The organism is Nocardia miyunensis NBRC 108239 (assembly GCF_001613065.1).
GTDB lineage: Bacteria > Actinomycetota > Actinomycetes > Mycobacteriales > Mycobacteriaceae > Nocardia > Nocardia miyunensis.
In genome coordinates this window covers 1-97,134 of record NZ_BDBQ01000067.1, presented here as the reverse complement: position 1 = coordinate 97,134, position 97,134 = coordinate 1, and the positions used below count along the sequence as shown (strand labels likewise).

93 protein-coding genes and 4 pseudogenes are annotated in these 97,134 nt (G+C 67.5%); 59 read left to right on the top strand and 38 right to left on the bottom strand.

Annotated features, from left to right (window positions below):
• A pseudogene (locus NM2_RS28855) lies at positions 1–631 on the top strand (DUF8020 domain-containing protein); the annotation flags it as partial.
• 677 nt (positions 632–1,308) lie between these two features.
• Entirely contained in the window at positions 1,309–1,704 is a 396-nt protein-coding gene (locus NM2_RS28850; RefSeq protein WP_067674999.1) for a pyridoxamine 5'-phosphate oxidase family protein, read from the top strand.
• Between the two features lie 60 nt (positions 1,705–1,764).
• Here NM2_RS28850 and NM2_RS49415 read toward each other — a convergent pair whose 3' ends face one another.
• Both NM2_RS49415 and NM2_RS28845 read right to left on the bottom strand, forming a co-directional pair.
• Complete coding sequence (locus NM2_RS49415; protein ID WP_157121370.1) at positions 1,765–1,902, bottom strand: hypothetical protein; 138 nt, start codon at positions 1,900–1,902, stop codon at positions 1,765–1,767.
• A gap of 4 nt (positions 1,903–1,906) precedes the next feature.
• Positions 1,907–2,326 (bottom strand): hypothetical protein, encoded by a 420-nt coding sequence (locus NM2_RS28845; protein WP_067674996.1) that lies wholly within the window; start codon positions 2,324–2,326, stop codon positions 1,907–1,909.
• 176 nt (positions 2,327–2,502) lie between these two features.
• Between NM2_RS28845 and NM2_RS28840 the strand changes: the two genes are divergently transcribed.
• The 7 genes from NM2_RS28840 to NM2_RS28815 all read left to right on the top strand — a co-directional run bounded on the left by NM2_RS28840 (position 2,503) and on the right by NM2_RS28815 (position 9,628).
• The gene (locus NM2_RS28840; RefSeq protein WP_067674993.1) at positions 2,503–3,477 is read left to right on the top strand and encodes an Acg family FMN-binding oxidoreductase; all 975 of its coding nucleotides are present in this window, start codon (positions 2,503–2,505) and stop codon (positions 3,475–3,477) included.
• Between the two features lie 97 nt (positions 3,478–3,574).
• Positions 3,575–5,347 (top strand): GAF domain-containing sensor histidine kinase, encoded by a 1,773-nt coding sequence (locus tag NM2_RS28835; RefSeq protein ID WP_369690342.1) that lies wholly within the window; start codon positions 3,575–3,577, stop codon positions 5,345–5,347.
• 151 nt (positions 5,348–5,498) lie between these two features.
• Positions 5,499–6,371 carry a DUF302 domain-containing protein gene (locus tag NM2_RS28830; protein ID WP_067674987.1) on the top strand — a complete coding sequence of 291 codons (873 nt, stop codon included), beginning with the start codon at positions 5,499–5,501 and terminating at the stop codon, positions 6,369–6,371.
• Positions 6,372–6,456: 85 nt separating this feature from the next.
• On the top strand, positions 6,457–7,449 hold the full coding sequence (locus NM2_RS28825; RefSeq protein ID WP_067674984.1) for an Acg family FMN-binding oxidoreductase: 993 nt from the start codon (positions 6,457–6,459) through the stop codon (positions 7,447–7,449).
• A gap of 16 nt (positions 7,450–7,465) precedes the next feature.
• Entirely contained in the window at positions 7,466–8,113 is a 648-nt protein-coding gene (locus NM2_RS28820; RefSeq protein ID WP_067674981.1) for a response regulator, read from the top strand.
• 71 nt (positions 8,114–8,184) lie between these two features.
• The gene (locus tag NM2_RS49410) at positions 8,185–8,352 is read left to right on the top strand and encodes a hypothetical protein (protein WP_157121369.1); all 168 of its coding nucleotides are present in this window, start codon (positions 8,185–8,187) and stop codon (positions 8,350–8,352) included.
• Entirely contained in the window at positions 8,336–9,628 is a 1,293-nt protein-coding gene (locus NM2_RS28815; RefSeq protein ID WP_067674978.1) for a Ni/Fe hydrogenase subunit alpha, read from the top strand. Before NM2_RS49410 ends, NM2_RS28815 begins: the two co-directional genes overlap by 17 nt.
• A gap of 13 nt (positions 9,629–9,641) precedes the next feature.
• On the opposite strand, the gene NM2_RS28810 is transcribed toward NM2_RS28815, so the two are convergent.
• Together NM2_RS28810 and NM2_RS28805 are read right to left on the bottom strand one after the other, a co-directional pair.
• Positions 9,642–10,208 (bottom strand): nitroreductase family deazaflavin-dependent oxidoreductase, encoded by a 567-nt coding sequence (locus NM2_RS28810; RefSeq protein ID WP_157121368.1) that lies wholly within the window; start codon positions 10,206–10,208, stop codon positions 9,642–9,644.
• A 62-nt stretch (positions 10,209–10,270) separates the two neighbouring features.
• Positions 10,271–10,693: an Hsp20/alpha crystallin family protein gene (locus NM2_RS28805; RefSeq protein ID WP_067675058.1), complete on the bottom strand. Its 423-nt coding sequence runs from the start codon at positions 10,691–10,693 to the stop codon at positions 10,271–10,273.
• Between the two features lie 399 nt (positions 10,694–11,092).
• Here NM2_RS28805 and NM2_RS28800 point away from each other — a divergent pair, with 399 nt between their 5' ends.
• Positions 11,093–12,040: a universal stress protein gene (locus NM2_RS28800; RefSeq protein ID WP_084531649.1), complete on the top strand. Its 948-nt coding sequence runs from the start codon at positions 11,093–11,095 to the stop codon at positions 12,038–12,040.
• A 142-nt stretch (positions 12,041–12,182) separates the two neighbouring features.
• Here NM2_RS28800 and NM2_RS28795 read toward each other — a convergent pair whose 3' ends face one another.
• Complete coding sequence (locus NM2_RS28795; RefSeq protein ID WP_174575691.1) at positions 12,183–13,316, bottom strand: amidohydrolase family protein; 1,134 nt, start codon at positions 13,314–13,316, stop codon at positions 12,183–12,185.
• Positions 13,304–14,641 carry a type I glutamate--ammonia ligase gene (locus tag NM2_RS28790; protein ID WP_067675052.1) on the bottom strand — a complete coding sequence of 446 codons (1,338 nt, stop codon included), beginning with the start codon at positions 14,639–14,641 and terminating at the stop codon, positions 13,304–13,306. Before NM2_RS28790 ends, NM2_RS28795 begins: the two co-directional genes overlap by 13 nt.
• Positions 14,642–14,810: 169 nt before the next feature.
• On the opposite strand from NM2_RS28790, the gene NM2_RS28785 reads away from it, so the two are divergent.
• Complete coding sequence (locus tag NM2_RS28785) at positions 14,811–15,224, top strand: DUF3052 domain-containing protein (RefSeq protein ID WP_067674969.1); 414 nt, start codon at positions 14,811–14,813, stop codon at positions 15,222–15,224.
• A gap of 62 nt (positions 15,225–15,286) precedes the next feature.
• Here the strand turns inward: NM2_RS28785 and NM2_RS28780 are convergent, their stop codons facing one another.
• On the bottom strand, positions 15,287–15,667 hold the full coding sequence (locus tag NM2_RS28780) for a nuclear transport factor 2 family protein (RefSeq protein WP_067675049.1): 381 nt from the start codon (positions 15,665–15,667) through the stop codon (positions 15,287–15,289).
• Positions 15,668–16,143: 476 nt separating this feature from the next.
• On the opposite strand from NM2_RS28780, the gene car reads away from it, so the two are divergent.
• The 3 genes from car to NM2_RS28765 all read left to right on the top strand — a co-directional run bounded on the left by car (position 16,144) and on the right by NM2_RS28765 (position 21,815).
• On the top strand, positions 16,144–19,662 hold the full coding sequence (car, locus tag NM2_RS28775; protein WP_067674966.1) for a carboxylic acid reductase: 3,519 nt from the start codon (positions 16,144–16,146) through the stop codon (positions 19,660–19,662).
• Positions 19,663–19,854: 192 nt separating this feature from the next.
• On the top strand, positions 19,855–21,309 hold the full coding sequence (locus tag NM2_RS28770; RefSeq protein ID WP_067674963.1) for an SDR family oxidoreductase: 1,455 nt from the start codon (positions 19,855–19,857) through the stop codon (positions 21,307–21,309).
• Positions 21,310–21,623: 314 nt separating this feature from the next.
• Positions 21,624–21,815 carry a YegP family protein gene (locus NM2_RS28765; protein WP_067674961.1) on the top strand — a complete coding sequence of 64 codons (192 nt, stop codon included), beginning with the start codon at positions 21,624–21,626 and terminating at the stop codon, positions 21,813–21,815.
• A gap of 71 nt (positions 21,816–21,886) precedes the next feature.
• Here the strand turns inward: NM2_RS28765 and NM2_RS47915 are convergent, their stop codons facing one another.
• On the bottom strand, positions 21,887–22,243 hold the full coding sequence (locus tag NM2_RS47915) for an MFS transporter (protein ID WP_084531647.1): 357 nt from the start codon (positions 22,241–22,243) through the stop codon (positions 21,887–21,889).
• 166 nt (positions 22,244–22,409) lie between these two features.
• Here NM2_RS47915 and NM2_RS28755 point away from each other — a divergent pair, with 166 nt between their 5' ends.
• The 3 genes from NM2_RS28755 to NM2_RS28745 are packed head-to-tail and all read left to right on the top strand — an operon-like array spanning position 22,410 to position 26,007.
• A complete protein-coding gene (locus NM2_RS28755; protein ID WP_067674956.1) occupies positions 22,410–23,621 on the top strand; it encodes an ROK family transcriptional regulator in 1,212 nt (403 codons plus the stop codon).
• The gene (locus NM2_RS28750) at positions 23,618–25,108 is read left to right on the top strand and encodes a sulfatase family protein (RefSeq protein ID WP_067674953.1); all 1,491 of its coding nucleotides are present in this window, start codon (positions 23,618–23,620) and stop codon (positions 25,106–25,108) included. Before NM2_RS28755 ends, NM2_RS28750 begins: the two co-directional genes overlap by 4 nt.
• A complete protein-coding gene (locus NM2_RS28745; protein ID WP_067674950.1) occupies positions 25,108–26,007 on the top strand; it encodes a formylglycine-generating enzyme family protein in 900 nt (299 codons plus the stop codon). The genes NM2_RS28750 and NM2_RS28745 overlap by 1 nt, the downstream gene beginning before the upstream one ends.
• A 331-nt stretch (positions 26,008–26,338) precedes the next feature.
• On the opposite strand, the gene NM2_RS28740 is transcribed toward NM2_RS28745, so the two are convergent.
• Both NM2_RS28740 and NM2_RS28735 read right to left on the bottom strand, forming a co-directional pair.
• Positions 26,339–27,775, bottom strand: a complete 1,437-nt coding sequence (locus NM2_RS28740) for a CYTH and CHAD domain-containing protein (RefSeq protein ID WP_067675046.1) — start codon at positions 27,773–27,775, stop codon at positions 26,339–26,341.
• A gap of 68 nt (positions 27,776–27,843) precedes the next feature.
• Positions 27,844–28,167 (bottom strand): hypothetical protein, encoded by a 324-nt coding sequence (locus NM2_RS28735; protein WP_157121367.1) that lies wholly within the window; start codon positions 28,165–28,167, stop codon positions 27,844–27,846.
• 195 nt (positions 28,168–28,362) lie between these two features.
• On the opposite strand from NM2_RS28735, the gene NM2_RS28730 reads away from it, so the two are divergent.
• On the top strand, positions 28,363–32,868 hold the full coding sequence (locus NM2_RS28730; protein WP_067674944.1) for a cation-translocating P-type ATPase: 4,506 nt from the start codon (positions 28,363–28,365) through the stop codon (positions 32,866–32,868).
• Here NM2_RS28730 and NM2_RS28725 read toward each other — a convergent pair.
• Both NM2_RS28725 and NM2_RS28720 read right to left on the bottom strand, forming a co-directional pair.
• On the bottom strand, positions 32,865–33,272 hold the full coding sequence (locus NM2_RS28725) for a hypothetical protein (protein ID WP_067674941.1): 408 nt from the start codon (positions 33,270–33,272) through the stop codon (positions 32,865–32,867). The two genes, NM2_RS28730 and NM2_RS28725, sit on opposite strands and share 4 nt — an antisense overlap.
• A 158-nt stretch (positions 33,273–33,430) precedes the next feature.
• Positions 33,431–34,372, bottom strand: coding sequence for an AraC family transcriptional regulator (locus NM2_RS28720; RefSeq protein ID WP_245718266.1), 942 nt, complete (start codon positions 34,370–34,372; stop codon positions 33,431–33,433).
• A gap of 277 nt (positions 34,373–34,649) precedes the next feature.
• Between NM2_RS28720 and NM2_RS28715 the strand changes: the two genes are divergently transcribed.
• Positions 34,650–35,666 carry a TIGR03557 family F420-dependent LLM class oxidoreductase gene (locus NM2_RS28715; RefSeq protein WP_067674936.1) on the top strand — a complete coding sequence of 339 codons (1,017 nt, stop codon included), beginning with the start codon at positions 34,650–34,652 and terminating at the stop codon, positions 35,664–35,666.
• Positions 35,667–35,733: 67 nt separating this feature from the next.
• A complete protein-coding gene (locus tag NM2_RS28710; RefSeq protein WP_067675043.1) occupies positions 35,734–36,219 on the top strand; it encodes a Dps family protein in 486 nt (161 codons plus the stop codon).
• A gap of 33 nt (positions 36,220–36,252) precedes the next feature.
• Here NM2_RS28710 and NM2_RS28705 read toward each other — a convergent pair whose 3' ends face one another.
• From NM2_RS28705 to NM2_RS28665, 9 genes are read right to left on the bottom strand one after another with little or no spacing between them, the layout of a single operon-like run.
• Positions 36,253–38,058 (bottom strand): complex I subunit 5 family protein, encoded by a 1,806-nt coding sequence (locus NM2_RS28705; protein ID WP_067674933.1) that lies wholly within the window; start codon positions 38,056–38,058, stop codon positions 36,253–36,255.
• Entirely contained in the window at positions 38,059–38,406 is a 348-nt protein-coding gene (locus NM2_RS28700; RefSeq protein ID WP_067674930.1) for a sodium:proton antiporter, read from the bottom strand. It abuts the gene before it with no gap.
• Positions 38,403–39,140 carry an MnhB domain-containing protein gene (locus NM2_RS28695; RefSeq protein WP_067674927.1) on the bottom strand — a complete coding sequence of 246 codons (738 nt, stop codon included), beginning with the start codon at positions 39,138–39,140 and terminating at the stop codon, positions 38,403–38,405. Before NM2_RS28695 ends, NM2_RS28700 begins: the two co-directional genes overlap by 4 nt.
• The gene (locus tag NM2_RS28690) at positions 39,137–39,379 is read right to left on the bottom strand and encodes a DUF4040 domain-containing protein (RefSeq protein ID WP_067674924.1); all 243 of its coding nucleotides are present in this window, start codon (positions 39,377–39,379) and stop codon (positions 39,137–39,139) included. Before NM2_RS28690 ends, NM2_RS28695 begins: the two co-directional genes overlap by 4 nt.
• A complete protein-coding gene (locus NM2_RS28685; RefSeq protein ID WP_084531645.1) occupies positions 39,376–39,693 on the bottom strand; it encodes a monovalent cation/H(+) antiporter subunit G in 318 nt (105 codons plus the stop codon). The genes NM2_RS28690 and NM2_RS28685 overlap by 4 nt, the downstream gene beginning before the upstream one ends.
• Positions 39,686–39,949, bottom strand: a complete 264-nt coding sequence (locus NM2_RS28680; RefSeq protein ID WP_067674918.1) for an MrpF/PhaF family protein — start codon at positions 39,947–39,949, stop codon at positions 39,686–39,688. Before NM2_RS28680 ends, NM2_RS28685 begins: the two co-directional genes overlap by 8 nt.
• Positions 39,946–40,461 (bottom strand): Na+/H+ antiporter subunit E, encoded by a 516-nt coding sequence (locus NM2_RS28675; protein ID WP_067674915.1) that lies wholly within the window; start codon positions 40,459–40,461, stop codon positions 39,946–39,948. Before NM2_RS28675 ends, NM2_RS28680 begins: the two co-directional genes overlap by 4 nt.
• Positions 40,458–41,024, bottom strand: a complete 567-nt coding sequence (locus NM2_RS28670) for a hemerythrin domain-containing protein (protein WP_067674912.1) — start codon at positions 41,022–41,024, stop codon at positions 40,458–40,460. Before NM2_RS28670 ends, NM2_RS28675 begins: the two co-directional genes overlap by 4 nt.
• A 31-nt stretch (positions 41,025–41,055) precedes the next feature.
• Positions 41,056–42,849 carry a thiamine pyrophosphate-requiring protein gene (locus NM2_RS28665; protein WP_067674909.1) on the bottom strand — a complete coding sequence of 598 codons (1,794 nt, stop codon included), beginning with the start codon at positions 42,847–42,849 and terminating at the stop codon, positions 41,056–41,058.
• Positions 42,850–43,135: 286 nt separating this feature from the next.
• Here NM2_RS28665 and NM2_RS28660 point away from each other — a divergent pair, with 286 nt between their 5' ends.
• Complete coding sequence (locus NM2_RS28660) at positions 43,136–43,954, top strand: SigB/SigF/SigG family RNA polymerase sigma factor (RefSeq protein WP_067674906.1); 819 nt, start codon at positions 43,136–43,138, stop codon at positions 43,952–43,954.
• 20 nt (positions 43,955–43,974) lie between these two features.
• Here the strand turns inward: NM2_RS28660 and NM2_RS28655 are convergent, their stop codons facing one another.
• On the bottom strand, positions 43,975–44,658 hold the full coding sequence (locus NM2_RS28655) for a PAS and ANTAR domain-containing protein (protein ID WP_439956930.1): 684 nt from the start codon (positions 44,656–44,658) through the stop codon (positions 43,975–43,977).
• A gap of 243 nt (positions 44,659–44,901) precedes the next feature.
• Here NM2_RS28655 and NM2_RS28650 point away from each other — a divergent pair, with 243 nt between their 5' ends.
• The 6 genes from NM2_RS28650 to NM2_RS28630 are packed head-to-tail and all read left to right on the top strand — an operon-like array spanning position 44,902 to position 47,869.
• Complete coding sequence (locus NM2_RS28650) at positions 44,902–45,342, top strand: hypothetical protein (RefSeq protein WP_067674903.1); 441 nt, start codon at positions 44,902–44,904, stop codon at positions 45,340–45,342.
• A 27-nt stretch (positions 45,343–45,369) separates the two neighbouring features.
• Positions 45,370–45,684, top strand: coding sequence for a hypothetical protein (locus tag NM2_RS28645; RefSeq protein ID WP_067675037.1), 315 nt, complete (start codon positions 45,370–45,372; stop codon positions 45,682–45,684).
• A gap of 35 nt (positions 45,685–45,719) precedes the next feature.
• Entirely contained in the window at positions 45,720–45,920 is a 201-nt protein-coding gene (locus NM2_RS47910) for a hypothetical protein (protein WP_084531644.1), read from the top strand.
• Complete coding sequence (locus NM2_RS28640) at positions 45,907–47,001, top strand: iron-containing redox enzyme family protein (protein WP_084531643.1); 1,095 nt, start codon at positions 45,907–45,909, stop codon at positions 46,999–47,001. The genes NM2_RS47910 and NM2_RS28640 overlap by 14 nt, the downstream gene beginning before the upstream one ends.
• A 27-nt stretch (positions 47,002–47,028) precedes the next feature.
• Positions 47,029–47,685 (top strand): HemK2/MTQ2 family protein methyltransferase, encoded by a 657-nt coding sequence (locus tag NM2_RS28635; RefSeq protein WP_067674900.1) that lies wholly within the window; start codon positions 47,029–47,031, stop codon positions 47,683–47,685.
• A complete protein-coding gene (locus tag NM2_RS28630; protein WP_067674897.1) occupies positions 47,663–47,869 on the top strand; it encodes a CDGSH iron-sulfur domain-containing protein in 207 nt (68 codons plus the stop codon). The genes NM2_RS28635 and NM2_RS28630 overlap by 23 nt, the downstream gene beginning before the upstream one ends.
• Before the next feature lie 192 nt (positions 47,870–48,061).
• Here NM2_RS28630 and NM2_RS28625 read toward each other — a convergent pair whose 3' ends face one another.
• Positions 48,062–49,657 carry an FMN-binding glutamate synthase family protein gene (locus NM2_RS28625; protein ID WP_067674895.1) on the bottom strand — a complete coding sequence of 532 codons (1,596 nt, stop codon included), beginning with the start codon at positions 49,655–49,657 and terminating at the stop codon, positions 48,062–48,064.
• A gap of 433 nt (positions 49,658–50,090) precedes the next feature.
• On the opposite strand from NM2_RS28625, the gene NM2_RS28620 reads away from it, so the two are divergent.
• The 8 genes from NM2_RS28620 (at position 50,091) to NM2_RS28590 (ending at position 56,770) form a co-directional block, all read left to right on the top strand.
• Positions 50,091–50,891 (top strand): SDR family NAD(P)-dependent oxidoreductase, encoded by an 801-nt coding sequence (locus NM2_RS28620; protein WP_067674892.1) that lies wholly within the window; start codon positions 50,091–50,093, stop codon positions 50,889–50,891.
• Positions 50,892–50,982: 91 nt separating this feature from the next.
• Positions 50,983–51,654 carry a TetR/AcrR family transcriptional regulator gene (locus NM2_RS28615; RefSeq protein WP_067674888.1) on the top strand — a complete coding sequence of 224 codons (672 nt, stop codon included), beginning with the start codon at positions 50,983–50,985 and terminating at the stop codon, positions 51,652–51,654.
• Between the two features lie 47 nt (positions 51,655–51,701).
• A complete protein-coding gene (locus tag NM2_RS28610; RefSeq protein WP_067675032.1) occupies positions 51,702–52,940 on the top strand; it encodes a cytochrome P450 in 1,239 nt (412 codons plus the stop codon).
• A gap of 49 nt (positions 52,941–52,989) precedes the next feature.
• Positions 52,990–53,961: an enoyl-CoA hydratase/isomerase family protein gene (locus NM2_RS28605; RefSeq protein ID WP_067674885.1), complete on the top strand. Its 972-nt coding sequence runs from the start codon at positions 52,990–52,992 to the stop codon at positions 53,959–53,961.
• A gap of 40 nt (positions 53,962–54,001) precedes the next feature.
• Positions 54,002–55,300, top strand: coding sequence for a hypothetical protein (locus NM2_RS28600; RefSeq protein ID WP_084531653.1), 1,299 nt, complete (start codon positions 54,002–54,004; stop codon positions 55,298–55,300).
• A 7-nt stretch (positions 55,301–55,307) separates the two neighbouring features.
• Positions 55,308–55,481, top strand: a complete 174-nt coding sequence (locus NM2_RS49405) for a hypothetical protein (protein ID WP_157121366.1) — start codon at positions 55,308–55,310, stop codon at positions 55,479–55,481.
• The gene (locus tag NM2_RS28595) at positions 55,481–56,233 is read left to right on the top strand and encodes an enoyl-CoA hydratase-related protein (protein ID WP_067674882.1); all 753 of its coding nucleotides are present in this window, start codon (positions 55,481–55,483) and stop codon (positions 56,231–56,233) included. The genes NM2_RS49405 and NM2_RS28595 overlap by 1 nt, the downstream gene beginning before the upstream one ends.
• Positions 56,234–56,398: 165 nt before the next feature.
• Complete coding sequence (locus tag NM2_RS28590; protein WP_218026011.1) at positions 56,399–56,770, top strand: hypothetical protein; 372 nt, start codon at positions 56,399–56,401, stop codon at positions 56,768–56,770.
• 37 nt (positions 56,771–56,807) lie between these two features.
• Here the strand turns inward: NM2_RS28590 and NM2_RS28585 are convergent, their stop codons facing one another.
• The gene (locus NM2_RS28585; protein WP_067674876.1) at positions 56,808–57,008 is read right to left on the bottom strand and encodes a DUF397 domain-containing protein; all 201 of its coding nucleotides are present in this window, start codon (positions 57,006–57,008) and stop codon (positions 56,808–56,810) included.
• Positions 57,008–57,889 carry a helix-turn-helix domain-containing protein gene (locus NM2_RS28580; protein WP_067674873.1) on the bottom strand — a complete coding sequence of 294 codons (882 nt, stop codon included), beginning with the start codon at positions 57,887–57,889 and terminating at the stop codon, positions 57,008–57,010. The genes NM2_RS28585 and NM2_RS28580 overlap by 1 nt, the downstream gene beginning before the upstream one ends.
• A gap of 328 nt (positions 57,890–58,217) precedes the next feature.
• Here NM2_RS28580 and NM2_RS28575 point away from each other — a divergent pair, with 328 nt between their 5' ends.
• Together NM2_RS28575 and NM2_RS28570 are read left to right on the top strand one after the other, a co-directional pair.
• Entirely contained in the window at positions 58,218–58,988 is a 771-nt protein-coding gene (locus NM2_RS28575; protein WP_067674870.1) for a 2-phosphosulfolactate phosphatase, read from the top strand.
• A gap of 94 nt (positions 58,989–59,082) precedes the next feature.
• Positions 59,083–59,499, top strand: coding sequence for a YkvA family protein (locus NM2_RS28570; RefSeq protein WP_067675026.1), 417 nt, complete (start codon positions 59,083–59,085; stop codon positions 59,497–59,499).
• Between the two features lie 208 nt (positions 59,500–59,707).
• On the opposite strand, the gene NM2_RS28565 is transcribed toward NM2_RS28570, so the two are convergent.
• Entirely contained in the window at positions 59,708–60,289 is a 582-nt protein-coding gene (locus NM2_RS28565; RefSeq protein ID WP_369690341.1) for a site-specific integrase, read from the bottom strand.
• 19 nt (positions 60,290–60,308) lie between these two features.
• On the opposite strand from NM2_RS28565, the gene NM2_RS51935 reads away from it, so the two are divergent.
• Positions 60,309–60,539: a hypothetical protein gene (locus NM2_RS51935; protein WP_245718264.1), complete on the top strand. Its 231-nt coding sequence runs from the start codon at positions 60,309–60,311 to the stop codon at positions 60,537–60,539.
• 50 nt (positions 60,540–60,589) lie between these two features.
• Here NM2_RS51935 and NM2_RS28560 read toward each other — a convergent pair whose 3' ends face one another.
• The 3 genes and pseudogenes from NM2_RS28560 to NM2_RS28555 form a co-directional block, all read right to left on the bottom strand.
• The gene (locus NM2_RS28560; protein WP_218026010.1) at positions 60,590–61,216 is read right to left on the bottom strand and encodes a recombinase family protein; all 627 of its coding nucleotides are present in this window, start codon (positions 61,214–61,216) and stop codon (positions 60,590–60,592) included.
• 98 nt (positions 61,217–61,314) lie between these two features.
• Positions 61,315–61,527 (bottom strand): annotated as a pseudogene (locus tag NM2_RS53450) (zinc finger domain-containing protein); the annotation flags it as partial.
• A gap of 75 nt (positions 61,528–61,602) precedes the next feature.
• Positions 61,603–62,535, bottom strand: coding sequence for an AraC family transcriptional regulator (locus NM2_RS28555; protein ID WP_067674867.1), 933 nt, complete (start codon positions 62,533–62,535; stop codon positions 61,603–61,605).
• 95 nt (positions 62,536–62,630) lie between these two features.
• On the opposite strand from NM2_RS28555, the gene NM2_RS28550 reads away from it, so the two are divergent.
• From NM2_RS28550 to NM2_RS28540, 3 genes are all read left to right on the top strand, one after another.
• The gene (locus tag NM2_RS28550) at positions 62,631–63,893 is read left to right on the top strand and encodes an SGNH/GDSL hydrolase family protein (protein WP_157121364.1); all 1,263 of its coding nucleotides are present in this window, start codon (positions 62,631–62,633) and stop codon (positions 63,891–63,893) included.
• A 69-nt stretch (positions 63,894–63,962) separates the two neighbouring features.
• Positions 63,963–64,970: an alpha/beta fold hydrolase gene (locus tag NM2_RS28545; RefSeq protein WP_245718263.1), complete on the top strand. Its 1,008-nt coding sequence runs from the start codon at positions 63,963–63,965 to the stop codon at positions 64,968–64,970.
• 32 nt (positions 64,971–65,002) lie between these two features.
• Entirely contained in the window at positions 65,003–66,427 is a 1,425-nt protein-coding gene (locus NM2_RS28540; protein WP_067675014.1) for an MFS transporter, read from the top strand.
• Positions 66,428–66,484: 57 nt separating this feature from the next.
• On the opposite strand, the gene NM2_RS50995 is transcribed toward NM2_RS28540, so the two are convergent.
• From NM2_RS50995 to NM2_RS28520, 4 genes are all read right to left on the bottom strand, one after another.
• Positions 66,485–67,018 (bottom strand): hypothetical protein, encoded by a 534-nt coding sequence (locus NM2_RS50995; protein ID WP_067674864.1) that lies wholly within the window; start codon positions 67,016–67,018, stop codon positions 66,485–66,487.
• A gap of 312 nt (positions 67,019–67,330) precedes the next feature.
• Entirely contained in the window at positions 67,331–67,780 is a 450-nt protein-coding gene (locus NM2_RS50990) for a DUF4158 domain-containing protein (RefSeq protein ID WP_067674861.1), read from the bottom strand.
• A gap of 60 nt (positions 67,781–67,840) precedes the next feature.
• On the bottom strand, positions 67,841–68,053 hold the full coding sequence (locus NM2_RS28525; protein WP_067674857.1) for a hypothetical protein: 213 nt from the start codon (positions 68,051–68,053) through the stop codon (positions 67,841–67,843).
• Positions 68,054–68,271: 218 nt separating this feature from the next.
• Positions 68,272–69,495 carry an MFS transporter gene (locus NM2_RS28520; protein ID WP_067675011.1) on the bottom strand — a complete coding sequence of 408 codons (1,224 nt, stop codon included), beginning with the start codon at positions 69,493–69,495 and terminating at the stop codon, positions 68,272–68,274.
• An 89-nt stretch (positions 69,496–69,584) separates the two neighbouring features.
• Here NM2_RS28520 and NM2_RS28515 point away from each other — a divergent pair, with 89 nt between their 5' ends.
• Positions 69,585–70,178, top strand: a complete 594-nt coding sequence (locus tag NM2_RS28515) for a TetR/AcrR family transcriptional regulator (RefSeq protein WP_067674854.1) — start codon at positions 69,585–69,587, stop codon at positions 70,176–70,178.
• A gap of 104 nt (positions 70,179–70,282) precedes the next feature.
• On the opposite strand, the pseudogene NM2_RS53085 reads toward NM2_RS28515, so the two are convergent.
• Together NM2_RS53085 and NM2_RS28505 are read right to left on the bottom strand one after the other, a co-directional pair.
• Positions 70,283–73,299 (bottom strand): annotated as a pseudogene (locus NM2_RS53085) (Tn3 family transposase).
• A gap of 295 nt (positions 73,300–73,594) precedes the next feature.
• Entirely contained in the window at positions 73,595–75,178 is a 1,584-nt protein-coding gene (locus tag NM2_RS28505; RefSeq protein ID WP_245718260.1) for an MFS transporter, read from the bottom strand.
• A 98-nt stretch (positions 75,179–75,276) separates the two neighbouring features.
• Between NM2_RS28505 and NM2_RS28500 the strand changes: the two genes are divergently transcribed.
• The 5 genes from NM2_RS28500 to NM2_RS28480 all read left to right on the top strand — a co-directional run bounded on the left by NM2_RS28500 (position 75,277) and on the right by NM2_RS28480 (position 82,336).
• Complete coding sequence (locus NM2_RS28500; protein ID WP_067674848.1) at positions 75,277–75,921, top strand: TetR/AcrR family transcriptional regulator; 645 nt, start codon at positions 75,277–75,279, stop codon at positions 75,919–75,921.
• Between the two features lie 771 nt (positions 75,922–76,692).
• Complete coding sequence (locus NM2_RS28495) at positions 76,693–77,640, top strand: patatin-like phospholipase family protein (protein WP_067674845.1); 948 nt, start codon at positions 76,693–76,695, stop codon at positions 77,638–77,640.
• A gap of 132 nt (positions 77,641–77,772) precedes the next feature.
• Positions 77,773–78,486, top strand: a complete 714-nt coding sequence (locus NM2_RS28490; protein WP_067674842.1) for a YoaK family protein — start codon at positions 77,773–77,775, stop codon at positions 78,484–78,486.
• A 105-nt stretch (positions 78,487–78,591) separates the two neighbouring features.
• The gene (locus NM2_RS28485; RefSeq protein ID WP_067674839.1) at positions 78,592–80,673 is read left to right on the top strand and encodes a hypothetical protein; all 2,082 of its coding nucleotides are present in this window, start codon (positions 78,592–78,594) and stop codon (positions 80,671–80,673) included.
• 67 nt (positions 80,674–80,740) lie between these two features.
• The gene (locus NM2_RS28480; protein WP_157121362.1) at positions 80,741–82,336 is read left to right on the top strand and encodes an ABC transporter substrate-binding protein; all 1,596 of its coding nucleotides are present in this window, start codon (positions 80,741–80,743) and stop codon (positions 82,334–82,336) included.
• Between the two features lie 33 nt (positions 82,337–82,369).
• Here the strand turns inward: NM2_RS28480 and NM2_RS28475 are convergent, their stop codons facing one another.
• Complete coding sequence (locus NM2_RS28475; protein ID WP_067674836.1) at positions 82,370–83,287, bottom strand: LLM class flavin-dependent oxidoreductase; 918 nt, start codon at positions 83,285–83,287, stop codon at positions 82,370–82,372.
• A 141-nt stretch (positions 83,288–83,428) separates the two neighbouring features.
• On the opposite strand from NM2_RS28475, the pseudogene NM2_RS51920 reads away from it, so the two are divergent.
• The 4 genes and pseudogenes from NM2_RS51920 to NM2_RS28460 all read left to right on the top strand — a co-directional run.
• Positions 83,429–85,147 (top strand): annotated as a pseudogene (locus NM2_RS51920) (MFS transporter); the annotation flags it as partial.
• On the top strand, positions 85,148–86,140 hold the full coding sequence (locus NM2_RS51915) for an MSCRAMM family protein (protein ID WP_245718267.1): 993 nt from the start codon (positions 85,148–85,150) through the stop codon (positions 86,138–86,140). It abuts the pseudogene before it with no gap.
• A 129-nt stretch (positions 86,141–86,269) separates the two neighbouring features.
• The gene (locus NM2_RS28465; protein ID WP_067674833.1) at positions 86,270–86,704 is read left to right on the top strand and encodes a MarR family winged helix-turn-helix transcriptional regulator; all 435 of its coding nucleotides are present in this window, start codon (positions 86,270–86,272) and stop codon (positions 86,702–86,704) included.
• 116 nt (positions 86,705–86,820) lie between these two features.
• Positions 86,821–87,798, top strand: a complete 978-nt coding sequence (locus NM2_RS28460) for an aldo/keto reductase (RefSeq protein WP_067674830.1) — start codon at positions 86,821–86,823, stop codon at positions 87,796–87,798.
• Between the two features lie 26 nt (positions 87,799–87,824).
• On the opposite strand, the gene NM2_RS28455 is transcribed toward NM2_RS28460, so the two are convergent.
• Together NM2_RS28455 and NM2_RS28450 are read right to left on the bottom strand one after the other, a co-directional pair.
• A complete protein-coding gene (locus NM2_RS28455) occupies positions 87,825–88,235 on the bottom strand; it encodes a PASTA domain-containing protein (protein ID WP_067674827.1) in 411 nt (136 codons plus the stop codon).
• A gap of 859 nt (positions 88,236–89,094) precedes the next feature.
• Positions 89,095–89,523, bottom strand: coding sequence for a CBS domain-containing protein (locus NM2_RS28450; protein ID WP_067675005.1), 429 nt, complete (start codon positions 89,521–89,523; stop codon positions 89,095–89,097).
• A gap of 133 nt (positions 89,524–89,656) precedes the next feature.
• Between NM2_RS28450 and NM2_RS28445 the strand changes: the two genes are divergently transcribed.
• From NM2_RS28445 to NM2_RS28410, 8 genes are all read left to right on the top strand, one after another.
• Complete coding sequence (locus NM2_RS28445) at positions 89,657–90,076, top strand: Rv3143 family two-component system response regulator (RefSeq protein WP_067674824.1); 420 nt, start codon at positions 89,657–89,659, stop codon at positions 90,074–90,076.
• Positions 90,077–90,451: 375 nt separating this feature from the next.
• Positions 90,452–90,832, top strand: coding sequence for an NADH-quinone oxidoreductase subunit A (locus NM2_RS28440; RefSeq protein WP_067674821.1), 381 nt, complete (start codon positions 90,452–90,454; stop codon positions 90,830–90,832).
• A 128-nt stretch (positions 90,833–90,960) separates the two neighbouring features.
• Positions 90,961–91,515 carry a NuoB/complex I 20 kDa subunit family protein gene (locus NM2_RS28435; protein ID WP_067674818.1) on the top strand — a complete coding sequence of 185 codons (555 nt, stop codon included), beginning with the start codon at positions 90,961–90,963 and terminating at the stop codon, positions 91,513–91,515.
• The gene (locus NM2_RS28430; protein WP_084531641.1) at positions 91,512–92,288 is read left to right on the top strand and encodes an NADH-quinone oxidoreductase subunit C; all 777 of its coding nucleotides are present in this window, start codon (positions 91,512–91,514) and stop codon (positions 92,286–92,288) included. Before NM2_RS28435 ends, NM2_RS28430 begins: the two co-directional genes overlap by 4 nt.
• Positions 92,288–93,610: an NADH dehydrogenase (quinone) subunit D gene (gene nuoD, locus NM2_RS28425; protein WP_067674815.1), complete on the top strand. Its 1,323-nt coding sequence runs from the start codon at positions 92,288–92,290 to the stop codon at positions 93,608–93,610. The genes NM2_RS28430 and nuoD overlap by 1 nt, the downstream gene beginning before the upstream one ends.
• Positions 93,607–94,341 carry an NADH-quinone oxidoreductase subunit NuoE gene (gene nuoE / locus NM2_RS28420; RefSeq protein ID WP_067674813.1) on the top strand — a complete coding sequence of 245 codons (735 nt, stop codon included), beginning with the start codon at positions 93,607–93,609 and terminating at the stop codon, positions 94,339–94,341. The genes nuoD and nuoE overlap by 4 nt, the downstream gene beginning before the upstream one ends.
• Positions 94,338–95,678 (top strand): NADH-quinone oxidoreductase subunit NuoF, encoded by a 1,341-nt coding sequence (gene nuoF / locus NM2_RS28415; protein ID WP_067674810.1) that lies wholly within the window; start codon positions 94,338–94,340, stop codon positions 95,676–95,678. Before nuoE ends, nuoF begins: the two co-directional genes overlap by 4 nt.
• The coding region (locus NM2_RS28410; protein ID WP_157121361.1) for an NADH-quinone oxidoreductase subunit G at positions 95,675–97,134 on the top strand (1,460 nt) is incomplete at its 3' end. The genes nuoF and NM2_RS28410, both read left to right, overlap by 4 nt.

The window sequence follows — 97,134 nt, the reverse complement described above, 5'->3', positions numbered from 1 at the left end:
CGGCCCCGCCACCCGCGGCGATCCACTACACCACGACCGCCACGCCCACGGGAACGGTCATCACCACCGATGCCGGATCCCTGAGCGCAGAGAACGGTGTGTTCACGATCAAGAGGCCAACGGGACCGTGCTCGCCGGAAGCGACTTGTCGTTCCGGGTGGATGATTTCGTGTTCCCCATCGCCGCGAAGATCACCGGCCACACCGCCACCCTCACCCCCCGGTTCGATCTGGCACACGCCGCTTACAAGCCGGTCGCGTTGCCGTATGAGGATCAGGCGCCGTGGAAGAGTTCCTACGACCGTGAGCAGGCGGCCTGGACCCGCATGGCCAGCACGATCACCACCGGCGCCACCGTGGGAACCATGGTGGGCGGGCTCACCGGCGCGGCGGTGGGTTGTGTGCTGGGCGGTATCGCCGGCGCGACCGTCGCCGCGGCGACCATCGTCGGCCTGTTCGGTGCATTCGTTCCCGCCGCCGTTGTCGGCTGCCTCGGGGGCGTCGTGGCCGTCGGGGCCCTGGGCACCGTGGCCGGGCAACTGCTGGTGACCGCACCCCTGACGATCATGGCCGCGGTGCAGTACTTCACCACCATCAACGAACCCGCACCCACCCCAGCCAAGGCCAAGTAACCCGCGAAGCGCGAAAATGCTCACGGAACCCTCAAGCGGTACAACGCATTCCGCGACACACCCTCCCCGGGTACGAGAGGTGCCAGACACTACGGCGGAGGCGACTCCGGTCGCCTCCGCCTCGCCACCTGCTGGCGACGGCCTCGCCCGTCGCCGACGTACGGATCGGCGCGTTCACCGCGGACCAGGGCCACAGGTCGCCGATCGGTGCCGCGATCGTGGCCACCCGGACCCGATGTGGAATGTTCGCCGTATCCATTGCGGCGGTGGCACTTGCCGGTGCCGGGGACCAATTGCCCTCGGACAAGCGACTACCGGACCTGCCGAGGACTCGCCGCGCGCCGCACTCTGAGTACGCCGAGGGAAACAGCCGCAGTGTTCGGTGGTGTGGATGCATCGCTGCGATTCATTCTCACCGCCGGCCCGTGTGCTCCCCGAACCATTCGTAGCCGGGCGAACGTGTGGAGTCTCCTCGAACGAGGCGAGAGGACAGGTTCACCCGCCAACGTTTCGGGGAAACACTACTGCTGAGACCTGGCTCCGGGTGGCAGCCCCTCGCTGATACCGGCTATCAGCGACGGGCGCTGTGTGACAACGAAGTCGGGGACGACGAGGGAAAGGGACGGTGCGCCGTGATTACTCCCGAGATCGATGCTGATCGCCGCCCACATCGTCCGATGCCGATCAGCGACTCGGAAGCCATGCAGTTGCTCGCCGCCGCGCCCTACGGGCGAGTGGTTTTCACCAGGGATGCCCTGCCCGCGATCCGGGCGGTCAATCACCTGATCGAGGACGGCAAGATCATCGTCCGAACTCGGCTCACGTCCCGGCTCACCGAGACTGTCCGCGCGGATCAGCAGGTGGTTGTCGCCTATCAGGCCGATGACATCGACCCGATCCGCCACACCGGATGGTCGGTCGTGGTTACCGGTCTCGCGCGCGCGGTCGACGATCCGGCCCGGATCGCCCGCTACGAGGAACTGCTGAGCCCCTGGGCCGACGGCCTCATGGACGTCGCGGTCGAGATCGAGCCGTCCATCATCAGTGGCATCCGCCTCGACGGCGCCAGCTGACTCGTCGCCGAATCCGACTGATACGCACCGGCTCTCGCGAGGCGCCCCACCGGCAGGCTCTCACGGAGCGACCGTCCCGTCGCGATCGACCGACCGCCACTCGGCTTCCCATCGCGCACCGCGCCGCCAGTCCAGCAGGCGACCGGCGCCCCACGTCGAGAACACAACCACCGATACGACCACGACCAGCATGGTCACCGCGTCAGACCTGTACGTGGCCGCCGCGGCGTGCCGTGGACGGCACCGTGACCGTGGCTGAATCCGTCTTCCCGCGATCGGTCCACACGACCGGCGCCTGCCAGTCCTGATCGACGGTGATTTCGATGCCGTGCGCGGGAGCGCGAGTGACCTTGTCCTCCGGGTTCGCCGAAAGTGTCGCTGTCACAGCGGTTTCCGCGGCGTTATCGGCCTGGATCTGCGCGACCGCCCGCGTGTACAACGCCGTGCCGATCGAACAGGACACCGGTACGGCCGCGAGAATGACGATCGCCGCGAGAATCCGGACGGCGGCCTGCAGTCGATCCGATGGCCGCAGCAGAGGGTTCCGGTCCCACGGCCGAACGATGCGGCCCAGGCGTACGCGCCGCGCGGAAGATGTCCCGGTCGGATGTATGTTCCACATGGCCCGTGTCCCCGTTTCTCCGGCGAAGGCCCCGAGTCTCAGCATTGTCCGCGCACACGCCGCCCAGCACGGCCGAAGGTCACCGGTACGGCCCGGATTCGGAAGGTATCGGCGGCCCTGCCGGTCGAGGCCCTAAGACCCCTCCCGGGGCTCCCGCACCGCAATAGCGTGAGTTCATGACCACGCTCCCCGTCGACATCGCCACGAAGGCGGTTCGCTCGGCCGGGCTCGCCCCCTCGCTGCACAACTCGCAGCCCTGGCGCTGGGTATTCGACGGTACCCAGCTGGACCTGCACGCCGTGCCCGAGCGGATGCTGCCCACCACCGATCCGACCGGCCGCCAGATGGTTTTGAGCTGCGGTATCGCACTCGGTCATCTCCGCACCGCCTCGACCGCCGCGGGTTGGAGCACAGTGGTCGCACACTGTCCGGACCCGAATCGGCGCACACACCTCGCCACGGTCCGATTCGCCCCGCGACCGACGGTCACCGATGCCGATCGCGACCGGGCCGAGGCAATTCGCCAGCGGTACACCAACCGCCTGCCGATGCGGCCGCCCACCGGATGGGCCGATTTCGAGACGGTATTGCATTCGACATTCGATCCCGCCGACGCGATCCTGGACGTGATTCCCGAGACCGGTCGCGCCGTGTTGGCACACGCCAGCGGTCTCACCGCCGCATTGCGGTACCGGGACGCGGAGTATCAGTCCGAGCTGATGTGGTGGACCGGAACTTCCGAACCGGAAACCGGAATTCCCGAGTCGGCGTTGCTGACTGCGGACGAGCGTGCCCGAGTGCCCATCGGCCGTAGCTTCCCGCTCGCGGCAGACCGGCCGCGCCGGGACGCCCCGCCCGATGCGGCGACCGTGCTGGTGCTGTCGACCGATTCCGATGGACGGGCTGATCTGCTGCGTGGCGGCGAGGTGCTCTCGACGGTCCTGCTCGAGTGCACCGCCGCCGGTTACGCCACGTGTGTGCTAACCCATCTGACCGAATACTCGCGCAGCCGCGACCTCATCCGGGATCTCATCGCCGACACGGCGCTACCGCAGAGTCTGATCCGCGTCGGCTTGGCGGCCCCCGACAGCGACCTGGTGCCGCGCACGCCGCGCCTGGCGCTCAGTGAAATTCTGCAGGTCCTCGGGTGATCGAGCCGCACCCCGGATGCGGGCCCGCCGCGCATGGACAGTCGCGACCGCTGCTCATATGAAGGCTGCCACCGCCGACCCGGGTGATTAAACTGTGGTGCGTTCTCACGAGGTGATCGACGCCACCAGAAACCATGGGTTACCTGCAGCGGAAGGGGACAACACGCCCCAGTCGTCGGATGCGTACTCGGTGCGCGAGACGCTGTCGCAGCTGCGATTGCGTGAACTGCTCGACGAGGTCAAAGACCGCATCGAGCAGATAAGCGATGCCCGGGAACGGATAGACGGCCTGGTCGAGGCCATGCTGACGGTCACCTCCGGACTCGATCTGGACGAAACTCTGCGCACCATCGTGCACACCGCGACCAGCCTGGTCGGCGCCCGCTACGGAGCGCTCGGTGTGCGTGGGCAGGGTCACGAGCTGATCCAGTTCATCCATCAGGGCATCGACGACGACCAACGCGCCCTCATCGGCGATCTTCCGCAGGGGCGGGGCGTGCTGGGCCTGCTGATCGATGAGCCGAAACCGATTCGGCTGGAACGTATTTCCGCCCATCCCGCGTCGGTCGGATTCCCGCCCGACCACCCGCCCATGCACAGCTTCCTCGGGGTGCCCATCCGCATCCGTGACAAAGTGTTCGGCAATCTGTACCTCACCGAGAAGATCGCCGAGCAGGCTTTCACCGACGACGACGAGGTGGTGGTGAAGGCGCTGGCAGGCGCGGCCGGTGTCGCCATCGACAATGCCCACCTGTACGAATCGGCCCGCAGCCGGCACACCTGGATCTCCGCCACCCGCGACCTGACCGCCGAATTCCTCGGCAACGCCGACTCTCGGGAGGTGTTCGGCCACCTCGTCGAGCACGCCCGGCAACTCACCTCCTCGGACCGGGCGGTACTGCTCATCAGCCCCGACACGGACATACCGGTCGACCAGGTCGCCGGCCTCGAGATCGCGTGCGTCGCACCCCCCGCATCGGTCTCACCGCGGCTACCGATCACCCACACCGAAATCGGCACGGCCTTCCGCACCCGAACCGCACAGCGGCTGACGACGGGACCGGGCGGAGTCCTGCTCGGCGACGGGCCCGCGCTGCTGCTTCCCCTGCATGCCCGCGAAACCGCGCTCGGGGTGCTGATCACCACCAGGGCGGCGGGAGCAGCGCCCTACAACGAGGAGATTCTCGACTTGGCCACGGCGTTCGCCGGTCAGGCGGCGGTAGCGATGCAAATGGCCGCCACCCGGGAGCGAATACAGGAATTGACCGTGCTCGCCGACCGTGATCGCATCGCCCGTGACCTGCACGATCAGGTCATCCAGCGACTCTTCGCCGTAGGGCTGCTGCTGCAGGGCACCGTGCCACGCAGCAACAAACCCGAAGTGCGGCAACGGATCAGCGCGGCCGTCGCGGAGTTGCAGGAGGTGGTCCAGGAAATCCGTACGACCATCTTCGACCTGCACAGCGACGATCCCGTGGTCGGTCACCTGCGACGGCGTATCGACGAGGTGATCCGCCGGCACACCGCGGATTCGCCGATCGCGACCTCGGTGAACGTCACCGGCTCCCTGTCAATCCTGGGCAGCGAACTCGCCGACCATGTCGAGGCGGTGGTCCGTGAGGCGATCAGCAACGCCGTGCATCATTCCGGCGCCGAGCATCTCACCGTCGAAATTCACGTGAGCGACGAGATCAGCATCATCGTGCAGGACGACGGCCGCGGCATACCGCCCGGCCGGACTTCGAGCGGCCTGGCCAATCTGGCGAGCCGGGCGAGGGAGTGCGGCGGCTCCTTCGACGTCGGCCCGGCCGCGCATCCCGGTCCCGCCGGTCCCGGCACCCGCCTTCGATGGACCGCGCCGCTGCGCTGAGGGCATTCGCACGATGGACTTAGGACGCACCACAGCGGACGAAAAGCCCTGTCCCGTCGGCGAGATTGCGCGTTGACTGCGACAGGCGGAAGGACTCCGCGGCTGTGCGGCCCATCGGCACCGGTGAGCCGACCTATGCGAGGAGGCTGCCATGGAATACCGCGTCGACGTGTACGAGACGGTGCCGCAGACGATGTTGCGTCTCCCGTGGCAACTGCGCCCGGACCGCCTGGGCACGGATGTCGACGCCGGTATGCGCGAATTGACCACGGCCACCGAAAGAGCAGGTTTGATCGCCTGCGGGGCCCCCACGATCACCTACCGGGAAGACGCGGAACCGGACGGGAACATCCGGATCGATTTCGCGGTACCGGTGGATCTCGGCACGAAACTGGGGATACGGTCCGGGGCCGAGGTGATCGCACAGCCGGGCAGCCTGGTGGCGCGCACCTGCCACCGCGGCGGATACGACAGCCTCGACACGGCGTACCGGGCGCTGCACGAGTGGATCCGCGAATCGGGCTACCGGTCCGCCGGTCCGCCGACCGAGGTGTATCTGATCGCTCCCGACGAGATGAGCGACCCGCGACGGCTGTTCACCGAGATCCGCATTCCGGTGACACCGGTCCCCGTTCTCACCGCGCACGTGGACAGGCCGTTCGACGAGACGGCCGAGTACATCAGGAAGGCGCTGGAACGGCACGGTTTCGAGATTGTCGGTGAAACCGATCTGCAGGCGCTCGTGCGCAACCGGCTCGGCGCGCACATCGATGACTACCTGGTTTTCAGCGCATGCCACCCGCTGCTCATGGCCCGGGCGATCGCCGCGGATCCGCAGGCCGCGTGGCTGTCGTCGGCATTCGTGGTCGTCCGCGCGGACAGCACCGGCACCCTGGTCGAAGCCGGTGATCCCACCGCACTTCCACAGATCCTCGACGGGACCGCGCTGTCGGAGATCGCCCGGGAGCTCCGGCACCTGCTCGTCGACGCGCTGGATGTGCTGTGCTCCCGGCAGGTTCGGTGAACCCACGGCCGAGAGAGGACCATCGGCCCTTCACCTGGCCCGAAAGGCCGTATATGTCGTGGTCGCAGCCGCGCAGGCTTGCTACATGACAGCAAGCGATCCCATCACCACTGCGCCCGATATCCGCACGATCGAGACCGCGGTACGCCGGGCCGCTCGCGCTCCGTCACTGCACAACTCCCAGCCGTGGCACTGGATCTTCGACGGTTTCCTGCTGCACCTGTACTCGGATCCGGATCGTCGCCTGCTCGCCGCCGACCCACGGGGCCGTCAACAGTTCATCGGCTGCGGCGCCGCACTGCATCACGCGCGCACCGTGTTCGCGACGCTGGGCTGGCACACCGACACCATCCGGTTGCCCGATACGAGCCGAATGGATCACCTCGCCGAGATCGATTTCCGTCCGTGGTCCGACCCTCCGCCCGGAATCGCGCGCCGCGCCGCCGCCATCGAGTGCCGTCACAGCGATCGGCTGCCCATGCTCCCGCCGACCGCGTGGACCGACCTCGTTCACGCGCTGCGCGGACTGGTCACGCCACACGACCTCACCCTCGATGTCCTCCCGGACGAGATTCGGCCTCAGCTCGCGGCGGTATCCGAGCGGGCCGCGGCAGCACGCCGGTACGACATGTTCTACCAACAGGAAATACGTTGGTGGTCAGGACATTCCGGCACCTCCGAGGGAGTCCCGCCGACAGCGCTGGCATCCGACGCGGAGTTCGCCCGCGTCGATGTGGGCCGATCGTTCCCGCGGCCGTCGCATTCCGAACGTCGCGCCGAGGTCCGTGACCGATCCGCCCTCGTGGTGCTGAGCTCGTACGAGGATTCGATCACACAGTGGTTGCGCACCGGTGAGGCCCTGTCCGCGGTACTGCTCGAATGCACCGCGGCCGGGCTCGCCACCTGCCCGCTGACCCATATCACCGAACTGCCCGCCGGGCGGCAGACGGTGGCCGCGATGCTGCCGCACCAGGCGTCGCCACAGGTGATCGTCCGCATCGGCACCGCTCCCGACGGCGAACAACCGCCGCCGACTCCGCGCCGGCCCCTCGACGAGATATTCGAGATCCGGCACTGACGGATTGGAGGTCACGATGACCACGGTGTTCTTGGTCGACGATCACGAAATCGTGCGACGGGGACTGATCGATCTACTCCAGGAAGATCCCGAACTCACCGTCGTCGGCCAGGCGGGCGACGTGACGCACGCGCTGGCGCGGATTCCCGCGCTGCGCCCGGATGTCGCCGTGCTCGATGTGCGGCTACCCGACGGCAACGGCATCGAGCTGTGCCGGGAGCTGTTGTCCACGGTCGAGGACCTGAGGTGCCTGATCCTGACCTCGTTCACCGACGAACAGGCGATGCTCGACGCGATCCTGGCCGGAGCCAGCGGTTACATCGTCAAGGACGTCAAAGGCATGGAACTCGCCGCCGCCGTGAAGACCGTCGGGGCGGGCCGCTCCCTGCTGGACAGCCGGGCCACAGCCGCGCTGATGGATCGGCTGCGCCGCAGCGCCCAGCCCGACGGCCCGCTGGCGGATCTCACCGAGCAGGAACGCGCACTGCTCGACCTGCTCGGCGAGGGATTGACCAACCGGCAGATCGCACAGCGCATGTTCCTGGCCGAGAAGACGATCAAGAACTACGTCTCGCGTCTGCTGGCCAAACTCGGGATGGAACGCCGCACCCAGGCCGCCGTTCTGGCGGCGAAACTCCGTGCGGAGCAACCGGACTCACACTGAACCTCGGCAAGGCGCCGGGACATCGCTCGAAAACGGTCCCCGCCGATCACCGCCGCGGTACCCCTCGAGCGGTGACCTTCGCCCCTCGCATCCGGGTCGGCTCACACGGCAGACTCGTTCCGGTCGGCGTCACTTTCCCCGTCCCCGGTGACGCCGACGACGACTTCCTCGATGAATCGAGCCCGACGATGACTCCTGGAGACATCGACCAGCGCGAAGCCGATGACGCAGCACAGTAGGCACATTCACGTCGGGTCGCTGACCCGCGTGGAGGGCGAGGGAGCGTTGCGTATCGTCGTCTCCGACGGCACGGTGGAACGCGCGGAACTGAACATCTACGAACCTCCCCGATTCTTCGAGGCCCTCCTGCGAGGCCGCGCCTACACCGAACCACCCGACATCACCGCGCGCATCTGCGGAATCTGCCCGGTCGCCTACCAAACCAGCGCCTGCAACGCACTCGAGCAGTTGTGCGGAATCGAACTCGACCCACCACTCGAGCGCCTACGCCGACTCCTGTACTGCGGCGAATGGATCTCCAGCCACAGCCTGCACATCTTCCTACTCCATCTGCCCGACTTCCTCGGCTACCCCGACGCGATCACCATGGCCGCGGACCACCGCGACCTCGTCGAACAAGGGCTGATGATCAAAAAGACAGGCAACGCCCTACTCGAACTCATCGGCGGCCGACCCATCCATCCCATCAACGTCCGCGTCGGCGGCTTCTACTCCGTGCCCACCCCCGCCGACGTACAACCGATCACCGAACAACTCCGCCGAGCACTACACGCAGCCATCGCCACCGCCCGCCGAACCGCCCACCTGGACTTCCCCGACCTCGAACTACCCCACGACCTACTCGCCGCCACCCACCCCAACCACTACGCCATCGAATCCGGCGACCTGCACACCAGCACCGGAACCACCTTCACCGCACAGCAATTCCCCGACCACATCACCGAACACCAGGCACCACACTCCACAGCCCTGCACGCCGCACTCGACGGCCGCCGCTACCTCACCGGGCCTCTGGCCCGTTACACCCTCAACTCCACACAACTGTCCCTGCTGACCCGCCATGTGGCCGCGGAGATCGGCCTCGGGCCCGACTGCCGCAACCCCTTCCGCAGCATCCTGGTCCGCACCGTCGAACTCGCCTACGCCCTCGAAGAAGCCCTACGGCTCATCGAGGACTACGAAACCCCCTACCGCGCAGCCGTTCCCGTAGAACCACGCGCCGGTACGGGACACGGGGTGAGCGAGGCTCCGCGCGGACTGCTGTACCACCGGTACCAGACCGACACCCACGGCGTCATCCGAGCGGCAAGCATCGTGCCACCAACCTCACAGAACCAGGCTGCCATCGAGGACGACCTGCGCCGAGCGGTCGATGCCCACCTCGAACTCGACGACGCCCCGCTCACCGCCCTGTGCGAACGCACCATCCGCAACTACGACCCATGCATCTCCTGCGCGGCACACTTCCTGCGACTCGAACTGGAGCGTCGGTGAGTGGTGTTCGTGGTCACGGCGCCGCGCGTTCGGCCGGGGAGTCGATCAGTGGTGGCTTCGCGACTTGTTCCACGGGTGCGTGCATCCACACGAAGCAGCGCATTCCGGCCATTCGCAACAAGAGTCGGTCCCGCATGGGCCACGACCGCATGATCTCGGGCCCGGAAACCACCTCGGGCTGCTCCAGCGGGTAGGTGGCTCCCTTCCAGGTGAGCTCGCAGGTTCCGGCGGCGACCAGGTTTCGATACCAATCCGTATTCGGGCCATAGCCCAAGGGCAGTAGGAAGCCGTCGCCGAACGGATGCGCACCGAGCGGCGTGCGGTAGACGCGCCCGCTGCGGCGGCCCACATGGGTCAGGATCCCCCACGACGAACGTTCCGTACCCGCGACCTTGCAGGCCAGGTCGTCGCACACGGTCAGTACCTTCTTCACCGGGCGGTAGCGCAGGAGCGCATCCCGGTTTCGCCGGAAGACCCTCGGCAGCAACACCAGCCATGCCATGGCCACGGCAACCACACCCGACGCTCCGACCGCGACGACGATCAACTGCCGCCTACCACCCCCATTGACGCCGTTCACGAGTTCCTCCTTCGGTATCGACTCGCCCCGCACCCCGACACCGCACGACCACGGCACGTCGGCTATTCGCCGGACTTGACCTGGACCTTGGTGACCTTCTGTTTCGGTTCGCTCACCGGCACGCTCACGGTCAGGATCCCCTTGGCATAGGTCGCTTCGATGCCCTCGTCCTGTGCGCCTTCCGGCAGCGAGACGGTGCGCTCGAACGAGCCGTAGCTGAACTCCGAATGCCCGCCCTCCGCACGGCTCTCGCTGCGCTCGGCCTTGATGGTGAGCAGCCCGCCGTGCACGGAGACCTCCACGTCCTTGGCCGGGTCGACGCCGGGAATCTCGGCACGGACCACATAGTGACCCTCATCGGCGGACTCCTCCACCCGCAGCATGTGACTACTCAGCATCGGCGCCAACCCCGGAGTGAACGCATTCCACCAGTCGGTGAGATCGGGCAGAATCGAGGCGGGGCGGTGGGCAGGAAGCAGGTTCATGATCACTCCTCGGCATGTGGGATATCGGGTTCCTACCTGCTTGATTTCACCGTTCGCGTGCCCGTGTCCATAGGGCATCGAGTCTTCACACCCAGGTACACAAGTCCCCCTCCCCGGTTCCGGGTGGACGCGGCCCACCTCGGTCGATGTGCCGATCGACTCACCGCGCGCGAGGTAGAAATCCGCGACGGATCCACAACGGCACGCCGGCGCGGCACGGAGTCGGTAACTCGTTGGTGCACTGAATATTTCGGACGGACCGTTCGGTGCGAGGGGCGGGCGTGAACGGCTCGTGGTCCGAAGGCCGCGCGTGCGGTGACCTTCGGCCGTGCCGAAACCGGCCCGGAGCTCGCACGATTGTGACGCGGGCACCTCGCCGGAAGAACTCTGGAGGGCACGATGGCGGGCATATTCGGCAAGCGCACGAGGCCGGTACGGAGCGAGGACGACGCGCACATTCTGGCCTCGGCCAGAGTGATCGTCGGCGTCGACGGGTCACCGGGATCCGACATGGCCCTGCGATGGGCGGCGCGATTCGCCGACGCTCACCGGCGTGAGCTGTGCATCGTGCACGGAATGAACCTCACCGGCACGACCTGGCCGGGCGGCGCCTACTCGGTGGGAAGCATCTCGGTGGTCGACGCCGCCCGCGCCCACGGCGAACAGGCGATCATGCGCGCCGAACGGGTGGCCCATGCGATCGCGCCCGAGGTACCGGTGAGCACCGAGGTCGTCACGGACAACGCGGCGGCTCTGCTCATCGACCACAGCACCGGCGCATTCGCCGTCGTCATCGGCGCAACGGGATCGGCGGGAACGCTCGCACACCTGGGTTCGACGTTGCTCTCGGTCGTCGCGCACGCGCACGGGCCGGTCGTCGTGGTCCGTGCCGACCCGAAAGCCGGTGGCACCGTTCACTCGTCCGGACCGGTCGTGGTCGGCATCGACGGTGGCCCGACCAGCGATGCGGCGATCGCGGCGGCATTCGCCGAAGCAGCACGACGCGATGTCGAACTGGTCGCCGTGCACGTGTTCAACGACCAGAATTTCGGCCACTACGCCGGCTACGACACGCTACGGCTCGCCGACGGAAATCCCGGCGAGGCCGAGAACGCGATCGTCGCCGAGCGAATCGCGGGATGGCAGGAGAAATTCCCCGAGGTGCGAGTCGCCCGCAACTCGTATGCCTTCGCGCCCGGCGAGCACCTGCTGAAATGGTCGGAGTCGGCACAACTGGTGGTCGTGGGCAGCCGTGGCCGCGGCGGATTCACCGGCATGCTGTTCGGCTCGACCGCCAACACACTTGTCCAGCACGCATCATGCCCCGTCATGGTCGTCCACCCTTGACCCTGGACGATCGGGAGCGGGATCACCGGCCGGTTTTGTTCCACCTCGACTGAATACCGATCTCACCCCGGCGGCGAGGAAATCGGGCATGATCCCTACGGGTGCCACCGGATTCGACGTACCGGCCGACTACCGCGGTACATCAGCCACGATCGCTGCTGAGACTGTGCCCCTGTTGGGCACAGTCCCGACTCTGGCGGCGGGCGCGTGGGTAGGTTCGTATCGCGTTGTCGTGGGCGAGGTTTCGGATCAGGGTTTCGGCGTCGGCCGGGGTGATCGCGTCGTCGGCGATCCATTCGTCGATCAGGCGGGCGAGGGCGCGACGCCACAGGATGGCGCCGAGGTAGTGGAGTTCGGGGAGGGCGTAGCCGTCGGAGGAGTAGAGCAGGGAACGGAAAGGGGCCAGTTCGAGGGTTTCGGCGAGTACCGCGTGGGATCTGTTTCCCGTCAGGGGAATTGCCAGACCCGTGTCGAGGCGGACATGATCGAAGACGTGTGCCAGATAGCCGGCGTGGCGGTGGTAGGGCCAGCAGTGCAGCAGGGTGACAGTCAGTCCGGTGTCGGCGGTGTGGTGTAGGAAATCGTTGAGCAGCAACGGGTTTGCCTGTCGAAGGTTCAGATCACGGTCGCCGAGGCCGGTGTGGAACTGCAGGGGCAGGCCGAATTCGGCGCCGAGGCGGGCGCCGAGGTCGACCAGCCAGCCCAGGGCGGCGGGATCGGTCCAACGCGCCCGAGGCAGAGCCGGGGGCGCGGCGGGAGCGATCGGGAAGTCGAGACCGCAGCGGTAGGCGGCGATCGTCTTCAGGCCCACCGCGTTTCGGATCCGATCCCGCAACGCCGACTCGATTTCCTCGGGCGTCGTGGAGGCGCCGAGTTCGGTGACGGTGCGCTCGGCGACCTGTTCCAGTCGAACGATCTCATGAATCTCCCCCTCGGCTACCTCCTCGAAATCGGCTGTGCTCGAACCGAATCCGGTGTCGATAAACCACTGCGAAACCCCGGCAGCGCGCAGAAGTCGCGTGGCCGCCTCGCGCCAGCCGAGGTCGGCACGGCGCGTGAGGTATTCGTCGGGGCGGGCGTGGGCGGGCAGGTCCAGGACCGGTGCGCACCAGCGGCGCACAGCGAGGCCGATCGGCGATTCGAATGTGCCGCGTGGCCCCTCGCCGAGGTGGGCCTCGAAGCCCGCACGATCCAGGTCGTGAGCCACCACGCCGTGGCAGTGATGGTCGATCAGGGGTACGCCGTCGGTGAGCTGAGCAGGCACTAGAACCGCCACCGGGTGGCATCTATCAGGTCGGCGGCGGTGGCGTCGGCGTAGCGCGTGGCTTCGGCTCGGCGGACGGTGAGCAGGGCGTCGTGGAGTTCCGGGCCCATGGCCGCGGCGAGGACGGTCGATTCGGACAGGCGTTCCGCTGCCTCGGCCGCAGTGGCGGGTAAGCGGGGAATCCCGGATTTCGGCCCGGATAACGCGGGGTCTCCCGTGGTTTCGCCGGGCAGTGTCAATCCGTCGCGCACACCGGCGAGCCCGGCGGCGACGACCGATCCGACCACCAGATACGGATTGCCGGTGGCGTCGAGGCATTTGAGTTCGGCATTGGCCGCCCACGATTCGGTGCCGCGCACGCCGGTGACGAAACGCAGTGCTGTCTCACGGGTTTCGCGCCCCCAGCACTGCCACGCCCCCGCCCACCGGGACGGCTGCAGGCGCAGGAAACTCACCGGATTGCCCGCGCCCACCGCCACCAGTGCCGGGATCTCACGCAGCACACCGGCCAGGAACGCCTCGCCGACGGCCTGCATCCCGTACGGACCGTCGCCACCGGCCAGCAGCGAGCCCCGCTCGTCGTGCATCGAGAAATGCAGGTGCGCACCCGAACCGCAACCACCGGCCTCGATGACCGGCGCCAGCTGCGCACGGTGGCCGAAACGGCGCGCGACCTGCCGAATCGTATGCCGGACCAGGACCGCGTCATCGGCGGCGGCCACCGGATCCGCGGGGGCCACCGACAGTTCCAGCTGCGACAACGCGTATTCGGGATGGAACTGCTCGACCGCCACACCCTGCCGGTGCAGTGCGCTCACCAGATCGCGGGCATAGTCGGCGACGTCGCCGAGCCGGATGATGCCGTAACCGGGGCCGTGCATCACCGGAATGAATTCGTCCGCGTCGCGGCCCAGCGCCCATTCGGTCTCGAAGGCCATGGAAAGACGCAGCCCCGACTGCCGGGCCTGCTCGGCCTGGCGTGCGGCGAAGGCGCGCTGACAGGCGGGAAACCGGGTGCCGTCCTGGGTGAATTTATCGGCCGGCGCCCACGCCCAGCCCGGTTGGCAGGCCAGGCTGGTCAGACGCGACAGATCGGGAATCAGGCGCAGATCGCCGTCCGGGCCGCCGAGATAACGACCGACCTCGGGAACGTCGTCGAAGGCGTACGTCTCGAAGCACGGCGATGCGCCGACTCCATACCGGGCGGCGTGCGTAAGACGTTGCGCAGGAACGGTTTTCACTCGCGTGATACCCGCGTTGTCGACGAACGACAGAATGACCATCTCGTCGTCGAGCGGTTCGATGAGCGGCAGCTCGATCGGAATTCGCTCCGGCATGATCACCACGATAAGCCCCCACGAGGCCGAAATACGGTGATCCACCCGAGGGCGACCGGACAACGGCGACCGGTGATGACGAATCCGGCAACGGGCACCCACACCTATGGTTTGCTAGAAGTTGTCTAAGTGACCGAATCGGGCTCGTTGGACAGGGAAGGGGACCACGATGGCGCAGCAGCGAACCAATCCGGCGGCCGAGCTCGGGATCGAGCCGGGCCATGTCGTGCAAGAGCTCGGATACCGCGATGACAGCGGGCAGGAACTCCGCGACGGGATCGAGTCGATCATCGGCGGCAAACTTCTCGATGAGGAATTCCGCGGCGTGCCCGACATCATCCTGCTGTGGCACCAGACGGGCAACGGCGATCTCACCACCGCCGTGCTCTTCGCTACCGGATCTCTGGCCGACGACGGCCGGATCTGGCTACTGACTCCGAAAGCCGGTCAGGCCGGCTACGTCGACCCGGTCGACATCGACGACGCGGCTCGGACCACCGGACTCACACGGCGTGATTCGATCCCTGTCGGGAAGGACTGGACCGGCACCCCGCTGGCTTTCCCCGGGGACGGAGAACAGTAGATATGCGAGCGGGCCGCCATTTACCGCACGTGGTGCAATACTGCACGAAACGCACACCTGCATCATGACCTTTCGGAGGGTCGACCGATGTCGGTGATGATGGTGTAGAGCTCGATGATGACGCCGTCCCTGGTGCGAGCGATGTCCATGCCGCGAACGACCGGAGGCCGGTCGGGCGGGCCGTACTGGAATCCGAGGTGGCCGACGTCGTCGAGCTCCGACGCCCGGCCCACGGGCCGGAAGACCCAGTCCGGGTTCTCGGCGCGCACCTGCGCGGCGCGGCGCTCGAATTCCTTGCGTCCGTGGATGATTCGATCCGGTTCGTGCCACACGACGTCGTCGGCGTAATTCGTGGCGATGACCACGGCCCGGCGGTTCGCGTCGGGCTCGTTGAAGACGTCCAGCAGATTGCCTCGCATGAGCTCGGCGGGTGAACGTGTCATGACGAGTCCTTCCGTTGCGGTGTGATCGACATTGTTCATTTTCGAACGTTCCGGCGGGGCGAATTACTCCGGGGCTGATAACGTGTCGCATTCGAAGATATTTGCCATGGACGGATAATTGGTCGAGTGCCCAGTCGGCAGATGTGAACCCAGATGAGTTTTCCGGTTGCGCCTACAACAATTCGGCCGGGCACTCGCAGCGAGAACCCCGGAATATCGGACCTCGTCAGCTGGTTGCATCCTTAGTTCGGTCGGCCTGTCGTGTCGTTGATTTCGCCGGTTTCTCGTATCCGGTCAGTGCCACAGCGAGGAAGCCTGGGCAGTGGGTGTCTTTGCGGTCGTAGCGGATGCCGAGCGGGTGATACCCGGTCGACCGGGAAATTGCGCGCTCGACGGCACGCCTGTGGCGGCCGGCGTCCGGGACGACCGACAAATTCTCACGAATTCAACTCTTGTTCGTTGAAGGAGATCTCGTTATGTCAGCTTCTGCCATTGCTCGTGAAGCGCGGCGACAAGATCGATTCGAGAAGTTGATCTCGAGCGACGCGCAACTCGGTTCCGCGCAGCCCGATCCGGCGATCACCGCCGCACTGGACGACCCCGGCGTCCCGCTCGTCGACATGATCCGCACCGTGCTGAACGGCTACCGCGACCGGCCCGCTCTCGGTCAGCGCGCGGTCGAATTCGTGACCGGAGCGGACGGACGCACCGCCGCCGAATTGCAGCCTCGTTTCGAGACCCTGACCTACCGCGAGACCTGGTCTCGCGTACGGGCCCTCGCCGAGGCCCTGGCCGGCAATCCTGTCCGGCCCGGCGATCGCGTGGCGACTCTCGGGTTCACCAGCGTGGATTACGCGATCGTCGACATGGCGCTGTCGCTGGCCGGAGCCGTCGCTGTTCCGCTGCAGACCAGCGCCCCGGTCCAGCAGTTGCACCCCATCCTCGTCGAGACGGAACCGGTCGCGATGCTGTCCAGCGTCGATCTCCTCCCGGACGCGGTCGAACTCGCGCTCACCGCGCACACACCGCAGCGTCTGGTGGTCTTCGACTACCGCCCTCGGGTCGACGACCACCGCGAGGCGTTGGAATCGGCCGTCGCACGCCTGGCGGACCGGCACGTGACCGTCGAGGCGCTCGATGACCTCATCGAACAGGCTGCCGAGAACGCCCAGGGATCACAGACTCCGAGCAGCGATGGTGACGCCCTGCGTTTGCTGATCTACACATCCGGCTCGACCGGGACCCCGAAGGGCGCGATGTACACGGACCGCCTGATGGCCAACTGCTGGCGGGGCTGGTTCGAACAAGGCTCCGACCTGGATCGCAGGCTGCCGACGATCACGCTGAATTTCATGCCGATCAGCCACGTGATGGGCCGGGTGAGCCTCTATGCCACGCTCGGTGCGGGCGGAACGGCGTACTTCGTCGCCCGCAGCGACCTGTCGACTCTGCTCGAGGATCTCGCGCTGGTCCGCCCGACCAAGCTGGATCTCGTGCCCCGGGTCTGGGAGATGTTGTTCCAGCACGTGCAGAGCGAAGTCGACCATCGCGCGGCCCACGGAAACCGGGAGGCCGTCGAACAGCAGGTCATGGCCGAGCAGCGCGAGAAACTCATCGGCGGACGCCAGTTCTCGGCGATGACGGGGTCCGCGCCCATATCACCCGAGTTGCGATCCTGGGTGGAAGAGTTTCTCGATCTCCACTTGGTCGAGGGTTACGGCTCGACCGAGGACGGCATGATCCTCATCGACGGCCGGATCCAGCGCCCGCCGGTGCTCGACTACAAACTTCTCGACGTTCCCGAACTCGGCTATTTCGCCACCGATCGGCCCCACCCACGCGGCGAATTGCTGATCAAATCCCCGAATCTGATCCCCGGCTACTACAAGCGGCCCGAGGTGACCGCCGAGCTGTTCGATACCCAAGGCTGGTATCACACCGGCGACGTGATGGCCGAGCTCGGCGAGGATCAGCTGGTCTACGTGGACCGCCGCAACAACGTACTCAAGCTCTCGCAGGGCGAGTTCGTCACCGTCTCCACGTTGGAGGCGGCGTATGGCGGCCACCCGCTGGTGCGTCAGATCTTCGTGTACGGCAACAGCGCCCGGTCGTTCCTGCTCGCGGTGATCGTCCCGACCGCCGACGCGCTCTCCGCTGTCGGCGGCGACGTGACCGCGGTCAAACCGCTGCTCAGCGATGCGTTGCAGAGTGTCGCGCGGGAAGCGGGGTTGCAGTCCTACCAGATTCCCCGTGACTTCCTCGTGGAGACGTCACCGTTCACCCTGGAAAACGGTCTGCTGACCGGTATCGGAAAACTGGCCCGTCCCAAGCTCAAGGAGCACTACGGCCCCGCGCTCGAGCAGCTCTACAGCGATCTGGCCGACAGCCAGGCCGAGGTGCTGCGGTCGCTGCGCATGGACGGTGCGCACCGGCCGACGGTGGAAACGGTGATCCGGGCCGCCGGGGCGCTGCTCGGCGCGGCCGCGGTCGACGTGGCTCCCGACGCGGCGTTCGCCGATCTCGGCGGAGATTCGTTGTCGGCGTTGACCTTCGGCAATCTGCTTCACGAGATCTTCGGCGTCGACGTGCCCGTCGGCGTGATCGTCAGCCCGGCAGGCGACCTCGCTGCCATCGCGGACTACATCGACGCGCAGCGTGCCGGTGGGACCGAGCGGGCGACCTACGACGCGGTGCACGGGCGCGATGCGACCGAGGTGCATGCCCGCGATCTGACGCTGGACAAGTTCCTCGACGAAGCCACGCTCGCGGCCGCACCGTCACTGCCCGAGACCGAACGCGAAATACGCACCGTGCTGCTGACCGGGGCGACCGGTTTTCTCGGGCGCTATCTGGCGCTGCAGTGGCTCGAACGGATGGACGCGGTCGGCGGCAAGGTCGTCTGCCTGGTGCGCGCGAAGAACGACACCGCTGCCCGGGAGCGTCTGGACGCGACATTCGACAGTGGCGATCCGAAACTGCTCGAGCACTACCGGTCGCTGGCGACCGATCACCTCGAAGTGCTCGCCGGTGACAAGGGCGAGGCGAACCTCGGACTCGACGATGCCGCCTGGCAACGGCTGGCCGACACCGTCGACCTGATCGTCGACCCCGCCGCGCTGGTCAACCACGTGCTGCCCTACAGCCAGCTGTTCGGGCCGAACGTCGTCGGTACCGCGGAGCTGATCCGAATCGCCGTGACGACCCGGATCAAGCCGTACGTCTACATCTCGACGATCGGTGTCGGCGACGGCATCGAACCGGGCAGATTCATCGAGGATGCCGACATCCGGCAGATGAGCCCGACCCGCAGGATCAGCGACGACTACGCCAACGGGTATGGCAACAGCAAGTGGGCCGGGGAGGTCCTGCTGCGCGAGGCGCACGACCTGTGCGGTCTGCCGGTGTCGGTGTTCCGCTGCGACATGATCATGGCCGACACCACCTACGCCGGGCAGCTCAACGTGCCGGACATGTTCACCCGGATGATGTTCTCGCTGGTGGCGACCGGGATCGCGCCGTACTCGTTCTACGAGCTGGACGCCAACGGCGACCGGCAGCGGGCGCACTTCGACGGGCTGCCCGTGGAATTCATCGCCGATGCCATCGCCACCCTCGGCGCCCAGATGGTCGGAGGATTCGAGACCTACCACGTGATGAACCCCTACGACGACGGCATCAGCATGGACACCTACGTCGACTGGCTGATCGACGCCGGCTACCCGATCGCCCGGGTGCCCGAATACAGGGCCTGGCTGACGCGGTTCGAGACGACACTGCGCGGCCTGCCCGACAGGCAGCGCCACGCGTCGTTGCTGCCGCTGCTGCACAACTACCGCAAGCCCGAACATCCGGTGAACGGGTCCCCCGCGCCCGTCGATCACTTTCGGGCGGCCGTCAAGAAGAACAAGATCGGGCCGGAAAAAGACATCCCGCACATCTCCCCGCCGGTGATCGTCGAGTACGTCACCGACCTGGAATTGCTCGGTCTGCTCTGACCTGACAGCACCGGAAACTCTCCGCTCAGGAGCTGCTCGGTCACAACATCAGGGCCCGGCGTGGCGACCGGGCCTGGCGACGATCTTCGCAAACACGCAGCAATCTCCATGGCAGGATGGTCGGGACGAGTGACTGGTGATGTATCGACATCGCACCGCTGCGGAAGACAATCCGGACGCGAGGAAACACGTATGCGCTGTGTGGTTTTCGGGGCGACGGGTTATATCGGCGGCAGGCTGGTGCCGGAGCTGCTGGGCGCGGGTCATCGGATCCGGGTCATGGCACGCAATACGGGAAAACTGGCCGAGGCGCCGTGGCGCGACGACGTCGAGGTGGTATGCGGCGATGTGACGCGCGCCCGGGACGTGGCCGCCGCCCTGACCGACGCCGACGTGCTCTATTACCTCGTGCACTCGCTGACCCGCACCGACTTCGACGAGGTCGACCGTCGTGCCGCCGAGGTGGTGGCCACCGAAGCGGCGCGGGCCGGTGTCCGCCGGATCGTCTATCTCGGCGGCATCACCGCGCGCGGTCAGCGGTTGTCGCGGCACCTGGCCTCCCGCGCCGAGGTCGGCCGGATCCTGCTCGCCGGAACGGTTCCCGCGATCGCACTCCAGGCCGCGGTGATCATCGGATCGGGTTCGGCCAGTTTCGAAATGCTGCGCTATCTCACCGAGCGCCTGCCGGTGATGGTGACCCCGCGATGGGTGCGCAACCGCATCCAGCCGATCGCGGTGCGCGATGTGCTGTACTACCTGGCCCGGGCGGCGGAACTGCCCGGCGACGTCTTCGGCACGTTCGATATCGGCGGGCCCGATGTGCTCAGCTACACGCGAATGATGCACGCCTACGCGGCCGTGGCCGAGTTGCCGCCTCGGGTGATCATCCCGGTCCCGGTGCTGACTCCGTGGTTGTCGGCGCAGTGGGTCAACCTGGTCACGCCGGTGCCGAAGGCTATCGCGGTGCCGTTGATGGAGTCCCTCGTCAACGACGTGGTCTGCGCCGATCACGCGATAGCTCAACACATTCCGGATCCGCCGAACGGCTTGACCGGCTACCGGCGCGCGGTGGAACTGGCGTTGGCGAAGATCCGGAATCTGGATGTGCCGACCCGTTGGTCCGATGCCGACCAGTTCGGCACCGAGCCGTCCGCGCCGCTGCGCACCGACCCGGAATGGTCGGGCGGTTCCCTCTACACCGACCAGCGCGAGCGACGCAGCTCCGCGGATCCCGCCAGGCTCTGGGCGGTGATCGAAGCCATCGGCGGCGATCACGGCTGGTACTCGTTTCCGCTGGCATGGTCGCTGCGAGGCTGGATCGACCGGCTGACCGGCGGAGTGGGCCTTCGCCGCGGCCGACGCGATCCGCATCGGCTGCGCGCCGGCGAGGCGCTGGATTGGTGGCGGGTCGAGCGCATCGAACGCCCGCGAGTGCTGTTGCTGCGCGCGGAGATGCGCCTGCCCGGCCGCGCCTGGCTGGAATTGCGCGTGGACCAGGACAACGGTGGCGCCGTCTACCGGCAGTGCGCACTGTTCGAGCCGCACGGGCTGGCCGGTCATCTCTACTGGAAGGCGATCTCCCCGTTCCACGCGATCGTGTTCGGCGGCATGACGCGCAACATCACCGGGACGGCCGAAGCGGCATAGATCTCGCTCGCCGGGCACCTGGCTGGTCATCGCGACGGGCGTGACGAACGGCTTCTGGCGGCGGCCGAACCTGCGGACCAGCGACCAGGTCGCCGACGCGATCGCCGGACGCTCCGAACGGCGTCCACTATCGAGGCTCCACACCTGACGCGTCCGACCGCCGGGGTGCACTGCGATCGCCCGGCTGCGAACAATGACACCAGGGATTGCTGACGGATAACTAGATGACGGATTCTGTGCTCGGAGGGCTTCGGTGAAGCCTATCCTCGGCTGGTCAGGTGTTATCGAGGTCAACGAGAGCTGAGGTAACCGTGATGGCTGCGAAATTCGAGATGTACAAAGACAAGTCCGGCAAGTTCAGGTTCCGGCTCAAGGCCGCCAACGGCGAGATCGTCGCGGTCGGCGAAGCGTACGAGTCGAAGGCCGCGTGCAAGAACGGCATCGAATCCGTCAAGAAGAACGCATCCGTCGCCGAGATCGTCGACCAGACGATGGCCGCCGTCTAGGCGATGCACGGCGTTGGCCCGGTCTGTCGTCACGAGACCGGGCCAACGATCACCGCGACAGCCATGGTCGGCTAGCGTGTTCCCGCCGAGTCGGGTAGGTGCAGCGATTCGAGGCTTCGGCGAGCCTCGTCGACCCGGCCCTTCAGCGTCAACCAGCGGGGCGTCTCGGCCTGCCGGAGCAGGGCCAGCGCGATCAGGGCGGCCGGAATCGCGGCGAGGCCGAGCGACCAGCGCCAGGAGATGTCGCGCGCGAAGAAGTAGTTGATGATCGCCGAGATCAGGATGCCGGTGGCGATCATCAACTGGTTGCCGGAACTGTGCCTGCCCCATGTCGTAGCCGACGAGCACCGCCGCAAGCGCCGCCACGGCACTGGCACCGCGCTGTCGCCGTAGCCGGGTGCGTTCGCGCTCCGCTGAGCCTTCTGCATGTTCGGCGATTGCTCGCTTCGTCGCTGGCCTTCCAGCGGTCACAAGTCCGGCGTCAGCGCACTACGACCCGTATACCGATTAACGTCAAGCAGTTCGACACAAATATACAACCCCTCGCCAGGCAGTATGTTGTTTCTGTCGAAACATCGACATAATCTGCCAGATATGACACCGGTGCGAGGAGGCCGCGAGATCCTGGGAGAGACCAGTGGTGATGCCCGGCGCGCGGGTTCGGAGGCCTCGCGGTCCGCGATCATCGCGGCCCTGCGCCGAGGAGGGCCGATGACCCGCCAACGCCTCGTCACCGAGACAGGACTGTCCCGGGCCACGGTGTCCGTGGCACTGGGAGCGCTGGCCGCCGAGGGCCGCATCCGGGAAACCGCGCACGACGCCAGCGGCGCCCGAGGGCGGCCGTCCATGCTGGTCAGCATCGATGCGTCCCGGGCCGAGCTTATCGGCATCGAGATCGGGCGCGCGCACATCGCGGTCGCCCTCGCCGACGGCGCGGACACCGTGATCGCGCGGGCGGACCGCGATATCGCCGCAAGCACCGACGTCCGCACCCGCGTCGAGGCCGCCGTCGCCCTGTTGGCCGACATCGCGGCCGAACGCGGCCTCGACCTCACCACCGTTCGTGGTGTCGCGGCCGGAACACCCGGCCCGAAGTTCACGGGCGAGGGCCACCGCTCGCAGGACCTCGCGCTCGCCCGTTTCACCCGCGACCGGGCCGACGTGGCCGCATACCTGGTCGGCCACTTCGGCGTTCCGGTCCGCGTGGAGAACAACACCCGCTACACAACGCTCGGCGAGACCGCCACCGCCGGGGCGCGAAACGTGGCCTACCTGCGAATCGACGAGGGCGTCGGCGGTGGCGTCGTCGTGGACGGTTCGCTGGTTTCCGGCAGCTGGGGAACAGCGGGCGAACTGGGCCATGTCTGCGTCGACCCGAACGGGCCACGCTGCGCGTGCGGCGGGCGCGGCTGCGTCGAACTGGTGGCCTCGTTGCCGGCACTGCTCGCCGCGACGCACAGTGCGGATCTCGCGACGTTGACCGATCGGCTCCGGGCGGGCGACCCCGACGCGACGGTGGCGCTGGCCCGAGCGGCCGATGCGGCCGCTCAGGCGCTGGCCGGTGTTCTCGCCGTTCTGGACGTATCCACCGTGGTCGTCGGCGGCCGGGTCGCGCAGCTCACCGGATTCCTCGACCGGCTGGACCACGTGGTGCGCGACGTCGCGCCGAGTTGGTGCACGGCGAAACTGACGGTGCGGCTGGCCGACGACGACCGCACCGCGGGCGCGCGCGGCGCGCTCGTGCACGCCCGCAGCGCCGCCGAGACCACCGCCGGCGCGGACGACCAGGCACGAACGACAGGATGAACGACGTGACCGACAACATCATCTTCCTGATGACCGACCAGCACTCGATCTCCAGCCTCGGCTGCTACGGCAATCCGACCGTGCGCACGCCGGTACTGGATCGGCTGGCCGACACCGGGACACGCTTCACGCACGCGTTCACCCCGACGGCGATCTGCACCCCGGCACGGGCCAGCCTGCTGACCGGCGCCGCGCCGTTCCGGCACAAACTGCTGGCCAACTACGAACGCAACGTCGGCTATCTGGAGGATCTCGCCGACGATCAGTTCACCTTCGCCGAGGCACTGCGCGACGCGGACTGGCGACTGGGCCTGATCGGCAAATGGCACGGCGGCGTACGCCGCACCGCGTCCAGTTACGGCTTCGAGGGGCCGACGTTGCCCGGCTGGCACAACCCGGTCGATCATCCCGACTACCTGGCCTATCTGGACGAGCACGGCCTGCCGCCGTACCGGATCAGCGACCACATCCGGGGCGTCGCGCCCAACGGTGGCCAGGGCAATCTGCTGGCCGCGCGGCTGCACCAGCCCGTCGAGGCCACCTTCGAGCACTATCTGGCGACCCGGACCATCGAGCTGCTCGAGCAGTTCGCCGCCGATCCGCGTGGCCGCCGGTTCTTTCTCGCGACGCACTTCTTCGGACCGCATCTGCCCTACATCCTTCCGGACGAGTTCTTCGACCTCTACGACCCGGACGACATCGAGCTGCCGCCGTCCGTGCACGAGACCTTCGCCGGCAAGCCTCCGGTACAACGCAACTACAGCGCGCACTGGGCCTTCGACACGATGGACGAGGCCACCAGCCGCAAGCTCATCGCGGCCTACTGGGGTTACACCACTCTCATCGACCAGGAGATCGGCCGCATTCTCGACGCGGTCGAACGCCTCGGCCTCGGCGACCGCACCGCCGTCATGATGACCGCCGACCACGGCGAGTTCACCGGCGCCCATCGCCTGCACGACAAGGGCCCCGCGATGTACGACGAGATCTACCGAATCCCGGCTCTGGTGCGGATTCCGGGCGAACCCGCGAATCAGGTCCGCGACGAATTCGTCACGCTGATGGATTTCACCGCGACCATCCTGGACATCGCGGGCCTACCCACCGACCGCGCCGCCGACGGCCGCAGCCTCGCGCCGCTGGTCTCCGGTGCACATCCGCGGTGGCGCAACGACATGGTCGCGGAGTTCCACGGCCACCACTTCCCTTATCCGCAACGGATGCTGCGCACCAGGACGCACAAGATCGTCGTGAACCCGGAGTCGATCAATGAGCTCTACGACCTGCGCGAGGATCCGCACGAGCTGGTGAACCTGATCGACGACCCGCACCTTGCTGAGGTCCGCCGTGCGATGATCACCGAACTGTACGGGCAGCTCCGCGAGCGCGGAGACAACTTCTACCACTGGATGACCTCGATGTTCGACGTAGGCGGCGCCGACTACGACGTCACGCTCAGCTCGTTCGAAACGCAGGGAACTTCGTGATGTCGGCCTGCTGTGGCCCCTCCCGCGACGCCGTATCGGTAACCGGCCCGGCCGAACCCACCGGCGAACCGGTTCCGAGCGCGGGCGCGTCGTCGCCCCGGATGATCGCTCTGCCGGGCGGGACCTTCCGCATGGGGACCGACGACGCGTCAGGGTTCGCCGAGGACGGCGAGGGACCGGTCCGCGAGGTGACGATCGAGCCGTTCGCCATCGACGCGCACTGCGTCAGCAATGCGCGATTCGCCGAGTTCATCGAGGCCAGCGGCTATCGCACCGAGGCCGAGCAGTTCGGCTGGTCGTATGTCTTCGGCGGATTCCTGCCCGGTTCGCTCCGGAAGATCTCCCCGCGACTACCCGAGGTGCCCTGGTGGTGCGGCGTTTCCGGCGCCTCGTGGCGACAGCCCGAAGGGCCCGGCAGCGATCTCGCCGGGCGGACCGATCACCCGGTCGTGCACGTCACCTGGAACGACGCGAAAGCGTTCTGCCGCTGGGCCGGTACGCGGCTGCCGACCGAGGCCGAATGGGAGTACGCGGCACGTGGCGGCCTGGACCAGGCCCGCTATCCGTGGGGCGACGAACTGACCCCCGGCGGCGAGCATCGCTGCAACATCTGGCAGGGCCGCTTCCCCACCCACAACACCGCCGAGGACGGCTACCGTGGCACGGCGCCCGTAGATGCCTTCCCGCCCAACGGTTTCGGGCTCTACAACGTCGCGGGGAACGTGTGGGAATGGTGCGCCGACCGCTGGTCGCCGGGTAGCCCCGCGCGCGCCATGCGCGGCGGCTCCTACCTGTGCCACGAGTCCTACTGCAATCGCTACCGGGTCGCCGCCCGCACCCACAACACCCCCGACAGTTCGACCGGAAATCTCGGATTCCGCTGCGCCGCAAGCCCGTAACCTGACGAGGTCATCGCACTGACGAGCCGCCCAGGGCAGACGCCTCATGCCTCATCGCCGCGGTCTTCTCGGGCCTGCGAACCGCACCCAAGCCGATCTGAGCCCACGCCACACGCGGGCCGCCGACAGATAAGGCTCGGTCACCGAGCCACGGACGGCGTCGAGCCGGGCGCAATAGAGAACCCCGTCGATCGGGAGGTAATCCTGTCTGTGGCGGTTCACGAAACCGGATGGATCGCGTCGTACGAGGCCGCAGCGGTGGTGCCGCTGGTGTACGCGCTGCCGCGCGCACGAACACCGAACCTGAAGCCACACCACATAATCCACGCACCTAATCGGAGGCGAGCGCCGAGACGCGCTGGCGGGCGGTATCGGCGTCGTGCATCGCGTTCGCGTACAGCAGGCCGTAGGTGAAGCCGTTCTCGTCCCGCGCCGCGCCTGCCGCTGTCGCGGCTCGCCACAGCAGTTCGGTCGAGACGACATCGTCGTTGTAGTCGCCGAGTATCCGCTGAATCTTCTTGTAGTACTTCGCGTTCGACCGTGCGCGTGCGGACTTGCGCACGGGCTCGTGCAGTTCGGCGGCGTAGCGGGCGCGTTTCGCGGCCTTGCGCGCGCGATGCAGCGACTCGGGGCGACGGTTGTGCAGGGCGGTCGCCAGCCGGCGGTCGGCCTTGGCCGCGGCCCGGCGGGCGCGCCGCAGTAGTTGGCCGCCACGGATCCGCCGTCCGAACGGCGGATGTGTCTTCCAGGTCTGCAACGTGGCGAGTAGTCGCAGATAGCGCTGTGAGTCCATGGCCTCGGCGAGAGCCTTGCGGCTGCGCAGCTGGCGGCTCAGCAACGTCGTGTCGATTCGCGCCGCGACGGGACCGAGGACGAGTTCGGGCGGCAGGGCCGCGATTTCGGCCGCGAGTCGGCGGCGTTGCACTTGGCAGTCGCGCACATCTCCGAGAAGTGTTGCGTACCACTTCAGTTCGTCGTCCATCTCGCCGACGGAAGAGGGGTCCAGCAGCGCGCCGAAGACCCGGAGCGTACTGCGGAGCCGCCGCGTCGCCACGCGCGTGTCGTGGATCGGTTCGTGTCCCCTGCGCAGTTCGACATCACCGGCGAAAATCAGATCGATCTGTGTATTCAGGTATTCGTGAACGGCGCATTCCGCCGCGGAGGCATGATCCGACACCCCGGCTCGCTCCGGCAATACCCGCGACAATTTGGAGGGATAGGTCGATGTGTGCGCCCCCGACGCGGCGAGCCTGTCGCGCAGTTTCGCCGGAATCTTCTTCGTGCGCGGGCCGAGTTCGACCTCGATCTCGCGCCAGGCGAGCGTCTGCGCGGGCCGATCGGCCCGTGTCGTGTCCACGTTGTCGTCATCGATCTCGACGATCAGTTCACCGTTCGAATCCAGTAGGCGATGACGATGACGGACCGTGTGAATATTGGCGATCGCGCGCAATGGTTTCCCCAATGCGACGCCGTTCACCACCTCGGCGAGTTCGCTCGGTAATTCCTCCGACACAGCTGCGGTCACCTCGACCCGGCCGTCCGCGGCGGGGATCTTCAGCTGCCAGCCGGATTCGTCCTCCCCCTCACGGCGACGCAAGGTCAGGTCGTGAGCGAACAGATCCCGATCGGCGGTGTCGAAATAGATGCTGGTCAGCTCGACCGATCTCTCCTCGACGCGGCTGTCGGCGACGACATCGTCCAGCCTGGGAAGACTGAAGGTCCAATCGACCTCCCATTTGCTTTCACGCTCGAGTACGTCCTTCATCATCACCGCATTCCCGGCGATCGGCGCCTCAAACGGCCGGTGACCGCGACCGCCGCAGACTGCACCCGCGGTCACCCCTCCGGCGGAGTGAACACCCGCGACGCGGGGCCCGCGACTGTCGATGCCCGGCGACGTCGGTTCGCCGCGACGATCGTCACGACCCCGCCGGCGACAGCGGCAATGGCCAGAATCGCGCTCACGGCCGCCACCCCTGACGCGCCCGCCACCGCGGCGGCGACCGCGACGATCACGGCGAGCGCTCCGAACAACAGAAGGACGAAAGCAGGCCAATTCCTGGTGTCCGCCAACACTTCTCCCGGTTGCGCACCGGCGGAGCGAGCGATATCCGGCGCGTCATCGAGCGGGGGAATCTCCTGGCCACCGTTCATTGTCATCGTTTCCCACCTCGCGTTCGCGTGCGGGCACGGCACCCAGCACCTCGCCACCGAATTACCCGGATTTCGCGTACCAAACTGCGGCCGCTCGGAGAAAGACGATTCCGTCGCGCCGCGAGCATTCCCGCCGGTGATTGAACTGCCTCGCGACGGGTAGCCGGTCGGCACGATACACCCGCGCACGGAGGTAGGCACGTGATCGGCGAACTTCTCGGAACGGCTTCGCGCACAGTCCATTCGGGGCTGTCGCTGGTGACCGGCACCGCGACGTTGCCGTTCCGGATCGCGGAGGCCGGCGGCCGCGAGGTCCGGGACCGACTCGCGGCGGTTCCGCTCGCGCAAGTGCGCCATGAACTCATGGCCCTGGCGGACCCGCAGTTGCACCGTGATCGCCGCGTCGCGGCGGTCGGCGACCACGTGCTGATCGAGGTGCACGGGTTGACATCCGGGCGCAGCGGCGAGGTGGCCGAGGCCGTCGGGCAGCAGCTCGATGAGTGCGCCGGCGTGCGCGACTGGCACATCAACGCGGTGACCGGCCACGTCGTGCTGGACCTGGACGAGGACGTCGATCCCGACGACGCGGTCACGGCCGTCGCGGACGCCGAACGCGGCGCGGGCGTGGATGGCCTGGAGTGGGATCCCGCCGCGACACATCCGGCGGATCTCGAACCCGCCCTGTCGGCCGCGATTTCGCTGGCCGCGGACCTGACCGGCGTGGGTCTGGCGGCGGCGGGCGCTCTGTTTCCGGGCAAGCACGGTCCGCTCGAGTTCCTTTCCGCGGCAGCCGGCGTGGCCGACACACAACCGAGGATCCGCACCCTGCTGGAATCCAGGATGGGACGGCCACGCACGGACCTGCTGTTGAGTGCGGCCAGCACGATCGGGCAGGTCGCGGGCGAGGACCCCGGCAGCCTGCTGGCCGATGCGGTGCTGCGAACCCTCATCCTGGCCGAGGCCGGCGCACGGCATGTGGGATGGCGGCGCTGGGAATCCGAGCTGGCCACACAGCCCGCGCAGGAGATCACCGAACCGCTGCTCGCCCAGGCCCGACCCGAGGAACTTCCGGCGGGACCGGTGGAGCACAGCGCCGACGAATCCGCGACCGGTGCACTGGCCGGCATGGTCACCACCGTGGCCGGACGCGGACTCGGCGACGCCGCCTCCGCGCTCGCCCTGGGCGCACCCAAGGCGGCGCGCGCGAGCCGGGAGAGCTTCGCGGCGGTCGCCGCGCTGCTGATGTCGGCCTCCGGCGTGGTCACCATGGATCCGGCGATGTGGCGACGACTCGACCGTCTCGATGTGCTCGTCGTCGACGCGGACACCTTGTCCGGCGAGCGCTCGATCGTCCTGGGCGCTCGTACCGAGGACGACGGCTGGCCGCCCGAGCGCGTATGGAGCGCCGGACAGCATGCGCTGTTCGTTTCCCAGATGGACATGGAAAATATTGCGCCACAAGATGATTCGACCCGCGTCGAGCTGCGGCCGGTCGATTCTCCGGAATCGCGACAGGGTCCGGCATGGCAGGAGGTCCGTGTCGCCGGGCGCGTCGTCGGCCGGGTGCTGGTCGGCCGCGAACTCGATCCGCGCACCCCGGCTCTGCTCGCGGCCGCGCGCCGCGCCGGGCTCCGGATCGTGCTGATCGGCGCGGACCGGGACGAGCAAGTGCGTTCTCTGGCAGACGAATTCGTCTCGGACCGGCAGTCGGCGTGTGATGTCGTGCGCCGGTCACAACGCGATGGGCACGTGGTGGCGATGCTGGCGACCCGCGCGCACCGGGCGCTGGCCACCGCGGACGCCGGAATCGGGCTGATCGGGGCCGATGCGGCGGGCGCGGCGCACGTGCCCTGGAGCGCGGACGTGCTGTGCCACGATCTGGACCAGGTCCACCACCTGCTCACTCTGGTCGCACCGGCCCGGCAGGCCAGTGAGCGCGGACGAGTCCTGGCGCTGTCCGCGGGGGCTCTGGGCGCACTGGTGCTCGCCGCGAGGCCACGCCGGAACAGCCAATGGCCGGTCACCGCCGCGCAATTCGGCGGTCTGTTCTCCGGCGCGGCGACCGCGTGGCAGGCCGGGCGCGCCGAGCCGGACGCCACCGGCACGGTGCTGTTGCCTTGGCACGCAATGGAATCCGATGATGTGCTGGCGGTGCTACCCGATCCGGGGCCTTCGGCCGACACGGGCACGGAGGTGTCCGACAGCTGGGCGCGGCAGAGGTTGGCGCCCTTCGTTCGATTCGGCGGCCGGGTGCGACAGGAGCTGGCCGACCCTCTCACCCCGATCCTCGGGGTCGGCGCGGCCGCCTCGGCCATCCTCGGCTCCCCCGCCGACGCGGTGCTCGTCGGGTCGGTGCTCGCCGTCAATGCCACGGCCTCGGCGCTACAGCGCCAGCGCGCGGAGTCGTCCCTGCGCCGTCTGCTGCGTGGCGAGACCGTCATCGGGCGCCGGGTTCCGCGATCGGCGTTGCGGGGCGACCCCGATGCCGACATCGACGAGGACAGGGTGCCCGGGGACCGGCTGCGCGCGGGTGATGCGATCGTCCTGCGCGCCGGTGACGTGGTCCCCGCGGACGGCCGGATCGTGCGCGCCGACGAACTCGAGATGGACGAGTCGGCCCTGACCGGCGAATCGGTTACGGTGGAGAAGTTTTCGGCCGCGACGCCGGGAGCCGAACTCGGCGAACGCAGCGGCATGGTGTTCGAGGGCAGTACCGTCGTCAACGGCTGCGCCCTGGCGGTCGTCGTCGCGGCGGGCGCGGACACCGAGTCTCAGCGCGCCGCGACGTCCGCGGTCCCGCCCTCGCTCGGCGGCGTGCAGGCGCAGCTGCGGCAGCTGACCGAGCGGGCGCTGCCGCTGACGGTCGCGGGCGGGTCCGCGGTCACCGCACTGTCCTGGCTGCGCAGCCGACGTCTGCGCGAGGCCATCGCCGAGGGCGTCGCGGTGGCGACAGCCGCTGTGCCGGAAGGACTTCCACTCGTCGCCACGGTCGCCCAGCTGGCCGCCGCACGCCGCCTGACCCGGCGTGGTGTGCTGGTCCGCGCGAGCCGCACCGTCGAGGCCCTGGGCCGGGTCGACACGATCTGTTTCGACAAGACGGGCACGTTGACCCACGGCCGCCTCGAGCTCACCGCGGTCGCCGATCTGACCGGGCAGTGGTCCCCCGACGCCGACGACCCACGCGCCCGGCGGCTGCTGCGGGAGGCTGCTCACGCGTGCCCGGATCCCGACGGCCCGGTCGTGCACGCCACCGATCGCGCGGTCCTGGACGCGGCCCGCGACAATCTGCCCGGAGACGACAGCTGGTCGGCCGTCGAGGAAATCCCCTTCGAGTCCGATCGCGGCTATGCCGCGACGCTCGGCCGCACCGCGCACCGCATGCGCCTGGTGGTCAAGGGCGCGCCCGAAGTGGTGCTGCCGCGCTGCACCCGCCGCCGCGAATCGGACCAGCACGGTGAATCCACCGCCGTCGCGCTGTCCGCCGAGGATCGGGCGCACGCGGAACAGGTGGTGGACCGGCTCGCCCGGCAGGGCTTGCGGGTGCTCGTGGTCGCCCGGCGCGAGTTGCACCGCAGGCCCGACGACGTCGAGAACGCGGTCGAGGAACTGACGCTGGTGGGCTTCGTCGGCCTCGCCGACACTCCGCGGCCGCAGTCGCACGATGTGGTGGATGCGTTGCACGAGAACGACATCGGCGTCCGCATCATCACCGGAGACCACCCCGTGACCGCCGCCGCGATCGCCCGGCAGCTCGGCATCGACACCGAAACCGTCACCACCGGAACCGATCTGGACGGCCTGGACGACGACGCGCGAGCCGAGCTCATCGAGCGCACCAACGTGTTCGCCCGGGTGGGACCGCGTCAGAAGGTTCAGATCGTCACCAGCCTGCAGCGGTCGGGCCGGGTGGTGGCGATGGCCGGTGACGGCGGTAACGACGCCGCGGCCATCCGCTCCGCCGATATCGGAATCGGTCTCGCCGCAAGCGGTTCCACCGCCGCCCGCAACGCCGCGGACCTGGTGCTCACCGATCCGGACCCGCTGGCGCTGCTGGCGGCGCTGACCGAGGGACGCGGCATGTGGCAGCGGATCACCGACGCGGTCGGCGTGCTGGTCGGCGGCAACGCCGGGGAGGTCGCCTTCACCGTGCTCGGCACGGCCCTGTCCGGCCGCGCGCCGCTGGGCACGCGGCAGTTCCTGCTGGTCAACATGCTGACCGATATGTTCCCGGCGATGGCGGTGGCACTGTCGCCGCAGGGCGGGGCCGAGGCCACGGCGTCCGACGACGACCAGTTGCGCGCCCAGGACCTCGCCACCGAACTCGCCGCCAGGCCGCCCGCCGATCTCGGCGCCGATCTGACCCGCGCGATCGCCACCCGCGCCGCGGTCACCACCCTCGGCGCCACCACCGCGTGGACGATCGGCCGCTTCACCGGCACGAACCGGCGCGCCTCCACCATCGGACTGGTCTCGCTGATCGGCACTCAGCTCGGTCAGACGCTGATGGCCGGACACCGCAGCCCACTGGTCTGGGCGACGACCGCGGCCAGCGGCGCGGTGCTGTTCACGATCGTGATGACGCCAGGAATCTGCACATACTTCGGATGCCGCCCGCTGGGCCCGGTGGGCTGGACCATCGCCGGGACGTCCTCGGCCCTGGCGACCGGCGCGGGTGTGCTGTTCCGACCGGACCGCTCGACGCTCTAGCCCGGACCTGTTCGCCCGAATTCGACGGTCACCGGGTAGCCGCCCGCGGCGTGGTCGTACGAACCGATGTCCGCGTTCGGCGATTCGGTGACCGTGCGGATGATGTGCCAGCCCAGACCTAGTTCATCGATGGCCGCACGGGTCACGGCGATCCCGCTGATACGCACCGCGATCCGGCCGTCGCCGGATTCGAGATCGCATTCGATCATCGAGCCGTCCGCCGCCATCTCGATCAGATCGGTGGTGACCTCGTCTATCGCCACCTGAACATCGAGAATGCCGTCGAGTGTCAGTTCGGTGGTGAGCAGGGCGGTGTCGGTGAGTGCGCGCAGCATCATCAGCTGCTCGTGCTCCGCCGTCACTCGGACGCGCACTGTGGCCGGTGCACTGTATCCCTCACTCATCTCGCTCGAACCTCTTCTCTGCAGTGGTCCGTGCCGAGCCGGTGCTTGCGGCACGTCCCCCGCGGCCTCCAGTCGGAATCTCTCCGTGCAGGCCGCATACCCCGGACCGGTTCCGCGAAACGATCCTCGGCACACGGACGCGCGTCCGGCCTGCGAGATCACGCGTAAAGGGTGTCGCCCGGAGATCGTCCGTAGTGCCGGCGATACAGCGCGGCGAAGCGTCCCTGATGACCGAATCCCCAGGAAGCGGCGACCGTACCGACCGTGACGCCGCTCTCGGGCGTGCTCGCGGTGAGCTCCTCGTGGGCGCCGCGAAGCCGCAGCCGTCGCAGGTACGCGGTCGGCGTGGTGTCCAGATGGCGGCGGAACGCCAGTTGCAGCGCACGCACTGTCACATAGGCCGCCGCGGCGATATCCGCTGCCGAAATGTCTTCGCCCACATGGGATTCCATGTACGCGATCGCCCGGCGCACCGCATCCGGATGCGCGTCGGTTCGGTCGCCTGTCGCGGTGTCGATGTCCGCGGAGTTCGGGAACGCCTCGAGCACGGCCGCCGCGAGGTATTGGGTCGCCGTCGCAGCCACCAGCGTGGGCACCTCGCCGTCGTATGTGGCGGCGAGCTGTCGCATGTGCGCGATAGTCGTGCTGAGCCGACGACCGGCCGCGGCCGTCACCGGCCGGTGTCCGATCAACCTCACCGGCGCGGTGCCGGGATCGTTCACCGACACCGCTCGGGTCAGTTCCTCCGGCTCGAACATGGTGATCGTGTAGCGGGCACTCCGGATGACGCCCGAGTACGGCAGCTGCGGCGGGGTGAGGATCCCCATCTCCCCCGGCTGGAACACATCCGCGCCCTCATCGAGGTAGTTTTCCTCGATCGATCCCGATTCCACCCCGCACAAGCAGATCTTGCCGAGGGGATCGGCGTCGTAGTGCATGTCGAAGCCCAGATCCAGCTGGTCCAGGCTGACCGTCCCCATCACTTCGCGCGTGATGTGGCTGCGGATCGGTCCCTCGCTCACGTTGCCGATCTGCATCGTCGTGTAATTCCGGTTCAAGAACTGCTCAGTGGCCGCCAGGCTGCCACTGTCGAACTTCATCGCCATTTGGTTCCCTCTTTGCCCGAAAAAACGAGCCCCGGAGCGACAGCAATCTGTTTTACCGGCCGCGGGGAGGCTATCGCGTAGTGCGGGGGTACCCGCTTCGGGTCGCCCTCTAGCACACACTGTGAGTGTCGTCACATCGCGCCGATCGAGTATACGGCCGTTTGCCCTTCGGTGTGCGGGGTAGCCGCTGGCAACAGCAAGTCCGGCGCGCACGCGGTTTCCTCCGACGAAGACCGCGACCCCGGATGCCGATGCGGGAGGAGGTCGTCCGGTGCGGATCGGATACAAACTGGCGGCAGAGGCGTTCGGGCCCGTGGAGCTGATCCGGCAGGCGGTGCGAGCCGAGCGAGCCGGATTCGATTTCGTCGAGATCAGTGACCATTTCCATCCCTGGCTGGATGTTCAGGGGCATTCACCGTTCGCTTGGACGGTGCTGGGGGCGATCGCCGCCCGCACCGAACAGCTCGGACTGGCGACCGGCGTCACCTGCCCGACCGTCCGCTACCACCCCGCCGTCATCGCGCAGGCCGCGGCGACGGTCGCGCTGACCTCACAGGGCCGGTTCACTCTCGGCGTGGGATCCGGGGAACGACTCAACGAACACGTCGTCGGGACCGGTTTCCCGGATTCGGTGCGGATGCGACACCGGATGCTGCGGGAGGCACTGGAGATCATCCGGCTGCTGTGGCGCGGGGGCTACCACTCCTACCAGGGCCGATACCTCCAGCTGTCGGACGCTCGGGTATTCGATCTGCCCGATGAGCCGCCACCGATCGCCGTCGCGGCGGGCGGCCCGGCGGCCGCACGCCTGGCCGCCGACCTCGGCGACGGCCTGTTCGCCACCGAGCCGCTGCCCGATCTCGTGGAGAACTACCGGCGATCCGGCGGCACCGGCCCCCGCTATGCCGAGGTGCCGGTCGCCTGGGCCGCCGACGAGCAGGCCGCCGCACGCGCGGCCCTGAAGACCTCCCGATGGGCGGTGACCGGGTGGAAGGTGATGAGTGAGCTGCCCAACCCCGCGAATTTCGCCGCGGCGACGGGCACGGTCCGCGAGGAGGACATCCGCCGCCAATTCACCTGCGGCTCCGACCCCGAGGCCTATGTCGAGGCGGCCCGCCCGTATGTCGACGCCGGATTCGATCACCTCGTCCTGATGAACGCCGGACCCGATCCGGACGGGTTCATCGACTTCTATCACGACACCCTCGACGACCGGCTGCGCTCGATGGACGCGGGCGTGACCGAGCAACGATCCGGCGCGGGAGCAGCGCGTTTCATTCCCAATTGAGAAACACCCCGTACCGGCCACCGGTTCGGCGGCGCGGGGCACACCCATGGAGAGGAGACACACCACGATGTCGAAGCCGATTACGAGCACGCTCGACGAGAACGCACAACGCATTACCGGAGATGCCCTGCGCGGCACGGTGGTCGATCTGATCGACCTGTCGTTGATCGCCAAGCAGGCGCACTGGAACGTCATCGGACGCCACTTCCGCTCGGTACATCTGGCCCTGGACGAACTGGTCACCGCTGCAAGGGATTTCACCGACGAGGCCGCCGAGCGCGCCACCGCGATCGGGGTCAGCCCCGACGGGCGCGCCAGCGCGGTCGCCGAATCCTCCTCGGCGATCGGATTCCCGGCGGGCTGGCAGCAGGACACAGCGGTCATCGATGCGATCGTCGCCAATCTCGGCGCGGTGATCGCCCGGCTCCGGGAGCGGATCGACGAGACGGAGAAGGCCGACCCGGTGACCCAGGACCTGCTCATCGGCATGACAGCCCGGCTGGAACAACTGCATTGGATGTGGCAGGCGCAGGTCGCCACCGCTCCCAGCTGAGCCGGGACGAACGGATGAACGTCGCCAGGTGCGTCAACCACTCGCGATCAAGGCTGTGACCACGGCCGCGCCGACCATCAGCCACGCGGCGTAGTCACCGAGGTGACCGCTGTGCAGCCGGTGCAGCGCGGTGGTGAGCGTCCGGGTCGAGCGAGACACCGTGCGCGGCAATAGTTTCGGTGGGAGGAACAGGGCGCAGGCGGCAATCGCCACGGCAAGTGCGGCCGAGGCCGCGCCCCAGGCGATCCCGGTCGCGGTCCACTCGATATGGGGTCCGCCCGGGGCGACGGTCGCGATTCCCCGCAACGCACGAGTCCGGTAGCCGAGCGAATCACAGAACTGCGCGGCTGCCGGACCGGCCGCCCCGGCGACCGCGGGGACCCCCAGCGCGACCGCGAGCGCGAGCAGGGCGACCACCGCTCCGACCATGGTCGCGGGCGGACGCCCGGCGGGTGTGGCGGCGTCGGGTTGTTCGTGCGCGCCGGTGGTCTCCTGCTCGGTGTTCGCGACGCCGGGCCGATCACCCGAGCCGAAGAACACGCGCAGTCCGGCGCGCAGCACCGCCGCGCCGGTGAGTGCGGAGACGACGATCACCGTCGCGGTCAGCGCCCCCGAACGGCCCGATTCCTCGAGCAGCGCCTTGCCCAGCCCGGCGCCCGTCATCGGCAATCCGGCCAGCATCACCGCCGCCACCACGAACAGCGCGCCGATACCGGGATGCCGGACCCGGCCGAAGAGCCGATGTTCGTCCAGGGATCGGTACTGCGACAGGATGATTCCCGTCATCAGGAACAGCGCGCCCTTCACCGCCGCATGCCCGGCCAGGTAGAGCGCCGCGGCCGCGACGCCGGCGGGTGTCAATGCGGCGATGCCGAGCAGGAACAGGCCGATATGCGCGATCGTCGAATAGGCCAGCATGCGTTTGAGATGCCGCTGCATCAGGCACATCACCGCACCGAGCACGGCGGTGACCAGCGCGAGCACCAGCATCATCCGATGCACGGCCGCCGGTGCGAGCGCGACGCGGAACCCCGACCAATACAGCCGGGCCATACCGTAGATCCCCAGCGGCGCCATGACCCCGGAGAACAGCACGCACACCGGCGCGGGGGCCACGGCATGAGCGTCGGCCAGCCAGAAATGAAACGGCACCACCGCGGCCTTCACCAGCCACCCCGTGACGACCAGCGCGAATCCGACGATAACCACGATATCGCGGCCGTGACCTGCCAGTTCGGCGGCGAGTTGGGGCAGGCCGAGTTGCCCGGTGCGGGCGTATACCAGTCCGATTCCGAACAGGCACAGGTAGGCGCCGAGCGAGTTGATCACGCCGAAATTGAGGCCGCCCTGCACCGATTCGGGTTCTTCGTTCTTCAGGCCCGTCAGCGCGTAGGCGGCGACGCTCATCAACTCGAAGAACACGAACATGTCGAACAGGTCGCCGGTGAGCGCGAATCCGCTCATGCCCGCGCTGAACAGCAACATCAGGGCGGGATAGTGGGCCTGTAGATCGTCGAAGTAGTGCCAGCCGAACAACAGCGCCAGCAGGGTCAGCACCGCGACCAGCAGCGCGGCCCCGGCCCCGACCTGATCGGCGACCAGCACGATGCCGACCGCGAAATGCGCCGTCGGCCGCCATCCGCCCGCCCAGGTCACCACCGCGCCGTGACCGGCGGCGTACAACAGACAGCCCGCGCACGCCGTGCCCGCCGCCGCCACCGCGAGGGCGAGGCTGTCGATCACCCGCCGGGAGACGTGCCGTCCGAGGGCCAGCAACAGACACGCACCGGCGATGGGCAGAGCTATCACCAAGGGCGGCAGGGCATTCGGGGTGAGCATTCAGCCGCGCAGCGCATGCAGTTCGTCGGGGACGACGGTGCCGTGCCGCTTGGCGACCTGGATCACCAGGGCCAGCAGGAGCGCGGTCACCGTCGCCGAGACGACGATGTCGGTCAACGCCATCGCCTGCACGACCGGATCGACGACCCGCGACCCCGGCGGGTTCGCCGATCCGAAGATCGGCGCGGTGGCGCCACGCTGATAACCGATCGCCAGCAGCAGGACATAGGTGCTCGACTGGGCGATCGACACGCACACGACCGTGTGCACCAGATGGCGGCTGCGCACGACGCCGGTGATACCGGCCAGCAGCAGCCACACGGCCACCACATACGGAAATACGCTCATGGGCAACCCTTTTCGGCCGACTCGTGCCGGTCGAGGAATTGCGCCAGCAGCACGACCACGCCACTGCCGACCGCGATGCCGACCGCACAGCTGTACACCGGCACGGTTCCCGCCGACAGCAGTTGCCCGGCGCTGCCGAGCGGCACGATGTTGGCCAGGAACCCGGCCCCGCTCACGAGTCCCGCCACACCGAGGACGACCACCGCGCCCAGACCGCCCGCCTCGCCGAATTCGTACCAGGTCAGTGGGCGTACGCGTCGCAGCGCCTCGTAGTCTCCGGCGATATAGAGCAGATGGACACCGGTCGCCAGCACGACACCGCCCTGAAAGCCGCCGCCGGGCGTCAGATGGCCGTGCACGACGACATCGGCGCCGATCACCAGGGTGATCGGCAGCAGCAGATATCCGGCCATCGCGGTCGCGGCCAGCAGTCCGGCCTTGCGGACAGGGGCCTTCGCCCGTGCAGGCACCGACTCGCGCAGCAGGGTGGCCGCGCCCAGGACCGCCGCGACGAGAATGGCCTCCTCGCCGAGGGTGTCGAAGCCACGTTGATCGAAGTTGATGGAGGACACCACATTCGGTGAGTTCTGCTGCTGGGCGGCGGCGACGGCGGCGTCGCGATAGGGATGCGCGTCCGCGCCGAACGCGGGCAGGTGCCAGACCGCCACGAGGAGCGCCGCCAGCACGCCCGCCGCGCCGAGCAGGAACACCGCCCACCGTCCGGTGGTGGTCATCGGCGCTGTCGTTTCGCGACGACGCGGACGGCGAGCAACACCATCAGCGGTACCACCGCGGAACCCACCGCGATCTGCGACAACGCCACGTCGGGCGCGCCCAGCAGCAGAAACGCCGGAGCCAGCAGGACGCCGTACACCGCCAACGAGACCGCCTGCCGCCCAGGAGCATCGGTCCACACCACGATCGTCCCCGCGACTGCCACCAGGATCAGCGCGATCGCCAGCAGAACGCTCATCGCTCCCCCCGGCCGTCCTCGGCGGGGCGGACCGCGGCAGGTGCGTTGAGCTTGCCGATCGCGGCGGTCAGCACCGGACCGGTGACCGCGAGCAACGCCATGGTCGCGGCCACGGTCAGGGCGGTCAGGCCCGGCCCCTCGTCGAGCAGGACGGCCAATGCCAGCAGCGGCCCGCTCACCGATCCGATGATGCCCGGATAGTGCAATCGTGTCGGGACATCCCGCATCCACACCGTCGCCAGGGTCGCGGCTACCGCGGCGGCCACGGACAGCCCGAGCGCGCCGACCGCCGCCCACTGGGCCACCTCAGCCATCGGACGCTCCGATCAGCCGCGTGTACACCAGCGTTCCGGCAAAGGAGAGCAGGGCCAGCACGAAGGGCACGATCAGATAGTCCGGGCGGCCCACGCCGAGGCTGACGGCCACCAGGACGATGGTCGTCACCGAACTGATCAGCTGAAGGCCGACCAGCCTGTGCGCGGCGGTGTCGTGGGCGGTCAAGACCAAGCACGGCGCGATCGCACCGATCAGCAGGACGGCACTGGCGGTCAGCCATATCGCACGGCTCATCGGCGGTCCCCCGTCGCGGTGGACCGGCGCATTCGCCGAGCCATCGCGGTCGGCGGCAGCGGCAGCGTGTGCACGTGCAGGCATTGGCGTTCCCGGTCGGCGCCGACGACCAGTGCGCCCGGAGTGGCGCAGGTCAGCACCGTCGTCATCGCCTCACGCCCGGCGCGCCGCGCCTCGGCTGGTTCCAATGGCATTGGGAGCTGGGCGAATTCACCGCCCGCGCCGCGACGGCGAACCGCCAGCCACATCGCGCCCGCACTGTCGGCCAGGATCGCGGGAATCAGCCGCGCGGACAACAGGATCGACTCCGCCGGAAGCCGCCACGAGCCGCGAGCGGCATGGCGCGCCGCCCGCGCGCACACCGCGACCGGCGCCGCGAACAACGCGGCGGCCACCCATTCCTGCACGCTCGGCGTAGTCACCGTGGCCTGCCAGACCGCCACGCCCGTCGCCCACCACACGATCGCCTCCAGGACCGCCCCGGCACGGCTCCCGGAGCTCGTATCACTCATGCGTGGGTGTCCTCGCCCCGGTCGCGAAGAGCATCGCGGATTCGATCGAAGAGCGCGAACGGCGGGCCCACGAGCACATTCGCGACGGCGGACTCCCCCGCGCGTGGGTGCGGGCGGGTCGGCGCCACCGATTCGGCGAATCGCACGGATTCGGCCATCCGCTGCAACTGGGTTTCGGAGAACTGCTTGCGCAGCATGGTGAATTCCTCGGCCTCCTCGTGGGCGGCGTGGTCGGCGACCGCGTCCGCGAAGCGGGCGAATCTCGCAGCGAATTCCGGGTGCTCGACGCCCATGTCGTACAGGTCCGCGAGGTGCTGCTTCGCGCGATTCTCCTCGCCCAGGCGGGTTTTCACCATGTCCTCGACACCGAAGGCAGCACGTTTGGCGGCCGGATGGACCACCTCCTCCTCGGCGCTCTCGTGCACAGCGAGCAGTCGCACCAGTTCGTTGAACAGCTGTTGTTTGTCATCGTGATCGCCGCGGATCTGCTCTATCAATGTCGAGATCTGCTGGTGCTGGGCGGTCAGCACATCGACGACGTCCTGGTCGGTCCGATTGTCCATGTCGCGCTCCCTGGCTGTGCGAGTAGATGTTTCAGCTGGTGCGGTTCGGAACGAATTCCTGCGCTTTGGTTTTCACTCCCTGGGTCATCATGTGCCAGGCGTTCGGATCGCCCCGCAGGATCGACTCGACGGTCTCCTTCATCTGCTCGAAGGTCGCGTGCGGAGGGATCGGAGGCATCTCCGGGTCACAGCGCACGTCCAGGACCGTGGGCCCCTCGGCGTGCAGCGCTTGGTCCCACGCGCCCGCGAGCTGGCCCGGATCGTCGATCGCGACGGCGGACAAACCCAGCACCCGTGCGACCTCGGCATAGGAGATATCCGGAAGCGACTGGGACTCTTCGAATTTCGGTGCACCGCCCATCGCCCGCAACTCCCAGGTCACCTGGTTCAGGTCGTTGTTGTGGAAGATGCACACGATCAATCGCGGATCACTCCACTGCTCGTGGTAACGGGCGATGGTCATCAACTCGGCAAGGCCGTTCATCTGCATCGCCCCGTCACCCACCAGCGCGATCACCGGACGGTCGGGGTGCGCGAACTTCGCACCGATCGCGTACGGAACCCCGGGCCCCATCGTCGCCAGCGTCCCGGACAACGAGCCGCGCATCGTCCCGCGCATCCGCAGGCACCGGGCGTACCAGTTGGTGGAAGACCCCGAATCAGCGGTCAGGATCGCGTTGTCGGGGACACGCTGGGACAACTCCCACACCACACGCATCGGATTCACCGGCTTCGCCTCGAGCATCGACTGCCGTTCGATCGTGTCCCACCAACGCGCCACTCCCGCTTCGATCTTCTCCCGCCAACTGCGATCGGTCTTACGCGTCAACAGCGGAATCAACTCCGACAGAGTCGCTTTCGCATCACCGACGAGATTCACCTCGGTCGGATAGCGCATGCCGATCATCGCTCCGTCGATATCGATCTGCACCGCGCGCGCCTGACCGAACTCCGGAAAGAATTGCGCATAAGGCAGATTCGAGCCGACGATCAACAAAGTGTCGCAATCACGCATCAACTCGTAACTGGGCCGGGTACCCAGCAGACCGACCGACCCGGTGACGAACGGAAGATCGTCGGACAGCACATCCTTGCCCAGCAGCGCCTTTGCCACGCCCGCCCCGGTGATCTCCGCGAGTTCGGTGAGCTCCGCGGCAGCGCCACGCGCGCCCTGCCCGGCCAGGATCGCCACCCGCGACCCGGCCTCGAGAATCTCCGCGGCCCGCCGCACCTCGGCCCGGTCGGGCACCACCCGCGCCCCGGACTGCGCCGGCGGGCTCGAGGGCACCTGCTTGAACTCGTGCGTGGGCGCCTGGTACGGCTCCTCCTGCAGATCCGACGGAATGATCACCGCGGTCGGCGCACTGCGCGTGCGGGCGATCCGGAAGGCGCGATCCAGCGCGTTGGGCAGCTGACTGGCGACATTCACCTCGACCAGATAGTCACTGGCCACATCCTTGTACAGGGCCTGCAAGTCCACTTCCTGCTGATAATTACCACCCATCGCGCTGCGCGCGGTCTGCCCCACGATCGCGACCACCGGAACATGATCGAGTTTCGCGTCGTACAACCCGTTGAGCAGATGGATCGCACCCGGGCCCGAGGTCGCCGCGCAGACTCCCACCTCGCCGCTGAACTTGGCATAACCCACCGCCTCGAACGCGGCCATCTCCTCATGCCGGGCCTGCACGAACGCGGGCTTGTTCCCCGCGCGGCCGAACGCGGCCACCAGGCCGTTGATACCGTCGCCGGGATAGCCGAAAACCTGCCGCACACCCCATTCCCGCAGGCGCGCCAGCACGTAATCGCCAACCTGTTGAACCATGTCCGCTCCTGTCCGTGTCATCCGATGCAGTCCGGCGGCGGATACCCGGGCGATCACTTACCAATCACGGCGTGTGCACACCGGTCGCACGGGTATCGCGATGGTGCGCACCGGCGGTCCTTCTCGCGGACGGCCGCGGCGAGGCTTCGTGCACTGGACAGAGCGCTTCGTTTTCTGGACTGACCGTGCGAGCGGATTCGACAATACTGGGGCTCGCGACCTTCTGACGTGGCAGCGTTCATTACCCAGCGCCGCCGCGCAGGCACTCGGCCGCCGGAGGTATCCGATGACTACCCACCTCACAGCCCGATTCGCATCCGCGTCACGGTCCAGCCGGGGCCACGACAGCTACGACGACATCGAACCCTGGCTAGAGAAGATGGTGGCCCTGCCACCCGAAGATCCCGAACGCGGTTGGCTGCGCGAACAGATCATGGACAGATGCCTGCCGCTGGCCGAACACATCGCACGCCGCTACACCCGGCGCGGGGAAACCTACGACGACCTGTGTCAGGTGGCTTCGCTCGGCCTGGTGCTGGCGGTCGACCGGTTCGAGCCGGGCAAGGGCGCCTCGTTCCTGTCCTTCGCCGTGCCGACGATCATGGGTGAGGTACGCCGCCACTTCCGCGACCGAACCTGGATGGTGCGCGTCCCACGCCCGGCCAAGGAACTGCAGGCCGCTCTCGGACCGGCCACCGAACGGCTCACGCACCGGCTGAACCGCATGCCGACCGCGGCGGAACTGGCCGCCGAACTCGACGTGGACCGCCTCGAGATCACCCGGGCGCTGCTGGCTGCCAACGCCTACACCGCCGACACCATCGACAGCTCACCGGACGACCCCGAGCGAGATCCCGGAGCCGCGCGGGTGGCCGGGGAACTGGGCGCCGAAGACACCGGGTACGAGCTCACCGACAACGCGCTCGCCGTCGCCCCGCTGCTACGCGAACTCCCCGCCCGCGAACGCGAGGTGCTGCACCTGCGGTTCTTCGAGAATCGCACCCAGTCCCAGATCGCCGAACAGATCGGGGTATCGCAGATGCAGGTCTCCCGCATCCTCACCGCGACCCTGACCGAACTGCGCGAGCGGGCACTCCACGATTGAGCCGGAGTGCTCGGCAACGGTCAGCTCGGTTCGATCCTTTCGTGCACGGTCAGCAGCAAATGGTCGAATCGGGTGCGCTGTTCGAGCGGGCCGCCTCTCGCCTGAGCCACCTCGATCATGATCTGCTCGGCCAGGGCTCGCAGTTTCGTGTTGGTTTCCTGCGATCGCCATCGCAGTACCCGGAACGCCTGCTTGGCGTTGATGCCGTAGATCAGCATCAGCGCGCCCTTCGCCTGCTCGATGACCGCGCGTGCCTCGATGAGTTCGGGCAGCGTATCGTCCAGCGCCGTCTTGCGTTCCTGGTCGAAGCTCTCGGTCACGTCGATGTAGTAGCCGGCGGTGCCAACCACACGCCCGTCGTCGTCGAGCAACTGATCGCCGACGACGAGTACCTGCCGCACATGCCCGCCCGTGTCGATGATCCGGTGCCGGCTGCAGAAGGGCTCGCCGGTCTCGGTCATCGCGGCCAGGGTCCGGGCGACCTGGTCGCGATCGTCCGGATGCTTGTGCGACAGCAGCACCGCGGTTGTCGGCACGATGGTTCCGGGCGCATATCCGTGGATCGCGGCGACCTCGTCGGACCACTCCCATCGGCGGTCCGCGAACCAGAAGCGGAAACTGCCGATGCTGTGCGCGGTTCCGCCGCCGATGACCTGGCCGGCCATGTCCGCATCGTCGGATTCTGTGGTTGTCACGGATGTGATTATCCGATATCGGACACTCGCGCGTGGCGCAATGTACAGCAGGGTCGGCACGAACCGGATGAGCACCGACATAGCTTGCAGAACAGGCAGTTTCAGCGGTCGGCAAGCATTACGGCCTGGCATTCGCGGTACGCGACACGCCGTGCCCGGGGTACAGCGCGCCGCCTTCTCATCCCGTTTCGGATCTGCCGGGTTTGACGACGCGGGCTGCGGGAAGGTCGGGGGTGTGGGAAGGAGGAAGCCGTGACCGACGCCCGAGAGACCTACGATCCCCCACAGGACACCGGCACACCGGATGCGGTGGAAACCGATCCGGGAGCTCTGAACAGCGCCGAGGACCTCGACGAGGACCGCCTTCGACAGGATCCGCTCGAACGGGCCATGGATCCGCCCGAGCACTGGTCCGGAGTGGACAAGTACGGCATGACGGCCTCGGAGCAGGCCCGTGCCCGACCGCTCGCCGAGCGCCTGGCCGAGGAGGAGCCCGACCTCACCGGTGCGGCAACCGCACCCCAGCTGCCGGAACAGGACGATCCCGACCGCGACTCCGAGCAGGAGGATCTCACGGCCGACCTCCGCGAACTCGATACCAGGGATCTCGTCCCGCACACATACGCCGAAGACCTCGGAACGGCAGCCGACGAACCGGGCGGACCGGAACAGACCCACGAGCAACCCGGCTGATATCGGCCCCACCTCATGGAGGACATCATGACCGAATTGCCGAACCGTCGGACCACGGCGAACACGGCCCGCCGCGAATTCCCGCGCCGGTTGTCGCGCCGACACCACGCGGGCGAAGGCATCGAGGACCCATACAACGTCCCCGGCATCGTCCTGTGCGGCCTGGCCATGGCGGCCCTGGCCCTGACGCTTACCGCGGCGGGATACGGCTTCGCCGGCTGGGCGGTGATCGGCGCGGTGACCTGCGTGGTCTGCGGCATCGCCGGAGTGAGCTGGCTGCTCCTGGAACGACGACGCACGAACCGGCGAATTCCGTCGGTTCCCGAACGTCAGGGTCACTGATCGACGCGTATTCCGACTGTGAAGGAGGCCCAGCAATGCCGAACCGGAACAACCCTGGTCGATTCGGAAACCGCCCGGACACCCTCGAGCAAGCCAGCCGCGGCGGCCGGGCGAGCACCGGCAGCTTCGGCGAACGCAACGCCGCCGATCCCCGCGAAGCAGGTCGTAGGGGCGCGCGGGCTCAATCGGCCGAAGCCAAATCCAAGGGCGGGCGGCGCAGCCATGGCGGCCACTGACGAACGAGCGGATCGACTTCCGGTCGATCACCGCTCACCACGCGACCGGGCGGCAAGCGCCGTCCGGTCGCGCCCGCCGATAACCGACGACCCCGCGGCTCCCCCACTGCCTGAGCCGCGAGGCCCGATTTCGGCAGCGCTGCACGACATCCTGCGCGATGTTCCCTCGCCGTCGACACCGCCGGTCGACACCGCGGACCCCTACGGTGACGATCTGCACCTGGCGCTGCACATGTGCTACGAGTTGCACTACCACGGCTTCGAATCGGTGCACCCCGATCTGGAATGGGATCCCGGTGTACTGCGCCTGCGCGCGGATATGGAAGACCGCTTCCTGACCGCGCTGCTCGACGACGTCTCCGGAGGCCGCGACCTCGACGGCGAATTGAACGCGCTGACCACCGCACCCGCCGAGGCGCAGGGCGTCGGCGGCTTCCTGGACAGCCAGGGCCACTGGTGGCACGTGCGGGAGTACTTCGTGCACCGCTCGATCTACCACCACAAGGAGGCCGACCCCTACGTCTGGGCGATTCCGCGACTGCGCGGGCAAGCCAAAGCGTCTCTCGTGGCCGTGGAATTCGACGAGTTCGGCGCCGGGCGCGGCGACCGCGTGCACGCTCGACTGTTCGCCGACCTGCTCGAGGGCGCGGATTTGTCCTCCGATTACCTGCACTACCTCGCCGTGGTCCCGGCGCCGATGCTTGCCCTGGTGAACATGATGTCCCTGTTCGGGCTGCACAGCCGGTGGCGAGGCGCGCTGGTCGGTCATTTCGCGACGGTCGAGATCACCTCACCGCCGGCGGCGCGGCGGATGGCCGACATATTGCGACGCCTGGACGCGGACCCTGCCTGCATCCGCTTCTATACCGAGCATGTGGAGGCCGACGCCGTGCACGAACAGGTCATGCGGCACGAGGTGATCGGCGATCTGCTGCGACAGGAACCGGATCAGGCCGCATCGATCGTCTTCGGGATACAGGCCACCGCCCTGCTGGAGAACCGGATCGACCAGCACCTGCTCGACAGCTGGCGCGCGGATCGAACCTCCCTGCGCGACAACGAGTTGATAAAGCCTGATTGAACAGCGCCGTGAGGGTATCCGGTGATCATGAGGTTGTTCCGCGCACCAGGCGTCTACCGACCGCAAGCAGACACCCGACTGCTGATGCGAGCGATGACCGACGCGGCCCTACCTCCGGGAAAAGCGGTTCTGGATCTGTGTACCGGCACCGGTGCCGTGGCCGTGCACGCACACCGCCTGGGCGCGAAAACGGTTACCGCGGTGGACATATCCCGTGCCGCCGTCTTCTCGGCCTGGCTCAACAGCCGCGGCCGGGGCATGAGTATCGAACTACTGCGCAACGACTTCGCCCACGTACTGCGGCACCGTCGTTTCGACACCGTTCTGGCCAATCCGCCCTACGTCCCGGGTCCCTCGGCTCCGCCCAGCCGGGGCCGCGCCAAAGCATGGGAGGCCGGGCCGACCGGGCGCGCTCTGCTCGACCCGCTGTGTGACATCCTGCCCGAGTCGCTCAATCGCGACGGAACGGCACTGATCGTGCATTCGGCGCTGTGCGGAACCGAGCGCACTCTGCAGCGCCTGCGCGCTGGCGGGCTCAAGGCCGCTGTGGTGGCACGCCGAACCACGGCCTTCGGACCCGTCCTGCGATCACGCGCCCGCTGGCTGCGGGACGCCGGCCTGCTCGATCCGAGCGAGACGAGCGAGGAACTGGTGGTGATCCGTGCCGACCGAATCAAACCGTGAGCCCCGCCGCGTCCGCATCACCCGAGAAGGCCCCGCGCTGGTCGAGGGACCGGTCGAACTGGTCACCGACGACGGCAGGGTGGTGCGCTGCGACCGTTTCCTGGTCGCGGTGTGCCTGTGCCGACGCTCGAAGATCTATCCCCTGTGCGACACCAGCCACCGCCGACGCCGCAGAACTGAATAATGCCGACGACACCGGCTGGTGCGTGGCTCAAGGGGCGCTCATCAGCCGGCGACCGCCGCCGCTACATTCCCATCAAGCCGGACGGCTCGAGCGATGCGAGTGCGGGCCCGTTCACCTGTTCGATCGCATTACCCGAAACCTTCCGGGGAGTACCTCTCGGCGGTCCGGTCACCGGCGCTCGAGGCGGCGGTCCTAGCCGGGCAGTTCGGCGCGGAACGAGTCCGGGTCGGCCGCGGCCCAGTCCGCCGCCCACTCCGCGGGCGGTTCACGCAGCAGAACACCGCTCTCCAGCCGCGGATACAGCACCGCGTAGGAGCGAACCTCGGTGGCGGACAACCTTTTCAGCAGCATGTGCGGGCGCAGGTCCGCGGGCGTGCTCGCACCCAGCGACGCCATGATCTGAACCGCTTGGGCGACAGTGGCGGCGTGGTAGCGCTGGGCGCGTTCGGCTTTGTCCGCGACATCCAGTGCGCGGGCGCGGCGCGGATCCTGGGTCGCGACACCGACCGGGCATTTGTTGGTGTGGCAGCGCTGCGCTTGGATGCAGCCGATCGCCATCATCATCGCCCGGGCCGAATTCGTGTAGTCCGCGCCCTGGATCAGGCGCTTGACGATGTCGGTACCGGTGGCGACCTTCCCGCTCGCCCCGATCCTGACGCGGTCACGCAAACCGGTCCCGATCAGGGCGTTGTGCACGATCTGCAGGCCGTCGGTCAGCGGCAGCCCGATATTGTCCTCGTACTCCAGCGGCGCGGCCGCGGTGCCGCCTTCGGCCCCGTCGACGATGACGAAATCCGGTGCGGTCCCCTCCGACAGCATCGCCTTGCAGAGCGCGAGCACCTCACTGCGAGAGCTGACGCACAGTTTGACGCCCACCGGCTTACCACCGGACAACTCGCGCAACCGGCGCACGAACGCGATCAGCTCACGCGGGGTCCCGAATGCCGAGTGCGCGGCGGGGCTCACACATTTCTCGTGTGCCGGAACACCGCGAAAGCGGGCGATCTCGTCGCTGACCTTCGCGGCCGGCAGGACCCCGCCCAAGCCGGGCTTGGCGCCCTGGCTCAGTTTCACACTGATCATCTTGACCTGATCACAACCAGCCTTCTCGGCGAACTGATCCGGGTCGAACCACCCCTCCTCGGTACGAGTGCCGAAATAGCCCGATCCGATCTCCCACACCAGATCCGCACCGGCGTGCAGGTGGAAAGGAGTCAACCCGCCTTCGCCGGTGTCGTGTGCGAATCCGCCGCGGGCCGCCGCAAGGTTCAACGCGCGCAACGCATTCACCGACAACGCACCGAAGCTCATCGACGACACGTTCAGCAGCGACATCGAGTACGGCCGAGTGCAGTCCGGTCCGCCGATCAGCACGCGCGGCGGCTCCTGCGGTTCGGAAACCGGCGCGATCGAATGAGTGAGGTACTCGTACCCGACCCTGTCCAGATCTCGCTCGGTGCCGAAGGACAGCTCACCGTGGATTCCTTTCGCCCGCTCGTAGATCATCGTGCGGACATCACGATCGAAGGGCCGTCCGTCGAAGTTACGCTCGATGAAGTACTGCTGCAGTTCGGGCCGCAGACCTTCCAGCAGATACCGCATATGCCCGAGCAGCGGATAATTCCGCAGCACCGAATGCCGGCGCTGGATCAGATCAGCCACAGCGACCACACACAGCAACGCCAGCGCGACGACCAGGATCCACCAGGCCCAGGAACCGATCGCCGCGCACACACCGACCACGACGACGAGTATCGCCAAGAACCCAACGGCAAAGAACCGCAACATCGTTCACCCCTGTTCCACTGGCTCACCGATACCACCGGTTCGCCACAGGCCCACGCGCACCCGTCCGTCACGACGAGCCGGCCTGCCCGATCCGGCGACACGGGCGTACCCGGGCTCCGCGTGATAAAACAACGTCGGCGCGGAGGTCGGCACGTTCACCACGTCGGCCTCTGCCCGGCGGACCCGGTTCCGGCATCCGGCCCGGGCTCACCCATCGACTCGGATTTAAATCAACCGATTGATTTATGACAGTACGTCGTGTTGACTGCTCGTGACTGCGCTACGCGGCTCGGGCGCCAGGTCCAGCGGAGCGGGAAGCGCCGTACCAGAGTCTGAAACACGTTGTGCGCGAGTGGTTTCGAGGACTCCACTCGGAAGCGCACCTGAGCGGCTGTCGTCCCGCACCGCGTCGGGACAGCCGGTGAGGGTTGGGATGAACAGCGAATTCGCGGGGAAAGTAGTCGTCGTCACCGGAGGAGCGTCCGGAATCGGGCGGGCGACCGTCGAGCTGTTCCGTGAGCTCGGCGCGACGGTGATGCTCGCGGACGTCGACCGCGACCGGGGCGAGCAGCTGGCGGGCGAGCTGGGCGAGCGAGTCGAGTTCCGGCAGGTCGACGTCGGTCGGCCCGATCAGGTGGAAACGCTGGTGAGCCACACCGTCGAGCGCTGGGGCGGGCTGCACGTCATGGTCAACAATGCCGCGGTCTCCAGCCCGCTCGCGCGGTTCCTGGACGACGACCTGAGCGCCTTCGAGCGCATCATGTCGGTCAACGTCCTGGGTGTGATGGCCGGGACGCAATGCGCCGCCCGCCACATGGCGCGCAACGGTGGCGGGGCGATCGTCAACATGACATCCATCGGCGGGACCCAGGCCGGCGGGGGCGTCATGATCTATCGAGCCTCCAAGGCCGCGGTGGTCCAGTTCACGAAATCGGTCGCTATCGAGTTGGCCCGCAACGACATCCGGGTCAATGCCATCGCGCCCGGGAACATTCCGACGTCCCTGCTGGCCTCGTCCGCGGCGGGCATGAGCGAGCAGGAGATCGAACGTCAGGAGCGCGCGGTGCGAGAGGTGATGCGCAAGAACCGGCCGCTGCCGCGGGAGGGCACCCCGGCCGACGTCGCCGAGGCCGTCGCCTACCTGGCCGGGGATCGCGCACGGTACGTCACCGGGGTCGTGCTGCCGGTCGACGGCGGAACGAGCGCGGGAAAACCGTTGCCCCGGCGCGAATAACGCCGCCCGGCCCCGAGTCCGGACAGGCGGACGGGTCCACTTTTCCACCGGACCACATTTAAATCAAGCGATTGATTTACTCGGGGATGCCGTGTTCACTGAACGTGTGACTGCGCCACGAGCCTCGGGCAACGACAGGTCCAGCGGGACCCGCGAAGCGCTGCTGTCCGCCGCGGAGCGGTTGTTCGCCGAACAGGGCCTTTCGGCGGTGTCCAACCGGCAGATCAGCACGGCCGCCGGGCAGGGCAACAACGCAGCGGCGAACTATCACTTCGGCAGCCGCAGTGACCTGCTGCGCGCGATCGAGAGCAGGCATCGGGCGCCGATCGAGGAGTTCCGCGTCCGAATGCTGGCCGACGTCACCGATTCCGGGGAATTGCGGGATTGGGTCGGCCTGCTGGTGCGCCCGCTCACCGATCACCTGGCCGAGCTGGGCAATCCGAGCTGGTACGCCCGTTTCGCGGCGCAGGCCATGGCCGATCCGGTGTACCGCGACATCGTGACGGCCGATGCCCTCACCTCACCGCTGCTGGTCCGCACCCTGGACGGCATCATCGGCTGCCTGCCCGATCTGGGCAAACACGTGCGTCACCAACGCACCGTGATGACCCGGAACCTGCTCATGCACAGCTGCGCCGAACTCGAGGGCGAACTCGCCGCGAGCGGTCGGCGCGCGCGGTGGAACTGGCGCGATGTCGGTGAGGAACTCACCGACGGCATTGCCGGGCTGTGGCGCGCGCCCGTTCGCAGCACGACCTCCTGACCACGCCCGATGACGGTCCGGGACCGGGATCGTCAGAAAGGAACACGATGGCCGACGACACCGTCACCTCGAACGTGACAACACGAGACATTCCCGAATTCCCCATGCCGCGCGCCGCGGGCGATCCGTTCGCGCCTCCGCCGATCGTGCTGGAACGCAACGCCGAACAGCAGTTGTTCCGGGTGCGGATCTGGGACGGGAGCACGCCGTGGCTCATCACGGGCTACGAGGCGATCCGCGCGCTGTTCGCCGATCCCAGGGTCAGCGTCGACGACCGGCGCGAGGGATATCCGCATTGGAACGAGGGCATGCGCTCGACGGTGCACGCCCGGCCGCCCTCGGTGTTCACCTCTGATGGCGAGGAGCACAACCGGTACCGCCGCATGCTCACCAAGGCGTTCACCTTCAAGCGGGTGGAGGCGTTGCGCGCGGCGGTGCAGCGGATCACCGACGAGCACATCGATACGATCCTGGCCGGGCCGCGACCGGCCGATCTCGTTCCGGCGCTGTCGCTTCCGGTGCCGTCCCTGGTGATCAGCGAGATGCTGGGCGTGCCGTACGCGGACGCCGATTTCTTCCAGGAACAGGCGAACAAGGGCATGAGCCGCTACGCTACCGCCGAGGACGCCGCACGAGGAGCCGGAGCCCTGGCGAAGTATCTGGCGAATCTGATCCGCGCCAGGGTCACCGATCCGCGCGAGGATCTGGTGTCCGATCTCGCCGAGCGGGTCGGGGCGCAGGAGATCAGCGTGCGCGAAGCCGCGCAGCTGGCCACGGGTGTGCTGATCGCCGGGCACGAGACGACCGCCAACCAGATCAGCCTGAGCGTCGCGGCCCTGCTCGAGCACCCCGATCAGCTTGCCGCGCTGCGGGATTCGGACGATCCGAAGGTGATCGTGACCGCGGTGGAGGAACTGCTGCGTTTTCTGAGCATCATCCAGACCGGACAACGCCGCATCGCGGTGGCGGACATCGAGATCGCGGGAGAAACCATCCGGGCGGGCGAGGGAGTCATTCTCGATGTGGCCCCGGCGAATTGGGACGCTCGCCGCTTTCCCGAACCCGGCCGGCTGGATCTCGAGCGCCAGGACGGACCACACGTCGGCTTCGGCTACGGGCGGCATCAGTGCGTGGGCCAGCAACTCGCGCGCATGGAGTTGCAGATCGTCCTGCCGACCCTGTTCCGGCGCATCCCGGACATCCGGCTGGCCGTGCCCCGCGACGAGCTTCCGTTCAAACACGACGCCCTCGCCTACGGACTGTACGAACTGCCCGTGACCTGGTGACCGACAGTCCCTGACCGAGCCGAAACACTACACACGACGGGAGCCTGCCGTGCCTGAATACGACTACCAGAAGATGAAGAAGGACGCCGAGCCGTTCATCAAGTTCGAGAAGGACGTGAAGAACCGGATCGCCTACATCACCTTCAACCGCCCCGACGAGCTGAACTCCGCCAATCTCGGTATGCGGCAGAACTATGCCGACATCATCCACAAATGCAACGTCGACGACGAAGTGAAGGTCGTGGTGATCCGCGGCGAGGGTGAGGATTTCGGCTCCGGCGGTGATCTGCCCGAACAGCGCGACATGCTGGAGAACCCGGGAATGTCTCTGCTGCACGAACTCTCGATCGACGACGAGAACGTCAAATATCCGCCCGGCGATTCCTACCGGTACCTGTCCACCGTCACCGATCACTACGCGAAAGCCCGCGCGGGCAACCGGCCGTTGCAGGAACTGAAGAAGATCAGCATCATCGAGGCCAAGGGCTACTGCTACGGGTGGCACTTCTACCAGGCCGGTGACGCCGACCTGGTCGTGTCCTCCGACGACGCGCTGTTCGGACACCCCGCCTTCCGGTACGTGGGCTGGGGCCCCCGGCTGTGGTGGTGGGCCGAGACGATGGGGCTGCGGAAGTTCTCCGAAATGCTCTTCACCGGAAGGCCTTTCACCGCCGCCGAGATGTACGAATGCGGATTCCTCAACAGCGTGGTCCCGCGCGAGGACCTGGAGGCCGAGACTCTGAAATACGCCCTGGCGTGTTCCCGGTCGCGTCCGACCGATACGGTCGCGGTCCAGAAGACCTTCCTCGAACTCTACAAACAGCACAAGGGCGAGTATTTCGGGAGCCTGCTCACCGGCATGGTCGAAGGCCTGCTGCCGATGATGACGAACGATCGTGACGGCGAGGTCGATCTCACCGAGGACACGTTCGGCAAGGGCCTGAACAATGTCGTCAAGGACAACGATCTGAACTTCCCGCCCGAATGGCGGTTGAGCCGTTCCGGCCGTAAGAAGCCGTGAACGAATCGACGCCGGCCTGGGTCCGGCTGTCGTGAAAGACATTGCGGTACAGGGTATTACCGGCGACCGCTACGGTCTCACCCTTCCGGCGCATCCCGAGGAGCTCCGCCGCTCGGGCGCCGGATTCCTGACCCGGGCGTTCCGGGCGGCGGGCAGCCTGGCCGCCGACAATGCCGTCGCCGACGTCACCGAGTTCCGTGAAGTGCGCGGCGGCAGCACCGGGCGCAAGGCGCTGCTGTCGGTGCGCTACCGCAACCTCGAACCGCACCTGCACACGAATCTGTTCGTCAAGTTCTCCCGCGATCTCGACGATCCGCTGCGTGACCGGGGCCGAACGCAGATGGAGCCCGAGGTCCGTCTCGCCGAACTCGCCGCGTGCGCGCAGTTTCCCATCACGGTGCCCACGACGTATTTCGGTGACTACCATCGGAATTCGGGTACCGGACTGCTCGTCAGCGAGCGAATCATGTTCGGGGTCAACGGTATCGAGCCGCAGTACCACAAATGTCTCGACTACCGGATGCCCGACGCACACGAGCATTACCGCGCATTGCTCACCGCCGTCGCGCGGCTCGCGGGTGCGGACCGCGCGGGCCGGTTGCCGAAGGACGCAGCCGCCGGCTTTCCGACCGAGCAACAGGTCGCGGGAGTCGGGCAACGTCCCTCGCCCGGGAAGCTGCCCCGCCGCCTGGCACAATTGGCCGAGTTCTGCCGGAGATGTCCCGCACTGCTTCCCGAGCATGTCCGCACCGAGCGGTTCATGACCCGGTTCGCCGAACAGGCCGCGGAGTTCGTCGCCCGCGAATTCGACATCTGGCGGCTGTTGCGCTCGGACCCGGACCACATCGCGCTGTGTCACTGGAACGCCAACGTGGACAACGCCTGGTTCTGGCGGGACACCGGCGGCGATCTGCACTGCGGCCTGATGGACTGGGGCTGTGTCAGCCGGATGAACGTCGCCATGGCGATCTGGGGCGCGCTGTCGGGCGCGGAAACCGACCTGTGGAATCGTCACCTGGACGATCTGCTCGGCCTGTTCGTCACCGAGGTATACCACAGCGGCGGTCCGCGCCTGGACCCTCGCCGACTGGCCGACCAGCTCATGCTCTACGTCGGAATCATGGGCGTCACATGGCTTCTCGACGTCCCCGCCCTGATCCTGACCCGCTTCGGCGAATCCGCCACGGAACTCACCCGTACCGACCCGCGCATCGAATCCGACGAAAGCGTCCGCGCCCCACTGCGAATGCTGACCAACGTGCTCGAGCTCTGGCACGCCCACGACTTCGGCGCTCGACTGCACGACGCGATCAGTGCCCCGACCTCACATCACCGGTAGGAGAACAATGGCATCACACAACCGCGCCTCGATCATCGACACCGAAGATCCCGGATACCGGCAGGCAGCGCTGAACATCTTCGCGCGGTACCAGGGGCCATCCAGCGAAGACGCCCGGCCTAAGCTCGGCTGGGATCCACTGCCGGTCACCGGGACGAGCGCGAAGTACGCGAGTATCTGATGGACACGGTCGAGGTCACCCAGCGTGGGCGGGTCACCGTCATCACGATGCGGCGCGAAGCCAAGCGCAATGCCATCAATGCCGACATCACCGCCGGAATCGACAACGCGCTCAACGAGTTCGAAGACGATCCCGAGCAGTGGTGCGCGGTACTCACCGGCGGCACACTGTGTTTCAGCGCCGGTGCGGATCTGGCGGCCGGGCCCGGCGAGCCGACTCCCCGGGGCGGGATCGCCGGGCTCATCACCCGCACTCGTACCAAACCGCTCATCGCCGCGGTCGAAGGCGTCGCACTGGGCGGCGGGCTCGAACTCGTGCTGTGCTGCGATCTGGTCGTCGCCGCGACGAACGCAAGCTTCGGATTGCCCGAGCCACAGCGTGGCCTGATGGCCGATTTCGGCGGCGCGTTCCGCATCACCCGGCATTTCCCGCCCAATCTGGCACGGGAACTACTGCTGACCGCGGACCCCATCGACGCGGAACGCGCCGAGCGACTCGGCTTCGTCAACCGCCTGACCGAACCGGGCGCCGCTTTGACCGCGGCGATCGAACTCGCCGAGCGGATCTGCGCCAATGCCCCACTGGCCGTTCGTGCTTCGCTACAGGTCGCCGACGCGGCGATCAACGGGGACGAGACCGCACTCTGGGAGCTGTCGAACCGCACCCACGGCGAACTGGTGCGCACCGCGGACGTCGCCGAAGGGGTTGCCGCCTTCCTGGAGAAGCGTCCGGCGCACTGGAAGGCTCAGTAGCGCACTGCGACAGGCACAGTGCGCTGTGCGAGTCAGCCCCCGCGGTTTCGGGCCGGGGCGGGCTCGCGGCCGCGCACCAGTCGGCCGTCGCGGAGCGGTCGACCCCGCACAGCCGAAGTCCATACTTTCTTGTCCTGCTCCCCACCGGGCTGAAAGACTGACCAGGTGAAGGAGCAAGGCCACGGCGTCCGCGCCCCAATGTGGGATGGGGCCTACTACCGCGTATGCGCGGGACCGCTCGAGATGCTGTTCCTCCCCGACCCGAATGAAGCGCTCGACGAGGTGAATGTCGACGTGGAGGTCCGCCTGCCCGATGGCTCCCGCTGGAGCGCAACGATCTTCACCATCACCGAAGTCGAGCGACTGATGGCACGCTGGTCCGACACCGGCGAGGCGCTCAGCGGCCGGTACTTCTGGTGCCAGGACGGCCTGATCGTCAAAGAACCCGGAATCCTGCCGATGGCCGAAGTAATCAAGGGACTACACGACAGCGGCGAACTACGCCACGTTCTGCGGCGAACAAGCGCCACCGCATGATCCGCCCATAAACCTGACCAGTTACGCATCCGTCAGATCATCGATCGAACCTGCCCCGGTCTGTCGCATCGACGAAGGCCGACCACTCATCCGAGGTGAACACCAACGCAGGACCAGACGGCTGCTTCGAATCACGAACGCCAACAAGACTCTTCGGCAGGAAGGCGACCTCGACGCAGTTCTGGGAGGCACCACTATGGCTGCTCTTGAACCACATCGCGTTCGCTAGATCGTCCATCACGACGCATACTCCTTCGCGAGCTGCCGAAGCAGGGCTCGACTGGCTACTGCATCCAACGCGCCGCGCTGGAAGTATTCGTACGCTTCATGATAACGCTGAACTGCAATCGGCTTCGCAAGGTACAAAACCCCTGTGAAAATGTCCCTGTAGACAACAGGAGGCTCCACCGCCCGGCCGTTCTTGTCGGTGCCGAACTCGAGGATGACGAAGGGACCGACAGCTTCCCCGAGCGGGAATCCGGCGCTGAACGGCAACACCTGCAGGTTGACGTTGTCCCGAGTGCTTATGTCCGCCAGGTGTTTTAGCTGCGCCGCCATGATGCGCGGGCCGCCGACGACGCCTCTGAGGACTGATTCGCGCAGCACGACGTCGAGAACAACCGGGCTGTGCTTTCGAGTGATCCGGGCTTGGCGGCGCATCCGCAGCTGCACTCGTCGCGCATGCTTTTCGGCACTGTCGTCCGGATAACCCGCATGGAACAACGCGCCCGCGTACACGGGCGTTTGCAGCAGCCCCGGCACCAGCTCAGGTTCATAACTTGTCAGCCGCTGCGCCGACGCCTCCAATCCTACGAAGAAATCGAAGTTCGCCGGAATCAGGTCACCGTATTCATACCACCAGCTCTCCTCATTACCCTGCGCGGCAAGACCTTTCATCGCGGCGGTGTGCTCCGCATCGAATTCGTAGATCCTGCACAGCGCTTCGAGATCCACCTCCCGCGGCTTCGCCACCACCCCCTTCTCGATCCGCTGCAATGTGCTGGCACTGCGCTGAATCAGCGCGGCCGCCTGTTCCAACGTCAGGCCGCACTCGTCCCGACCATCCCGCAAATACTTCCCCAGCTGACGTCGCGCCAGCGTCGATCCGTCCTCCGACATACCCGCCTCCCACTACGGCTCGTTGAAGACGCCAGCTCACCACGCCGCAATCTCGCAAAGCCCCCACCAGAGCAGATTTTCATTCAACTCGCACATACCCGCAGGAAAGATCTCAACCAAGGTCGCAGCGCTTTGCATCCTGCACGGTCGAAACCGACTGGCCCGCATCGAAGAGATCGGGTACATAACGCCCAAACCCGCAAGCGCGTTGTGGGAGACCATATTCCGTTCCTCTCACACACGCGGGATGATGGTGCGCGCTGTTCGAATCCGGTTCGCGACGCGTCCGCGGTGACCACTGAAACTCCTACATGGACAAGGGGATTCGATGAGTGCGGACTGGGCTGGACAGGCGGCGTGGGGTGTACGTGTGGATTGGGGCCCCGCGGGTGCGCGGGCTCTCGCCCCCGGCAGTGCGGTCGTGGTCGTGGTCGACGTGCTGTCCTTCACCACCTCGGTGTCGGTGGCCGTGGAGGCGCGAACCCGGGTGCTGCCGTGCCCGTGGCACGACGAGCGCGCCGACCGGATGGCCGTGGAGCACGATGCGGAGCGAGCCGTCGGACGCTCGAAAGTGTCTGCGCGGCAACCATGGTCGCTGTCGCCGGCTGCCCTGCGGCGCGCACCCGCGCCCGAACGACTCGTCCTGCCCTCACCCAACGGATCGGCCATCTCCGCAGCCGTGACCGCCGCACCGGTCGTCGCGTCCTGTCTGCGCAACGCCGCGGCGGTCGCGGCATGGATCCACGCGCAGGGCTGGGGGACCTTCGACCAGCCCGTCTCGGTGATCGCCGCAGGTGAATCCTGGCCCGGACAGCCGATCCTGCGCCCCGGAATCGAGGACTGGCTCGGCGCGGGAGCGGTCGTATCCGCGCTGGCCCGCCACGGCGCGGGCCCCCTGTCCCCCGAGGCAACCGTTGCGCGGGCCGGCTACGACGGCATCACCGACCTGCCCGCGGTCATCCGCGGCTGCGCGTCCGGACGAGAACTCGCCGCGATCGGATTCGCCGAGGACGTCGAGGTCGCCGTCGAAATCGACAGCAGCACAGTGGTTCCCGTCCTGCGCGCGGGCGCGTTCGAGGATGGTGCAGGTACCCGATGACCCCTATCGCCGCCGAGAATGTAATGCCCGTAGCATGGATATGTGACGGATGCTTCGACACCGTCGAACTGCTACCCACCCAGCAGGAGCGGTGATGACCGGTTCGTTCTGGTGGGACACCGCGCTCGGTTCGGCCGCCGCGCTCATACTGATCTGGCTCGCCCTCATCGTCATGCTCGTCGTCGTTCGACCGCGCGGTAACCTGCTCCGCGAAGCCCTGCGAATCCTGCCCGACACCCTCCGGCTGATCCGCCGCCTGGCCGCGGACCCCACCCTGCCTCGCGGAGTTCGAATCCGGCTGGGCCTGTTGCTGATCTACCTGGCCTCCCCGATCGACCTCGTCCCGGACTTCCTCCCCGTGATCGGCTACGCCGACGACGCCATCATCGTCACCGCCGTCCTGCGCAACGTCGTCCGCCACGCGGGCATCGACGCGGTCCGCGAACACTGGCCCGGCACCGACGACGGCTTCACCGCCCTGACCCACCTCACCGGACTCGCCGCCAACTGAGGATCACCTCGATCCAACCAGCGGATCGGTCTTCAAGCCGTAGCCGACCGCGGAGGGATGCAACCGGCAGGCGCTGCCAGCGTGGGCATTGCGGCAGAGGGGATTTCGTCGTGACAGCACAGCGGGCGAAGTCCGCACAAGCGTAGGCGCGAACTGGGGGTTCCGGTAGTAACCGCCGAAAAAACAACGGATATGGAAACGCCGCAGCTCAGCGTCGGCGGTCGGCGTCCGGACCGAGCAGGGCGGTGAGATCGCGCATCGCCTGAGGCGACGGCTTGAAGTAGCGGCGCAAGTTCTCGGCTTTGCGGTGCCGGGACTTTGCCATGAGTTCGAGCAGGCTGGCTCCGGATTCGCCGAGATGTGTGAGACCGGAATGGCGGAGTTCGTGCAGATCCCAGCCGGTGCCGGGTCCGTCGATCGCGGTGGCGGCGTCGAGCAGGTCGCGGGCCTGGTCATAGGACAGCCGCGCCAGCCCGGTGTCAGGGCACAGGTCACGCTCGCCGAGGTATTTCCCGGGCCCGGGCCGGCGGTGGGTGAGGAACACCGGCCCGCGCGTGCGGCCGCGCAGCAGCCTCGGCAGCAGCCGGGCGGTGCCCGCGTCCCAGTACACGACCTCGAGGACGTGTTCGTGGTGAGCGGGCCCGCGGCGGCGGGTGCGGGGTTTGGCGCCCTTGGACTTCACCCGGCCGCAGCGGCCCGCCTGATCAAGGTCTTCGATGTTGAGCTGGAGCAGTTCCTCTGCGCGAGCACATGTCTCGTACAGCATTCGCCACAGCGTCTTCTCCCGCACATGGACTTCGCGGCGGGCGATGAGCCGGTCGATCGCGGTGCGCGAGCGCACCGGGGTCTCGGAGTCCGGCGGGGTCGACCGTGCGGCCGAGGCGGGCAGTTTCGGTGCGTCCCAGCCCTGTTCGGCGCACCAGCTCAGCCATTTGCCGACCGCGGCGCGCCGGGAGTTCCAGCTGTTGACCGCCGATGCGCCCCACAGCGATTCCAGCGCGGTGCCGATCTCGGCGTCGGTGAGGGCCCCGGAATCCTGAAGCTGGCCTGAGCCGCAAAGTAGAACTCTCGGCGGTTCCCGGGGTGTGAGTCAGTCCGGGATTACTGCCTGGTCCGTGGCGTGGTCGTGGTCGCGGAGCATGCGCAGGACGGTGGCCGAGGAGGGGTGTTGGCCTTTCTTCTTGCCTTTGGTGATGACGAGGCGGGCAGCGATGTCGCGCAGGCTGAGTCCTTGGGCGCGCAGGTGCAGGGCGTGGGAGAGCATGTCGTCGCCGACGACGGTGGCGCCGCCGATGGTCTTGCCGCGTTTGCGGGCGGATTCGTGGCCTTCGAGGGTGCGGTCGCGGATGTATTCGCGTTCCATGCCGGACAGGGCTGCCAGCACGGTGAACACGACCCCGGACGGGTCATGGGAGCCTTGCAGCTCACCGGTGAGGAACTCCAGGCCGATGCTGGAAGCTTTCAATTGCTCGGCGAGGGCGGCGAGCTCGATTCCGCGGCCGAGGCGTTTGTGTTCGTGCACGACGAGGGTGACCGCGACACCGGAGGCGCGCAGTTCCCGGGCGAGGGCGACGGCGTTGTCCAGTTCGGGACGGGTGGTGGCGCGGGTGGAGACCTTCTCGGCGACGACCCGGCCGACGTCGGCGGCCCGCAGGGAGTCCAGCTGGGTGTCCAGGGATTGGTGGGCGGTGGAGGCGCGGGCGTAGCCGATTCGCACGTGCCCGGCGGGCTCCGTCCCGGCCGCGGGTGGGCGCGGCAGTTCGACCCAGGCGGATCCGGGCTTGCGCAGTGCCGGGGTGGGGCGTTGAGAGCCTTGGCCAGCGAGAGCACGAGACGGAACCGGGCGGTGTGGTACTGGGTGGCGACTTTGCCCTTACCGGTCCGGCACGCGGACCCGGCTGGAGCGGCGCAGGTCGACATAGGACAGTCGTGGGTCTCCACCAAGAGGAAATCGTCGTCGGCCACCCTCGGGGTTGTTTCATGTATACGTTTCACACTACAAGTCAGATGAAACACTCTATGAAACATGGAACGCCCGGGACGTTCCCCGGTCGGAGCCCTGTTTCATAGGTGACCGCCTATGAAACAAACACGGCATCGTTTTCAGGTTCGCGTCGTGGTGGGTTGACGTTGGCGGCGGTACTGGTTCGGGGGGAGTCCGAATTCGCGTTTGAATGCTTTGGAGAAGGCGTATTCGGAGCTGTATCCGCAGCGGTGGGCGATGGTGTGGATGGGGGTGTCGGTGCGGTGGAGGAGCCGGGCGGCGATGGTCATCCGCCACCAGGTGAGATAGGTCAGGGGTGGCTGGCCGACGGCGGTGGTGAAGCGTTTGGCGAAGGTGGCGCGGGAGGTTCCGGCTCGAGTAGCCAATTCTTCGACAGTCCAAGGGTTTTCGGGCTCGTGGTGGATGTGATGCAGGGCGGTGGCGACGGCCGGGTCGGTGAGGGCGGTGGCCCATCCGGTGTCGGTGCGCAGGTCACTGTCGTCGAGCCAGGCCCGCAGCACATGGAGGAGCAGCATGTCGATGAGTGCGGGCAGGATAGCGTCGGTCCCGGAACGGGGCTGGTGCAGTTCGGTGCCGAGCATGTCGACGGTGGCGCGCAGTGCGTTGTGGTCGCCGACGCGGGCGGGCAGGTGGATCTCCGGGGGCAGAGCGCGGAGCAGCGGGTGTTGCCGGACCAGATCGAAGGTGTAACAGACGCACAGCATTTCGGTGGTGGCGCCGGGGCCGGGGATGTCGAGCTCGATAACGGAGTAGCCGCTGGTTTTGTCGGGCTGGAAGTCGATGGCCGGACTTCCGGGTTGGTCGACGAGGGTGTGGGCGTGCCGTGGTCCAGTGAACAGGATGTCCCCGACCCCCATGGAAGTTGGAGAGCCGGTGGCCGGGATCAAGGTGCAGCCACCCTGCAGGACGATATGGCAGCAGGCCGCGTCGCCGGCGGGGAATCGCACACCCCACGGTGCGCGGCAGGTGCTGCGACCGGCGTACGGCTGACCGGCCCGCATGGCCGCGAGCACGTCGCTGAGAACGTCCATACAGATATCCTACTGTCGCGATGGTCAGACGATCAGACAAGAATTCCAGACGGCAGGCCATTCATCATCCGACATTGCATTCGTACGGTCGTGTCATGGATGGACACAAGATCGCTGGCAGGTCGGCGGGCTCGGTCGTCGACGCTGCCGATCCGGGTCGGGCCGCGGTGCCGGACGCGATGTCGGCGGATGCCTGGGCAGCGGCGTGGTCGACGTCGCTGCAGCGACCCAGCACCGGCTTCGACCCGAATTGGTCGGAGCAGGGCTTCACGAATCAAACGCTGCGGCAGGTGGTTCGGCTCACCGCGGGCGGCGACCGGCTTCGCGTCCGGCTGTCGAATGTATTCGGCCGCACGCCACTCACGGTCACCAGGGCCACCGTGGCCGCGAGTGATGGTGGCACGGCGATCCGGGCGGATACGTTTCGGTCCCTCACTGTTGATGGGGAAATCACGTTCACGATCCCGGTCGGTGCGGAGGTCGCGAGCGATCCGGTAGCTTTCCGGTCGACACCGCTGGATTCGATTGCGGTGACAATGTATTCGGCCGCGTCGACGGGTCCCGCCACCTATCATGCCCAGGCCCTGGCCACCAGTTTCCGCGCGACCGGGGATCAGTGCGGCGACGCCTCGGGCGCGGTGTTCGGCGAGACCTCGCGGTCCTGGTACTACCTGAGCGGTGTGGATGTGGCCGGCGGTCCGGCACGGTCGCCCGGCATCGTCGTCCTCGGCGACTCCCTCACGGACGGGTCGTTCAGCACCCCGGACGTCAACCGTCGTTTTCCAGACATGCTGGCCGAGCGGCTGGCGGCTGCAGGCCGGCCGCGCGCGGTGTTGAATCACGGCATCGGCGGCAATCGGCTGACCGTCGACTCGGCATGGCTCGGTGACAAGGCAATCTCCCGATTCCACCGAGATGTCCTGTCCCAGCCGGGCATCGGCACGGTCATCGTGCTACTGGGTATCAACGACATCGGCATCAGCGAAGCCGTCGACACCGCCCCGCTGCCGACCTTCGAGCCCTACACCGTGGTGTCCGCCGACGACGTCATCGCCGCGCACCGCAATCTCATCCGCGAAGCCCGCTACACCGGGCTGCGGGTGGTCGGCGCGACAGTGTTGCCCGCGAAACCGTCTCCGTTCGTCACCGCTCGCAGCGAAGCCAAGCGTGCCGCGATCAACGCCTGGATTCGGGACTCGGGCGAATACGACGCGGTCGCAGACCTCGACGCCGCCTTACGCTCACCCACCGATCCGCAACGGCTGCATTCCGCCTACGACTCCGGAGATCATCTGCACCTCAACGACCAAGGGTACCGGGCTATGGCCGAGGCGATCGACCTCGACGCCCTGGGTTGAGCGCCCCCTCGGAACTGTCCGTTCGAAATTGCCACTGCCCCAACCTCTTCACGCGCAAGGAGCGAATACGTGAATACCGAGACCGCTGTCGCATCGCCTGTCGCCGAGGTCGCCACCCACACTCTCGACGTCAACGGGCTCCGCATGCATATCGCCGAAGCCGGGTCCGGGCCGCTGGTGCTGTTGCTGCACGGATGGCCGGAGTCGTGGTACTCCTGGCGGCACCAGATTCCGGCACTGGCCGCCGCTGGCTATCACGTCGTCGCCCCCGACCAGCGCGGCTACGGCGACACCGACGTCCCCGAACGCATCGAGGACTACACCATCGACCATCTCGCCGGCGACGTCACCGGGCTCGTCGATGCACTCGGCGAACAGCACGCGACGGTGATCGGCCACGACTGGGGCGCCATCGTCGCCTGGGAAACCGCCAAGATGCACCCGGAACGGATCACGGCCGTGGCCGGACTCAGCATTCCTGACCGGTTCGCCGAACCCCAGGGTGGTGCGGCCACACCCATCGCCGATCTGCGGGCCGCGCTCGGATCCGCCTTCTATATCGTGCACTTCCAGCAACCCGGTGTCGCCGACGCCGCCCTGGAATCGGCCCTCGAGCACGACCCTGAGGGACTGTTCCGACGGATCTTCCGCACCGCCGCCGGTGAGGGACCGGGCTGGACCGGGATGGTTCCCGAGGGCGGGACCATCGTCGACTCCCTGGCCGTCGACACACCGGCAACGCTGGCCTGGGAGAGCGACCGGGACGCGAAAACCTACGCGGCCCAATATCAAAGGTCCGGGTTCACCGGCGGCATCAACTGGTACCGAAACCTCGACCGCAACTGGGAACTGTCAACAGGCTGGCGGGACAACGACGTTCACGTACCCGCCCTCTATCTCATCGGCGGCCGCGACGGCGCACTGGCCTTGCCACAATCCCAACGGATGATGTCCGGCGACAGCGGCTTCCGCAATCTGCGTGAGACCGTTGTGTTGCCCGGTGTCGGCCATGCCATTCAGCAGGAACGACCCGATCAGGTCAACCACGTACTCACCCGGTTCCTGCGATCGCTGTGAACACCACCGACAATCCTCACCACGGACTCCCCATGACTTCCTCTCCGCGGCCACGGCACGCGCTCACCCTCGCATTGCTGGCCTTCGCGCAGTTCATCATCGCCATGGACTACAACATCGTCTACGTCGCCCTTCCCGACATCGGCCGCGCTCTCGGCTTCTCCACCCAGTCCGTGCAGTGGGTGGTCGGCGCCTACGCGGTCGGGCTCGGCGGACTGCTGCTGCTGGGCGGACGGGCGGTCGACCGGCTCGGCCGGCGGCGCCTGTTCATACTCGGACTGGCCCTATACGGTGCGTCCTCACTGCTCGGCGGCCTGGCGGTGGCGCCCGGCATGCTGGTAGCTGCCCGAGCGCTTCAAGGACTCGGCGGCGCCCTGCTCACCCCGGCCACTCTCGCGTTCATCTCCACCGTCTTCCCCGAGGGACCCTCGCGCAACCGTGCGATGGCCATCTGGGGTACCGCGGGCGGCGCGGGGCTCGCCGCTGGGTCCCTGATCGGTGGGGTACTCACCGAAACCCTGGGCTGGCAATGGGTGTTCTTCGTCAACGTTCCGCTGACAGGAGCGGCAGCGCTCGCGGCACCGCGCCTGCTGCCAGTCGATCCGCCACCCCGTACCCGCGACAGATTCGACCTTCCAGGCGCACTGGTCGCGACCCTCGGCGCCTCTCTGCTGGTCTTCGGGCTGGCCAGCGGGCCCGAGACAGGCTGGACCAGCCCGCGTGGCGTCGGCGCCATCGCCGTCGGCATCGGATTGCTGGCTGTGTTCGTACTCATCGAGCGATATACCCCCGACCCATTGATGCCGTTGCGGCTGTTACGCATTCGCAGCCTCACCACCGCGATGGCGGTGATGTTCATCTTCATGGGCACACTCAGCGGCCAGTACTACGTCTTCACCATGTACCTCCAGGACGTTCTCGGCCTCGACGCCCTGCACGCGGGCCTGGCCTTCCTCCCCCTGACCCTGATCGCCATCGCATCCACCGAACGATTGGTGGCCCCGCTACTCAACCGATGGGGCCTGCGCACCACCCTGACGGCTGGCCTGCTGATCAACGCGCTCGGCATGCTCGCGTTCACCGCCGCGATGAACACCGGCGGCTCCTACTGGGCACTACTGCCGGGCATCATCATCTGGGGCGCGGGCTCGTTCACCTACGCGGCCATGTTCGCCACCGCCGCCTCCGACGTCCCGTCCGCAGAACAAGGAGTCGCGTCCGGACTCGCCAACACCGCCCTGCAGATCGGCGGCGCCGTCGGACTCGCAGTCCTCGTAGCCATCACCAATGCCGTCGGCGAATCCGCAACCACCCTTGTCGCCACGGCGGGTCTACGCGCCGCCGGCTGGACCGCCGCCGCAGTCCTGCTGTGCGCGGCGGCGATCGCCGCCACACTCAAATCGCCGGCTCCGGTAGCCACCACAACCGCCAGGCAGCACGAACATATTCAGCCATAACAAGCCCCTGCTGCCGGTGGTCCCACGACTGGCAAATGACAGCCGCGACCGGAGGCGTTATCCGGTGACTCGTTCCCGGGGCAGGTCCAGGCGGGTGGTCATGTCGAGCCGGAATCGGCCGTAAGGGTTGATGTTTGACCAGAACAGCGGGCTCAGCGCGCGGCGTTCGTTGTCGCCGACCAGGTCGTGGAACTGCGGGTCTTCCAGGACGGCCTTGATCTTCTCCAGATTCTCCGGCTCCGGCTGTTTCTCGAGCTTCGGCACGCTGATCCACTGCTCACCGCGCCGCCGCGTCAACCGGATACCGCCGGTGGTGTTCTCGGCCAGCCCCTTATCGAGGCGGGTCAGGGCCTCGCTCATGCGCTGGCGGAGCCCGGCGATGAATTCGGTCGGGTCCAGCGGCTGGCGGATCGCGGCGCAGTGCACCTCGCGGGCGGTGTCGAAGTCGCCGGGCAGATCGTCTTCGGGGTTGCGCCACCGGTTGCCGCCATCGACGTAGATCTCGCGGCGGCGGATCGCGTCCCGCAACGCGACCAGCACACACAGCTCGTACGGGATGCGCTCGACACGGCGACCACCGCCTCCCGCCACGCCTTGGGCACCACCCCGTCGAGCGGGGCGAGAGCATGTTTGTCGTAGAAGCGGACCTTGCCGTCGGTGCTCGCGTACCGCGCCAACAGCTCCATCGCGACCATCACCGGCCGGTAAGCAGTGTTGTTGCACCGGAAATCCAGCGCCGCCAACAGTGCTGGCAGCATCCGGCGGTAGTGGTTGGAGTACGAACTGCGCAACACGGTGCGGACCCGCGCCTGGAACACCTGATCGTTGGCCTTCGCCTCCTTGACCAGCTCCCGCAACATCTTCTCCCCGACCACCGGATACAGGGCCTCGCGCACAATGTCATCAGGGTGGTCCACGGCCGCTTCGGCAAGGCGGAACAAGATGTTCTCCTTGCCACGCACGCGGCGCAGGTCCTCGGTCAGCTCCTTCTCCACCCGCCGATCCGCCCGCGCCCGCCAGCCACGCCGCCAGCTTGTCCTCGTCGCTGCGGGAAAACTCCCGGAACCCGAACGCATCGCGTACCTGCGCCCGGTGGTACTCGATCGTGCGTCCAGACCAGCGGTACTCACTCAGGAACCCGGGATCGACTTTCACCTGCTCCGCCATATACGCCACCGCGACAGCGGGCAGCTCCTCTGGCCGGTCAGGAAACCGGGCCTCGATCTCGAAGAACCTCAGCAACAGACCGAACCCGAGACGAGTCGCACCAGTCTTGTTCCCCACCCGCCGCCAGTCATCCCCGACCAGCGTCCACGACCCGATCAAATCCTCGGTCGACCACTCCTGACGCACGCCCGGCAACAGTAGCCGAGTCAACCTGCACGCGAAGCTACTTTGCGGCTCGGGACAGCTTCAGGATTCCGGGGCCGTGACCGAGTCCAGGGCGCGCGAGTGGCCGATCAGTCCGTCGGGGCCGGGCCCGTCGAGGGCGTCGACGGTCTTGACGATCGCGATGCCGTAGGCGCGGCGGGTGTTCGCGGGCCCGATGGTGTCCAGGAACGCCTCGGCCGCGCTGCGCAGGGTCCGAGCCGGCGGGGTGCGCAGCCGGGTCACCTTCGCTGCCATCGGCCCGCCTCTGCTGGCTTGCCCCGGATAACGGGGACGGTTCGTGTTGCGCGGCAGTGTGATCGCCGCAGGACGACTCCGATGCTACCCCGGATAACAGACCATTATCCGAGTTACGAAGGCGTTCGGGCAAAGCTGTCGAACACGCGGTATCGGCATGAGCGCATGAGGGCAGGGGCCACTCCGTTGCGACGGGAGCGCCCCCTGCATACAGGAGCTCAGGCGCCCTGCGGGTGCGTGAGCCGGCTATCCGACACCTCCGCGCTGGACGGCCGGTGGGACCAGACCGCGATCGCCGCCAGCAACAGCAGTACGCCGGCGGATATCAGCATTGCGGGCAGGGAGAAGGCGTCGACAACGAGTCCACCGGCCAGTGCGCCGAGCCCGATCGCCAGGTTGAACACCGCGACCCATAGGGCCGACGCGGCCTCCACCGCCGTGGGCGCTGCCTTGATCATCCAGGTCTGCAGGCTCACCGACGCTCCGCCGTAGACCATCCCCCATGCGATCAGTAGCACTATCCCGCCGATCGGGGTATGGCCGAGCACGGGGTAGAGCAGTACCAGCACGGCCAAGCCCGCGGCGATGCCGAGGACGGTCCGGTACACGGCCCGGCCGATGACCGCACCCGCCAGGAAGTTTCCGGCGATGCCCGCGACGCCGAATCCCAGCAACAGCGGGCCGACGAACCCGGCGCCGATCCCGGACAGTTGCTGCAGGACCGGACCGATGAACGTGTAGGCCGCGAAATGCCCGGTAACGAGGAGGAGTGTGGCCAGGATGCCCGCCCGCGCACCGGGATTGCGGAATTGCCCGGCCAGCTGGCGAAGTCCGACCGGCTGCGTGGCGACCAGCGGCGGCAGCACGGCAACCAGAATCATCGTCACGACCAGCGCCAGCACGCTCAGGGCCCCGAAGGCGAGGCGCCAGCCGGTGAATCCGCCCAGTGCGGTCCCCAGTGGTACACCGAGCACGTTCGCGGCACCGACGCCGCCGAAGATGACGGCCGTGGCCTTCGGCACGGCTTTCTCGCTCACCAGCCGCACCGCCAGGCCTGCGGCCACCGCCCAGAACCCGCCGATCGCGATGCCGACCAGCACCCTGGAGGCGAGCATGACCGGCAGGTTCGGCGCCACCGCGGAGATCGCGTTGGCTGCGGTCATGAGCCCCATCAGAACGACGAGCAGTATGCGGCGATCGAGCCGGCCGATGACCAGCGGAACCACCGGCGCCGCCACCGCGGCCACGATACTGGCTCCGGTCACCATCAGACCAGCCGTGCCCTCGGAGACGCGCAACGCTTCCCCGACGGGCGACAACAGCCCGATCGGCAACTGCTCGGCCGTCACCAGCAGAAATGTCCCGACCGCTACCGCGGCCACGGCCGCCCATCGGTTGGATTGCAGCGCAACGGGATTGGATATGTCTCGGGTCGTGGTCAAAGTCGGCCCCTCAATTCGGTAGCGATCGTTCCCATACATCGGACCCTAATACGGGAGCGATCGCTACACAACTGCGGTAGGCTGACGCCATGCCACGCCCGCGAGAGTTCGACGAGCAGGAGGCGGTCGCCAAGGCGACCGCCGTGTTCCGCCGCCGCGGCTACCACGCCACCTCGGTGCGTGACCTGGGGGACGAACTGGCCCTCAAGCCCAGCAGCCTGTACCGGACGTTCACCGATAAGCACACCCTGTTCCTGCGCGCGCTGGACCACTACCGCTCCCACGATTCGGCCGCAGCCGAACGCCGCCTCGAAGCGGCAGGCTCGTGTCGAGAAGTGTTGCGGGACTGGATGGTCTGGATGATCAGCGGTGCCGGCGACGTCGCTGCTGCCGACGGCTGCTTCGTGGTCAACACCGCCACCGAACTCGGCACCACCGACGCCGCGGTTCAGCAGCGGATCGAAGCCGCCTTCGAGGTCACCCGGGACACCCTCCGCAAGGTGCTCCACCGCGGCCGCGCCGCTGGGGAACTGGCCGCCGACCTCGATATCGACGCAGCGGTCGAATCCCTGTTCACCACCGTCCTCGGCTTACGGGTCAGAGAACGCGCCCGCCACGACCCCGCTCAGCTGATCACCGCGATAGATTTCGCCATCGATGCACTCCGGTCCCCACCGGAATGACACCAATCCCCTTCTTGCGCAGTCAATATCGGCCGAGCAGCCGAGACAACGGCATACCGTAATCGGCTACTTACAGGATGTCGATGAGAGGGTCTGGGGCCAGGTCAGAAGAGGGTGTCGCGGACCCGCAGCGGCCGGTAGCCGGTCGGACCGAGCTGGGCGAGTTCAGCGTCGATGTCGACCTCGATCGCGCCGAAGAAGTTGATGTTGGCGCTGTGCGCCGGGGAGATGTGGGCCAGGACTTCGTCGTCGATCCGCTGTCCGGCCCGGCGCATCTGCTCCACGGCCAGCCCGTAATACTCTGTGGTCCAAGCGATTACCGCGTTGGTGGCCAGGGTCAGGCACCAGGCCTGTTCGGCCTGCTGCTCGAGGTGGCGCGCCCGGATCGTGCCCTCGTGGGCATAGTGCAGGTCGCGGCGTAGCGCGTGCAGCGATTCGCCCTTGTTGAGCTGACGCGAGATCTTGCGCCGATAGTCCGGGTCGGAGAGGTATTTGGCGGCGTAGATGGTGCGCCGCAGCGCCCCGTACTCCTTGAGCGCGGCCGCGAGGGTGTTCTGGCGCCCCGAGGCCGAGAGCTTGCCGACCAGCAGGGAGGCGGTGGCGTGCCCGAACTTCAGCGAGCCGGCCAACCTGAGTAGATCGTCCCAGTGCCCGGCGATCAATTCCAGGTTCAGTTTGCGGGTCAGCAAAGGTCCCACCTGCGCGAACCGCGCCTCGGCGTTGGCGCGGGATTCGCACCGATACAAGGTGATGCGGCCCAGGTCCCGGATACGCGGCGAGAGCTGCACCCCCAGCAGGTCGAACAGGCCGAAGTTCACCAGCGTGACCCCGTGGGTGTCGGTGGCGTGCTCGGTGATCGGCAGATCGGTCGCGTTGCCCAGAATTTCACCGAGCACGTAGTGGGCTTCGCGCTTGGTGGCGACGATGACCTTGGTGCCGTAGGTGGCGTGGGTGTCGGTGACGTGGGTGTAGGTCGACAGCCCCTGGTCGGCGAAGTAGCGGCTCATCGGCCGCGCCGTGGTCGACTTGCCGCGCGTCGGGAAGCGTTGCCCGTCACTGGAAGACAGCGTGCCCGCCCCGAACACCGAGGTCAGGGGCAGGCGCTGGTGATAGTCGATCAGCACCACGTTCGCCGCGCGCAACGTTTCCTCGCGCACATACCATTCGCTGGTCCAGGACAGGATGTCGTAGGTGATGCCGCAGGCCTCGGCCATCCGCGTCAACCCCAGGTTCGTGGAGTGCGCGAGCAGCACCGCGATCAGGTTGCGTTCAACTCGGGGCTGCGGGTGGCTTGGCCGCCGCGATGGGTGAAGCAATCCAGGTAGTGCGTGCGTTTGTCCAGCTCGATAAGCAACGACACGATCGGCGCGAACGGCAGCATCTCGGTCAGCTCAGCCTTGAGCGAGACCGCCTCGGCCGGAACATCTTCCGCGCTCAGTGGCGAGATGATCAGATCACCGGACTCCTCGTCCAGACGCACCGGCCCCCCACCCTCGGCCAGCACGGTCTCCAGCTCGCCGAGCGCGGCCTGCAGCTCGGCGACCACGGCGGCGAGGGCGACGCCGGGATCGGCGGCCCGGCCGACCAGGCGGCAGAACTCCTCACGCTGGGGTTTCCACTGATCGGCGGTAAGCAGGTAGGTGGCGGGGTCGGCGTAACGGCGCGAGCCGGGCACGAACACATCCCCGCTGCGCAACCCGTCTCGCAGGCCCAGCAGCACGCACAGCTCCCAGTAGTGCCGATAGGCGGTGGCGCTGCCGCTCTTTCGAGCGTGGTCGAGGTAGCCGCGCCATTTCGTCGGTACGAACCCGGCCGGGGCGTCGTCGAAAACCTTGCGCCGCCCGGTGGCGTTGAGTTCGCGCAGCATCGCGACCGCGATCAGCAGCTCGGTCGCCGCGGTCCCGCCGGCGAAGCGCACCGATTCGAGCACCGCCGGGGTGAACTGACGCAGATAGTTGTAGGAGGAATCCAGGGCGGCCAGACGCCCGTGATCGCGGGGAAGGCGCGGCTTGGCTTGGGCGAGCGCGGCGCGCAGGCGTTCCCAGCCGATCTTCTCCCCGCGGATCAGCGCGCCGATCTCCTCATCGGCCACCGTCGGGTCGGTGACGATCGTCAACAGGTCATCGAGCAGCGCTTGGCGGTCCTCGCCGGATTTACCCCGCTCGGCCAGTTCCTGCTGCATCTTGCGTTCGGCGGCACCGAATTTCGCCGAGATCGCCTGATCGAACAACGCGACCACTTCATCGAGCACGTCGGAACCAGACTGGGCGAGCACGGTGAGCAGGATCGGATACCGGCGCTGCGGATCGCGGCGCTCCAGAGCCTGTGGGGTCAACCGGCGCCCCATCGTCGCCAGGAACCGGCGGCGCTCGGCGGGCAGCACCGACATATCCAGCCGATCAGCACCCAGCCCGCGCAGGAACGCCAGCTTGTCGACCTCGGCGCGCACCGCCGCCGCCGAAGCCTCGACCGGCCCGGTCGAGAGCCACCGCAACCGTGAAACCCCCAGCGAGGCATCGGTGACCAGCAGCGCGTCCAGCTCGACGCAGCGCGCCGGGGTGAACTCGTAGGCCAAGCGGTCATAGGTCTCGCGCTGGGCCTGCTCACGAGCATGAGCGATACGTTCGACCATGCTCACCGGGCCCGGCCGGATCACCCGCGCCGAGATCAGATACTCACACCCCAGCCGGAACAGCAGCGTCGGGGAATCGTGCTCCATCGCCCGCGCCAGCAGGAACTCGTCGAGTTCCTTGAACTCCATCGCCCCCGCCGAGCGCCAGCCCAGGTACCGAGCGACCAGCCGCAGGTGCTCGGTGCGGGTCTGCGCGCGTCGGCCGTAGGAACCGATCTCGGTGGGATCGACCTTCAACTGCTCGGCCAGCCGCGCCACCGCCACCGGCGGGGCGCCCACCACGCGATCGGGCACGAACCCCAGCCACGGCAGCGTGCACAACGCGATCGCGATCCCGAGTCGATCGGCCGGACCGCGACCCCGCCCGGGATCGATGAACGCGGCATCGGCCGGCGACAGGGTGAAGTACCGGAACAGCTCCTCGCGGCTGATCTCGGGGAACTCCCGCAGCCGTGCCAAATCCCCATCCGCGAACACCCGCGTTGCCACGAATCTGACCTCCGGCACCAACCAATAACGTTGGGAGCCAAGCCAACCAGCAACCGGCGATCACCGCAGGCCGAACCCGCGATTCAGCCTCGGCTCACCGTGGCTGCGCATATCCGTTGTTTTTCGGCAGTTGCTACCGGAACCCCAACTGTACGCGCCCGGTCAGCGTCGATCCGTCCTGGACATCGAGGGTGCACGGCATTGCATCCGAATACCGCACCGCTACAGCAGCTTTCACCCAGTCAATATTCGAACCGAACAGGCGGTAGCCGTGAGAGAATGCAGTAGTGCAGCATCAGTGCACGGGGACCGAGGATTTACCCGAGTTTTCGCCACGCCGTACCCCTGAGGCGAACAGGGCACCGACGATCAGCACCCCCATCCCAACCCACAACGCGGAGTGCAGCCCGGTCATGAATGCCTCGTGACAACCGGCGACGATGGCCCGCTGCACCAGGTCGGGCATGCCGGGAACGGCCGGGGCAACGCCCTGGGCGACATACTCTTTCGCCGGCAGGAGGTGTTCGGCAACCGGAATCGGGACGCCGGCGCCGGCTAGTTTGCCGATCAGGACCGCGCCCACTTTCTGTGACATGACCGATCCGAGAATTGCCGTACCCATTACGCCGCCGAGTTGCAGTGCCGTGCTCTGCAGGCCGCCAGCGATGCCGGCATCGTCGACGTCGGCGTTGCCGATGATCGCATCCGAGCTGGATGTCATCACGAAGCCGATTCCCAGTCCGAGCAGTACCAGTGCGGGCCATACGGTGCTGTAGCTGGAACCGGGTTCGAGACGAGTCAGCAGCGCCATCGCCGCCGCGGCCGCGAACAGGCCAGCGACCATCGGGGCGCGGGGGCCGATCCGCTCGGTGATAAGTCCGCCGACCGGTGCGGCGACCATCAGCGAAACGCTCAAGGGCACCACGCGAACTCCGGCTTCGATCGGTGAGAACCCTTGCACGCTCTGCAGAAACAGCGTCAAGAAGAACAGCACGCCGAACATGGCGAAGAAGTTGACCAGCACGACCACGCTGCCGATGCTGAGCGACCGGTTGGTGAACAGGCGCATGGGCAGCAACGGGTTTCGCGACCGCAGCTCGATTATTACGAAGACGCCGAGCAGCACTGCGCCTCCGATGATGAAGGCGAGCGTCTTGCCGGTGGTCCATCCCCACTCCTGGGCTTTGACCAGGCCGTACACCACCATGAACAGCGAGACGGCGAGCGTGGCCGTGCCGGGCAGGTCGAAGGTCTCGACGCGGTTCTCACTGCGGCTCTCGCGAATGGCAAACAATCCGAATGCGACGGTGATGACGGCGATCGGGGCATTCACGTAGAACACCGACTCCCAGTTCACGTGCTCCACCAGAATTCCCCCGATGATCGGGCCGGCGGCCACCGATACGGCGGAAGCCCCGCCCCAGATACCGATCGCCGCATTCAGCTTGTTCGCCGGAAACGCGGCGCGCAGGATCGCCAGCGTATTCGGCATGAGCAGTGCTCCGAACACCCCTTGGAGGGCTCGCAGCGCGATGACGCCGGAAACGGATCCGATCAAGCCGATGCCGACCGATGTGGCGGCGAACCCGATCACACCGACCATGAAGATCAGGCGGCGCCCGAATCGGTCACCGAGCTTTCCGCCCAGGACAAGGAGAGTGGCCAGGGCCAGCAGATACGCGTTCGTGATCCACTGCAGATTCGAGAGTGAGGCGTGCAGATCCGCGGCGATCTTCGGGTTCGCTATCACTACCACCGAACCATCCAGGCCGACCATGAAAACGCCCAATGCGACGCTTGCCAGTGTCCACCAGGGATGCCCGCCCGGATTCGCGAGCTTCGGTACCGCGGCCGCGGCGCGCGTTGCCGTTGGGTTCAAGGTGTGCCTTCCTTCCAGTCAGCAAGTGGAGGTCTTCCTCCTGTTATCGCCGAGCCTAACTTAACCGGATGGAATCCTCCACTTGCTAGTATCCAGGTGTGACGAGAAGGACAGTGAGTGCGCTGCGTGCGGATGCCCAGCAGAATCGGCAGCGCATCATCGATGCGGCGTCCAAGCTGTTCAAGCGGGCCGGCATCGACGTGCCCCTCGAGGACATCGCTCGCGAAGCCGGTGTCGGGATCGCCACGCTGTACCGGCGATTCCCCAATCGTTCCGAACTGACTGCCGCGGCCTTCGCGCAGCAGGCGTCGGTATACGTCGACGTCATCGACGCGGCCACCGCCGAGCCCAACCCGTGGGAAGGCCTGTGCCGCTTGGTCAATGGGCTCTGCGAACTCCAGGCAAGTGACGCGGGCCTCCGGCAATTCGTCACAATGACCTTCCCGGATGTGCCCGAGGTGCAGGAAATGGTCGACTCGATCGAGTCCAAGATCGAGAGCTTGCTGGACCGAGCCAAGTATGCGGGTTCGCTGCGACCGGACGCGACCACCGCGGACATCGTCCTGATGTTGTTGGGCAACAACGGAATTCTCGGTAGATCGTGGCCGCAGGCAGAGGTCGCCTGGCGCCGATATGCCGCTTTGTTCCTCGACAGCCTACGGCCCAGCCTCGAGTCGGCACCGCTGCCGCCCGCACCGTCTCCCGACACGATCCGCGAGGCCCTGAAGAATCCGTATACCTAACCGGATCGCGCTGGACGGGGCGGCCGCCGGTGCTGACCGACTCGGAGTTGATATGTCTGGCGGTGGCCCAGTCTCTGCTCGGGTTCACCCTCGAGGCGCACTGGCTGCGGTAGCCCGCAAGCATCCGGAATGTTCCCGTATCTGCCCAGCAGCCCGGCTGCAACAAGCGTCTGTGCAACGCCGTGCGCCTGGTCAAGCGGGTCATCCGGATGCTGGCCCACTCCAGCGATTTCTGGCTCGACGACTGCTGGATCGTGGATTCGGCCCTCACCGCACCGACCCACCTGGACGCGGCACTAGCCGACCCATCATCCGCCGTGCGCCCCGCGTCGCAGAGCCGCGGCGCGCGATCACCGTTCCGGTCGATCACAGCCCGCAATAGCTGCGATGACACGCAATGTGGTCGCCGGTGGGCCCTGGTCGGGCATGTCGGGACTGCGGCGTGGTTGCAACCGGCAGGTGCCGCCGGGATCGACTTAGACGTTGTGGCAGAAGGGATTTCGTTCGTGCCCCGAGTCGTCTTCGGCGCGGTCACTGTTCGAATCGGCGGCAATACAACAGGCGACGTCCGCACAGTGCGGACGAGACCGGCAGGCGCCGCGCCAGCGTAGATCCGTCCTGGCGACAACGAGGTTGCACCGCATCGCACCCGACGTAGTCGAAACCGAGCCGCCCGCGCTGGCCGATGCCGGGTATCCGCTGGCAGGGCCTGCGAGGGCACTGTGATAAACCGGATTGCGGTTCGTCTCGTATTGCCGGAAGGGTCCGCTCGTGTCGCTCGATGAAGCCGGGTCTCCGGTTGCCGATCTGATCGCCGCGCGGCGGGCGAGCGGGAGTGTTCCCGGGCAGCGGAGTGACGGGGCGCGGTTGGCGCTGGTGATCGAAGGCGGGTCGGCGCGGGGGGCGTATTCGCACGGGATGGCGATGGGGCTCGAGGATTTGGGGGTGCTGAACTGCTTCGACGCGGTATACGGGGCCTCGGCGGGTGCGCTGAACGGGGCGTGGCTGCTGTGCGGGCGGGCGAATCGGTCGCGGCGGGCCTGGCATGCGGATGTGGTGCGGCGGGTGATCGATCCGGCGCGGGCGCTGCGCGGCGGGCGCGTGGTCGACACCCGATATCTGGTGCACACGGTGTACGAGCGGATCGTGCCGATGGATTTCGCCGCGATCGTGAACTGCCCGGTGAGCTTCCATCCGATCGGCACCGACACCGCCGACGGCGCGGCGGTGGACCTGCATCCGCACATCACCGATCCGGCCTCCCTGCAACGCGCGCTGCTGGCCACCACCTGTCTGCCGATTCTGGCCGGTCGGTCGGTGGAGGTGGCCGGACGCCGCTTCGTCGATGCGGGCCTGTCCGAATCGGTGCCCATCCACACCGCCCTGGCCCAGGGCGCGACCCACGCGCTCGTGCTGCGCACCCGCCGCATTGACGAAATGCCCAGCGTCCCTTCGTCAATCGAAACTCGCGTGGTCGCGCGGTACCTGTCCCGGCACGCACCCGGCGTGGTCCAGAACTGGATCGCCCGAGCCGATCAGCACGCCCGCGACGAACGCGTCCTCACCGGCGACCGCGCCATCCTGCAAATCCACCCGCCCCGGCACGCACCGGCGATCGGACGCGTCGGACGCGACTCGGCGGTATTGCTGCGCGCGCTGGACCTGGGCCGGGAGGCGACCCTCGCGGCGCTGCCGGGATTGACGCACGTCACCGGCTGAGGTCACCGCACCACGCCCGATCCGCTAGAGCAGCATTCGGGACTCCTGGCCGATCCGGATCACACCGATGCCCGCAGGGCGTCCCATCTCACAATCAATGCACCGACCTGCGCAGATTGCTAGCCTGTCGCTGTGACCGCGAACTCGAACGACTCACGCGAACCGTTCTGGGATCTGGAAACCCGTCTGGCCACCGCACTGCTGATCCTCGCCGGATTCGTCGGCGCCGCCGCCTACACCCACTCGCAGGGCTACTTCGTCACCTTCATGACCGGCAACACCGAACGCGCGGTCATCGGCGGATTCCTGGGCGATTTCTGGCTGGCGTGGGGTGCGTTCCTGCTGATCGTCTGCTTCCTGACCGGTGTGCTGTGTGCCTCGGTCTGCCGACGGCACTGGTGGCGCAACCACCCGCACGGCGCGACGATGCTGGCCACCTTCGCGCTCGCGATCGCCGCGTCGGTGGACGCATTCAGCCGCGAGTCGAGCGTGGGACTGATCCCGATCCTGTTCGTCGCATTCGCCATGGGTTCGCTCAATACCTCGTTCGTGCGTAATGGCGAGGTATCGATTCCGGTCACCTACGTCACCGGGACGTTGGTCAAATTCGCCCAGGGCGTCGAGCGGCACATTGCCGGGGGCACCCACCGCGAATGGCTCGGCTATGCGGTGCAGTGGCTGTCGTTCGTCGTCGGCGCCGCGATCGGCGGACTGGTGAGCCTGGTCGTGAACGGCGACGAGATGCTCATCGCCGCCACCGTCGGCTCGGCCCTGGTCGCCGCCTACACCTGGCGCGCGGACATCCGCTGGGTGCGCCGCCAGGAGCAGGCCCGCACCGGAAACTGAGGCGCGCAAGCGAATTCGCCCCCATAATTCGGGCTTGACACGGGCTCCCGTCGGGCAGAGCCTGTCTTCTACACACGCGATCGTATTCCGGCGGAGGGGGAATCGATGCCCGACGAGATCAGCATGCGCGAAATTCTGCCCGTACTCGTCGAACGACTCACCGAACCGCCGCATGAGCGCGATCAGCCACGGCCACGGCCGGTATTGGTACTGGAAGGCTGCGGCGGCTCGGGCCGAACCGGCGCATTACTGGAAATTCTGGATGAATGGAAGGATAGGACATACGCGGAGCGCCTCACTTCCCGTGAATGGGAACTCGCCAACCGCGCTGCCGACGACGGCACGGACGAACGAAATCCCCTGCGCCCACTCATGGTCGCGATCATGGTGTGGCTGGGCAGGCGGCTGCCCGGATTCCGCCTCACCCGGATGCGAATGCTGGTGGCGCACATCGCGATCAGCACCGACTTTCGTCACTTGGCCCTCGACGACCAGTTGCGGCTGCTCGACGACGAACTCGACAAATATTGCGACCCAAAGCAATTGCGCGCTCTGCTGGACGGAATGACCCGATTCGTCGGGGCCATGATCCCCAATCCTCCACCGCCCCTGAACATCGTGCTCGATGCCGCCAAGGTCGAATGGATCAGCGCGGCGGTGCCCGCGATCGTGCGCAAGGCGATACGCCGCAGACTCGACCGCGCCGTGCGATGGTACGGACATCGCGACCTGGGCATGGTGGACAGGCCCGAGCAAGTGCTGATCGACCTGAGTAACCATGCGCGACTGCGTGATCCGGTAGTCCAGCGCAGCGTGGACGACATGCTGACCGGCGCTCTGCTGGCGGACCTGCGCGAGAGCGTGAGCAAGCTCGGGACGCGAACCCCCAACATCCTGCTGCTGCTCGACGACGGCGATCTGCCGATGGCCACCGCGTTCACGCTGTCGCTGCTGCGGGTGCGCGGGCTCGTCGCGGCCGCCTCGGCCCGAACGGCCGAATCCCTCACCGACCCACTCACTCTCGTCACCACCAGCTCCGGCGCTCTCACCGCCGCCCTACACGAACAGTCGGATCACCAACCGGCGTGGCGCGAGACCGAGGTCCGTACGATCCTCGCCGCGGATACCGCATCGGGTCAGCGGGCACACTCCATCCCCGACCTCGTGGCGCGCGGCGCACCCGCATTGGCGACCCGCTCGTGGTTGCGGGCCGAGCTGACCGGCTTCACCACGGACGAAATACTCCTGCGGGCCAACACCATCGCCCCCTTCCGCGCCCGGACGATCGCCGCGAACCTCGAGCGCCTGACCCACCGGCATCACGAAGCCACCGAATTGGCGCTACAGAAGATCAGCGCGAATCACCGTCTGTGGGACGATATCGAGGCTTTGCTCGCCAGCCGGGTACCGCTGGGCACCCGCGCCCCGGCGGACGAACACACGCACGAGCATGCTCCCGCGGACAGACGCACCCCCGCAGCCGACCCCTCGCTCGAGAAACACCTGCTGATCGTGTTCGCGGCCGGGCTCGATCCTGGGCCGCGACCCACCGAGAAACTCATCGACGCCCTGGTCACCGTCTCAGCGGCCCGGAATCTGCCCGAGGCGCGGAGTCTGTTCGATCTGCACGACCACGACACGATCGATGCCGTCCATCACCCGCTGTACACCTCATCCACGCTGTGGCGCACGGATTCTCCCGATGCGGCGCCGCAGATGCATCCCCTCGCCCGCTATCTCGGCCTGCGGGCACTGGCAACTCGCGCGGAACCGAAACTCGGCTGGAACGCCGTATTCGGACTGCTGCGTGCCCGGTGCGGCAGCAACGACATGATCGCCCGGCTGTGCTGTGATCGCCTGCTGCACAGGAATATCGAGGTCGTGCGCGAGCTGGCCGAACTACACGCGAGGCTGTCGTGGCAGGACTGGACAGCGCTGTTCGGCAAGATCGTCGCCGCCCCCGACCCCCACCCGGAGGCACCCGAAGTCGCTGTCCTGCGTGACCTGTTCACGGAGGACACTCGCGAGTGGCATATCGCGACTCTGCTGGCCGCGGTGCCCGCCTCTCGAAATCCCTGTGTGACCGACTCCGCGACCCGTGATCTCCTGCACCGGCAGATCGGGCGCGCCGAGACGTTCCTCGCCGATCCGGACACCGGCCCCTCCGGGCCGCGAATCCGGTACTGATGCGAAACCCGTTCCGCACATTGCGGATCCACTCTCTCCGATCGAAAGGCACGTGATGAACCGCCGCGTGAGGAACCACCGATGGCGGCAGCGGCTGAAGGACTGGTTCATGCCGTGGACCGTGGGGCCACCGCGCCTGTTCCGCGTCTGGCGGCCCTTGCTGGGAATGCTCACCGCCGCCGCTGTCGTAGCCACCGCCATCGTGTACATCCCGGATATCCGGCAGGTTTTCACCTGCGGCCACGGCTGGGAGACCAGCACACCGACCTGGCACGCGGAACACCAGTGCGTCGGCCTGAGCGCGGGGCCCTACGACTTCGGCATCCACGAATTCGCTCACGTCATGCAGGTCATCCAGAAGCAGAACGACGCAGCCGCGGTGAACTGCCCCGACGGCACCCCCGTCACCATCGGCGTGCTGCTCAGCCTCACCGACCCCTCGGTCGGTGGCCGTGCGCTCGACGAACTCGAGGGGATGGCAGCGGCTCAGTACAACGCCGACGATTTGAACTGTCTGCACCCGGTGAAGCTGCTGGTCGGCCAGCTCGGCGACGATCAGCACGGCTCCGGCCCCCGCGAGGTCGCGCAGGCCATGGCCGTGCGCGGTGACGTGGTCGCTGTCGCCGGTGTGGGCCTGAGCTACCAGACCACCACCGAAGTCATCGAAACCCTTGCCGCGGCGCAGATTCCGATGATCGGCGATGTCGTGACCGCCGAGGGGTTCGACCGGGACGGCTCGCGGACCGACAATCCGATCTATGACGGCTGCGCCGCGCGGGAGACCTATCAGCGCGGCGTCGCGCAGGACTACTTCTATCGGGTCGCATTCCGAGTAGGGGCCCAGATCGATGCGCTGGCGGCGATACACCCGCCGACCCCCGATTTCGTCATGGTCCCGACCGGCACCACCGATCCCTACACCTGCACCGCACTGCCCCTGCTGGATCGCGCTTTCCACACCCAGGTCCCGAGCGTCAAATTCGACACCGACGAACCCAGCACGGTCGTGCAGACCGCCGAACGGGTCTGTGCCGCAACGGCAGACGTCACGGTCGCCTATCTGGCCCGCGGCCGCGACCTGAGCCGTTTCCTGACCAGCGTGGACCAGGAAATCGGCAACGGGCAGTGCACTCCGCACTCGATCACCGTGATCGCGACCTCCGACGCGGTGCGGCTGACCACCCCCGAATCCGACCCGGTTCTGGAGGATCTGCGCGGCAACGCGCTGAGCTCGGCCAGTTTCACCGACGGCCGGGTCCGGCTGCTGTCGAGCATGATCGCCGACACTCACCGGCCATCCGACGACAACGCCTTCCTCGACTACAAGAAGGCCTTCACCGCGGCCCGGCTCGACCGCGAACGCCTCGATCAGGGGTGGGCGGTCAACGGCTACGACGCGGTGACCACCATCGCCACCGCGGTGCATACCCTGCACCAGCACGATCCGGTCACCCGCGGCAATGTGAACGTGGCGATCAGCGGATACAACACGGCCACGCACTCGATCCCCGGCGCGGGCGGGAACATCTATTTCGACAACGCCGGGAACCGCGTCGGCGCGGCCCCCGCCGTGGTCCAGGTGTGCCCGGTGGCCAAGATCCACGACAGCCACGGACCGGACACCGTACGGACCGTTCTCGTAAACCAGGGAGAACACTGCTGACCCCACGGAACGCCGCGAGCCGCGCGTCCGCGCTCAGCGCAGATTCGGGATAACCTCCGCGGCAAGGCGTTCGGCCTGCTCGGCCTCGTCCGACAACGGGGTGAACAACACCAGTTCCGCGCCGGCGTCGATCACGCGCCGGACCGAGTCGGTCACCTCCGAAGCGGTCCCCGCGACCCCTACGGGGGCGAAAGCGTCTGTGCCGTAGAGCTTTTCCAGATCGGTCTCGATCCGCGCGCGGGTGCGCGCCGCATCGTCACCGATCGCGACGTAAATCCGTTTGGCGATCGGAAACGTCCCGGGGTCGCGCCCGGCCGCGTCGAGTTCCTTGCGCAGCAGCCGCACGTGATCGGCGAAGGCTTCACCGGTGCTCGATCCCGCGCCGAAGAATCCATCGCCGAGCCGGGCCGCGCGCCGCAGCGCCGCGGGATGCCCGCCGCCGAACCAGATCGGCGGGCCGGGCTTGCGGAACGGTTTCGGTTCCATCCGCGCGCCCTCGAGCTGCCAGAACCGGCCGTCGAAACTCACGCTGGGCTCGCTCCACAGCGCCCGCATCAGCTCGATCCCCTCGGTGAACCGGGTCAACAGCCCCTCGGGCTGCACGCCGAACGCCGCGAGCGCCCGGCCCTTGCCGCCGAAGCCGACCCCCACTTCCACGCGGCCGCGGGAGAGTTGATCCAGCGTGCTCAACGACCGCGCCAGATGCACCGGATTGTGCAGGGTGCTCACGAATACCGAACAGCCCAAACCGATTCGGGAGGTGCAGGCCGCGGCATAGGTCATCGTCTCGATCGCGCCGAGTTGCGGCATCGACCCCGCGGTCAGGACCTGTTCCTGAGTCCAGGCACTGTGAAAGCCCAGTTCCTCGATCCGTCGCAGACGGGCCCGAAATCCGTCGGGATCGAACGTGCCGTCGGCGAAGAACTGCGGTATCGAGATCGCGAAGCGCATGCCGATGCCAACACCGCTCGCAGCGGAGTATTCCCACCCCAGCTGTGACCAATTCCCTATTCACTCCATTTAGTTAGTTAGCATATTGCAACTATATTGAGTACGGCACTATTCGTCTGCAATCCTCGGGGAGAGGGACTCTTGGCTTCCGCACAAACACCCGCCGACCTGGACGTCGGCGACGTCCAGACCGTTCGCCGGCGGCTCCGCGTCGACCACGACCACCCGCACTACAAGTGGGTAGCGTTGTCGAACACCACGCTGGGGATGCTGATGGTCACCATCAACTCCTCGATCGTGCTCATCTCGCTGCCCGCGATCTTCCGCGGCGTCCACCTCAACCCGCTCGAGTCGAGCAACGTCAGCTACCTGCTGTGGCTGATGATGGGCTTCCTGCTCACCTCCGCGGTGCTGGTGGTCATGTTCGGACGCTTGGGCGACATGTTCGGCCGAGTGAAGATCTACAACGCCGGATTCATCGTCTTCACCATTTCGGCGATCCTGCTCTCGTTCGACCCCTTCGACACCGGCGGCGGAGCCATCTGGCTGATCGCCTGGCGCGTGGTGCAGGGTGTCGGCGGCGCCATGCTGATGGCCAACTCCTCGGCCATCCTGACCGACGCCTTCCCGGCCAAACAGCGTGGTTTCGCCCTGGGCATCAACCAGGTCGCGGCGGTGGCCGGTTCGTTCCTGGGCCTGCTGCTGGGCGGCCTGCTGTCCGAGTGGGACTGGAAGGCCGTGTTCTGGATCAGCGTGCCCTTCGGTGTCATCGGCACCATCTGGTCCTACCGGTCGCTGCACGACAACGGCCAGCGCACCCCCGGTTCGCTGGACATCCCCGGCACCGTGACCTTCGCCGTCGGCCTCACCGCGCTGCTGGCCGGTATCACCTACGGAATCCAGCCCTACGGCGGCTCCAACACCGGCTGGACCAACCCGTGGGTGCTGACCGGCGTCATCGGCGGACTCGCGCTGCTGGTGATCTTCTGCGTCATCGAATCCAAGACGCGCCAGCCGATGTTCCAGATGTCGCTGTTCCGCAGCAAGACCTTCGCCCTGGGCAACTTCGCCGGACTGATGGCCTCGGTCAGCCGAGGCGGCATGCAGTTCATGCTCATCATCTGGTTGCAGGGCGTCTGGCTACCCCAGCATGGCTACAGCTTCGAGGACACTCCCCTGTGGGCAGGCATCTACATGCTGCCCCTGACCGTCGGATTCCTGGTGTCGGGCCCGATCTCGGGCTATCTCAGCGACCGCTACGGCGGGCGGATCTTCGCCGCGGGCGGGCTGCTGCTGGCCGCGATCACCTTCATTCTGCTGATCATCATCCCGGTCAACTTCAACTACTGGCTGTTCGCGCTGATCATCCTGCTCAACGGCCTGGGCACCGGTATCTTCACCTCGCCCAACACCGCCGAGGTCATGTCCTCGGTGCCGGCCAACCAGCGCGGCGTGGCCTCCGGTATGCGGGCCACGCTGATGAACGGCGGCATGGCACTGTCGATCGGCATCTTCTTCTCGCTGATGATCGCCGGGCTGTCCGGCACCCTGCCGAACGCGATGAATTCCGGACTGCGCAGTCAGGGCATCCCCGCGGACATCGCCAACCAGCTCGCGAACACCCCGCCGGTGGGCAGCCTGTTCGCCACGTTCCTGGGCTACAACCCGTTCAAGGAGATGATCTCCCCCGACGTCCTGAACCAGCCCGGTGTGAACGGCAGCACCATCACCGGCCAGGAATTCTTCCCGCACCTGATCTCCGGACCGTTCCACTCCGGTCTGATCGCGGTGTTCATCGCCGCGGCGGTGATGCTGCTGCTCGGCTCGATCGCCTCCTGGTTCGCCAAGGGTGACTACGCCGTGGACGAGGCCGCCGAACTGGCCGAGGCCGCCCGCGAGGGCATCTTCGACGAGGACACCACACAGCTGCCAGTCGTCACCAACGGCCACCCCGCAGCCGGCACGATCACCGCGCCGGCTCCCGCGACGTTCCGCGCACCCGCCGTACCGTCGACCCGCCCGCTGGTCGCGGACGGACGGGCCATCAGCGGCCGGGTCGTGCGCTCGGACGGCTACGTGGTCCCCGGGGTGGCGCTGACGCTGATCGACCAACGCGGACACCAGGTTTCGCGTGCGACCGGCAATCAGCAGGGCGAGTACGTCATCGAGCCGCCCGCTCCGGGCAGCTACGTGCTGATCGTCTCGGCGGGCGGACATCAGCCCGCCGCGGTGAACGTCAGCGTCGACGGCCGCCCGCAGCGCCTGGACGTGCCGTTGCAGGGTGCGGGCGAGGTGACCGGCGTGGTGCGCTCGGCCGTCGACCTGCGGCCGCTGGCCGGGGCGACGATCACCCTGACCGATATGCGCGGCGAGGTCGTCGGGGCCGCGGTCTCCGACGCCCGCGGCGACTACGCCTGCCAGGGCGTGGTGTCCGGGGTGTACACGCTGGTCGCGGTCGCCGACCACATGCGGCCCACCGCGATCACGCTGACCGTCCCCGACAGCGGAGTGCTGGCGCAGGACATCGAGCTCAATACGATGTCGGTGCTGAGCGGTTCGGTGTGGGCCGGCGGACGAGCCGTGCCCGACGCCCAGGTCATCGTGCAGGACGCGACCGGGGGCGTCCTCGGCTCGGTCCGCACCGACGACGAGGGCCGCTACACCGTCACCGATCTGGCCGAGGGGCAGTACACCGTGGTCAGCCGTGGTTACCCGCCGGTCTCGAGCCGGGTGCGCATCACCGGCTCGCAGGTCTCCCACGATCTGGAACTCGGTTACGACCAGCCCGCCGACACCGCTGACGGCAGCAGCAACGGCCGCCATGCCGCGAGTGTCACAGCGGAATACGAATAGGGATCCACGCGTGGTGCGCGGCGGGAACGTGCCTGCCGCGCACCACGCGTCCCGGCTGCCCCCGAAACGGGCATACTTGCTCATACAGCCATGCGATGGGGCATCCAGCCGGGTAGGAGCGAGGATCGGATGATTCAGCAGCACAACGCCGAACGTCTCACCGAGGCGTCCGACGTTTACCTGGCCGTCGGCCGGATCACCCGTCTGCTGCGCCGCGCCGGGGACACCTCCCTGAGCCCCGGCTCGGCCGCGGCCCTGGGCACGCTCGTGCGGTGCGGGCCGATGCGCCTGGGTGATCTGGCCGCCGCCGAACGCGTCACCGCACCCACCATGTCCCGCATCGTCACCCAGCTCGAGAAGGGCGGGTACATCCGGCGCGCTCCCGACCCGATCGACGGCCGCGCCCACGTGCTCTCGGCCACCGCGCCGGCACAGGACATGGTCAACGGCATCACCTCCGCGCGCATCCAGCGCTTCGCCGAGGCCCTGGACAAGCTGCCCGACGACGAACGCCGCATCCTGGCGACCACGCTCACCCGGGTCGTGGACCTGCTCGACGGGTGACCGGACGCGGCACGGACGCATCGATTTGACCTGGAGTGCGCTCCAGCACCTAGCGTCGTGGATGGTGAGCACAGCTCATCCCCGCCAATCCCGGTGTCATCCAGGAGGATCCATCCATGATCGCGACCCGAACACTCGGAGATCTCACCGTCGGCGCCCAGGGCCTGGGCTGTATGGGCATGAGCCAGGCCTACGGCGTGCGCGACGACGACGCCGAATCCATCGCCACCATCCACCGGGCTCTCGAGCTCGGCGTCACCCTGCTGGACACCGCCAACGTCTACGGCACGGGAACCAATGAGGAACTCGTCGGGCGCGCCATCGCCGGACGCCGTGACCAGGTCGTGCTGGCCACCAAGTTCGGCATCGTCTGGGGTGAGAACGGCACGATGGGCGCGCGCGGCGACGCCGCCTACGTCAAGCAGTGCTGCGAGCAGTCCCTGACCCGCCTCGGAGTCGACCACATCGACCTGTACTACCAGCATCGCGTCGATGCGAACGTCCCGATCGAGGAGACCTGGGGCGCGCTGGCCGAGCTGGCCGCCGAGGGCAAGATCCGCTACGCCGGGATCTCCGAGGCCGCCCCGGACACCATCCGCCGCGCCCACGCGGTGTTCCCGGTGACCGCGCTGCAGAGCGAATGGTCGCTGTGGACCCGCGAGATCGAGGACCAGGTGGTGCCGGTCTGCCGTGAGCTGGGCATCGGCATCGTGCCGTTCTCCCCGCTGGGCCGCGGTCTGCTCACCGGCGCGATCACCTCCACGCAGGAGCTGCCCGCGGACGACATGCGCCGCGGCATGCCGCGTTTCGCCGAGGGCAACCTCGACCGCAATGTGGCGATCGTCGCGGAGCTGCGCGCTCTCGCACAGGAGAAGGGCTGCACCGCAGGACAATTGGCGCTGGCCTGGGTACAGAGCCGCGGCGCGGACGTGGTCCCGATCCCGGGCACCAAGCGCCGGACCTACCTCGAGCAGAACCTCGCCGCGACCGAGATCACCCTCACCCCCGAGGAATCGGCCCGCATCGAGGACGTCACCGCGGACGTGGCCGGGGCCCGCTACCCCGAACGCTTCGCCGGCGCCGTGGGCAAGTAGCGCAGAGCGGGAGTCGCCGCGGCCGGTCAGTTGTGCTGCGCCGCGGTGACTTTCAGCGTGATCGGGGTCTGCGCGGTGACCGAGGCGCCCGCGGCCGGCGACTGCGAGGTCACCGTCCACGGCTTGGTCATCCCGGCCGCGTCGTGCATGACGTCGGTGCCGTCCGGGGCGGTGATCGCGGTGATGTTGTAGCACAGCGCCGCCCCGACGACCATGTCGCCGAGCGCTTTACCGCGGAAGTCGGGCAGCCGCTGGGGCCAGGTCTGGCTCTGGCACTGCTGCGCCGCGGTCTGCGCGGAACTCTCCGCGGCCTCCGACGTGCTCGCCGCCGAGGACGTCGAGGCCGCACTCGAGCCGTCCGAGCCTCCCGAGGAACCGCATGCGCCGCACGCGAGGGCGGCGGCAAGGGTCAACACGGTGATCGCGGTGCGACGCATAGAGTTTCCTTCGGACCAGGGCCGGGTATACCGACCGTCGTAGCGGTGCGCCACAGACCCTAATACGCGCGGTGACGACGGCATCGATCGGTCCGGCTCGCGCGCGCGAGCTCGAACGTCCGCGGGCGGCAACCACATTCGTGCGCACCTACCGGAAATTCGCTCATCTGATCAGGTTCAGACCGGTCGGATTGCCGTGAATTGCCTTTTTCGACTGTAATTTTCCGGCCACGGCGTCAGGAGTGAGTATTCAGGTCGCGGCGCCGTTTCGGGTGGTGAGGTCCGAGGGTTTCGGCGCATCCCGGACCCCACCCGATCAGCGGTGCATCGACCGCGAGCCTGATGTCGGCGAATCGCCCACCGGAATTCTGCCTCGAATTCCCCTCACGCGTTGCCATTTCGCTGTTACGAATCAATGAAATTCTCCACGGCGATTGATCCGGGGCACACACCGCCGACTCGGCACATTGCGCCGCCGATTATTCGCCGAGTTCGCCGTGAGCCTGTCCAGCCTTCGAATTCGTCCGCCGCGCCGCCCGCCGCACATCGGCTGCGGCGCACGGCATCACCGGCAGCCCGCCGGTGAGCCACCCGGGTTTGCGGGGATATGTCGCCCGCACTTACCGTCGATTCGACAGTGCTCTCGACGAACGGAATCAACTCGATGTCCCTGCTCGACTTCGGCTCGGCCGCGCTCAACCTCACCAACACGGTGACCTCGATCATGTCCAACGTCACCTACCTGCTGCACGCCTGGGGCAGGTGAGTTCTCGATCGGGGATCCCCGCCGGTCGACGGCCGGGATCCCCGATCGGCGCGGTCCCCCGACCACGTTGCCGCACAACGTATCCCGCGCGTTTCACCCCTGTAGGTACTGCTCCAGATGCTCGCGCTCGGTCTGCAGTTCGGAGATGGCGTTCTTGACCACGTCGCCGATGCTCACGATCCCCACCATCCGCCCGTTCTGCACCACCGGCAGATGACGGATGCGATGTTCGGTCATCGTCGGGCGCAGACTCTCCACCCGATCTTCCGGCGAGCAGGTGTGCACGACCATCGTCATGATGTCCGCGACCGGCCGGTCGAGCAGCTGGGCACCCATCCGGTGCAGGCGCCGCACGACATCGCGCTCGGAGACGATGCCGTCCAGCGCCAGCCCGTCTCCCGAGACCACCACCGCCCCGACATTGTGCTCGGCCAGCACCCCCAGCAGCTCCCGGACCGTGGCCTGCGGCCCGATCGTGACCACCTCGGCGCCCTTCTTGCGTAGAACCTCGGAAATTCGCATGGCATCCACCGCCTCGTCGCATGTTCCCGGTACTCAGGATCTCGCGTTTCGTCCCCGATGACCAGCACGGATTCATACCGTGACCCACCGAGTGCGGCGAACCTGCCACGCCGGGTCGGTGCGCGGACGTACCATGCCGAACGTGGCCGAAGCGAACCGTCCCGCGGTGCTGCGGGTTCTCGTGTACAGCAGCGATTCCGACACTCGCCGCCAGGTGATGCTGGCTCTGGGGCGGCGTCCGCACCCGGATCTGCCACCGCTCGAGTACCTCGAGGTGGCCACCGCCCCGGTGGTCATCGACCGGCTCGACGCCGGTGGCATCGATCTGGCCATCCTCGACGGCGAGGCCGCACCCACCGGCGGGCTGGGCGTGGCCAAGCAGCTCAAGGATGAGGTCGACGACTGTCCGCCGATCCTCGTGCTCACCGGCCGCCCCGACGACGCCTGGCTGGCGAACTGGTCCCGCGCCGAGGCCGCGGTCCCGCATCCGATCGACCCGTTCCGGCTCACCGAGGCCGTGGTCGGCCTGCTGCGCGATTCCGAAGCCGCCTGAACGCACCGCAAACCCGGTTCTCCCCGAACGCCCGGCTCCCGCGGAGCCGGGCGTTCGGCGTGTCCGGGATGCGCCAGGAGCCGGATTCCGGACGTGACGAATCCGGTCATTACGCCGTTTCGGTCATAAGTGACAGTTCTGAATTCGATCAAACACGGCTGTCAATCCGCAGGCATTGAGAAGGATCGGTTGTAGGCTGTGCTGTAGCTCACACGAGTGCGGGCGCTGGTATGAGTACCCCGCCCCGTCAGGTCCCTTACCCGTCCGCGCTCCTGGCCGAGCGCGCCCTAGGGGCGAGACTGGCCCGGCAGACGACGATGTCAGCCCCGCCTCGGCTGCTGCCGTCCGAGGACACGGAGAAGGGGTTGTGCAGTTGTGAATAATGAAGTTCCCACACTCGTTCTCGGCGCGATCGCCGCGGCGTTCGCGGTGGGGTCGCTCCTGCTGGCCGCCCTCATCGGGCCCAAACGCCGCAATCGGGCCAAACTCGAAGCCTACGAGTGTGGTATCGAACCGACACCCCACGCCGTCGCCGGAGGTCCGGGAAACGCTGCCGGACAACGTTTTCCAGTCAAGTACTACCTGACCGCGATGCTGTTCATCATCTTCGACATCGAGATCGTGTTCCTGTATCCGTGGGCGGTCCACTTCGACGCACTGGGCCTGTTCGGCCTGGCCGCGATGGCGCTGTTCATCGTCAACGTCTCCATCGCCTACGCCTACGAATGGCGGCGCGGCGGCCTGAGCTGGGACTGAACCCCGCGCCCCCGCAACCGCGGGGGCGCACACCAACGAGAACCCCGAATAAGCACACGGAACGGCAAACCCGCCCTCCGGTCCGCACCGGAGCGAGGGTTTCGAGGACGGAAGCGAGTCGGTCCGAGATGGGTCTGGAAGAGAAACTGCCCAGCGGATTCCTGCTGAGCACGGTCGAACAGTTCGCCGGATACCTGCGCAAGGGCTCGCTGTGGCCCGCGACGTTCGGTCTGGCCTGCTGCGCGATCGAGATGATGGCCACCGGCGCGGGCAGGTTCGACAGCGCCCGATTCGGCATGGAGGTCTTCCGCGCCTCCCCCCGGCAGGCTGATCTGATGATCGTCGCCGGGCGCGTCAGCCAGAAGATGGCCCCGGTCCTGCGTCAGGTGTACGACCAGATGACCGAACCCAAATGGGTGCTGGCCATGGGCGTGTGCGCCTCCTCGGGCGGGATGTTCAACAACTACGCGGTGGTACAGGGCGTGGACCATGTGGTGCCCGTGGACATCTACCTGCCCGGCTGCCCGCCGCGCCCGGAGATGCTCCTGCACGCGATCCTCACGCTGCACGAGAAGATCCAGCACATGCCCCTCGGGGTCAACCGCGAGGAGGCCGTGCGCGCCGCCGAGGCCGCCGCCCTGGCGGTCACCCCGACCATCCAACTGAAGGGGCTGCTGCGATGACATTCGACTCCCCCGGCGCCGGCGAGAGTCCACCGGAGGCCGCGGTGAACGAAAACCCTTCCGGCGCAGAACGATCCGATGCCAACCCGGCGTCCTCGGGCGAGCCCGGGCCCGCCGGCGAGGAGGTGATCGGCGTGCGGCGGGGCATGTTCGGTGTCACCGGCAGCGGTGACACCTCCGGCTACGGCGGCCTGATCCGCACCCTGAGCCTGCCCGGCAGCACACCCCCGCCCTACGGCGGCTACTTCGACGACCTGGTCGACCAGCTGCGAAAAGCGTTGTCCGACGAGGGTTTCGCCGCCGCGATCGAGAAGATCGTGGTGTTCCGCGACGAGCTGACCCTGCACGTTCGCCGCGATCAGCTGCTCACCGTCGCGCGCACCCTGCGCGATGCGCAACCGCTGCGTTTCGAGCTGTGCCTGGGCGTGAGCGGGGCACACTATCCCGACGACGCCGAGCGCGAGCTGCACGCGGTGTACCACCTGGTGTCGATCACCCACAACCGGCGGCTGCGCGTAGAGGCCGCCGCACCCGACGCCGATCCGCACATCCCCTCGCTGTATTCGGTGTATCCCACCACCGACTGGCACGAGCGGGAGACCTACGACTTCTTCGGCATCCTGTTCGACGGCCACCCCTCGCTGACCCGGATCGAGATGCCCGACGACTGGCACGGACACCCCCAGCGCAAGGACTACCCGCTCGGCGGGATCCCGGTCGAGTACAAGGGCGCGCGCATTCCGCCGCCCGACGAGCGGAGGACGTACAACTGATGAGCGAGATCGATACCCGGCGCGAGCAGCAGCCGGGAGAAACCACCGTCACCGTCGTCGGACAGGACTGGGACGATGTGCGCGAGGCCCTCGACGGCGCGGCCGAGGAACGCATCGTGGTCAACATGGGCCCGCAGCATCCCTCCACCCACGGTGTGCTGCGGCTGATCCTGGAGATCGAGGGCGAGACCGTCACCGAGGCCCGCTGCGGCATCGGCTACCTGCACACCGGCATCGAGAAGAGCCTCGAGTTCCGCAGCTGGGTGCAGGGGGTCACCTTCGTCACCCGGATGGACTACCTCTCGCCGTTCTTCAACGAGACCGCCTACTGCCTCGCGGTGGAGAAACTGCTCGGCATCACCGAGGCGATTCCCGAGCGCGTCAACGTGATTCGGGTGATGTTGATGGAGCTCAACCGGATCTCCTCACATCTGGTGGCCTTGGCCACCGGCGGTATGGAACTGGGTGCGCTGACTCCGATGCTGTTCGGATTCCGCGAACGCGAACTGATCCTGGACATCTTCGAGTCCGTCACCGGCCTGCGGATGAACCACGCCTACATCCGCCCGGGCGGCCTGGCCCAGGATCTGCCCGAGGACGGGGTGGCCAAGATCCGGGATCTGTTGGCGCTCATGCCCAAACGCCTGCGCGATATGGAACTGCTGCTGAACCAGAATCCCATCTGGAAGGCCCGCACCCGCGACGTCGGCTATCTGGATCTGGCCGGGTGCATGGCCCTGGGCATCACCGGCCCGGTCCTGCGCGCCACGGGCCTGCCGCACGATCTGCGTAAATCCCAACCGTACTGCGGATACGAGAACTACGAGTTCGACGTCATGACCGACACCGGCAGCGACTGTTACGGCCGCTACCTCATTCGCGTCAACGAGATGCGCGAATCGCTGAAGATCGTCGAACAGTGCCTGGACAGACTCCGGCCCGGCCCGATCATGGTGGAGGACAAGAAGATCGCCTGGCCCGCGGACCTGGCCCTGGGCCCGGACGGCCTGGGCAACTCCCCCGAGCACATCGGCACCATCATGGGCACCTCCATGGAGGCGCTGATCCACCACTTCAAACTCGTCACCGAGGGGATGCGGGTGCCGCCCGGCCAGGTGTACTGCGCGGTCGAATCCCCGCGCGGCGAACTGGGTGTGCACATGGTCAGCGACGGCGGCACCCGCCCGTACCGGGTGCACTTCCGTGATCCCTCGTTCACGAATCTGCAAGCCGTGGCCGCGATGTGCGAGGGCGGCATGGTCGCCGACGTCATCGCGTCCGTGGCGAGTATCGACCCGGTGATGGGTGGTGTCGACCGATGACGCAGATCATGTTGAAGCTGACCACCCGGCCCATCCCGTATCCGGCCGAGGTGCACGACCGCCTGGCCGCGGACGCCGAGCGGATCCTGGACTGCTATCCGCAGTCCCGTTCGGCGCTGCTGCCGCTGCTGCATCTGGTGCAGAGCGTGGAGGGATACGTCTCGGGCACCGGAATCGGTTTCTGTGCAGAGCAATTGGGCCTGACCGATGCCGAGGTGACCGCGGTCGCCACCTTCTATTCGATGTACCGCAGCACCCCGACCGGGGACTATCACGTCGGGGTGTGCACCAATACCCTGTGCGCGGTGCTGGGCGGCGACGAGATCTTCGCGACGCTGAAGGAGCATCTGGGCGTCGAGCACGGCGAGACCACCCCGGACGGCAGCATCACCCTCGAGCACATCGAATGCAACGCCGCCTGCGATTACGCACCGGTGCTGACGGTCAACTGGGAGTTCTTCGACAACCAGACCCCCGAATCCGCACGCGCCCTGACGGATTCGCTGCGCAGCGGCCGACCGGTCACCGGCACCCGCAGCGCCCTGCCGGTGTGCACGTTCCGCGAGACCGCGCGGGTGCTGGCCGGATTCCCGGATGAGCGCCCCGGGGTCAACGCCGGCGAACCGGGTGCGCCCACGCTCGCCGGACTGCGCGTCGCGCGCATTGCCGAGGTAGCCGAACCAACTCTGCCCCAATATGATTCGAATGCCGCCGACGGGAGCGACCGGTGAGCCTGGCACCTGTTCTGACCCGCTACTGGGACGAACCGCAGTCCTGGACGATGGGCGCCTACCGCCGCCACGACGGCTACCGCGCCCTGTCCGATGCGCTGCGCATGCAACCGGACGAGGTCATCGCCACCGTCAAGGATTCCGGGTTGCGCGGACGCGGCGGCGCGGGCTTCCCCACCGGCATGAAATGGGGATTCATCCCGCAGGGCCCCGGCCCCGACGGCACGACCAAACCCCACTACCTGGTCGTCAACGCCGACGAGTCCGAACCCGGCACCTGCAAGGACATTCCGCTCATGCTGGCCACCCCGCACACGCTGGTCGAGGGGGTGATCATCGCGGCGTACGCGATCCGCGCGGCGCAGGCGTTCATCTACGTGCGCGGCGAGGTCGTGCCGGTGCTGCGGCGGTTGCAGGTCGCGGTCGCCGAAGCCTATGCCGCGGGCTATCTCGGACAGGACATCCTCGGCTCGGGCTACGACCTGGACCTGATCGTGCACGCCGGTGCGGGCGCGTACATCTGCGGTGAGGAGACCGCGCTGCTGGACTCGCTCGAGGGCCGCCGCGGCCAGCCCCGGCTACGCCCGCCGTTCCCGGCCGTCGCGGGCCTGTACGCCTGCCCGACCGTGGTCAACAACGTCGAATCCATCGCCAGCGTGCCCTCGATCATCCGCAACGGCGTGGACTGGTTCCGCACGATGGGCTCGGAGCGTTCCCCCGGATTCACGCTGTACTCGCTGTCCGGGCACGTCACTCGACCCGGCCAGTACGAGGCGCCCCTGGGCGTCACGCTGCGCGAGTTGCTCCGCCACGCCGGGGGCGTGCGCACCGGGCACACCCTGAAATTCTGGACGCCGGGTGGATCGTCCACCCCGCTGTTCACCGCCGAGCATCTGGATGTGCCGCTGGACTACGAGAACGTCACCGCGGCCGGATCCATGCTGGGCACCAAGGCATTACAGATCTTCGACGACACCACCTGCGTGGTGCGTGCGGTCCTGCGCTGGACCGAGTTCTACGCGCACGAATCCTGCGGCAAGTGCACGCCCTGCCGGGAGGGCACCTACTGGCTGGTGCAACTGCTCGAACGCATCGAGACCGGCCACGGCACCGGCGCGGATCTGGACACGCTGCTGGACGTCGCGGACAACATCAACGGCAAGTCGTTCTGCGCCCTCGGCGACGGCGCGGCCAGCCCGATCTTCTCCTCCCTCAAGTACTTCCGCGAGGAATACGAGGACCACCTGCGCGGCGGCGGGTGCCCATTCGACCCGGCCCGCAGCACCGCGTGGGCGTCCGCCGACCCCGCCATCGCCGAACGAGGAGGCGCGCGATGACCGCCACGGTCCGTACCGACACCAGCGGGGTCACCCCCGCGGATCTGGTGAGCCTGACCATCGACGACGCCACCGTCAGCGTGCCCGCCGGGACACTGCTGATCCGCGCGGCCGAACTGGTCGGCATCCAGATCCCCCGATTCTGTGATCATCCGCTGCTGGATCCGGTCGGCGCGTGCCGGCAATGCCTGGTGGAGGTCGAGGGGCAGCGAAAACCGGTGGCGTCCTGCACGATTCCGGTCACCGAGGGCATGGTCGTGCGCACCCAGCTCAGTTCCCCCGTCGCGCGCAAATCGCAGGAGGGGGTGATGGAGCTGCTGCTGATCAACCACCCGCTGGACTGCCCGGTCTGCGACAAGGGCGGGGAATGCCCGCTACAGAACCAGGCCATGTCCTCCGGACGCGCCGAATCCCGGTTCGAGGGCGTCAAACGCACCTACCCCAAACCGATTCCGCTGTCGAGCGCGGTGCTGCTGGATCGCGAACGATGCGTGCTGTGCGCGCGCTGCACCCGCTTCTCCCAGCAGGTGGCCGGTGATCCGTTCATCGATCTGATGGATCGTGGTGCGCTGCAACAGATCGGCATCGCCGACGGTGAACCGCTGGACTCCTACTTCTCCGGCAACACCGTGCAGATCTGCCCGGTCGGCGCGCTCACCGGCAGCACCTACCGATTCCGTGCCCGCCCGTTCGATCTGGTGTCCAGTCCGGCGGTGTGCGAGCACTGCGCCTCGGGCTGCGCCCAGCGCACCGACCACCGCCGCGGCACCGTGCTGCGCCGCCTGGCCGGTGACGACCCGCAGGTCAACGAGGAGTGGAACTGCGACAAGGGCCGCTGGGCGTTCACCTACGCCACCGAGCCGGACCGGCTCACCACACCGCTGGTGCGCGGCTGGGACGGCACCCTGGCTCCCGCGTCCTGGTCCGAGGCCCTGGCCCGCGCCGCGGAGGGACTGGCCTCCGCGCACGGTAGCGCCGGTGTGCTCGTCGGCGGCCGCAGCACCCTCGAGGACGCCTACGCGTATTCGAAGTTCGCGCGAATCGCGTTGGGCACCAACGATATCGACTTCCGCGCCCGCGCCCACTCGGCCGAGGAGACGCAGTTCCTGGCCGCCCGCATCGCCGGACAGGGCGTGCGCGTGGACTACGCCGCGCTCGAGACCGCGCCGGTGGTGCTGCTGGCCGGATTCGAACCCGAAGAGGAATCACCGATGGTGTACGTGCGGCTGCGCAAAGCCGCACGTAAACACGGCCTGCCGATCTATTCGCTCGCCGCGTACGCCTCGCGCGGCCTGGAACGCATGGCGGGCACGCTGATCCGCACCGTGCCCGGCCAGGAACCGCATCTGCTCGAGGCGCTGCGCACCGGCGACGGTCCCGCCGATCTCGACGCACCGGGCGAGCTGCTGCGCAGTCCCGGCGCGGTGATCCTGGCCGGGGAACGCCTCGCGGCGGT

What these genes read in the sequence shown, in the direction of transcription:
- NM2_RS28840 (WP_067674993.1), top strand. Translation starts at nt 2,503, where the DNA reads ATGACCACGCTCCCCGTCGACATCGCCACGAAGGCGGTTCGCTCGGCC.
- NM2_RS28785 (WP_067674969.1), top strand. Translation starts at nt 14,811, where the DNA reads ATGGCGCAGCAGCGAACCAATCCGGCGGCCGAGCTCGGGATCGAGCCG.
- NM2_RS28755 (WP_067674956.1), top strand. Translation starts at nt 22,410, where the DNA reads ATGACACCGGTGCGAGGAGGCCGCGAGATCCTGGGAGAGACCAGTGGT.
- NM2_RS49405 (WP_157121366.1), top strand. Translation starts at nt 55,308, where the DNA reads ATGGCATCACACAACCGCGCCTCGATCATCGACACCGAAGATCCCGGA.
- NM2_RS28430 (WP_084531641.1), top strand. Translation starts at nt 91,512, where the DNA reads ATGACATTCGACTCCCCCGGCGCCGGCGAGAGTCCACCGGAGGCCGCG.
- NM2_RS28525 (WP_067674857.1), bottom strand. Translation starts at nt 68,053, where the DNA reads ATGGCAGCGAAGGTGACCCGGCTGCGCACCCCGCCGGCTCGGACCCTG.
- NM2_RS28570 (WP_067675026.1), top strand. Translation starts at nt 59,083, where the DNA reads ATGACCGGTTCGTTCTGGTGGGACACCGCGCTCGGTTCGGCCGCCGCG.
- NM2_RS28710 (WP_067675043.1), top strand. Translation starts at nt 35,734, where the DNA reads ATGTCGAAGCCGATTACGAGCACGCTCGACGAGAACGCACAACGCATT.
- NM2_RS28460 (WP_067674830.1), top strand. Translation starts at nt 86,821, where the DNA reads ATGATCGCGACCCGAACACTCGGAGATCTCACCGTCGGCGCCCAGGGC.
- NM2_RS28435 (WP_067674818.1), top strand. Translation starts at nt 90,961, where the DNA reads ATGGGTCTGGAAGAGAAACTGCCCAGCGGATTCCTGCTGAGCACGGTC.
- NM2_RS28645 (WP_067675037.1), top strand. Translation starts at nt 45,370, where the DNA reads ATGACCGAATTGCCGAACCGTCGGACCACGGCGAACACGGCCCGCCGC.
- NM2_RS28700 (WP_067674930.1), bottom strand. Translation starts at nt 38,406, where the DNA reads ATGAGCGTATTTCCGTATGTGGTGGCCGTGTGGCTGCTGCTGGCCGGT.
- NM2_RS28765 (WP_067674961.1), top strand. Translation starts at nt 21,624, where the DNA reads ATGGCTGCGAAATTCGAGATGTACAAAGACAAGTCCGGCAAGTTCAGG.
- NM2_RS28850 (WP_067674999.1), top strand. Translation starts at nt 1,309, where the DNA reads ATGCCGATCAGCGACTCGGAAGCCATGCAGTTGCTCGCCGCCGCGCCC.
- NM2_RS28450 (WP_067675005.1), bottom strand. Translation starts at nt 89,523, where the DNA reads ATGCGAATTTCCGAGGTTCTACGCAAGAAGGGCGCCGAGGTGGTCACG.
- NM2_RS28465 (WP_067674833.1), top strand. Translation starts at nt 86,270, where the DNA reads ATGATTCAGCAGCACAACGCCGAACGTCTCACCGAGGCGTCCGACGTT.
- NM2_RS28635 (WP_067674900.1), top strand. Translation starts at nt 47,029, where the DNA reads ATGAGGTTGTTCCGCGCACCAGGCGTCTACCGACCGCAAGCAGACACC.
- NM2_RS28625 (WP_067674895.1), bottom strand. Translation starts at nt 49,657, where the DNA reads ATGTTGCGGTTCTTTGCCGTTGGGTTCTTGGCGATACTCGTCGTCGTG.
- NM2_RS28580 (WP_067674873.1), bottom strand. Translation starts at nt 57,889, where the DNA reads ATGTCGGAGGACGGATCGACGCTGGCGCGACGTCAGCTGGGGAAGTAT.
- NM2_RS28695 (WP_067674927.1), bottom strand. Translation starts at nt 39,140, where the DNA reads ATGACCACCACCGGACGGTGGGCGGTGTTCCTGCTCGGCGCGGCGGGC.
- NM2_RS28575 (WP_067674870.1), top strand. Translation starts at nt 58,218, where the DNA reads ATGAGTGCGGACTGGGCTGGACAGGCGGCGTGGGGTGTACGTGTGGAT.
- NM2_RS28475 (WP_067674836.1), bottom strand. Translation starts at nt 83,287, where the DNA reads ATGCGCTTCGCGATCTCGATACCGCAGTTCTTCGCCGACGGCACGTTC.
- NM2_RS28485 (WP_067674839.1), top strand. Translation starts at nt 78,592, where the DNA reads ATGCCCGACGAGATCAGCATGCGCGAAATTCTGCCCGTACTCGTCGAA.
- NM2_RS28550 (WP_157121364.1), top strand. Translation starts at nt 62,631, where the DNA reads ATGGATGGACACAAGATCGCTGGCAGGTCGGCGGGCTCGGTCGTCGAC.
- NM2_RS28820 (WP_067674981.1), top strand. Translation starts at nt 7,466, where the DNA reads ATGACCACGGTGTTCTTGGTCGACGATCACGAAATCGTGCGACGGGGA.
- NM2_RS28540 (WP_067675014.1), top strand. Translation starts at nt 65,003, where the DNA reads ATGACTTCCTCTCCGCGGCCACGGCACGCGCTCACCCTCGCATTGCTG.
- NM2_RS28750 (WP_067674953.1), top strand. Translation starts at nt 23,618, where the DNA reads ATGAACGACGTGACCGACAACATCATCTTCCTGATGACCGACCAGCAC.
- car (WP_067674966.1), top strand. Translation starts at nt 16,144, where the DNA reads ATGTCAGCTTCTGCCATTGCTCGTGAAGCGCGGCGACAAGATCGATTC.
- NM2_RS28585 (WP_067674876.1), bottom strand. Translation starts at nt 57,008, where the DNA reads ATGGACGATCTAGCGAACGCGATGTGGTTCAAGAGCAGCCATAGTGGT.
- NM2_RS28675 (WP_067674915.1), bottom strand. Translation starts at nt 40,461, where the DNA reads ATGAGTGATACGAGCTCCGGGAGCCGTGCCGGGGCGGTCCTGGAGGCG.
- NM2_RS28445 (WP_067674824.1), top strand. Translation starts at nt 89,657, where the DNA reads ATGCCGAACGTGGCCGAAGCGAACCGTCCCGCGGTGCTGCGGGTTCTC.
- NM2_RS28515 (WP_067674854.1), top strand. Translation starts at nt 69,585, where the DNA reads ATGCCACGCCCGCGAGAGTTCGACGAGCAGGAGGCGGTCGCCAAGGCG.
- NM2_RS47915 (WP_084531647.1), bottom strand. Translation starts at nt 22,243, where the DNA reads ATGCAGAAGGCTCAGCGGAGCGCGAACGCACCCGGCTACGGCGACAGC.
- NM2_RS28815 (WP_067674978.1), top strand. Translation starts at nt 8,336, where the DNA reads ATGACGCAGCACAGTAGGCACATTCACGTCGGGTCGCTGACCCGCGTG.
- NM2_RS28690 (WP_067674924.1), bottom strand. Translation starts at nt 39,379, where the DNA reads ATGAGCGTTCTGCTGGCGATCGCGCTGATCCTGGTGGCAGTCGCGGGG.
- NM2_RS28680 (WP_067674918.1), bottom strand. Translation starts at nt 39,949, where the DNA reads ATGAGCCGTGCGATATGGCTGACCGCCAGTGCCGTCCTGCTGATCGGT.
- NM2_RS28770 (WP_067674963.1), top strand. Translation starts at nt 19,855, where the DNA reads ATGCGCTGTGTGGTTTTCGGGGCGACGGGTTATATCGGCGGCAGGCTG.
- NM2_RS28720 (WP_245718266.1), bottom strand. Translation starts at nt 34,372, where the DNA reads ATGAAGTTCGACAGTGGCAGCCTGGCGGCCACTGAGCAGTTCTTGAAC.
- NM2_RS28780 (WP_067675049.1), bottom strand. Translation starts at nt 15,667, where the DNA reads ATGACACGTTCACCCGCCGAGCTCATGCGAGGCAATCTGCTGGACGTC.
- NM2_RS28610 (WP_067675032.1), top strand. Translation starts at nt 51,702, where the DNA reads ATGGCCGACGACACCGTCACCTCGAACGTGACAACACGAGACATTCCC.
- NM2_RS28640 (WP_084531643.1), top strand. Translation starts at nt 45,907, where the DNA reads ATGGCGGCCACTGACGAACGAGCGGATCGACTTCCGGTCGATCACCGC.
- NM2_RS28740 (WP_067675046.1), bottom strand. Translation starts at nt 27,775, where the DNA reads ATGATGAAGGACGTACTCGAGCGTGAAAGCAAATGGGAGGTCGATTGG.
- nuoE (WP_067674813.1), top strand. Translation starts at nt 93,607, where the DNA reads ATGACGCAGATCATGTTGAAGCTGACCACCCGGCCCATCCCGTATCCG.
- NM2_RS28555 (WP_067674867.1), bottom strand. Translation starts at nt 62,535, where the DNA reads ATGGACGTTCTCAGCGACGTGCTCGCGGCCATGCGGGCCGGTCAGCCG.
- NM2_RS28665 (WP_067674909.1), bottom strand. Translation starts at nt 42,849, where the DNA reads ATGGTTCAACAGGTTGGCGATTACGTGCTGGCGCGCCTGCGGGAATGG.
- NM2_RS28455 (WP_067674827.1), bottom strand. Translation starts at nt 88,235, where the DNA reads ATGCGTCGCACCGCGATCACCGTGTTGACCCTTGCCGCCGCCCTCGCG.
- NM2_RS28595 (WP_067674882.1), top strand. Translation starts at nt 55,481, where the DNA reads ATGGACACGGTCGAGGTCACCCAGCGTGGGCGGGTCACCGTCATCACG.
- NM2_RS28830 (WP_067674987.1), top strand. Translation starts at nt 5,499, where the DNA reads ATGGAATACCGCGTCGACGTGTACGAGACGGTGCCGCAGACGATGTTG.
- nuoD (WP_067674815.1), top strand. Translation starts at nt 92,288, where the DNA reads ATGAGCGAGATCGATACCCGGCGCGAGCAGCAGCCGGGAGAAACCACC.
- NM2_RS28685 (WP_084531645.1), bottom strand. Translation starts at nt 39,693, where the DNA reads ATGGCTGAGGTGGCCCAGTGGGCGGCGGTCGGCGCGCTCGGGCTGTCC.
- NM2_RS28825 (WP_067674984.1), top strand. Translation starts at nt 6,457, where the DNA reads ATGACAGCAAGCGATCCCATCACCACTGCGCCCGATATCCGCACGATC.
- NM2_RS28790 (WP_067675052.1), bottom strand. Translation starts at nt 14,641, where the DNA reads ATGCCGGAGCGAATTCCGATCGAGCTGCCGCTCATCGAACCGCTCGAC.
- NM2_RS28670 (WP_067674912.1), bottom strand. Translation starts at nt 41,024, where the DNA reads ATGGACAATCGGACCGACCAGGACGTCGTCGATGTGCTGACCGCCCAG.
- NM2_RS28705 (WP_067674933.1), bottom strand. Translation starts at nt 38,058, where the DNA reads ATGCTCACCCCGAATGCCCTGCCGCCCTTGGTGATAGCTCTGCCCATC.
- NM2_RS28800 (WP_084531649.1), top strand. Translation starts at nt 11,093, where the DNA reads ATGGCGGGCATATTCGGCAAGCGCACGAGGCCGGTACGGAGCGAGGAC.
- NM2_RS28620 (WP_067674892.1), top strand. Translation starts at nt 50,091, where the DNA reads ATGAACAGCGAATTCGCGGGGAAAGTAGTCGTCGTCACCGGAGGAGCG.
- NM2_RS28725 (WP_067674941.1), bottom strand. Translation starts at nt 33,272, where the DNA reads ATGAGTGAGGGATACAGTGCACCGGCCACAGTGCGCGTCCGAGTGACG.
- NM2_RS28735 (WP_157121367.1), bottom strand. Translation starts at nt 28,167, where the DNA reads ATGACAATGAACGGTGGCCAGGAGATTCCCCCGCTCGATGACGCGCCG.
- NM2_RS51935 (WP_245718264.1), top strand. Translation starts at nt 60,309, where the DNA reads ATGAGCCGGTCGATCGCGGTGCGCGAGCGCACCGGGGTCTCGGAGTCC.
- NM2_RS28805 (WP_067675058.1), bottom strand. Translation starts at nt 10,693, where the DNA reads ATGAACCTGCTTCCTGCCCACCGCCCCGCCTCGATTCTGCCCGATCTC.
- NM2_RS28660 (WP_067674906.1), top strand. Translation starts at nt 43,136, where the DNA reads ATGACTACCCACCTCACAGCCCGATTCGCATCCGCGTCACGGTCCAGC.
- NM2_RS28845 (WP_067674996.1), bottom strand. Translation starts at nt 2,326, where the DNA reads ATGTGGAACATACATCCGACCGGGACATCTTCCGCGCGGCGCGTACGC.
- NM2_RS47910 (WP_084531644.1), top strand. Translation starts at nt 45,720, where the DNA reads ATGCCGAACCGGAACAACCCTGGTCGATTCGGAAACCGCCCGGACACC.
- NM2_RS28745 (WP_067674950.1), top strand. Translation starts at nt 25,108, where the DNA reads ATGTCGGCCTGCTGTGGCCCCTCCCGCGACGCCGTATCGGTAACCGGC.